The sequence below is a fragment of the Bradyrhizobium sp. WSM1743 genome (assembly GCF_000473065.1).
Lineage (GTDB): Bacteria > Pseudomonadota > Alphaproteobacteria > Rhizobiales > Xanthobacteraceae > Bradyrhizobium.
Genome location: NZ_AXAZ01000015.1, coordinates 1 through 113,097, shown reverse-complemented (window position 1 = coordinate 113,097; position 113,097 = coordinate 1). Strand labels below are relative to the sequence as shown.

The following is a 113,097-nucleotide window of genomic DNA, read 5'->3' as shown; positions in this document are numbered from 1 at the left end:
CAACCCACGGAACTCGGGGACGCATCCTTCATGACGCGCTATCAGACCATCACCTCTCTCTTCGCCCTCGCCACCATCTTCGCACTCCAGACATCACCCAGTCTCGCCTTCTCGCAAGAAGCCCAGCAGATGTGCTCGGGCGATGCGATGCGGCTGTGCTCCAGCGAGATTCCCGACATCCCGCGCATCACCGCCTGCATGGTCCGGAACAAGCACCACGTCAGCCCCGGCTGCCGCGCCGTGATGGACCGCGAGCACGCAGCCGCTGCGGCAGCCCGCAAGCGGGAAGCCGCGGCGCAGTAACGTCGGTCAACCGTAGCGTCATGGCCGGGCTTGTCCCGGCCATCCACGCCTAGCTCCAAGGCGCAAAGAACGTGGATGCCCGGGCCGAGCCCGGGCATGACGGTCTTCTTTGGAAGAGAGGAATCCTAATCGCCCCACTGGGCGAACGCGTCGTTGAAGGCGCGCTCGCCGGGGGCGCCCTTTTCGATGGCGATGATGGCGCGGCGCTGGTTGGCGTAGACCAGGGGCACGTCGAACCAGGAGCGCTCCTTCAGGAGCTGGACGTTGCGGGAGCGGTCAGCATCGACATTGGAGAGGCCGACCAGGAAGAAGCCGTCGGTGACCTTGACCGCGAGGCCGGCGAGCGGGGTGCCGCGCGCCTGCTCGTTCGACTTCATCAGGATGCCCGGCACATTGGAGACGCTGCCGCCGGGAAAATCCTGCGGCAGGATGAAGGTCAGCTCCGCGGTGTGGCTCGCCGGCAGCGAGGAGTCGGTGTTGCGGCGGAATGACATCGTCATCTTGAACTTGCGGTCGGGGATCTCGATGTCGGCGCGCACGGCAACGTCGGCCTTCTGGTTGCCGGAGGCCTTGATCGGCTCGAGCCGCCACACCACCGAGCCGACATATTGCTTGCCCTTGGGATCGGACGGATCCTCGTCGTAGAGCACGACCTTCTGCGCCACCGGCGCGACCGGCTGATCGCTGGCCGAGGGTTGACCGACGCGATCGGGAATCTTCGGCTTGCTCTGCGGCTGCGAGGCATCCTTCGGCGCCTCCACCACCTGGGTCGGCGAGGACTTGAACAGGTTGGTGGCGGTCTGGAGCAGCGGCTTGCCCCAGAGGATGCCGGCGCCGACCAGGATCAGCACGATGCCGACGGCGATCGCGCTCTTGAACGGAAAGGCCGAGCCGGTGCGGGCGCGCTTCTTGGCCTCGCGCTCGGACGCGATCCGCGGACGCGGCGACGGCGGCGCGTAGCGCTCGGCCTCCTCGATCGACTCGTCGTAGGAATAGGGCGCCTCGGACTCGCCGGCGCGGTTTTCCAGGCTCGGCTCCAGCCGGTCGAATTCCGGCGAGGGCGAGGGCACGTTGGCATAGGTGCGCCGCGCGGCGCGGCTGGCCTGCGCGGCAGCGCCGCCGAGATCATTGGCATCGGCCGTGATGTCGCGGAAGCCGCGCACGCCGGGCGACGGCGGCAGCGGCGGCGGGGGTCCGACGTCGGGCGGACGGCGCGCCCCTTGGCGATCGCGCCCGGCCGGCGGCTCCGGTGTCGGCGGCGGGGCAGATGGCCCGGGCTGGCGCGGGGCGTCGAAACGGGGAGCGCGCGGCGGACGCGGCGCCTCGCCCTGGTCGTCGACATTGAACGACGGACGGTCGGCCCGCGGCGGCGTCGGGGCCGGACGCGTGCGCGGCGGCGCCGCAGCCGGGTTGGCCTCGGTGGCACGGGTGCTGGCGCGGCGGAAGGCATCGCCACTGCCGCCGGGGCGGGCGCCGCCACCGGGGCGCGAGGCCTCGCGGGCACGCTGGGCGGCCTCCGATTCGACCTTGCGGACGGCCTCTTCCAGCGACAGCCGTTCGCGCGTGATCTCGGATTCGGAGAGCGGCGGCTGCACGCTGCGCAGCTGCGCGATCAGGGCCGTGCGCGCCCGCTCATAGAGCGCGCGACGGCTTTCGCCGGGAGCGTTGGGGTCCAGGGCGGCAATAGCGCGGGCGATCAGCGGGTAGTAATCAGCCATTTCTACTCAACTATACGCGCGTCCCGGTAAGATAGCGTTAAGCCTCAAACGGATTTTGCACCAGGATAGTATCTTCGCGTTCCGGGCTGGTGGAAAGCAGCGCGACCGGGCACCCCACCAATTCCTCGATCCGCCGGACATATTTGATGGCCTGGGCCGGCAGGTCGGCCCAGGACCGCGCACTGGCGGTCGGCTCCTTCCAGCCCTCGATGGTCTCGTAGATCGGTTCGACCCGGGCCTGCGCGCCCTCGCCGGCCGGGAAATGGTCGATCTCCTTGCCGTCGAGCTTGTAGCCGGTGCAGACCTCGATCGAATCGAAGCCGTCGAGAATGTCGAGCTTGGTCAGCGCGAGGCCATTGATGCCGCAGGTCCGGACCGCCTGGCGGACCAGCACGGCGTCGAACCAGCCACAGCGGCGCGGACGGCCGGTGTTGGTGCCGAACTCGCGGCCACGCTCGCCGATCTTGCGGCCGATCTCGTTGTCCTGCTCGGTCGGGAACGGGCCCTGGCCGACGCGGGTCGTATAGGCCTTGCACAGGCCGAGCACGTAACCGACCGCGCCCGGCCCGAGGCCGGCGCCGGTCGCCGCCTGCGCCGCCACCGTGTTGGACGAGGTGACATAAGGATAGGTGCCGTGATCGACGTCGAGCAGCGCGCCTTGTGCGCCCTCGAACAGCATGCGCTTGCCGGCGCGCCGCTCGATGTCGAGCAGCCGCCACACCGTCTCGGCGTAGGGCAGCAGCTGCGGCGCCAGCGCGGTCAGCTCTTTCAGGATCTCCTTGCCGTCGAACTCCGGCAGATTGAGGCCACGGCGCAGCGCATTGTGGTGCGCCAGCAGCCGGTCGATCTTGTGCGGGAGCGTATCGAGGTCGGCAAGGTCCATCAGGCGGATGGCGCGGCGGCCAACCTTGTCCTCATAGGCAGGCCCGATGCCGCGGCGGGTGGTGCCGATCGCAGTCGCGGCGCTGGCGGATTCGCGGTGCGCATCGAGCTCGCGGTGCAGCGGCAGGATCAGCGTGACGTTCTCGGCGATGCGCAAATTGTCCGGAGAGACCGCGACGCCCTGGGCCCTGAGCTTGGTGACCTCGTCGAGGAAGGCGGCGGGATCGAACACGACGCCATTGCCGATCACCGACAGCTTGCCCTCGCGCAGCACGCCGGAGGGCAGGAGCGCGAGCTTGTAGGTCTTGCCGTTGATCACCAGCGTGTGGCCAGCGTTATGACCGCCCTGGAAGCGGACGACGATATCCGCCTGCTCCGACAACCAGTCGACGATCTTGCCCTTCCCTTCGTCGCCCCACTGGGCGCCGACGACGACAACATTGGCCATGCGCGGGTAATCCTTCGAAGATTTCTTTTGTAAGTGGCATGATCCGAACGGAAAACGGGGACCCACTTTTCCGGGAGATCATGCCTGCGCCCAGCCCAATTCCCGGCCGAGGCCGGTCGCACGCGAGGCAGCCCAACCGGATAAAGGAAGCGGCCCCTCTAGGCAAGCAAGAACGGGGCTTTTTTCGGGCCCGGCGCGCACTCCAAGCCTTTGATATCCCCGGAAAATCCAGAAAACCCTCGCTACGGGCGCGACGGCTTCGACCAAAGCCTGAGAGGCCGCCTTCGCGGCTGGCATGGTCGCGATGCGTCCGCCCCCCGTTGATGCAACCTCGATTTCCGTGTCTTTGGACGGTGCCGGGTGATCAGCCGGCCCGGATCTCGCCGGGCCGGAGGGCTCGGCGTACTACATGCGGGGCCCGCATCATCGCAATGTCCGCCACCGATCAGACCACGAGTGCGGAAACATCCGGCCACGGCTGGATCGCCAACCAGCCTTATCTGCTGCTCAGCATCACCGCGCTGTGCTGGGCCGGCAACGCCATCGTCGGGCGGCTCGCCGCCGGCCACATTCCGCCGGTCACCCTATCGTTCCTGCGCTGGTTCTTCGCCTTCCTGCTGGTGCTGCCGTTCGCCTGGAAGCACCTCGTGCAGGACTGGCCGGCCATCCGCGGCAAGCTCGGCCTGATGGTCACGCTCTCGGTCACCGGCATCGGCGCCTTCAACACACTGCAATACTGGGCGCTGGAGCATACCCAGGCGCTCAATACGCTGCTGCTGCAGTCGGCCGCGCCGCTGCTGGTGGCACTGTGGTCGCTGGTCATCCTCGGCATCCGGCTCACCGCGGCGCAGGCCTTCGGCGTGCTGCTGTCGATGTGCGGCGTGCTGACCATCCTGCTGCACGGCGATTTCACCACGCTGTCGAGCATCGACTTCAACAAGGGCGACCTGATCTTCCTCCTCGCGCTCCTGATCTTCGCGCTCTATTCGGTGCTGTCACTGAAGCGGCCGCCGATGCACGGCCTCTCGTTCCTCGCCTTCACCTTCGGCTGCGGCGCCGCCTGTCTCATCCCGCTGGAGATATGGGAATTGTCCGCCCGCCCCGTGATGAAGCTCGACGGGCCGAACCTCTTGACCCTGTTCTACGTCGCCGTTTTCCCCTCGGCGCTCGCCTATCTCTGCTTCAATCGCGGCGTGCGCCTCATCGGCGCCAACCGCGCCGCGCCGTTTTTCCACGTCGTGCCGGTGTTCGGTTCGATCATGGCGATGGTATTTCTGGGCGAACACCCGCAGGCATTCCACTTCATCGGCTTCGCGCTGGTGCTGGCGGGCGTGTTCGCGGCGTCGCGGAAGCAGGCGACGTAGCCAACCGTTCCATCCAAACACGAAGGTGCCTCTTACCCTCCCCTGGAGGGGGAGGGTCGATCGCGCGAAGCGCGAGCGGGGTGGGGTGACGGTCCCTCCGCGACAAACAGTGCCCGAGTGGAGAGATCACCCCACCCCGTCACGCAATCTCGCTTCGCTCGGTTGCGTGCCGACCCTCCCCCTCCAGGGGAGGGTAAGAAAGAGCGCGGGCTATTTGATCCTGAACTTGCTGTAGGCCTCGCTCGTCGCGATGATGACGTGCTCGGCGCAGCCGTTGACGCGATGCGGGTCGGCTTCACGTTCGTAGGCTTCCGACGTCATCATATCGAGGAAGGCCGCTACCGACGGGTAATAGACCAGCGCGACGAAGTCCCAGTCGTTGCCCTGATGCGGGCCGAGTGCGACCGCCTTCGCTTCGCCGGTCCAAAGCAGCGTGCCGCCGCGCGCCCTGATCATCGGCACCGTGATCGCGCTGTAGCGCAGATACGCGTCCCAGCCGGACCCGTCGCCGTCGCGCGAGCGCGCGTGGAAGCGCATCAGGTTCAGCATCACCACCGGCGCATTCGGTTCGAGCCTCTCCAGTCCCTCGATGTTCAACATATTAACCGCCAACGGCACCTCCTCAGCTCATGCGCGCATTGTAGCATTGCGGCGCTGTGACTTGTGTCATCACGGCAATCCGGCGCAAGCTTGCATGTAACGCCCATGACGATCGCTTCGCCCGCGCCACCGACCGCCAGTCCGGCCAGTTGGCTCAACAACCAGCCTTATCTGCTGCTCAGCCTGAGCTCGCTGTTCTGGGCCGGCAACATCGTGCTCGCGCGTCATGTCGGCGCGCATGTGCCGCCGCTGACGATCACCACGATCCGCTGGTTCGGCGTGTTCCTGATCCTGTTGCCGTTCGCCTGGCCGCATCTGAAGCGCGACTGGCCGGCGTTGCGCAAGAGCCTGCCCTTGATGCTGTTCCTGTCGCTGGTCGGCTTTGCCTTCAACAATGCGATCTCGTACTGGGCGATGCAGTACACCGAGGCGCTGAACGCGCTGCTGATCCAGTCGGCAGGTCCGCTGTTCGTGGCGCTGTGGTCGCTGGTGCTGTTCGGCGTGCGGCTGACCGGCGCGCAGCTCGGCGGCATCGCGATCTCGCTGCTCGGCGTGCTGATCATCATCCTGCGCGGCGACCTCGCCGCGCTCGCGGGCATCAGCTTCAACAGGGGCGACATCATGTTCGCCTCCTCGCTGGTGGCGTTCGGCCTCTACTCCGCCTTCATCCCGCGCCGGCCGAAGATCCATCAGCTCTCGTTTCTCTCCTTCACGACCTGCTGTGGCGCGACGATGCTGCTGCCGACCGCGATCTGGGAGGCGGCGAGCGGCCGCGTGCTGCAATTCGACGGGACGACGCTGGCGACGCTGGGCTACATCCTGATCTTTCCCTCCACCCTCGCCTATCTCTTCTTCAACCGCGGCGTGGCGCTGATCGGGCCGAACCGGGCGGCGCCGTTCTTCCATCTGGTGCCGGTGTTCGGCTCGGCGATGGCGATCCTGCTGCTGGGCGAAAAGCTCCAGCCGTTCCACCTGATCGGCTACGCGCTGGTGCTCGCCGGCGTCGTGCTTGCATCGCGGCAGGGCTCGGCGATGAAGTAATTCCGCTGGGCGGACGTCGCCTCTCGTGTCCCGGACAAGATGCAGCGCGTCAGCGATGCACCGCAGAGCCGGGACCCAGGTTGCCGCAGGTGGGCCCCGGTTCAGCAGCGCATCACGCCGCGAGGAGCGGCGCGCTGCACTGCGCCCGGGGCACGAAACTCCCGTCTTCCGATTTCATTGAGGAGACGCTAGGTTCCCCGCCAACGAAAAAGAGGGAACGACCAAACATGCTTTCAGCGTTGATTCGAAACCTGCGGACCGTCGGCGCGGCCGCACTTTGCCTCGCCGCAGCGTCCACGGCTCAGGCCGACAACTATCCCAGCCGCAACATCACGCTGGTGCTGCCGTTCGCAGCCGGCAGCGGCACCGACACCACGACGCGGCTGATCTCGCAGCATCTGTCGCAGGCGCTCGGCGTTCCCATCGTGATCGAGAACAAGGCGGGCGCCAACGGCATGCTCGCCGCGACCTATGTCGCGAAGGCCGCCCCCGACGGCTATACGCTGCTGGTGACGACCAACACCACGCATTCGGCCAATCCCTATCTGCTCAAGAGCCTCACCTACGATCCGGTCAAGGATTTCACCCCGATCGCCCGCACCGGCGATTTGCCCTTCATGCTGGTCATCAATCCGGAAGTGCCGGCCAAGTCCGTCGCCGAGCTCGTCGCTTATGGCAAGGCCAATCCGGGCAAGCTGAGCTACGCCTCGGGCTCGTCGTCGGCGATCGTGTCGGGTGCGACCTTCGCGCACAATGCCGGGCTCGACCTCTTGCACGTGCCCTACAAGAGCTCGCCGCCGGCGCTCAACGACGTCATGGGTGGCCGCGTCTCGATGATGTTCGTCGACATCCTGACCGGCCTGCCCCACGTCAACGGCAACGCCCTGCGCGCGCTCGCCGTCACCACCAAGGACCGCTCGCCGCTGGTGCCGCACCTGCCCTCGATGCAGGAGGCGGGCGTGCCGGATTTCGACATCTCATCGTGGCAGGGCTATTTCGGTCCCGCCGGCATGCCGAAGGAGATCGCGACGCGGCTCAATGCCGAGATCAGGAAGATCGTCGAGAATCCGGAGATCAAGGCCAAGCTCGCCACGCTCGGCATGGACGCCTTTTCCGGCACGCCGGAGCAGCTCGGCACTTTCGTGAACGAGCAGCTCGTGCTGTGGGAGAAGCTGATCACGAACGCGAAGATCGAGAAGCAGTAGGGCGGGTCCCCGTGTCCCGGACAAGATGCAGCGCGTCAGCGATGCATCGCGGAGCCGGGACCCAGACTGCTACAAGCATGGGCCCCGGCTCGGCAGCGCATCGCTGAAGGAGCGCTGCGCTGCGTCCGGGGCACGATCCCTCCGCATTCTCCGTCATGGCCGGGCTTGTCCCGGCCATCCACGCGTACCGACGTGTGAGGTGCCTAAGAAACGTGGATGCCCGGGCCTTCGCCTCGCCGAAGCGGCTTCTGCCGCGCAGGCGGGACAAGCCCGGGCATGACGGCGGAGTAGATCGAAGCGTCGGTGCACGCGCGAAAACTACGCCGCCCGCACCTTGGCGAGGAAATTGTCGACGGCGCTGCGCAGCGCGCCGGACTGGTTGTCCAGCTCGCGGGCGTTGGAGAGCACGTCGGTGGCGGCACTGCCGGTCGCTTCCGCGGCCGAGGTGACGCTGCCGATATGGGCGTTGATTTCGCTCGAGCCGGCCGCGACCGACTGGATGTTGCGCGCGATCTCGCGCGTCGCCTCGCCCTGCTGCTCGATCGATGCGGAAATGCCCGCGGTGATCTCGCTCATCTCGGCGATCGTCTGGGTGATGCCGGAGATGGCCGCGACCGCGTCGCCGGTCGAGGTCTGCATTGCCGCGACCTGGGCGGAGATCTCCTCGGTCGCCTTCGCGGTCTGGTTGGCGAGCGCCTTCACCTCGGAGGCGACCACGGCGAAGCCGCGGCCGGACTCGCCGGCGCGGGCCGCTTCGATGGTGGCGTTGAGCGCGAGCAAGTTGGTCTGCGCCGCGATCGAGTGGATCAGCTTGACGACTTCGCCGATCTTCTCGGCGCCGGAGGAGAGCACCTGGACGGTGGCGTTGGTACGCTCGGCATCGTTGACGGCGCGGCTCGCCACTTCGGTCGATCGCGTGACCTGGCGGGAGATTTCCGCGACCGAGCTCGACAGCTCTTCGGCGGCCGCCGCGACCGTGCCGACATTGCCGGAGGCCTTTTGCGAGGCAGCGCCGACCGTCGCCGCGCGCGACGAGGCGTCGCTGGCGGTTGCGGTCATCGACTGCGCCGTGGTCTGCATGCCGGCCGCGGCCGAGGAGACCGAGCGGACGATGCCGTTGACGCTGCGCTCGAAGTCGTTGGCGATCTCTTCCATCGCGCTGCGACGTTCCGCCGCGGCGCGTTCCTTGGCGTCCGCCTCGGTCTTCTCGAGGTCGCGGATGCGGACCGCATTGTCCTTGAAGATCTGCACGGTCGAAGCCATTGCACCGACCTCATCGCCGCGGCCGACACCGGGGACGTCGCCTTCGAGCCTGCCGTCGGCCAGCTCCCGCATCCGAGTGCCGAGCAGGGCGAGCGGAGAGCTGATGCTGCGGCCGACCAGCCACGCGACACTCCCGGCAACGATGACGATGCCGAGCATCGCCAGACCGAGCAGCCAGTAGACCGGCCCCATCTTGGCATCGATGTCATCCAGATAGGCGCCGGTGCCGAGATACATGTCGAAGCCGGGGACCGCGACGGCGTAACCGATCTTGCGGATCGGCGTTTCCTGGCCGGGCTTCACATACTCATAATGAAGCAGAATCTCGCCATGGGCCTTGACGCCATCCATCAATTCCACCGACAGCTTGCGGCCGTTGGTCATGACGTCCATCCGGTTGGTGCCGATCACCTTCGGATCGGGCGCAAGCTGGGTGAGGCCATCGTAGGACGTGCCGAACAGATAGCCGGCGCCCTTGTCATAGGTCATGGAATTGCCGTAGCGGCGAAGCTCGGCCATCGCAGCGTCCTTCGTCATCTCGCCGGCGTCGACGCGCTTCTTCAATGCGGCGGCATAGTTGCGCGCCAGCTCGACGATCGCCTTGGCCTGATCGATGCGCGCATTCACCATCTCGCGCTTCATCAGATAGCCGGCGAGAACACCGGAGACGCACAAGCCGAACAAAGTGACGCCGACAAGAATGCCCAGCTTGGGCGCGATCTTCAGATTGCTCAACTTCACAGGTTAGCTCCGGCAATGATGGGACACGGGCACGCGACCAGATCGATCGAAATCGAATCAATTTTTATTGGGCCAGCCCTTAGCAAGTTACTTACGTGCCTCCGTAGAAGCCCGGACCGCGCATGGGAAAACGGAAATATACCGCGCTCATGACAACCGACAATTGTACGCACCTGCCCCGATTTCGCGTAAAAGACGCAAAGGCCCGCTCGTGGAGGCGGGTCACAACAAGAAACCAAATCGGGAGCAGGACATGCCGAAATACAGGGTGGTGACGCCGAAGGGTGCGAGCTTCACCGTCGCGGGCAGCGATTATTCCTATGAGCGCGAGGCGCTCGATCCGATCGATGCCGAGATCGTCGAGGCGCCCGCCGACGAGGCCGGATTCATCGCCGCCGCGAAAAATGCCGATGCCATCTACGCGAAGGGCATCCCGATCACCAAACCGATCATCGACGCGCTTGAGAGCTGCAAGGTCATCACGCTCGGCTCGGTCGGCGTCGACAGCGTCGACGTCAAGGCTGCCACCGCCCGCGGAATTCCCGTCACCAACATCCCCGACACCTTCATCGAGGAGGTCGCCGACCACGCCATGATGCTGCTGCTTGCCGGCTTCCGCCGCCTGGTCGAGCAGGACCGCATGGTGCGTGACGGCCGCTGGGCCGAGGGCCGGCCGGCGCTGCTCAAGATCCCGAGGCTGATGGGCCAGACCCTCGGCTTCATCTCGTTCGGCCGCGTGGCGCGCGCGGTTGCGAAGCGCGCCGCGCCGTTCGGCCTGCGCATGATGGCCTACGATCCCTTCATCCAGGAAACGCTGATGTACGACCACGGCGTGATCCCGGCGACGCTCAACGAGGTGCTGTCGCAATCCGACTTCGTCTCGATGCACGCTCCGGCGAGGCCCGAGGTCCATCACATGCTGACCGAGAAGCATTTTCGGCAGATGAAGAAGGACTCGATCTTCATCAACACCGGGCGCGGGGCCACGGTGGACGAAGAGAGCCTGATCAAGGCGCTGCAGGAGGGCTGGATCGCGCATGCCGCCCTCGACGTGCTGGAGCAGGAACCGCCCTCGCACAACAATCCCCTGCTCGGCATGGAGAACGTGACCCTGACCGCCCATGTCGCCTCGGCCTCGGCACGGTTTGACGAAGCGCGCAAGCGCCGGGTGGGCTACGAATTGTCACTGGTGCTTCAGGGCATGTGGCCGGTAAGCTGCGTCAATCCGTCGGTGCTGCAGAACACCGCGCTCCGCCGCTGGCAGCCCGTCAGCATGGACCGCGGACCGAACAGCTAGGCGGCCGGCGCGAAGGCGCCAACGACGAACGGCCCTTCACCGGCGATCAACGCCGGGAAGGGAGACATCATAGGGAGGTACTGATGAGGAACGACATCACACGTCGTGATGCCTTGGCGCTGGGCCTGTCCGCTGCAACGCTCGCGGCCACCGGTGCTGCAGCGCAAACATCCACTATCAAGGCTGCCGACGTTCCGGCGCCCAAGCTGCCGATCGAGAAGGGCGCATCCTTACGCATGCTGCGCCCGGTGCGCTTCGTCCAGGCGGATGAGGATGTATTCCGCGCGAATGCAGCGAAGTTCACCAAGGAGACCGGGGTCGAGGTCAAAGTCGACTTCGTCGGCTGGGAAGACATCAACCAGCAGACCGCGGTGACCGCCAATTCCGGCGCCGGCCCCGACATCATCATCGGCTTCTCGGATGCGCCGCACATCTATATCGACAAACTGATCGAGCTGACCGACGTCGCGGACTATGTCGGCAAGCGCTATGGCGGCTGGCTGCCGCTGGCGCAACGCTACGGCAAGAAGAACAAGAGCGAGTCCTGGATCGGACTGCCGTTCGGCGCCACCGCGGGGCCTCTGATCTACCGCAAGTCGATCCTGCAATCGGTCGGCTTCGACAAGGTGCCGGAAGACCATGCCGGAATCGTCGACCTGTGCCAGAAGCTGCACAAGGCCGGCAAGCCGGCGGGCTTCGCACTCGGCAACGCCAAGGGTGACGGCAACGGCTTTGCGAACTGGGCGCTGTGGTCGCACAATGCCGCCCTGCTCGACGAGGAGGGCAACCTCACAATCAACAGCAAGGAGACCATCGCCGCGCTGAACTGGGTCAAGCAGCTCTACCCGACCTTCATCGCCGGCACGACCTCGTGGAACGACGTCAGCAACAACCGGGCCTACTCCTCTCAGGAGATCTCGCTGACGGCCAACGGCGTCTCACTGTATTTTTCGCTGAAGAACGATTCGGCGACCAAGGCGATCGCCGACGACAGCGAGCATCAACTGCTGCCGAAAGGCCTGGCCAAGGTCTCGCCGATGGCGGGCCTGACGCTGAACGCCATGGTGTTCAAACACAGCCAGTACCCCAACGCGGCGAAGGCCTTCCTGCAATTCATGCTGGAGAAGGACCAGTACGAACCTTGGCTCAATGCCAACTCCGGCTACTGGTCGCAGCCGCTCGCCGCCTATGCCGATGCCGCCGTTTGGAAAGGCGACCCCAAGGTCTCGATCTTCAAGGATACGATGAAAAGCACATACTATGACGGCTATAAGGGACCGATATCCACGGCGACGGGTGCGGTCAGTGCAGACTACGTGCTGATTCAGATGTGCTCTGCCGTTGCGACCGGTGCGGCCACGCCAGAGGCTGCCGCGGCCGAAGCCGAGCAGCGCTGCAAGCGGTACTTCCGGCGGCAGGGCCGGTGAGAATCGACAAAACCGCCGTCATTGCGAGGCGCACTTGCGACGAAGCAATCCAAACTGCGCCGTAGAACCAAACTGGATTGCTTCGCTCCGCTCGCAATGACGGTGTGGTGACATTCAACGGCAGGACAACAAGCTGATGTCCGTGACGACGCTTTCCTCCCACGCACTGGTGCAACGGCAGCCGAATTGGCTGGTCCGCCTGTTCGACTACAAGCCGTTCCTGATCGTGATGTGCCTTGCGCCCGCGATCGGGCTGCTCACCGTGTTCCTGACCTATCCGCTCGGCCTCGGCGTCTGGCTCGCCTTCACCGACACCACGATCGGCCGGCGTGGCATCTATGTCGGACTCGAGAATTTCCAGTATCTGCTCACCGATTCCCTGTGGTGGAACGCGGTATTCTACAGCGTGGTCTATACGGGAATCGCGACGTTCGGGAAGTTCGCACTCGGCTTCTGGCTCGCGCTGCTGCTCAACAACCATTTTCCGTTCAAGAGCGTGCTGCGTGCGATCATCCTGCTGCCCTGGATCGTGCCGACCGTGCTTTCGGCGCTGGCGTTCTGGTGGATCTACGATCCGCAATTCTCGATCATCTCCTACCTGCTGGTCGACGTGCTGCATTGGCGCAGCGACAACATCGATTTCCTCGGCTCGCCCTGGCCGGCCCGCTTCTCGCTGATCGCCGCCAACATCTGGCGCGGCATTCCCTTCGTCGCGATATCGCTGCTGGCGGGGCTGCAGACCATCTCGCCCTCGCTCTACGAGGCCGCGATGCTCGACGGCGCCAGCGCCTGGCAGCGCTTCCGCTACATCACATTCCCGATGATGATGCCGATCCTCGCCATCGTCATGACTTTCTCGATCATCTTCACCTTCACCGACTTCCAGCTGGTCTACGCCATCACCCGTGGCGGCCCCGGCAATTCGACCCATCTGCTGGCGACGCTGGCGTTCCAGCGCGGCATCGCCGGCGGCGAGCTCGGTGAAGGCGCCGCGATCGCGGTGTCGATGATCCCGTTCCTGGTGTTCGCGACGCTGTTCTCCTATTTCGGCCTGGCGCGGCGCAAATGGCAGCAGGGAGAGAGCAATGACTGATACTGTCGCGCAAGCCGCTGTCGCCGACGCGAAGGCAGCGCCCGACACGATGGCCTGGGATTCCGGGCTGCGGCGGCTGATGATGATCTATCTGCCGCTCGGCTGCTTCGTGCTCATCCTGCTGTTCCCGTTTTACTGGATGGCGATCACCTCGTTCAAGCCGAACGCGGAGTTGATGAATTACAAGGAGCACAATCCGTTCTGGATCTCCTCGCCGACGCTGGCGCACATCAAGCACCTGCTCTTCAACACCGCCTATCCGCATTGGCTATGGACGACGATGCTGGTCGCGATCGGGTCGACCACGCTGTCGCTGATTGCGTCGACGCTGGCGGCCTATGCGATCGAGCGCCTGCGCTTCCGCGGCAGTCCCTATGTCGGCCTCGGCATCTATCTCGCCTATCTGGTGCCGCCCTCGATCCTGTTCATTCCGCTCGCCACCGTGGTGGTGCAATTCGGCCTGTTCGACTCGCCGCTTGCCCTGATCCTGGTCTATCCGACCTTCCTGGTGCCGTTCTGCACCTGGCTCCTGATCGGCTATTTCAAGTCGATCCCTTATGAGCTCGAGGAGTGCGCGCTGGTGGACGGCGCCACCCGGCTGCAGATCCTGCGGCGGATCACGCTGCCGCTGGCGGTGCCCGGGCTGATCTCGGCCGGAATCTTCTCCTTCACGCTGTCCTGGAACGAGTTCATCTACGCGCTTGCCTTTATCCAGAGCGGCGCCAACAAGACCGTGCCGGTGGCGATCCTGACCGAACTCGTCACCGGCGACGTCTACCAATGGGGCGCGCTGATGGCGGGATCGCTGCTCGGCTCGCTGCCGGTCGCGATCTTCTACTCGCTGTTCGTGGATTATTACGTGTCCTCGCTGACCGGTGCGGTGAAGGAGTAGATGACCGCTGCGGCCTTTGGCCCGGCTTCACAATACTGCAACATGCGATCCGCATAACGCGTGCGTCCGCCAACAGGAGACGCACATGCGCGCGACTTTTCTCAGCACCGTCGCAACGATCATTCTCACCGCGAGCACCGCACTCGCGCAGAGCGAAGGCGAATTCCCAGCCAAGCTCGCCGGCCACGTGGTGATGCCAGCCGAGTCGTTCATCGATGCGCCGGCCGATGCACCCGCCGATCTCAAGACCTCGGGCAAGTATACCACAGGCAAGCGCGTCGACGCGCTCGGCACCGTCATGGGCAAGTCCTATGAGCGTCCGACCGGCGTGTCGCTGCCGTTCAAGGGCCAGCCGCTGCAGGGCCATTCCGGCATCAAGACCATGCCCGACGGCAGCTTCTGGGTGATCACCGACAATGGCATGGGCGCGCGCGCCAACTCGCCGGATTCGATGCTGTACCTCAACCGCTACAAGATGGATTGGGCGGACGGCAAGATCGAGCGCCTGGAGACCATCTTCCTGCACGATCCCGACAAGAAGGTCCCGTTCCGCATCGTCCATGAAGACACCCAGAAGCGCTACCTCACGGGCTCCGACTTCGACACCGAAGGTTTCCAGATCATCGGCGACACCTTCTGGATCGGCGACGAGTTCGGCCCCTACATCCTGAAGGCCGATAAATCGGGCAAGATCCTCGGCGTGTTCGAGACGGTCGCCGACGGCAAGCCGGTGCGCTCGCCGGACAACTGGGCCGTCGCGACGCCCGGCGCACCCGGTGCGACCTACACCAACGTTAACCTTCGCCGCTCCAAGGGCTATGAGGGCTTCGCCTCGTCCAAGGACGGAAAATTCCTCTACGGCCTGCTCGAGGGCTCGCTCTGGGATGCCGAGAAGAAGGACTGGGAGAAGGTTGACGGCAAGGAAGCCGCCCGCATCCTCGAATTCGATGTCGCCGCGGAGAAATTCACCGGTCGCTACTGGCAGTATGTGTTCGAGCAGAACGGCAATGCCATCGGCGACTTCAACATGATCGATCAGGCCTCCGGCCTCATCATCGAGCGTGACAACGGCGAAGGCACCGCGGACAAGGCCTGCCCGCAAGGCCAGCGCGGCGAGAACTGCTTCCCTGACCTCGCCAAGTTCAAGCGCGTCTACAAGATCGAGCTCTCCGACGCCAATGTCGGCAAGCCCGTGCGCAAGATCGGCTATATCGACCTGATGAAGATCCGGGATCCCGACAAGAAGGCGAAGAAGCCGCTCAATGACGGCGTCTACACCTTCCCGTTCTTCACCATCGAGAACGTCGATCGCGTCGACGACACGCATATCATCGTCGGCAACGACAACAATCTGCCGTTCTCCTCCAGCCGCGATCCCAACAAGGCCGACGACAACGAATTCGTGCTGCTCGAGGTCGCGGATCTCCTGAAGGCGAAGTGAGACGACGCTCGCTCCTCTTAACCTCTCCCCGCCCTTTGCGGGGAGAGGTCGGATCGCGCAGCGATCCGGGTGAGGGGCAGGGCAGTAAGTTCGCTACAGGTTGCAGTCGATCCGACTCGCCTTGCGGCGCGTTCGCTCTGTCGCCCAAATCGAGTTTGCGGAGACGGCCCCTCTCTCACTCCCTCTCCCCGTAAGAACGGGGAGAGGGAGTGAGAGAGCATCGTCACCTCACCGTGAACTCCACCGGAATCGTGAAGCTCATCGAGCTGTTCTTGATCTCGTCCGGGATCGGCGGAAACGGCGACGCCTGGCGGACCATGGACATCGCCTGAGCGTCGAAGGCGGCGACGCCGGACGTGCCGCTGAGGCGGCTCGATGTCACCTGCCCGCTGCGGCTAAGAGTGAAGCTCAGCCTCGCGACGCCGCGCTGGCCGCCGCCGCTGGCCGGATATGAGTGGAAGCGCATCAGATGGGCGCGGACGCGCTGATTGTAGGATGCGATCGCGGAGGCCGTCGCACCCGCACTGATGGCGGATGCCATCGGCGCCTCGCGCTCGGCCCGCGGCGGTGCGCTGGTGCGCGGCGCGGGTGTTGCGTCCGACGGTTTCTTTGCCTCGCGGCGAACCACTTTCGGCTTCTCCTGCGCGGGCTTTTCGACCGGCACGATCTTCGCCGGTTCGGGCTTGGCAGGTGTTGGCTCCAGCTTCTGCTCCGGTGGCGCGACGACGTCCGGCTTTTCCTGCGGCGGCGTCGGCGCGATGGTGTCCTCGACGGCCTGCTGCTGTACGGGCTCGGGCGGCGAGGCGTCGGCCTCCTGCATCAGCGGCCCAGGGGCGACGTCGTCCTGCGTCGGCTGCGGCGCCGAGGTCACTGGCGACATGTCGACCATGATCGCAGGCAGGCTGACGCCCTGCTCCGGTTGCGACCTAATCCAATTCATCGCCAGCAGTGCAGCGGCTACATGCAACGCCACGATCACTGCGCCCGACACGCCCCAGCGCGCGGCTTCACGTTCGCCGAGCGGCTCGTGCAGGGCGAAGGCGTTCGCGGCCATCAGCTGCGTCCGTCGAGGCCGACAAGGGCGACCTTGAGATAACCGGCATTGCGCAAGGTGTTCATCACCTCCATCAGGTCGCCATAGGAGACGGCCTTGTCGGCGCGCAGATAGATGCGCTCGTCCTTGCGGCCCTTGGTGGCGGCGTCGAGTGCAGCAGCGAGGCTGTCGCGCGCCATCGTGTCCTCGCCGACGGCCACGGTGAGATCCGGCTTCACCGTCACAAAGGTCGGCTTGTCCGGCCGCGGCGCCGGCTCGGCGGCCGTCGCAGGCAATTCGACGCCGATGTCGACGGTGGCAAGTGGCGCCGCCACCATGAAGATGATCAGGAGCACCAGCATCACATCGATGAACGGCGTGACATTGATCTCGTGGGTGACGTCGAGATCACCGGGGTCACCGCGCTTGAGCGGCGATGGCGAACGTGCGCCGAGCTTCGCGGCCATGGCCTACTCCGCCGCCCGCGTCAGGCGGAAGTCGCGGTGGTCGCGCTGGCGGCTCACCAGCAGCATGAGTTGCGCCGAGGCGTCGCCGAGCAGTGCGCGGTAATTGGCAATGCCGCGGACGAGATGATTGTAGATCACGACCGCCGGAATCGCGGCGACGAGACCGAGCGCCGTCGCCAGCAACGCTTCCGCAATGCCGGGCGCGACCACCGCAAGACTGGTGGTGTGGCTCTCGGAGATGCCGATGAAGGAATTCATGATGCCCCAGACGGTGCCGAACAGGCCGACGAAGGGCGCGATGGCGCCGATGGTTGCGAGCACGCCGGTGCCGCGCGCAATCTGCCGCGACATCGCCGCCTCGACCCGCTCCAGCCGCAACGCCACGCGCTCCTGCAAGCCGTCGTCGAGAATGCCGCCGGAAAGCTCGGCCTCCCTAGCGCAGGACTGGATCAGCTGGGCGACCGCGTCGCGCGCGTCGCCGGTCCGTGCGGATGCCTCGGCCAGCGTCATGTTGCCCTCGAGGGCACGTGTCCGCTGCAAGGCGAGCGAGCCCTTGCGGCGCAGCTCGATGGTCTTGGCGAGCCACACCGTCCATGTCACCAGCGAGGCGATGGCGAGGCCGACCATCACAATCTTCACGATGATGTCGGCGCTGAGGAACATGCCCCAGGGCGACAGATTGCGCGGCAACAGGGCTTGGTCGATCGCGAAGGCCGGCTTCGGCGCGAAGGCCAGTGCGATTGTTGCGATCACGTGCCGAAGCCTGAAAATGCTGTGCATCCTGATCTCCCGACGGATGGACGGAAGCTACACCGCTGGCTGCGCCGCGATACGGTCAGCAAGCTGGCGGAACCGCGCCAGCTGATCCGCCCGCAGCGCCCGGGTCTCGTCGCGACCGACGAAGACCTTGAACATGATGCCGCCGTCGGTGTTCACGAACGCGACGAAGGCCGAGATCTTGCCCATGAAGGGCCGCTCGACAAAGGCAACGCCTGCGCAGCGCCCGTGGCGGAGATGACCGTGCAGGCCCTTCGGCTGCATCAGGTTGAAATAGCCGCGGCCGATCTCGCCCGCGGGAATTGGGCCCGTGAACTCGAAGATCGCATCATCCGTGTGCACGATCAGCGTAACCTCGCCCCATTCCGCAATGTCCTGCATGGCGGCGGCAAAGTGCTCACCGCCCCCGATGCGCATCATGGACGGCGGCAGCGCCTCGATCACCGCGCGCGGAGTGACCTTGCGCTCGCGCGCAACGTCCTCGATCACCGCACCGGGATTATCGGCCATGTACGCCTTGAGATCGGCGAGATCGGTGCTCAGCATGTCAGGCTCCTCTCGTGCGCTACCGCGATCTAAGCAGCCGCGGCCTTGCGCTCGCTCTGGATCACCTCAAAGCCCTCGAACTTGGGATGGCCGAGATAGAGGCTCTCGCCAGTCCTGTTGTCGGCACGCGCGTGGGCGCGTCGGAATTCCTCCGAGCGCGTCCAGGCCTCGAACGCCGCCTTGTCGACCCAGCTGGTGTGCGACGAATAGAGCGTGTGGTCCTCGGCCTCCGGGCCCTTCAACAGATGAAACTCGACGAAGCCCGGCATGCTGCCGAGATAGGATTCGCGGGTCGCCCAGACGGTCTCGAACGCGGTCTCCGCGCCCTTCTTCACCTGAAAACGATTCATAGCGATGAACATGAAAGTCTCTCCTTCTGATCAGGACGAAAACGCGCCGAAGCCGCGCTGGAGCATCAGCGCGGCCCGGCGGAGGTTGTGGTGTTGCGGCCCCTAGGCTTACGCACCTCCAAAGTGGATCTTCATGCCGGCCTTGTAGACCCTGCCTGGACCCGGGCTCGACCACAGCACGTCGTTCTGCGACGTGCCGTCGGTCGAGCTGCCGGGAATGGCGTAAGGCCGGTAGTACTGGTTCAAGAGATTGTCGATCGAGGCCGAGAACACGATGTCCCTGGTCGCGTTGTAGGTCAGGTACAGATTGACCAGCTCGTAGCCGGTCGCAGGAAGATAGTTGGCGGGCACGTCGTTGTTGGCACCGAACGAAGCCCACTGCGCCGTCATGATCAGCGTGCGATCGAGCAGGCGGACGCCGCCGGTCGTGACGACCTTGCGCGGCGTGATGGTCGCCAGCCCGATATTGGTGGCGACGTTCTTGCCCTGGATGTAGTGACCGGCGACGCCGATGAACCAGTTGCCGGCATCGTACATCGTCTCTGCCTCGAAGCCCTGGATGCGGGCCTGTGTGATGTTCTGGTACTGATAGTACTGGCTGAACGAGCCGAACGGCGGCACTGGGACCGGCGCCGAAGCGACGAGATCGATGTAGTCGCTGACATCGTTGCGGAACAGATTGATCTTGCCGCGGAACGAGTCGTTGGCGCTGAAGATGTTGTCGTATTTCAGGTTGAAGCCGACTTCCTTGTTCTTGCCGACCTCGGGACGAAGGTTCGGGTTGGGCAGGAAGCAGAACAGGCCGACGGTGCCGTCTGGACAGGGGAAGAAGGCCGGTCCGCCGCCGGTCGCATGCGCGCCCGAGATCACCGTCTCGGTGATCGATGGAGCGCGGTAGCCTTCGGCATAGCTGACATAGGGTTGGAAGCCCGGGACCGGCGTGACGCCGAGCGTGATCTTCGGCGAGAAGCGGTCACCGCCGGCGTTGGTCCGGCCGGAATCAAGATCGTAGCGGTCATAGCGGATCGCACTCACCGCCTCGAACCAGGTGCTGTAATTCTGCTTCAACTGAACGAAACCGCCCGAGACGGTGCGGATGCCGCTCGGCGTCGTGATGTTGGAGTTGCCGCGGCTGTCGGTCGTGATCACGTCGTCCTGGAACGCGTCGACGCCCCAGGTGACGGCATTGCGCCAGTCGCCGACGTTGAAGCGCGTGGTGTTGTTGACGTCGATACCGTAGGTATTGAGGATGTAGCCGCGCTTGTCGCCGACGCAGCCCGAAATGTTGTTGCCGAAATTACCGGCGCCGCAATAGGCCGTGCCCCCGGTCGAGTAGTGATAGGTCTTGGTCTGATCGTTATCGACGCGGTTACCGTAGACCGACATGTGCCAGTCGAACAGATTGTCGCTCGGCAGCGAATAGTTCCAGGTGATGGTGCCGGTGTAGTTCTTCGCATCGGAGGCATAGACCGACGAGCCCTGGTAGAGCGCGCGCTGTGCCGCCGTTGCCACCGGACCGCGGTTGAACTGGCCGATATCGTATTGATAGTCCTGGAAGACGGCGCCGAACTTGACCTCGTGACCGAGGGCGGGCCGCACCGTGAGCTTCATCAGCCCGGCCTCGACCTGATTGCCGGTGTTGCCGATCTCGGTGCCGTTGCCGTCCTTGTAGTTGCCTTGCGTGCGGTAGACCGCGCCGCCGAAGATGTCGATATCGGGCGTGGCGCGCACGCCGCCGAACACAGAACCCAGTCCGCGATTGTTGTTGGAGCCGTAGGAGCCCGAGAGATCGACGCCCCAGCGCTCGCCTGGACGCACCACGTCGTCGATGTCCTTGGTGCGGAACGAGACCAGGCCGCCGATCGCGCCGGAGCCGTAGATGTTGGCGGTCGGGCCGCGCACGACGTCGACGCCACCGATCAATTCAGGATCGAGGAAGAAGGAGCCGTTGGCGTTGTGGCCGGTGCGCTGGTAGTTCTGCCGCGCGCCGTCGACGACGACAGCGACGCGGCCGAAATCCTGCAGGCCGCGGATGTTGATGACAGTCGCAGGGTCGTCGCCACGCTCCTGGAACGACACACCGGGCACCGCATAGAAAATGCCCGACAGCCGGTTCGGCTGGATTCCCTGGATCTGGTCGAGCGTGATCGAACTGACAGGCGCGAGCGCGTCGATCGCGCGTTCTTTCGTCTTGGTTGCGGCGACGGTAATGGTGTCGAGCACCTGAATCGGCGCCGTGCCGCCGGCCTGGGCGCGGGCGTTCATGACGTCAGGCGTTGCCCGCTGTGCGACTTGCGGCTTCCCCGGCTTGCGTTTGGCCTGTTTCGGTCGTTCCGAGGACGCGTTGTCGGCCTGCGGCAACGCGGTCTGCGCGAGACTGCTCTCCGCCATCATTGCCGCAATTGAAACCACCAACGCGCCCAAAATCAGGGCGCGCGAATACCTAGCCCCGTCAGCCATATCAGCCCCAGCCTGCACTTCACTTTAGCTTTTGATGTCTTGTGGCTGGCGCGCGCTCGCAACGCGAGCGACTGGCTGGCTGATTGTCTCAAGAGGCGGGCAAGTTCCCCGCTGCGAGAAATGGTTACGTGGCAACACTCTGACGGTCAATCACATCAGGTTGCAGTTTATATCGATTGTAAATTGCCACCGTTGGAATGCGCGTCGTGCCGCCTATACAAAACCGGTAAACGAAATTTTCGAAAGCGCATCACACCCACAATGTCAGCAACATCAGGAGACAGCAGCGGCGGCGCGGCAGGGCCGGCACAAAGCCCTTCCGCAACAACGCGAACTCTGACCATGCGCGGGAGCCGGATCGACAGCCGCGAGCTGTTTGCGGCCGAGCGCGAGATCATCATTGCGCATGGCGAGGACAGCTATCGTCTCCGCCTGACCTCGCAGAACAAGCTGATCCTGACGAAGTAACCTGTAATGACATTTTGTCGCACCCTCGCCCATCTCCTGCTCTCCGGCGGAATCGCGCTCGCGTCTGCCGCGCACGCGGCCGGCATCACCGTGCATGACGCACGCAATCGCGAGGTCAGTGTTGCCGATTTTGCCCGCACGGTGTCGATCGGCGGCGCCATCACCGAGATCCTCTATGCGCTCGGGCTGGAAAGCCGGCTGGTCGGCGTCGACACCACGAGCCTTTATCCGGCGGCGGCGCTGCACGACAAACCCAATGTCGGCTACATGCGCCAGATCTCGGCCGAAGGTGTGCTCGGCCTCAACCCCACCCTGATCCTGGCGATCCAGGGCTCGGGCCCGCGCGAGACCATGGATATCCTGGAGACGGCGAAGGTGCCGCTGGTGCTGGTGCCCGAGACCTTTTCCGAAGAAGGCCTGATCGAGAAGATAAGACTGGTCGGCCACGCCATGGGCGTCGACGCGCGTGCCGAATGTCTGAGCGCCGCCGTCGGCGCCGATCTTGCGCAGGTGCGCGCACTGCGCGCCAAGGTGACGATGCCGGTGCGCGTGATGTTCGTGATGTCGGTCCAGAACGGGCGGGCGATGGTGGCCGGCCGCAAGACCGCGGCCGACGAGATCATCCAGCTCGCGGGTGCGACCAATGCGGTGGACGATTACGACGGCTACAAGATCATCGGCGACGAGGCGATCGTGGCCGCAAAGCCCGAATTCGTGCTGTCGATCGAGCGCGGCAAGGATTCGGTGCAGGCCGACGCAATTTATGCTCATCCCGGTTTTGCGCTGACGCCAGTCGCGGCCAACAAGAGCTTCATCACCATGGACGGGCTCTATCTGCTCGGCTTCGGGCCGCGGACGGCGGCGGCGGCGCGCGATCTCTCCGTCAAGCTCTATCCGGCATTGGCCGACGGCGGCGCATTCACGTCGGCTCTGTCGACGGCGAATTGCCGGCAATGAGCGTGGCCGTCGGGATCGAAGCACGGAGCCCGCGACGCAGCGCGGGACGGCGGTCCGCATCGTTCGCTATCCCAGTTCTGCTCGTGGTGCTGTTGGTCACTGCGATCATCGCGCTGACGGTCGGTGCCGCCGGCATCCCCCTCTCCCGCCTGCCTGCCGCGCTCGGCGTTATCGGCGAAAGCACGCCCACGACGGCCCGCGATCAGCTCGTGCTGTGGTCGATCCGCATCCCCCGGATCGCGGCGGCCGCGATGGTCGGCGGCCTGCTGGCCGCGGCCGGCGCGATCATGCAGGGGCTGTTTCGCAACCCGCTCGCCGATCCCGCCCTGGTCGGCGTCTCCAGCGGCGGCGCGCTCGCAGCCGCGAGCGCGATCGTCTTCACCGATTCCCGCTTCGGCGAGGCGCTGCGCTTTCTCCAGACCGAGCTGTTGCCGCTGGCGGCCTTCGCTGGCTCGCTGGCGACCACCGCAATCCTCTACGGCATCTCCAGCCGCTCGGGGCGGACCTCGATCGCGATCTTCCTGCTCGCCGGCGTCGCCATCACCGCGATCGCCAACGCGGGCATCGGGCTCCTCGTGTTCATCGCGGACGACCGCCAGCTCCGCGACATCACGTTCTGGATGCTCGGCTCGATGAGCGGCGCGACCTGGACCAAGGCGGCCGTGCTCGCGCCGGTCCTCATCGTCGGGCTTGCCGCCTGCGCCTTCATCGCCCGCGGTCTCGATCTGCTGGTGCTCGGCGAGGCCGATGCCTTTCACGGCGGCGTCGATGTCGAGCGCCTGAAGCGGATCTCGATCGTCATGGTGTCCGCCATGACCGGTGTCGCGGTGTCGATCAGCGGCGTCATCGGCTTCGTCGGCATCGTCGTGCCGCATCTGCTCCGCCTCGTCATTGGACCGGCGCATCGGCTGCTGCTGCCGGCCTCGGTGCTGCTCGGCGCGATCCTGATGGTCGGCGCCGACACGCTGGCGCGCACCATCGTGGCGCCGGCGGAGATGCCGATCGGCATCCTGACGGCGGCCGTCGGCGCGCCCGTCTTTCTCTTCATCCTGCTGCGGCAGCGCGGGCTGACGGCGCTATGACCGCGGTGATCGAGGCGCGACACTTAGGCAAGCGCGTCGGCCGCGCGACGCTGCTCGATGACGTCGGCCTGACGGTTGCGGCCGGCGAGATGGTCGCCATCATCGGCCCGAACGGTGCCGGCAAGTCGACGCTGCTGCGGCTGCTCTCCGGCGATCTTCGCCCGAGCGCAGGCGAGGTCCGCCTGAACCGGCGCGACATTGGCAGCTTCACGCCGCGCGAGCTCGCCGCGCGCCGCGCGATGCTGTCCCAGCACGTCAACGTCACCTTCCCGTTCACGATCGAGGAGATCGTGTTGATGGGCGCGGGCGAGCGCAGCTTGCGCGAGGCTGGCCCGCTCGTCGATGCCGCGCTGGATGAGGTCGGGCTTTCGCATTTCCGCGAACGGCAATTGCCGACGCTGTCAGGCGGCGAGCAGCAGCGCGCCCATTTCGCCCGCGTGCTGGTGCAGCTCGCCTGCGGCGAGGCCGAGCACGGCCCCGGGCTTTTGCTGCTGGACGAGCCGACCTCGAGCCTCGATCTGCGTCACCAGATCGACCTCGTCGAAGCGGCGCGCCGCCGCGCGGCTGCCGGCACCGCCGTCATCGCCATCCTGCACGATCTCAATCTCGCGATCCGCTTCGCCGACCGGCTGGTCGTGCTGGCCGGCGGCAAGCTCACCGCCGACGGGCCGCGCGCGGAGGTCGTCACACGCGAGAGGATTCTCGACATCTTCGAGATCGATGCGATCGTGCATCAAGCCGACGGCGTGCCGTACGTACTGCCGCAGTCGATGCGGGCAATTGAGACCGGAATTTAGCCAATCCTGTTTCTGCAAAGACGGTACGCTCCCTCCCCCGCTTGCGGGGGAGGGCTGGGGAGAGGGTGTCTCGACAGCGAAGACTCCCCCAGAGGAAAGAGCCCTCACCCCAACCCTCTCCCGCAAGCGGGAGAGGGGGCGCATCTCGTTCGTGGCTGGCAATCTACCCCGCCGGCACGATCACCATGCTCTTGTCCTTCGGCCAGCGGACGCGCCAGGCGAAGTTGATGTCCCTGATCTCGCCGGGCTTGGCGTCGAACGACCATTCCAGCACGCCGCGCTTGTCGCGGATGTTGGTTGCGGTGGGCTGCGTGCTCGCGGGCAGCATCTCGACGACGATGTCCTCGTTCTCGCTGACAGGCAGCTGATCTTCGATCGCGACCTTGATCAGGAAATCATGGCCGTTGCGGATCGTGGTCTTGAACGCGCGCTCGTCGGTCTTCGATGTCGTGACCAAGAGGCCTGCCGAGCCCTCGTTGCGCTTGAGCACGGCGCGTTCGATCTTGATCTTGTCGTCGGCGCCGAAGCCGAGCCGCACGATCTCGTCCTTGGCGGACGCGGTGATCTTGCCGCGGCCGACAAAGATACCATCGCGGTAGATCGCGACCTTGCCGGGCAGCAGCGTCGTATCGTCGGTCTGCTTGAAGCTGGCTTCGAGGAATGCTGTCGGGTCCAGCACCGGTGCGGCGCGCACCGCGAGATCGGCGGGCACATTCACCGAAGCGATACGGAGGCTCTTGGCGCCCTCGGCAGCGCCGAGGCTGACGCGGCCGGGAATCTTGAAGGTGGCCTGGAAGTCGCCGATCTCGGCGACCGCCTGCTGCTCATCGGCGCGCTCGCGCGGCTCGGCCGCTTCCGCAACCTTGGGCATCAGCGATTGCGCCTGGCGCGTCATCGGGGCCGGGCGCGCCAGATCGGAGGGCGTGCCAAGCGCCAGCGGCTTCGGCACTTGCGGATATTGCGCAACCAGCGAGCTCAGCTCGGGGGCACTGCCGCCGCGGCTGATGCGGACCGTGGAGACGCCGAGCGTCACGTTCGCCCAGTCCTCGCCGGTCGACTGCGTGACCTCGGCGCGACGAACGAGTTCAAGCTGCGGCTTGCGATCCTTGGCGCCAGTATCGAGCCGGGCGTCGTAGAGCGGCACCCAGCGCGCGTTGCGCACGGCATAGGTCACGCGCAGCGTCGCCTTGGTCGCCGCCGCCGAGGCGACGTCGATCCGCACTTCCAGCTTGTTCGGCGGCTTGGCCGAGCGCTCGGCCTCCAATTCCGCGATCTGGCGGTCGATCTCGCGCTGTTTTCGCGCGGCGTCGCGAATAACGGTGTCAGCGGTCGCGATCTCCTCGGCAACCGCGGCAAAGGCCGCGCGCCATTCGGCGATCGGGCGCGCCTCGCCCTTCTCGCCGAGGCCGGCCGGCGACGCCTCGGCAAAATGCTGTGCAAACTTGCGCCGGGCGTTCGCCGAGTCGATCGCACCCTGCAGGTCGGCCCGTTGATCCCTCAGTGCTTCGATGCGCTTGTCCAGCTCGGAGAGGTTCGCGGGCGGCGCGGCCTTCGGCGGCCGCGCATCGATGGTGCCGATGGTGAGCTTGGCGCCCGCCTCGCCTTCAACGCGGAGGGAAGACGGATCGAGCGAGAGCGGAAAATCCTTGGCGACCAGCGTCGAGTCACCGGAGGCGAGGTCCAACGAAATGACGCGGGTGACGGTGGCGCCGTCGGGATAGACGGTGACCGTGTCGATCGTCGACGTGGCGTCCACGTTGGCCGCCCATGAGGGCGATGCGATGGCCGTGGTCACCAGAACCAGGCTCGTCGTTGCCAAACATTTTGCGGTGATGCGCATAAAGTCCCTCCTGCCGGTATCGCCGCGCCGCCAGCCGGACGCGCGATCAAATGCCTCGCCAACATGGTTGGACGCGGCAGGGAAGGAACCGGTTCGATTGAGGTTTCTATGCGGCGCCGCCACGGCGGCACCATGTCCGTGGAACGCTTTGCCGTCCCTTTAGACCTAGGTCGGCGAGCCCCGGCCGAAGATGCGGCGGAGCAGATCGGTCACGTTGCGGGCGCCGGCCTTCTTCAGGATGCTGGCGCGGTAGCCTTCGACCGTCCTGGCGCTCAGATGCATCCGCCGGGCGATCTCCTTGTTGGTGAGACCGGCGGCGAGATGCTCGAGCACGTCGCCTTCGCGCTCGGTCAGGGGCTCGCAACCGGGCAGCCAGCATTGCCGGATCGCGGCGGGCTGGGCGAACTCATCGATGGCGGCATCGATCCGGCCGACGATGTCGTGGGTGCGGAACGGCTTCTCGATGAAGTCGGCCGCGCCGCTCTTGATGGCGTCGACCGCCATGGCAATGCTGCCGTTCGCCGAGGTCACCAGCACCGGCGCCATGCAGTTCTCGCCGCGCAGCCGCTTGAGCACCTCGAGGCCCGAGTGATCGGACGGCAGCTCCAGTAGGACGCAGGCCGGCATCCGCGCCTTTGCTGCGGACACGAGAGACGCACCGTCAGCGAAACAGATCACCTCATAGGCGTTCTGTTTGAGCGCCGTCGAAAGTTGTTCGCGGGACGTAGCGTCGGTATCGACGACGAATATCTCACCCTTGGAAAGCATGTTTCCCGGCATGATCCCGATCCAGCAATGTCTTGCTCAAATGGTCCGAGACGGGAGCTGGCTCCATCGCCCTGCCGCGCCGTCGTAAACACGGCATTCACGCCCGTGCTTCGGTTTCCCCTATGTATGTTCCGTCCGGTTCCTGGGTTTGACTGACCGGGACAGAAATTTTACATTTCGGGACGTCTGCAGGGGTGGCTGGCAGGAACGGTTCGCATGACCGACCTCATTCGCAGCTCAAGCCTGAGTTATTTTCCGGAGGTCGCCCGGTCAGTCGGGCTCGATCCCATGCAGATGATGCGCAAGGCCCGGCTGCCGCCGGCCTGCCTCGACAAGCCCGACACCCCCATTGCCGTCGCCGGCCTGCGCCGTCTGCTCGAATTGTCGGCGGGGGCGTCCGGCGCCGAAGATTTCGGCTTGCGTCTCGCCGAGCGCGGCGGCCTGACCAATTTCGGCGCGGTCGGCCTGATCGTGCGCGAACAGGCGACCGTCGGTGAGGCCATCGATGCGTTCTCGCGCTTCATCCATATCCATCACGACGGCATGCGGCTGGACGTTGCGCGCAGCAAGCAGACCGTGACCATCACCATGCATCTGCGCGGCCGGCACCCGAGCGCGTCGCGGCAATCGATCGACATGGCGCTCGGCAGCGTCCACCGCATCATCCAGTCGTTGTTCGGTCACGACTGGCGGCCGCAGGAGGTGCACCTGCATTACCCACCGCCACACGACCGCAATCGCTACCGCGAATTCTTCGGCTGCCGCGTGATCTAGGAACGATAGCGTCGCCCGCACAAATCCGGCCGACCGTCCCTTCTCAAGTGCGTGGACAATCAGCGCCTGCACCAGCCCGCGGCCGCGACAGGCCGGGTCGGTCGCGACATACTCGATCATCCAGTCGGCCTCTCCGCCCTGGACCCAGCAGGCCCGCGTATAGGCGCCGCGCCAGCGGATGGCTTCCAGCTCCGGCGCGGTGAGCCCGGTCGCGACCGCAACTTCCTCGATCGCGCGCCAGGCCGCAGGTCCCGTGCCTGCCGCCGGGAAAGCACCGAGCGCCGCCGCAGGCCTGCCGTCGACCTCGGCGACCAGGAATTGCGAGACGTGCCACATCGACACGGTGCGGGCGACCGCGATGCGCGCGATGAAATCGCGGCACTGCGCTTCGGGCCAGCCAAGCGCAACGTCGAACCAGCCGCGCGGACGATAGCCGCGCTGCGCGGAAAGGATGGTTTGAACGATGAAATCGGCGTCTTCGGGACGCGCAGACCGTATCGTCATGCGCGCCCCCTTCGCAAAGCCTTTAAGTATTCTTCAGCGCGACGCGGAATTCGGCCTCGGTCTTGGTCTTGACCTCGTCAAGCGTGACGCCGTCGGCGAGCTCGATCAGCGCCATGCCGCCGTCGCCGTGTTTGTCGATGGTGAAAACTGCGAGATCGGTGACGACCATGTCGACGACCCGCTCGCCGGTCAACGGCAAATTGCACTTCTTGAGCAGCTTCGGGCCGTCCTTGGCCGAATGCTCCATCACCACGACGACGCGCTTGACGCCGGCGACGAGGTCCATCGCGCCGCCCATACCCTTGACCATCTTGCCGGGGATCATCCAGTTGGCGAGATCGCCGTTCTGGGCCACCTGCATGGCGCCGAGGATCGACAGATCCATGTGGCCGCCGCGAATCATGCCAAAGGAATCCGCGCTCGAGAAATAGGACGTCGAGGGCAGCTCGCTCACGGTCTGCTTGCCGGCGTTGATCAGGTCCGCGTCCACCTCGTCTTCATACGGGAACGGGCCCATGCCGAGCATGCCGTTCTCGCTCTGCAGGCTGACGTCCATGCCATCCGGGATGTAATTCGAGACCAGCGTCGGGATGCCGATGCCGAGATTGACGTAATAGCCGTCACGCAACTCCTTCGCGGCGCGCGCGGCCATCTGTTCACGGGTCCAGGCCATCGTTGTGCTCCTGTCGATTCTTTAGTGGCGCATGATCTGATCGGAAAACCGGCTTCCACTTTTCCGGATCATGCGCTGGTGCGCGGGCGGGTGTTGCGGAATTCGATGCGCTTCTTGGCCGTGCCGACCTCGACGATGCGCTTCACGAAGATGCCGGGCGTGTGGATGTGGTCGGGATTGAGTTCACCGGCCGGAACCAGATGCTCGACCTCGGCCACCGTGATCTTCGCGGCGGTCGCCATCATCGGGTTAAAATTGCGCGCGGTCTTGCGGTAGATGAGGTTGCCGGCGGTGTCGCCCTTCCAGGCGTGCACGATGGCGAGGTCGGCGAACAGGCCGCGCTCCATCAGATACTTCTCGCCGTCGAACTCCTTCACTTCCTTGCCTTCGGCGATCAGCGTGCCGACGCCGGTCTTGGTGTAGAAGGCCGGGATACCGGCGCCGCCCGCGCGAATGCGCTCGGCCAGCGTGCCCTGCGGATTGAATTCGAGTTCCAGCTCGCCGGCGAGGAATTGCTGGGCAAACAGCTTGTTCTCGCCGACATAGGACGAGATCATCTTCTTGATCTGGCGGGTTTCGAGAAGGCGGCTGAGGCCGATACCGTCGACGCCGGCATTGTTGGAGACCACCGTCAGGCCCTTGACACCGGACTCCCGGATCGCGTCCGACAGCTCCTCGGCAATGCCGCAGAGGCCGAAGCCGCCCGACATGATCATCATGTTGTCTTTTAGAATGCCGTCGAGCGCCGACTTGGCGTCGGGATAGACCTTGTTCATGCAAAAAACCTCGACTGGACCTTCGGCTTGCGGGCGTCGCGCCTTATTGGCGGCGATTATTAGGCGAAATCGTCCGAAGCCGTCAATGATACGGGGGTTCTCCGCTCCGCCCCTGGGTGATAGAAGCTGCCCATGCCGTGGGCATAACCGTGCCGCGGCCTTGAAAGCGTCAAGAAAACCCATCAAGTTGCGGGGGTTGGGCGTGGGCGCTCAGGTTTCCCGGCCCGCCCTAGCTCCAACGACCAACCCGATCAGGACATGCCATTGACCATGGCCCAAGGAATGAAGCGCCTCGGGACGCCGATCGCGGCGCTGCTCGGCGTCGCGCTGATCGCCCTGATCGCGACCTCCTGGCTCATCAACCGCGACGCGCTGCGCAAGGCGGTCGAAGCGCAGATCCGCGACGTCACCGGGCTCGAGCTCAATGTCGCGGGCAGCATCGACATCTCAGTGCTGCCGGTGAGCTACATCTCCTTCCGCGACGTCGGCCTCAAGGGTGGCGGCACCAGCGCTCCCGCGCTCCAGGTCGACGTGCTCACCGCGAATTTGCGGCTGCTACCGCTGCTGCTGCAGCGGTTCGAGATCGCCGATCTGATGCTGCTGCGGCCGCGCATCCACGTCAGCCTCAAGCCGGACGGCGAGAGCAACTGGACGCCCTTCATCCAGACCATCGCGCGCACCATGAAGCCGGGGGCCGAGAACCAGGTCTCGTTCTCCGAAATCCGGATCCAGGATGGCGTGCTCGATTACGAGGACGCCGCCACGCATGCCACCGAGAAGCTCGAGGACATCGACCTGTCGCTGGCCTGGCCTTCGATCTCGCGCTCCTTTGCTGCGACCGGACAGTTCGACTGGCGCGGCGAGCGCGTCGACGGCTCGATCAGCTTTTCCGATTTCGTCGCCGCCCTCTCCGGCGACCGGTCCGGCCTGAAGGCGCGAATCGCCAGCGCGCCGCTCAAGCTCGCCTTCGACGGTAGCGTCGCCAATCGCACCAGCCCGATGATGGAAGGCACGCTCACGGTCGACAGCCCGTCCTTGCGCAACGCGCTGCGCTGGACCGGGCAGCCGCAGCCCGGCAGCGGCGGCTTCGGCCGCTTCGCGCTGAAGGCGCGCGCCAACGTCGTCGGCGCCTCGATCGCGCTCACCAATGTCAATGTCGAGCTCGACGGCAATGCCGCCGAGGGCGTCATGACCTACGCCAATAACGGCCGGCAGACGCTGCAGGCGACGCTCGCCGCCGACGCGCTCGACTTCACGCCTTATATCTCGACGTTCCGCCTGCTCGCGAGCGGCGCGCGCGACTGGAACAGGCAGCTGTTCGATCTCAATGGACTGTCGACCACCGACCTCGACATGCGCCTGTCGGCTGCAAAGCTGACGGTCGGGCCGACGAAGCTCGGCCGCACCGCGATCGGCGCCAATTTGCGCAACGGCACGCTGGCGCTCTCTGTCGGCGAGGCGCAGGTCTATGGCGGGATCGCAAAGGGCTCGTTCGGCATCGCGCGGTCCGATACCGTCGCCGATATCAAGGCGCAATTCCAGTTCACCGACGTCGACCTCCAGGCCTGCGCCACCGAACTGTTCGGTCTCAACAAGCTGTCAGGCCGCGGCAACATCAACGTCTCGCTCCTCGCCTCCGGATCGAGCCCGTTCGGCCTCGTGCAGTCACTCGACGGAAGCGCCACCGTGACCGGGCATGACGGTGCGATCTCGGGCTTCAACGCCGAGCAGCTCCTGAAGCGGCTGGAGCGGCGGCCGCTGTCGGGCGGCGGCAATTTCCGCAACGGCTCGACGCCCTACAACAATCTCACCATCGCCGTGAAATTCTCCGACGGGATCGCCACCGCCGAGGACATCCGCGTCGAAGGGCCGACGGCGAAGATCACGCTCACCGGCACCGCTTCGGTGCCGGCACGCGAATACGACATGAAGGGCGTGGCGAGCCTCAACAGTGCGTCGGGGTTCGAACTGCCCTTCGTGGTGCAGGGCCCCTGGGACGATCCCCTGATCTTTCCCGATCCGGAAAGCCTGATCCGCCGCTCGCCGGCCTCCGCGCCGCTGCTCGACATGCTGAAGGACCGCAAGGGGGGTGACGCCGTGCGCTCCGCAATCGAGCGCATCACCGGCAGCGGAAAGCGCCCCGCGCCGGCGGAATCGCCCACGGCGGAGAACGCCAAAGAGAACGCCAAGTCCAACTAACGCCAACGCCACGTCCAACTGGAGTGATCGGCGTCGCTCTCTTCGGGTTCACGCAGCCGATTGCGTCGTCGAAATCCAGCTCTTGTCCTCCCTCATCACCGGTGCCGTCCCAATCTTCGCCCCGGGCGCGGCCGTGAGAGTGTCCCCCTGTCCCAGTTCCCGGGCCAACACCTCGCGATCACAGGCGTCCTCCCACAGCGAAATGGTGATGGATGCGATGCAGTTGCTGATCATGCTGGTCAGCGCCCGCGCCTCCGACATGAAGCGGTCGATGCCGACAAGCAGCGCCACGCCGGTCACGGGCAAATCCGGCATCACAGATAGGGTCGCGACAAGCGCAACGAAGCCGCTGCCGGTGACACCGGCGGCCCCTTTGGACGTCAGCAGCATCAATCCGAGCATCGCCGCGATCTGTCCCCATGACAGGTGAATGTCGCAGGCTTGCGCGATGAAGATGGAAGCCAAGGTAAGATAGATGGCGCTGCCGTCCAGATTGAAGGAATAGCCCATCGGCAACACGAGCCCCGATACGCCTTTCCGGCATCCGAGCTGCTCCAGCTTGCGTAGCGCGCCAGGCAGCGCCGGCTCCGACGACGACGTGCCGAGCACGATCAGCAATTCTTCTTTGAAATAACGGATGGTCTTCCACAAGCTGAAGCCGTTCAGCCGCGCCAGCGTGCCAAGCACCAGGACCACGAAGACGGAGCAGGCGATATAGAATGTCAGGATCAGCAGTCCGAGCGAGCCAATCGAACGGATGCCATATCGGCCCACCGTGAACGCCATGGCCCCAAAGGCGCCGAGCGGAGCGAGCTTCATGATGAAGCCGAAGGACACGAACAGCACCTCGGAGAACGAGGCGACTGCCTTTGTCACCACGATACCCCCGTCGCCGGCACGGCTCAGGCCGAAGGCGATCAGGATGGATATCAGCAGGACCGGCAGCACTTCACCATCGGCAAACGCTCCAAAGAACGAATGCGGGATGATGTGCAGCATGAAATCCGCAAAGCCGGAGACCCCTGCCTGCTTGGTGAATTTCGCGGCCACCGACGGATCCAGCGTATTGACCGCAACATGCATGCCCGCGCCCGGCTGGATCAGCGACACGGCGATAAGCCCTGCCAGCAAAGCGAGCACGGTCAGCAGGTAGAACAGCGCCATGGATTTCACCAGCGTGCGGCCGACCTCGCGGGAATCGCTGATGCTGTTGATGCCGCTCACGATGGTGCAGAACACGATCGGCGCGATCATCATCTTGACCAGCTTGACGAAGCCGTCGCCAAAGGGCTTCAGCGCGGCGCCGAATTCGGGCCAGAAATGGCCCGTGAGGACACCGAGCATGAGGCCGATCAGCACCTGGACATAGAGAATCCGGTAGAACGGCTTTCGCGGCTCACTGCTCGCGGACCCAGCCAGCGCTCGCATCTGCATTCTCGTTTCTCCCTTGTCTTATTCTTGAGGTTTAAGAGCAGTCCGGCGTCAGGCCGCCAGGACCGAACAAGGCACGTGCGACCGACGGGCGAAGACGTGGCCCTCGAAGATTCGCCGGGCTGTCCGCAGCACCCGGGCAACCGGGCCGGACTCCAGCCTCACCACGAGCTGGCCGGAAGGATGGGCGAGTGTGATCGACACCGGCGGCACCAGCGGTCCGACCATCTCTGCGGCGATCGTCCCGGGCGTGATGCACGCAGTCGCGATCGCGACCGCGCCGGTGACCGCCAGCGCGCTATGGCAGTCGTGTGGCATGAAGTACCTGACGTTCAACGTCGCCTCTCTCGCGGGCGCAATCAGAACCGGTTTCGGGATCACCATCGTCGCGGGATCTGGAAAGCCCATCCGGCGCCCCGCCTCGAGACGCAAATCTTCGAGACGCGCGCGGAAGCCGTTGTCGGCGAAGTCCGAGGGAGCCTCACGGCCGCTCCATCCCAGATCCGCCGCGCGGACCAGCATGACCGGCATTGCTGCGTCGAGGCAGGTCACATCGATCCCTTCGATGCGGTCGACCGGACGTCCCGTCGGTAGGAGGCGACCAGTGCGTGCACCGGCCGCGTTGGGGAACGACAGTTCGATCGGCGCGGCCGTTCCCGGAACGCCGTCGATCCGCGCCTCGCCGTCGTAAGTCACGCGTCCTGCGGGGGTCGGAACGGTCGCGTCAATCAACTTGCCGGTGTTGACATTGTGGATGCGCACATGGGTGCGATCTGCGGCAGCGGCGACCAGGCCGGCTTCAATTGCGAACGGCCCAACGGCCGCCAGCATGTTTCCGCAATTGGGCGAGGTATCGACGATCCCTTCACGAACCCGCACCTGGGCAAACAGGTAATCAACGTCGGCGCCGGGCACCGTTGCCGGCCCGATGATCGCGACCTTGTTGATGACGGCATTGCCGCCGCCGATCCCATCGATTCCAAGGTCGTGCCCCCCGCCCATCACGGACAACAGGACCGCATCGCGCAGTTTGGCGTCGGCCGGAAGATCACGAGCCAGGAAAAACGGCCCGCGCGAGGTGCCCCCGCGCATGACCACACAGGGAATGGCGATCTGATCGTTCATGGAGCTGTTCCGTTCGGCGACATCTTCGCGCGAGCCAGAGCATCCTCCGGCAGAACTCTTTTGTGAAATGCAAATATCTGAGGTATTATTTCGTTTATCGAAATAATGGAGCCTGCCATGAACGCAGAACTGCTCGACCTCAAGGCGTTCATCACCGTGGCGGAGACGGGAAGCTTCGTCCGCACCGCCAGGGTGCTGAACCTGTCGCAGCCGGCGCTGAGCCGACGCATTCAGAAACTGGAAGAAGGCCTCGGTGCGCCGTTGCTCGAACGGTCGACGCGCCACGTCAATCTCACCATGACCGGGCGCGACTTCCTGCCGAAGGTGCGCCGCCTCATCGACGAGTTCGAGACCTCGGTGCTCGCCATCCACGATATCGGCGCGCGAAGTTCGGGCCTGGTCTCGGTGGCTGCGGTGCCGACAGCGGTGTTCTATTTCCTGCCGCGTGCGATCGGCCGGTTTGCCGAAGCGTATCCGCGCATTCGCATCCGGATACTCGACATCGGTGCCAACGAGGGATTGGAAGCGGTCGCGCGCGGAGAAGCCGACTTCGGCATCAACTTCATCGGCGCTTCGCATGCGGAAATCGAGTTCGAGAAACTGGTTGAGGATCCTTTCGTCCTGGCCTGCCGTCATGACCATCCGCTGGCATCACGCAAGCAGGTCAGCTGGTCGGAAATCGTGTCACACCGGGTCATCACCGTCGGTCGCAACAGCGGCAATCGCGCGCTGATCGACAATGCGCTGGCGCGACACGGCCTGCAGCTGAACTGGTCCTATGAAGTCGCTCACCTCTCCGGCTCGCTTGGCCTGGTCGAAGCGGGCCTCGGCATCGCCGTGCTGCCGAGGCTCGCGACACCAGCGGCCGGCCATCCGATCATTCACACCATTCGGCTGACTGAGCCGGAAGTGTCGCGGACGATCGGAATCGTGCGCAGGCGCGGGACGACGCTATCGCCTCATGCTAGCCAATTTCTCAAGATGCTGCTCGAGGCATGGCGCTCTCCTTCCCCGACGAGCGGGCAAGGCAGGCCGCGCTCCCGATCCGCTGAGACGAGCCCGAATGTCGCTTCGATCGGCCTCAAAGCGAAACGCTGACAAAGCCAGGAACCACGAGGCGAATTGATTGGCATGCATTGATGCGGCCTTTGGATCGATGCGCGAATTCGCATCTCCACAGCCCCTCCACCCCCACGACATTGGTCTGACAAGAAGTCGCTAGATCGGATGACGGCCATGCGCTAGTGTTTTATACGACCGGTTAAAACACCGGCCGTTTGAGGGAGAAAAACGTGAAATCCAAGGTTATTGGCGCAGTATCATTGGCGGTCGCTGCGGTTGGGCTTTTTGCCGCCACTGCACCCGCCTTTGCGCAGCAGAAGACGATCACGGTCTGGTGGGGCAAGGGCTTCTATCGCTCCGAAGACGACGCGCTGATCGAGACGATCAAGAAATTCGAAGCCAAGACCGGCATCAAGGTCGAATTGTCGCAATACGCGATCCAGGACATGATTCCGAAGACGGTCGCCGCGCTCGATGCCGGCACTGTGCCCGATGTCGCCTATTCCGATTCCTATGACGTGCAGGCGCAGGGCAAGTGGGCCTATGAGGGCAAGCTCGAGGACCTCACAGATATCATGGAGCCGATCAAGGGCCGGTTCGTGCAGAACACGCTGGACGCCTCGATCCTCTATAACGACGTCACCAAGAAGAAGGCCTATTACGGCTTCCCGCTGAAGCAGCAGAGCATGCACGTCCAGATCTGGAACGACATGCTTGAGAAGGCCGGCTTCAAGCTGAGCGACATTCCCACCGATTGGACGGGCTATTGGACGTTCTGGTGCGACAAGGTGCAGCCGGCGATCCGCAAGGCCACCGGCCAGCGCATCTACGCCGTGGGCCAGCCGATGGGCGTGGAATCCACCGACGCCTTCCAGTCCTTCTACACCTTCATGGACGCCTACCACGTCAAGCTGGTCGACGACGACGGCAAGCTCCTGGTCGACGATCCCAAGGTTCGCGAGAACCTGATCAAGGCGATGAAGGACTACACCGACACTTATATCAAGGGCTGCACCCCGCCCTCCTCGACGACCTGGAAGGACCCCGACAACAACGTCGCCTTCCACAACAAGACCATCGTGATGACCCACAACTTCACGATCTCGATCGCGGCGAAGTGGTTCGAGGACTCGCAGAACCAGGCTCTCACCCAGGAGCAACGCGACGCCGGCAAGAAGGCCTATGAGCAGGACATCGTCACGGCCTCCTTCCCGAAGGCGCCGGACGGCTCGACCATCCGCTACCGCTCCGACGTCAAGACCGGGCTGATCTTCACCGCGGCCAAGAACAAGGCCGAGGCCAAGCAGTTCATCAGCTTCCTGCTCCAGGAAGAGAACGTCCGTCCCTACATCGAGGGCGCGCTCGGCCGCTGGTTCCCGGTGACGAAGGAAAGCCAGGAAAGTCCGTTTTGGCAGGCTGACAAGCACCGCAAGGCGGTCTACACGCAGTTCAAGGGCGGCACCGCGGCGTTCGACTTCACCAAGAACTGGAAGTTCACGCTCCTCAACAACGAGAACGTGTGGGCGAAGGCGATGAACCGCGTCGTCAGCGAGAAGGTTCCGGTCGACAAGGCCGTCGACGAACTGATTGCCCGCATCAAGCAGGTCGCGGGTTAAGGTCTATCCCCTCCCTCTCCCCGTTCTTACGGGGAGAGGGTCGGGGTGAGGGGCTCTCTCCGCGAGTTTGTGCGCGCTGTGGGTCCTGTACCCCCTCACCTGGAGTACTTCGTACTCCGACCTCTCCCCGCAAGCGGGGAGAGGTTTTAGATTTGAGAAGAGTCCGAAAAGAATGGCGATCACGCTCTCTGGCGATCAGGCAATCCCCGCCCCGCCCCTGTCGTCGCGGCTTACCCCGGCGCAGGTCTGGGGCATCATCCTGCTCGCGCCCTATTTGCTCGTCTTCCTCGCTTTCGTCGTCTATCCGGTGTGCTATGGGCTGTGGCTGGCGCGCGCGCCGGAAAACTACGTCGCGCTCTACAACGACCCGATCTTTGCACGCGCCGCGGTCAACACGCTGATCTTCCTGGTCATCGGCATCAACATCAAGATGCTGATCGCGCTGTTCCTGTCCGGCTTCTTCGCGCAGCAGCGCACCTGGATCAAATGGCTGTCGGTGATCTTCATCCTGCCCTGGGCGGTGCCGTCGATCCCGACCATCCTGTCGGTGCGCTTCATGCTCAATCCCGAGTGGGGCGTCATCAACCACCTGATCTTCTCCTTCACCGGCGATGACGGCCCGAACTGGCTGAACGACCCGACCGTAGCGCTCAGCATGGCGATCGGCGTGCACATCTGGAAGTCGCTGCCGTTCTGGACGCTGATCCTGATCACCGGACGCCTTGCGATCTCGCACGATCTGTTCGAGGCCGCCGAAGTGGACGGCGCCAGCTGGTGGCAAAAGTTCCGCTACATCACCTGGCCGTCGATGCAGACGCTGTACGTGACCTGCACGCTGCTCTCGATGATCTGGACGCTGGGCGACTTCAACAGCGTCTACCTGCTCACCGGCGGCGGCCCGGCCGACCTCACGCACGTGCTGTCGACACTGGGCATCCGCTATCTCCGGCTCGACCAGCTCTCGCTCGCGATGGCCTCCATCGTCTGCGCGATGCCCTTCGTCCTGCCGCTCGTGTACTTCATGATGAAACGGTTGTCGCGATGAAGCTCCCCGGCGTAAGAGAGTTTTCTTGGCGCGAAGTCGCGACTGAAGCGCGGCTGCTGCTGATCGGCATTCCCGTCTTCCTGTGGACGATGATCCCGATCTATCACATGTTCCTGTTTGCGATCTCCCCGAAGGAGGACGCGTTCTCGGGCAAGCTGTGGCCGGACCATCCGACGCTGCATAATTTCGAGATCGTGTTCAAGCAGCAGCACTATTTCCTGCGCGACTTCTACGTCCAGTTCTGGAATTCGACGGTGATCGCGGCATCCGTCGGCGTGCTGACGCTGTTCATCGCGACCGCCGCGGCGTTCTCGATCTCGCGGCTGAAGGTGCCGGGCGGACGCATGGTGCTGAACCTCGCGCTCTTCACCTATTTCATTCCGGCGGCGTTCCTTGCCGTGCCGATGTACCGCACCATGGGCAATTACGGCCTGCTCAACAATCATTGGTCGCTGATCCTGGCCATGGTGACGATCGCCTCGCCTTACGCGATCTGGGTGCTCAAGCAGGCCTCCGACAAGCTGCCGGTCGAGCTGGATGAAGCCGCGGTGATGGACGGCGCCACGACGCTGCAGATCTTCCGCCTGGTCTACCTGCCGCTGATGATGCCCTCGCTGGTTGCGATCGGCACCTATGCGGTGCTGCTGGCCTGGAACGAATATCTCTATGCGTTCCTGCTGCTCTCGAACGATCGCGAGATCACCCTCCCCGTCGCGCTCGGCAACTTCCTTGCCGCCGACGATTCGCCCTGGGAGCTGCTCATGACCACCGGCTTCATCTACGCGCTGCCGCCGGCCGCGGTCTACTATGCCTTCCGCCGCTACATGGTGGGCGGGCTCACGGCGGGTGCGGTGAAGTCTTAAACTCAATCTCGCGTTTGTTACCCAACATACCTGTCGTAGCAGCTGCTACGACAGGTCGATATCCATCGCTTCCGCCAATCGTTGAATTTCAAGTTTCTGGCTCGAAGAGGGCTGGAGATCATTCTCCTTGATTGACGAGTGCAACCATTCCAGAGCGACACCAAATTATCGGTTCTCGATAAACTCCGCCAAAAGCTCGCAGTCACGAAGGGAAAGTTGGGACGAGATCGAGTGGACCAGATTTGTTAGAGCCCACTCGAGTTCACGCCATTCTTCGACGCCTTCCATCGATGTTCTCCGGTGATTCTATAACGGCGCCGCGCTCTCGCCCTGCGAGCTCGACAGTTTCGAGGCGAGCGAGGCGATGACGATGACGACCGCGATCAGGGCGATCACCAGCGTGCAGATCGCGTTGATCTCGGGCTTCACCCCCAATCGCACCTCCGAATAGATCCGGATCGGCAGCGTCGCCGAGCCGGGACCGGTGGTGAAGCTCGCGATCACGAGATCGTCGAGCGAGAGCGTGAAGGCCAGCATCCAGCCAGCGACAATCGCGGGCGCGATCAGCGGCAGGGTCACCGACACAAACGCCCGCACCGGGTCGCAGCCGAGGTCCATCGCCGCCTCCTCCAGCGAGCGATCGAGCGAGCCGAGGCGGGACTGCACGACCACGGCGACGAAGCACATCGTCAGCGTGGTGTGGGCGATCGTCACCGTCCAGAAGCCGCGCTCGGCATTCAGCGCCACGAATAGCAAGAGCAGCGACAATCCGGTGATCACCTCCGGCATCACCAGCGGCGCATAGAGCATGCCGGAGAACAGCGTCCGGCCACGAAACCGCTCGCCGCGCGACAGTGCGACCGCGGCGAGCGTGCCGAGCAGCGTGGCGATGGTCGCGGAGGAGACCGCGACCCGCAAGCTCATCCAGGCCGCCTCGATCATGGCGCGGTCATTGAAGAACTCGTGATACCAGCGCAGCGACCAGCCACCCCACACCGTCACCAGGCGCGAGGCGTTGAAGGAGTAGAGAACGAGGATCAGGATCGGCAAATAGAGGAACGCCAGCCCCAGCGCCAGCGAAGCGATATTGAAGCGGGACAGGCGGGAGACCTTGCGCATCGCCCTACCTTTCCCGTTCCAGCTGGCGCTTCTGCAGCCGCTCGTACAGCAGCAGTGGCAGCAGCAGCACCACGAGCAGCACGATGGCCGCAGCGGAGGCGACCGGCCAGCCCTTGTTGGTGAAGAATTCCAGCCACAGGGTCTGGCCGATCATCAGCGAATTGGAGCCGGCCAGAAGATCAGGGATGACGAATTCGCCGACGATGGGGATGAAGCACAGCAGCACGCCGGCTCCCACGCCGGGCAGCGAGAGGGGGAAGGTGACGAGCCAGAACACCTGCCACGGCGGCGCGCCGAGATCGGAGGCCGCCTCCTCCAGCGCCGGCTCCATCTTGGCGAGCGTGGCGTAGAGCGGAAGGATCATGAACGGCAGATAGGAATAGACGATGCCGATATACATCGCGGTGTCGGTGGAGAGCCACACCACCGGCTGGCTGACCAGATGCAGCGCCAGCAGGATTTGGTTGAGCAGGCCGTCATGCTGGAGGATGTTGATCCAGGCATAGATGCGGATCAGGAACGAGGTCCAGAACGGCACGATCACCAGCACCATCGCCACCGCCTGCCAGCGTTTTGGCAATCGCGCCATGCCATAGGCAATGGGATAGCCGATCAGGAGCAGAAGCGCGGTCGCCGTGATCGCGACGGTGAGACTGCGCACATAGGCAAACACATAGATGTCGTCGGAGCCGAGCAGCCGGAAATTGTCGATCGAGAGCGCGGCAAAGGCGCCGCTGAGCGCGTCCCATCCCGCCGTCAGGTCGAACACCGGCTCGTAGGGCGGCTGCGCGATCGCAGTCTGCGACAGGCTGATCTTCAGCACGAAGGCGAACGGCACCAGGAAGAACAGCGCCATCCAGACATAGGGGGCGATCGCGGCAAACCGCGCCGGCCGCGCGAAGATGCGGCGGGAGCTCATGACGGCAGCACCACGCAATCGTCGGGCGTGAACCAGGCGACGACGTTCTGGTTCAGGCTGTAGGCGTCGACGTCGATGCGCGCGCTGTTGGCGACGGAAGCCTGCAGCATCCCACCGGTATCGAGCTTCACCTTGTAGGTGGTGGTGCCGCCGAGATAGCAGATATCGGCGATGACGCCGTCGAGCCGGTTGATCACGGTCTCACGACCGGCCTCGCTCACCGGGCCGCGACGCGACAGCTTGACCTTCTCGGGGCGGATCGCGACGGCAAATCTTCCTGTGCCAATCGGCTCGCGCGGCTCGGCCACCACCAGCGCACCCGCATCACGCGTGCCAATGACCAGACGATGACCATCACGCAATTTGGACTCGCCGTCGAACAGATTGATGTCGCCGACGAACTCCGCGATCCAGCGCGAGCGCGGCGCTTCGTAAAGCTCGCGGGGGCTCGCGACCTGGGCGAGCTTGCCGGCTTTCATCACGCCGATCCGGCTCGCCATCGTCATCGCCTCCTCCTGGTCGTGGGTGACGATGATGAAGGTCATGCCGAGCCGGCGCTGCAGCTCCATCAGCTCGCCTTGCGTGCTCTCGCGCAGCTTCTTGTCCAGCGCGGCGAGCGGCTCGTCGAGCAAGAGGAGTTGCGGCCGGCGCGCCAGGGCGCGGGCGAGCGCCACGCGCTGGCGCTGACCGCCGGAGAGCTGGTCAGGCCTGCGCTTCTCCAGCCCCTCGAGCTTCACCAGCGCGACCATTTCCGCAACGCGGGTGGCGATGTCGGCGCGCGCCATGCCGGCACGCTTCAGGCCGAAGGCGATGTTGTCGCGCACCGACAGATGCGGAAACAACGCATAGTTCTGGAACATCATGTTGATCGGACGCTCGTGCGGCAATGCCTGCGCGATATCCTTGCCGCCGAGCAAAATGCGCCCCTCGTCCGGCGTCTCGAACCCGGCGAGCATGCGCAGCAGCGTGGTCTTGCCGCAGCCGCTGGGGCCGAGCAGCGCGAAAAACTCGCCGGCCTTGATGTCGAGCGAGACACCATCAACGGCCCGGAACGTCCCGAACGTCTTGGCGACGCCCTCGATCCGCAGCAACGGCTGCCCTGCCGCCGGATACGGATCTCTGCCGGCTGCACTGGTCGCGGTGTCTGTTCTGGGCAACTCGTCCGTCATCGTCCCTGCCAACCCCGATTCCGCCGCACGCTAGCGGCCGATCGTTCCTAGCTCAACTGGTTCGGGGGAGATCATCCCAAATGGTCTTCATACATTGCCGTTCCGTAGCCCGGATGGAGCGCCAGCGTAATCCGGGGTAGTCTATCTGCGGTGAAGCTCCCGGATTGCGCTTCGCTCCATCCGGGCTATGCCATGAACGCAGCCAGCGCATTGCAGTCCGCAGCAGGCATGGTCAGGCCCAGCTTGGAACGGCGCCACAGAATGTCATCCGCAAAACGCGCCCATTCGCAGTCCATGAGATAGCGCACCTCCGCGCCGGTCAGTTCGGGGCCGAAGGCGGGGCCGAGGTCCTCGCGCGTCTTCGCCTCGCCCAGCACCGCCGGCAGCCGCGAGCCATAGGCCGCGACCAGCCGCTCGGCCTGCGGCTCCGACAGAAAGCGCCAACGGTCGCGCGCGAGGTCGACCTCGGTGTCGAAACGATCCCAGGCGAAATCTCCACCCGGTAGCGCAGCCCCGGCGGTCCAGGGCGGCGACATCGGATAGAACGGCGTCAGCTTCGTCACCGCCCGCTCCGCGCGCAGGCGCGCGGTGGTGACGTCGCCGCCGAACATCGTGAGCAGCGGCGCCTTGCGCCGGCGCGCGTGGAACAGCGTCGTCTCGTGGCGTCCGCGCGCGGACGCCAGCGCCAGGTTGACGCCGGAGACCGTGCGGACCACGTCGGTCGGGGCAACGCGCTCGCGGAAATAGCGGCTGGCGGCCTCGCAGAGATAGCTGACGTCGGTCCCTCGCATGGCGACGATGGCGGGATCGCCCGTGAAGGCGTGCGTGACCGTGCCGATCAGTGTGAAGTCGCGCTCGAAGGGCCGGGCGAAGATCAGCCGCCCGTCACTGTTCTGGAAGACGTAGACGTTTTCAGAATCGAACAGCCTGGGCACGATGATCTGGCTCATCTGGGTGGCCGCCATCGCCAGCTGCGGCTGCCGCAGCACGGTCTCCGCGACCATTGAGGTCCAGCCGCCGGTGGCGTTGGCCAGCGCCCGCGCCGTGACGGTACGGCGATGGCCGCGATCGACCACAGCGAGGCGCCAGGTATCGGTTCGATCGGCACGCACGCAGCGTGCCCCGGTCCGGATCGCCGCGCCACGTTCGGCCGCGTCCAGCGCCGTGAGCACCACCAGACGGGAATCGTCGACGACGCAGTCCGAATATTCGAACGCCGTGCGGAATGGGCGCTTCAGCGCGTTGCCGACCGGATGATGGGTGATGTCGAGGGTCGTCGATCCGGGCAGGCCGCTCCGGCCGGCTAGGCTGTCATAGATGAACAGGCCGGCGCGCAGCAGCCACGGTGGACGCTCGTCCGCATGCGCAGGAATCACGAAGCGCATCGGCCGGACCAGATGCGGCGCGATCCGGAGCCAGGTCCGGCGCTCGGCCAGAGCCCGGCGTACCCGCCAAAAACCGCGGCGCTCCAGCACCGAGAGATCGCCGTGGATCAGCCGCGGTGTTGCCGACGATGCCGCACCGCCGAGATCGCCCTGCTCGAACAGGATCACCCGCAGGCCGCGGCCCGCCGCATCGCGGGCGAGGCTGACACCGTTCAGGCCGCCGCCGATGATCGCAAGATCGTAATCCGCCATGAGGCCGTCGAATGGGAGCGAAACGCTCTCATCACTAACCGGTCTTGAGCGCAAGCTCCATGGCTTCAGCGCGGCCGATGAGACCGGCATATTTGCCGATCGGCAGCGGCTTGCCGAGCAGATAGCCCTGCACGCCGTCACAGCCCTCCTTGGCGAGGAAGGCGAGCTGGTCCACCGTCTCGACGCCCTCGGCGATGATCGACATTTCGAGGCCGTGGCCGAGATCGATCACGGCACGCACGATCGCCGCCGATTGCGGGTTGCGGCCGAGATTGATGATGAAGGCGCGGTCGATCTTGATCTTGTCGAACGGGAACGCCTGGAGGTAGCTCAGCGAGGAGTAACCGCTGCCGAAATCGTCCATGGAAATGCGCACGCCGAGCGCCTTGAGGCGGCGCAGCAGCGCAAGGCCGCGGTCGAAATCCTCGATCAGCACCCCCTCGGTGATCTCGAGCTCGAGCCGGCCCGGTGCGAGACCCGTCTCGATCAGGATCGAATGGACGAGGCCAACCACGTCACCGTGCATGAACTGCGCTGGCGACAGGTTGACCGCGACCTGGAGCGGCTTCGGCCAGGACGCCGCCTCGCGACAGGCCTCGCGCAGGATCCACTCGCCCATCTCGACGATCAGGCCGCTCTCCTCGGCGATCGGGATGAATTCAGCCGGCGAGACCTGGCCGCGCACCGGATGCTGCCAGCGCGCCAATGCCTCGAAGCCGATGATCTCGCTCTCGGCGACGCTGTGGCCGGCGGCCCCCTGTGGCTGGAAGGCGAGCGAGAGCTCACCGTTCTTGACCGCCATGGAGAGATCCTGGTGCAGCACGCGGCGATCGCGGATCTGCTGGTCCATCTCCGGCTGGTAGAGGCTGATCGTGCCGCGCGACTTCTGCTTGGCGCGGAACAGCGCAGCGCCCGCATTGGCGAGCAGGGAGGCGCCATCCGTGCCATTGTGCGGGAAGATCGACATGCCGGTGGTGATGCCGGCGCGCACCGGCCGGCCATCGATCTGGAACTCCTGCGCGACCGCCTCGCCGATCTGCCGCGCCAGCGCAAGACCCGCTTCCGGCTGCTTGCCGTCGATGATCAGGCCGAACTCGTCGCCGGACAGGCGCGCCACTACGCCGCCCCGCGCGGAGTCCTGGAGCCGCTGGGCCACCTCGATCAGGAGCTTGTCGCCGAGCGCATGGCCGAAGACGTCGTTGACCTCCTTGAGCCCATCGAGGTCGACGCAAAGCACGGCGAACTCCTCGTCGGTGCCTTCGCAGGCCTCGATCATCTGGGTCAGCGCCTGCAGGAAGGCGGCACGGTTCGGCAGATCGGTGAGACCGTCATGATAGGCCATGTGCGCCATGCGCGACTCGGTCTGTCGGCGGTCCGTGACGTCTTCATGGGTCTTGATCAGATATTGCGGTTCGCCGGCGTCGCTGAGCACGGTGGCGCGGCGGGTCAGGAATAGCCGCAGGCCGTCCTTGGTGGAGATCGGATGCTCCTCGGTGATCATCCCGCGCTTCTTGATCGCGGCCTCGTCACGCGCGATGATCAGCTTCGCTTCCTTGGCGTTGAAGATGTCGGACGCAGTCAGCCCGGTGGTTTCCTCGCGTTTGCGGTTGAGGATCGTCTCGGCACTGCGGTTGGCGAGCAGATAGCGGCCATCCTTGACCTCCTCCACGATCAGCGCGACCGGGATGTTGTCGACCACGAGCTCGAGGAACTTCTTGGTGCTCTCCAGCTCCTCCGACAGGGAGCGGCGGTCGGTGATGTCCTCGAACACCAGCAGCAGGAATCCGGGCCGGTTGCTTTCATTGCGCACCGCGATCCGGATCGAGGCGACCATGCGCCGCTCCCCGCCGCGCTCGACCTCGAATTCGTTGCGGAATTGGCCGTCCGGCGACTTGAGCGCGGCCTGGTCGCTTGCCTCGATCGTGGCCGCCGAGGCCGGCGCAAACAGCTCGCGCGCATTCTTGCCGACGACGTGGTCCCGCGAGAAACCCCAGAAGCGCTCATAGGCCGCATTGGCAAAGATGTAGCGGCCATCCTCGATGCTCTTGGCGGCCACGCAGGCCGGCACGTTGTCCAGCACCGTCTCCAGGAACTGCTTGGTCGAGGCGAGCTGCCGCGACAGCCTGCGCTGTTCGCTGACGTCGAGATGCGTCGCCACCGAGCCACCGTTCGGTAGCACGAAGAATTTCACCAGGATGGCCCGTCCGTCCGGCAGTTCGGTGATCAAGCCGTTGCTGCTTGCCGCCTTCTCGTAGAACTCGTCGTCAGAAGCGCCGAGCACCCCGCGCTTGCGCCGCAGCTCGAGGAGTTCATAGCCGGTCATGTTGGCCAGGATATCCGACCGCGTCAGGCCATAGATCTCGAGGTAGCGGTCGTTGCAGAAGATGACACGGCGCTGCGCATCCGTCATCACCACGCCCTGGTTGAGATTGTTCATGGCGGAGGAGATGAAGGCGTTGCGCCGCAACTGCAAACGCCGGGTCTGACGCAGCGAGGAATGGATCCACAGCGCGATCGCGGCGAGGAACGCGCAGACGACGATGCCCGCGATCAGGGCCTCCCAGATCACGTTGGGATCGAGCTTGGCGAGATCCGGAGCAGCGAAGCCGTTCGACAGCGCAACGGCGCGTGCAGGCGCGACCGCGCCGGCCAGGCACATCACGGCCTGCACAGCAATCGAAAGCGTGCTGCCCACGTGCCAGTTCTTCTCAGCCATCAGCCACCCGCGATTTCAGCGTCGGATTGTCTGGCCTCGCGGGTTTGGATCGGGTAAACGCCTGTACGCACAATGGAAAAATGTGACGTGGAATACGGCAATTGGCCTGACATGATAAATGCTTTCTTAACGGGAAATTCCCCTGCGCAGCCGCTCCCGGGCCTGATGCCACCGATGCCTCCGGCGGACATCCTGCACAACCATGGATAGGGTCGACTGCGTCGTCATCGGAGCCGGCGTGGTCGGTCTCGCGGTGGCCCGAAAGCTCGCGCAGGCCGGGCGCGAGGTGATCGTGCTCGAGGAAGCCGAGGCCATTGGAACCATCACCTCCTCGCGCAACAGCGAGGTGATCCATGCCGGCATCTACTACCGCGCCGGGAGCTGGATGGCGCGCACGTGCGTTGCCGGCAAGCACGCGCTCTACCGCTACTGCGCCGAGCGCGGCATCCCTCACAAGAATTGCGGCAAGCTGATCGTCGCGACCAGCCCGAAGGAGACCGAGAAGCTGCAATCGATCAAGGCGCATGCCGAGGCCAACGGCGTGCTCGACATGCAGCTGCTCTCGGGCGAGGCCGCGCGCGCGCTGGAGCCGGCGCTCGCCTGCGACGCTGCGCTGCTGTCACCGTCAACCGGCATCATCGACAGCCACGCCTACATGCTATCGTTGCGCGGCGAAGCCGAGGACGCCGGCGCCGCCTTCGCGTTTCACACCCCGCTGATCCGCGCCAAGGCAGCAGCCGGCTTCATCGAGATCGATGCCGGCGGCGAGGCACCGATGACTCTGCAATGCGACCTTCTCGTCAACGCCGCGGGGCTGTCGGCGACGAATGTGGCGCGCAACATCGACGGCATGCCGCTGGATCGGATTCCGCCGGCCTATCTCGCCAAGGGAAACTACTTCAGCTGCAACGCCAAGGCGCCGTTCTCGCGCCTGATCTATCCGGTGCCTGAGCCCGGCGGGTTAGGGGTCCATCTGACCCTGGACATGGCCGGGCAGGCGCGCTTCGGGCCTGACGTCGAGTGGATCGAAACGATCAACTACGAGGTCGACCCGTCACGGGCCGAGCGCTTCTACCCGGCGATCCGCAAATACTGGCCGACGCTGCCCGATGGCGCGCTGATGCCGAGCTATTCGGGCATCCGGCCGAAGATCGTGCCGCCGGCTGTGGCCACGCAGGACTTTCTGATGCAAGGCCCGCGCGATCACGGTGTCGCAGGGCTGATCAATCTGTTCGGCATCGAATCGCCGGGATTGACGTCGTCGCTCGCGATTGCCGATCACGTCGCCGAGCTCGCCGACATCTAGAGGGTTTCCGAGCGGAGTGGATACCGGTTCGCGTCAAGACAACGCGTCCAAACAAAAAACTAGCGCCGCGCAAAGATCTTGCACGGCGTGCACCTTGCAGCAGGGATGAGCACGAATGCTCTCACCCCTGCCTGAAAGGATGTGATCAACTCTACACTGTTGCGGGGTTTACTAGTGGAGCGTGTCGCCTTGCTTCAGACGCTCGATCTGGTCCTTGACCATCAACTTCCGGCGCTTCAACTCAACAATTTGCAGGTCGTCTGTTGAAAGGTGCACGAGAGCTTCGTGCAATTCGTTTTCGAGAAGTTTGTGCTTCCGTTCCAATTCAACGAGATGTGCCTGAATTGTCATTCGAAACCTCCTCGGTAGGGTTGAACCTCAGGATTCGATCCGGACGGCCAAGTCTACATCACCGATTCGCCCTGTCGATGGGTATCCGTCGTCGCAGCGTCATTTTTGAAAGTTCATATGTAACGAAGCGTGACTAAGGAACCACGCGGGAAAAATCCATGATATCAATGCGCCTGCGCAACGCCGCAGCTCCTCGCAGAAATATGTTGCGGGAGATCGGCGAGGGAGGGTCGCAGATCGCTTGCGATCACGCTGCGCAAGGACGATAATTTCCACAGGGCATCCACAGCCCAGATCTCACGCCTATCGGTTTTCGGCCACCGCAGACATGACCAATGAAGATGAGCGTGAGCTCGAAGCCGAGCTCACCCGGTTGCAGCAGGAACACCGAGACCTCGATGCGGCGATCGATGCGTTGCATCAATCGCCCGCCCCCGACCTATTGCGGTTACAACGGCTGAAGAAGCGCAAGCTGTTGTTGCGCGACCGCATCGCGTTCATCGAAGACCAGATTACCCCAGACATCATCGCCTGACCGTGAGCGGGTCTTTCGCGGCCGCTCGCCGCATCTGAATCCGCTTGACTCGAAAAGAACAAAATAGGAACATTCGAGCGGCCCAGCAAAGACAAGGCACAAGGACAACGCAGATGTCGGCAACGCCTCTTGACAACAGCCATTATGAACAGGCCTGCGATCAGGCGATCGCGATGTGCGACGGCAATCTGCGCAGCACCATCAAGGCGCTGATCATGGCCAACGAATATCTGGAAGCCGAGCTGGAGGAATTGCAGGCGGCGATTTCCGCCGGCTGCATTCCGGAGACCTCGCGCAGCAAGATGCGGAGCAAGAGCAGCGCCGCCTGAGTTCATCATTGGAGCAACGCCATGTCGGATGTGACCTACTACGTTGCAATGCCCTTCTTGATCGATGCCGACGGCTCGCCGGTCGCGGGAACTGCCGAGGAGTGCCAGACCTCGGCCGCCGCGTTGCGGCGCGCCGAGATATTGGCGCACGGTACCGGCCACATCGGCGCGGTCGCGTTCAGCCGCAGCGGCGATCCCATGACCGGCGAATTCGGCGATGCCAGGCTGCTGCGCAAATTCGGCAACGTGCCGGAAGATCTGTTGACGCTGTAAATTCAGCTGCTGACCAGCCTGATCGGCGGCTCGTGCCGGCGGTGCGCTTTGCGCACGTACATGGCGGCATCGGCCTCCTCCAGGGCGCGGCCTGCGTCGGAGTGGGGACCGAGCAACGCGACGCCGGCAGAAGCGCCCGCGGTCACGTGCTGGCCGCGAAAGGCGAAGGACAATTCGTCGATCGCCTGCTCCAAGGTCGCGGCCTTTGCCTTGGCATCGGTCTCGCTGAGATTCCAGAGCAACAGCGCGAACTCGTCGCCCCCGAGCCGGCCGACCACGTCGGAGGCACGGACCTGCCGCGTCAGAGTGGCGACAATCGCCTTGAGCACCTCGTCGCCGGCGGCATGGCCGAACGAATCGTTGATCGGCTTCAGCCGATCGACGTCGAGCACGATCAGCGCCCCGCTGGCGCGGTAGCGCTTCATATAGGCGATGGCGCGCGCGAGCTCGCGCTCGAAGCCGCGCCGGTTGGGAATCTCGAGCAGGAAATCGGTGTCGGCCGCAGCTTCCAGTTCCGCGACCCGGCGCTGCGCCTCCCTGAGCTTGGTCCGCAAGCCGCGGATCGTCGCCCTGATGTTGTCCTTGGCTCCATCATCGCCCGGCGTGGCGGGCCGCGGCGGCTTCGCCGGACGCTTGGTCAGCCGTTTGGGGGCGGCGTTGGATCGGCCGGTGCTGGTCTTCCGGCCCTCTTTGGCCTTCGCGGCGCTAGCCCTTTTTGGTTTCTTCATGGGCATCCTGCTCAATGAAGGCTTGCGGGGATTCACCAAGACAGGATAGTGGATTCCCTTCTCCTTGCCACCGCCTTGCGAGCCGCCGGCCGGAACCGTTAATCTGGCCTATCTTTCTGTTTTTCCGGGCACAATTGACGTCATGACCGCGCCGATCGCCATCATCATGGGAAGCCAGTCGGACTGGGACACGATGCGGCATGCCGCCGACACGCTTGATGCGCTCGGCATTGCCGTCGACAGCCGCGTCGTCTCGGCCCACCGCACTCCCGACCGGCTGTTTGCTTTCGCCAAGGGCGCCAAGGCCGCGGGTTACAAGGTCATCATCGCCGGCGCCGGCGGCGCCGCACATCTGCCCGGCATGGCGGCGGCGCTGACGGAACTCCCGGTATTCGGCGTTCCCGTCGAATCCAAGACACTCAAGGGCGTCGATTCGCTCTATTCGATCGTCCAGATGCCCGCGGGTATCCCGGTCGGCACCCTCGCCATCGGCAAGGCCGGCGCGATCAACGCCGCGCTGCTGGCAGCCGCCGTGCTGGCATTGTCCGACCCGGCCCTGTCCGATCGCCTCGCCGCCTGGCGCAAGGCGCAGACCGACGCGGTTGCCGAGCGTCCGGAGGACAAGGCGTGACTGACGCAAAGCAGGTGAAGCTGAAGCCCGGCGACACCATCGGAATCCTCGGCGGCGGACAATTGGGGCGGATGCTGGCCATGGCCGCGGCGCGGCTCGGCCTGCGCTGCCAGGTGTTCTCGCCCGATCCGGACTCGCCGGCCTTCGACGTCGTGCTGAACGCGACCTGCGCCGAATATGCCGATGTCGAGGCGCTTGAGCTGTTCGCGAGCGACGTCGATGTCATCACTTACGAATTCGAGAACGTGCCGGCGGCGGCCGCGATGGTGCTGGACGCGCGCCGCCCGGTGCTGCCCAATCGCAGGATTCTCGAGACCACCCAGGACCGGCTCGCCGAGAAGGATTTCGTGACGAAGCTCGGCATCGGCACTGCGGCCTATGCGGACGTCATCTCCGTCTCCTCGCTGCGCGAGGCGATCCTGAGGATCGGCCTCCCGGCGGTGCTGAAGACCCGCCGCTTCGGCTATGACGGCAAGGGCCAGGCCATTATCCGCGAGGGCGACGACATCGCCAAGGTGTGGACCAGTCTCGCCACCAAATCGGCAATCCTGGAGGCCTTCGTGCCGTTCGAGCGCGAAATCTCGGTGATCGCCGCGCGTTCGGCCGCAGGCGATGTCGAGTGTTTCGACGTGACCGAGAACGAGCACCGCGACCACATCCTGAAAGTGTCGCGGGCGCCCGCGCCAATCCCCGACGCGCTCGCGGACGAGGCGCGCAACGTCGCGAGCAAGATTGCGACTGCGCTCGACTATGTCGGCGTCCTGACGGTGGAGATGTTCGTGCTTGCCAACGGCACCGGACCGAAGGTGCTGGTCAACGAGATCGCCCCGCGCGTGCACAATTCCGGGCACTGGACGCTCGACGGCGCCTCGGTCTCGCAGTTCGAGCAGCACATCCGCGCCATCGCCGGCTGGCCGCTCGGCAAGCCCGTGCGCCACGGCGACGTCGTCACCATGACCAACCTGATCGGCGATGAGATCAACGATTACGACAAGTGGCTGACCGTTCCGGGCGCAACCGTGCACATCTACGGCAAGGGCGCGCCGCGCCCCGGCCGCAAGATGGGTCACGTCACCGAAGTTCGCCCCGCCAGGGACAAGTGATGGGACCGCAGTAGACGCTGCGATCCCGCTTGGCCATTTCTCTTTTGACGCATTTTCTTTACGCGAACCGGTATCCACTTCGCTCGAAAACGCTTCCTACGCCGTCTTCACGCCCGCGACGACGCCGGTGGGCTCCTCGCTGAGCCAGCGATAGATCACCCCACCGAGCGCGCCGCCGATCAGCGGAGCAACCCAGAACAACCAAAGCTGCGACAGCGCCCAGCCGCCGACGAATAGCGCGGGGCCGGTGCTGCGCGCCGGGTTCACCGAGGTGTTGGTGACGGGAATGCTGACGAGATGGATCATCACCAGCGCGAGCCCGATCGCGAGCGGTGCGAAACCCGCCGGCGCGCGGCCATGGGTGGCACCCATGATGATGAACAGGAACATCATGGTCATCACCACCTCGGTGAGGAAGCATACGATCATGCTGTACTGGCCTGGCGAATGCGCGTCATAGCCGTTTGACGCAAAGCCCTTGCCGACATCGAAGCCGGGCGCCCCGCTCGCGATGACATAGAGGAGCCACGCGGCGACGATCGCGCCCGCCACCTGGGCGATCAAGTAAGGCAGGATCTGGCCCGCCGGAAAGCGGCCACCGGCGAAGAGACCGACCGTGACGGCCGGGTTGAGATGGCAGCCCGAGATGTGGCCGATCGCATAGGCCATGGTGACCACGCTCAGTCCGAAGGCGAAGGAGACGCCGACGAGGCCGATGCCGACCTGGGGGAAGCCGGCGGCGATCACCGCGCTCCCGCAACCCGCGAATGTGAGCCAGAAGGTGCCGATGGCTTCGGCAGCGTATTTTTTCATGTCCATTGTGGTCCCCTCATTGCAAAGATTCCGGAACAAAGCTCCGGTCGCGGCCCCGTCCATGGCGTCAAACCGCCCAAATCGGGGCCGCATGGAGGTATTTTCGCCGCATTTGATGGCCGAACTTGGCCCGAAAACCCGCTTGGCCGGTGGACATCTCCGGTTTTGTCTGATACATCCCCGCGCTCAAGGTTAAGGGCTTGCGCGTTTTGCCATCCCTTTGACTTACCAGAATTCAAATCCGATCCACCTGAAGAGGATGCCGCGTGCAGGTTCTCGTTCGCGATAACAATGTCGATCAAGCCCTCAAGGCGCTGAAGAAGAAGATGCAGCGCGAGGGAATTTTCCGCGAGATGAAGCTCCGCGGTCATTACGAGAAGCCCTCCGAGAAGAAGGCCCGCGAAAAGGCCGAAGCCGTGCGCCGTGCGCGCAAGCTGGCCCGCAAGAAGCTGCAGCGCGAAGGCCTGCTGCCGATGAAGCCGAAGCCGGTGTTCGGTGCCGGTCCCGGCGGTGATCGCGGCGCTCGTGGCGGCGCTGGTGCAGGCCCGCGCGGCCCGCGCTGATTTGCCGAACCTGTAAGACCTCGGTTTTCGATAACGCGGGCCCTTGGCCCGCGTTGTTGTTTGTGAGCGGTGCCTTTCTGGGACGGGCACACTACGATGCGGCGCTAAAGCGCGATGAGACTAGGACGAATTATTATCGCGCTTTAGTTTGTTGTTTGAGCATGATCTCTTCGGAAAACCGCTTCACACTTTTCGGATCATGCTCTAGCGCGAGCGAACCGTAGATGGCCTCTCCTTTCCCCGAGCGTGGCTTGCCGCGGCTACGCCAGATCTGGCGGCACCCGCTCGCGCTGGCCGTGATGGGGATCGCGCTCTGCGGCTGCTCGTTCGATCTCGGATCGCTACTCCCTGAGAAGGACAAGCCGCAGGAAGCACCCAAGGCGGCCGCGCCCGCCGAGAGCGCGGTGAGCGCCGGCAACGTCACCGAATCCCAAGCCCACACCGCAAAGGCCCAGTCCCTGGCCAAGTCAGGCGAGACCGCGGCAGCGCTCGACGAGTTCAATCGCGCGGTCGGGCTCGATCCCTACAATGCGCAGGCCCTCTATGGCCGCGCGCTGATCTACCAGGGCAAGAACCAGCACGACTTCGCGATCGCCGATTTCAGCGCCGCGAGCGGGCTCAACCCGCAAAAGGCCGAGCCGCTGCTCGGCCGCGCCAACAGCTATCTCGCGCTCGGCAAGGTCAAGGAGGCCGCAGCCGATCTCGATGAAGCCTCCGAGGCCGATCCGCACAACGCCCAGGTCTGGACCGCGCGCGGACAGGCCTATGAGCGGCTGGGCGATAGGGCCAAGGCGGCGGCGTCCTACAATAAGGCCGTCGCGCTGCGTCCACGCGATGACGCCGCCCGTAGCGGCCTCGCCCGCGTCGGCGGCTGACGATTTGGCACAACGCGGGCGCAGTTTTAGTCGGGGGTGGCGCTCTTCGGCAGAACGGCGTTGAACATCGACTTCATGCCCGACAGCATCTCGTCGGCGACATTGGTCTTCTTCGGCCGCGGCATGGAGGTGCCAGCGTCGGCACGCAGATCGAGCGGTGGCGCGATGATCGGCACGGGAATGTCAGCCGGCGGCGTCACCCGATTCGGATCGTCGCTGCTGATCGAGGCCGTGTAGGGCGGATGGGAGCCACCATTGCCATAGGCCTCAGATGAGGGCGTCGATACCGTGATCGGCGGCGGCAGCGGACGGACCGGGGTCGGCTCCACACCAACGACTCGCGGAGCCTCGGGCGTGCGGGCGGCTTCCCGCACCACGGGCTCTGCCGGCCTCTCGGCCGGCTTGGTATCCGACGAGCGAACCTCGGCGGGCTTGGCTTCCGAAGATCTGGCCTCTGCGGCCTTGCCCTCAGGCGACTTGCGCAGACGCTCGATCGCAGCGCGCGCGAGATCGTTGGCGTCGGGGGTGGCGGCCGGGGAAGCCGCGGTCGCGGCCGAGTTGGCCTCAACCACGGGAGCAGCGGCAGCCGGAGCGGACTTGGCCGCGGCCTTGTCACGCGCAGAGGAACGGCCGCGCGGGCTGGTTTCAGCGGGAGCCACGTCGGCAGCCTTGGTCTCGGCAGCCGCCTGATGATCGACGGGCTTCTCGACCGCCGCCTTGTCCGTGACGCTCTTCTCGGAGATGCCCTTGGCTTTGACGCCGGGGGCAGGAAGGTTGGCGGCATCCGTGGGCTTGCCGTCACTGCCAGTCTGGGCAGGCGCGACCACGGCGGCTGGGGTGTCGGCCGCCGGCTTGGCGTTGATGTAATGATTAACGATGTAGGCCCCGATGATCGTCGCGAGCACCGAGGGGAAGATATCCATCGAAATTTTTGCGAGGTATTTCAGCATTCCGACCACTCCCCGCGCGATCTGATGCGGGAACTTTAGGGCATTGTGAGGGATCAACTGCGACGGATCGATGGCAAACAGTCGCACCAACTTAACGTTTTAGCTCGATTTCAAGGAACACGATCTCAGTTGAGGTTTCGTTAAGTACGTCATGTTGGACGCCCGCCTTGCGGAAATAGGATTTTCCGGCGGCGAGCTGCGCCTTGGACCGCTCGCCATTGGGCGCCACGATGGTCATCTCGCCTGCGACCACCGGAACAATCACGTAGTCCATCCCGTGGGTGTGATGGCCGGTCGCGCTCCCCGGGGCAAGCCGCCATTCCGTCACCCGGACCTCTTCGTTGTCGACCTGAATCTCGGACTTGGCGGCAAGCATTGGGATTCCCTCTAGGGCACGAAAACCATGAACACATAGACGGCAAATACCACCATATGGACCAGGCCGAACAGGACATTGGTCCTGCCCGTGCCGAAGGTCAGCATGCTCAGGAAGAAGGTCAGCAGCAAAAGCACGCTGCCCTGGGCGCTGAGGCCGAGCTCGAGCTCCTTGTCGAGCGCGTAGGTGGCGACGCCGACCGCAGGGATCGTGAGACCAATGGTCGCCAGCGACGAGCCGAGCGCAAGGTTGATGCTCTTCTGCAGGTCGTTCCGGCGGGCCGCCGCGATGGCCGCGACGCCCTCGGGCATCAGGATCAGCAGCGCGACCAGAAGCCCGGCGAAGGCCGGCGGCGCACCGATCCTGGCGCCGACGGCATCTACCACCAATGAGAATTTCTTGGCGAGCAGCACGACCGCCAGCAGCGAGACCAGGAGCAGCGCCACGGTGAGCACGAGCGTCCCCGCCGACAGGTGCACCTCCCCGCCCTCGCCCTCCGCCCGTTCATGAACGAAGTAGTCCTTGTGCAGGACGGTCTGGGTGTAGAGAAAGACGCCGTACAGCGCGAGCGTGACGACGTCGACGAAGCCGAGCTGAATCGCGGAATAGACCGGGCCCGGTGTGGTGGTGGTGTAGTTCGGCAGGATCAGCGTGATGGTCGCGAGCGCGAACAGCACGCTAAGATAGACGTTGGCGCCAGAGAGCTGAAAACCCTGCTCGCGATAGCGCAGGCCGCCGATGAAGATGCAGAGGCCGACGAGGCCGTTGCAGACGATCATGACCACGGCGAACACGGTGTCGCGGGCCAGTGCCGGGGCAGGCTTGTCGCCCAGCATGATCGTGGTGATCAGCGCCACCTCGATGATGGTCACCGAGAGCGTCAGCACCAGCGTGCCATAGGGTTCGCCGACCCGCTCCGCGATCACTTCGGCATGATGAACCGCGGCGAACACCGTGCCGAACAGAATAACCAGAAGGACGATGGCGAAGACGAGCCCGCCAAACGACAGCGTGAACACATAACCCGTCGCGCTGACGGCTGCGAACAACAGCACGGCCAGCGCCGGGAAGATCCAGGCCGACCGGGGCATCGGGCTATGTGCGCTCATCCACCGCTTCCAGTTGCTTGAATGAGCAGTATCAAATCAGGCGCGAGATTCAATGCCAGTGCAGGATCGGGGCGATCGGCAGGAACGTCAACAGCAGGAACAGCGGGATCAGCACGGCGCCCGCGCGCAGGAGATAGCCGAAGAAGCTCGGCATCTCGATGCCATTCTCGCTGGCAATGCTGCTCACCATGAAGTTCGGCGCGTTGCCGACATAGGTGAGCGCACCCATGTAGACCGCCCCCATGGAGATCGAGGCGAGCGTGCCCGAGAGCTCATGCATCAGCACCTGCGGGTTGCCACCGGCGAGCTCGAAGAACAACAGATATGTCGGCGCGTTGTCGAGGAACGCGGACATCAGGCCGGTGAACCAGAAATAGGCGGCCTCGCGCGGTGCGCCGTTCGGCTCCGTCACGGCCGACAGCAGCCAAGCGAACGCACCGTGATGGCCGGCATTGAGCATGGCAATGACCGGGATGATGGCGACAAAGATCCCCGCGAACAGTTTGGCGACCTCGCGGATCGGCTCCCAGGTGAAGCCGTTGGCTTGCCTGTGCTCATCGGGCGTCAGCCACACCGACAGCGCAGCAATCGCCAGCAGCACCAGATTGCGGACGACGTCCTCCAGCTCCAGCTTGGTGCCGAGAACGTCGAACGCAATGCCGGGCTTCCACATCGCCGCGGCGAGCAGGCTGGCGACAATGGCCGCGATCAGCACGAGATTGACGAGGCCGCGGATGCGGACCGGCTGCGCGGGGCCGGTGTCATCGGGCGGCGGCTCGCTCCGGAAGCGCCAGGCGTCGATGGCGACGAAGATCGCGAGCAGCAGCCCGGCCACGATCACGGTCTGCAACCAGATGGTCCGCGTGGTCCAGAAGAAGTCGACGCCGTGCAGGAAACCGACGAACAGCGGGGGATCGCCAAGCGGGCTCAGCGCGCCGCCGACATTGGCAACCAGGATGATGAAGAAGATGACGACATGGGTGTTGTGGCGCCGCAGCCGGTTGGCGCGGAGCAAGGGGCGGATCAGGATCATCGCGGCACCCGTGGTGCCGACGACGCTCGCCCCGAACGTGCCAAGTGCGAGGATGCCCACATTGGTCGCGGGCGTCGCCTTGATGTCCCCTGTGATGAGGATGCCACCGGCCACGACATAGAGCGCGAACAGCAGCACGATGAAACCAAGATATTCGGCGAGCATGGCGTGAACGAGCGCCGCCAGCGCCGCTGTGCTGCCGGCGAAGACGACGAGCGAGGCGAGCGCCAGCAGCGACCAAGCCGCGGCGATCTTGCCGTAATGATGATGCCAGAATTTCGCAAACAGCAGCGGCCCCAGGGCGATCGACAGCAACAAGCCGGCAAAGGGCAGCGCATAGGGCCAGCGCATCGCCGCACCGTCGAGCCCGGTCGCCGCAAGCGCATTCTGCGGCAGAAACGTCAAGCAGGAGACAGCGAGGGCGGGAACGTAACGTTTAGCCAAGCTGTCAGCCGCCAATGAAGCCTCTCGCCGTTTCGATCGCGCCATATTGATCGAGATTGTCGTGCCCGCCGCCCACCATGCGAACGAACCGCTTGGGCTCATGGGCGATTGCGAATAGACGCTCTCCGAAGATGATCGAGATGGCAAGGTCATTGGTGCCATGCATGACAAGCAGCGGCACCGTGACGCGCGCCATGCGCTGATCCGAATGGAACGGATCGTGCATCAGAAGGCGGACCGGAACGAACCAGAACGACGAAGCCGCAACGTCGACGGTTGATGTATAAGGCGCCTCCAGGATGAGCTTTCCAACGCGATGTTCCGAGGCGATGGCAACTGCCACGCCCGTCCCCAGAGAGAAGCCCCACGTGACGATTCGTTCCGCTCCATAGCGCGCAGTGGTGAAGGCGTAAGCGGCCGCAGCATCGTACAGCAGCCCCTGTTCGCTCGGCATCCCGCTCGAGCCGGCATAGCCGCGATAGGACAGGGCAACGAGGCCGGTGCCGTCGGCGGTCACCGCCTTGAAACGGCTGACGCGGCCGGCGAGAAAATCTCCATTGCCCGGAAAGTACAGGATCACAGAATGACCGGGCTTGGCCGGCACGTGCCAGACGATGACCTTCTCACCATCCGACGTAGTCAGAACGTGCTCTTCCGCCTCGGGAAGGCCTGCGGCATCGGGAGCGGTGCGGCCGACGGGCGGGATCGGAAACAGCATCTCGCGCTGGCGGACATACAGCACGAGGAGACCGGCGCAATAGACAGTTACGAGGACAATGGCGGTCCACTTGACGATGGTCATCATTGCCCGGCCCGGTCGTCGGTTGAGACCAAGGCTTGCGACGGCTCCGCAGCAATTTCATGACATCGGGCTGCAGGTCCGGCGGAATATCGCCGCAGCCGCACGCCACCTTGTCGGCAGCGTGCCATTCGACGCGCTGCTTGCGCGTGGCTTTGGGCCGCATGGGATGGGACCGGTGCCATTCCTTATGGCCCAGGTCCCTTCCGCGTTACATTGCCTTGACGATGTTCTCGGTGACCTTCTTGGCGTCGCCGAGCAGCATCATGGTGTTGTCGCGATAGAACAGCGGATTGTCGATGCCGGCATAGCCGGAGGCCAACGAGCGCTTGATGAACATCACGGTGCCGGCCTTCCAGACCTGGAGCACCGGCATGCCGTAGATCGGCGAGGACTTGTCCTCTTCGGCCGCCGGGTTGGTGACGTCGTTGGCGCCGATCACGAAGGCGATGTCGGCCTGCGCGAATTCGGAGTTGATGTCCTCCAGCTCGAACACTTCGTCGTAGGGCACGTTGGCTTCGGCCAGCAGCACGTTCATGTGGCCGGGCATGCGGCCCGCGACCGGGTGAATGGCGTATTTCACCTCGACGCCTTCCTTCTTGAGGATATCGGCCATCTCGCGCAGCGCGTGCTGGGCCTGCGCCACCGCCATGCCGTAGCCGGGCACGATGATGACCTTGGAGGCGTTCTTCATGATAAAGGCCGCATCGTCAGCCGAGCCGAGCTTCGCCGGCTTCTGCTCGCCCGTACCGCCGCCGGCGGCAGCCGTCTCGCCGCCGAAGCCGCCGAGGATGACCGAGACGAAGGACCGGTTCATCGCGTGGCACATGATGTAGGACAGGATCGCGCCCGAGGAGCCGACCAGCGCGCCGGTGATGATCAGCGCGGAATTGCCGAGCGTGAAGCCGATGCCGGCCGCGGCCCAGCCGGAGTAGGAGTTCAGCATCGAGATCACGACCGGCATGTCGGCGCCGCCGATCGGGATGATCATGAGCACGCCGAGCGCCAGGGCGAGGATGGTGATCATCCAGAAGTCCAACGCGCCGCCGGTGAGGACGAGACGAACGATGAAGAACACCAGCGCCAAGGCCAGCGCGATGTTGATGATGTGGCGGGCGGGAAGAATGATCGGTGCGCCACTCATTCGCGCGGACAGCTTCAGGAAGGCGATCACCGAGCCGGTGAAGGTCAGCGCGCCGATGGCGACGCCGAGCGACATCTCGACCAGGCTCTGCGGATGGATGTTGCCGGGGGTGCCGATGTCGAACGCCTCGGGCGCATAGAACGCGCCGGCGGCGACCAGCACCGCGGCCATACCGACCAGCGAGTGGAAGGCGGCGACCAGCTCCGGCATCGAGGTCATGGGCACGCGGCGGGCGATCACCGCGCCGATGCCGCCGCCAATCGCGACGGCGAGGATCACGAGAACCCAGGCCACGCCGTCTGCCGGCGGATGGCTCGCCAGCGTGGTGCCGACCGCGATCGCCATGCCGATCATGCCGAACAAATTGCCCTGGCGCGACGATGCCGGGCTCGACAGCCCGCGCAGCGACAGGATGAACAGCACCCCCGCCACGAGATACAAGAATGCAGAGAGATTGGCGCTCATCTCAGGTCCCCATTGATCCCTTCAGCCCGAGGTGGCCGCTTACTTCGACTTCTTCTTGTACATCGCCAGCATGCGCTGGGTGACAAGGAAGCCGCCAAAAATGTTGACGCAGGCGAAGATGAGCGCGACGAAGCCGAAGCCGCGCGCCCAGCCCGAGCCGCTCGAAACCATGCCGACGCCGACCGCGAGCAGCGCGCCGACCACGATCACCGAGGAGATCGCGTTGGTCACGCTCATCAGCGGCGTGTGCAGCGCGGGGGTCACCGACCACACCACGAAATAACCGACGAAGACGGCGAGGACGAAGATCGACAGCCGGAAGATGAAGGGGTCCACGACCTGTGCAGCATGCTCCATGACGGGTCTCCTTAAGCCTTCGGCTGGAAGTTCGGGTGGATCACCGCGCCGTCCTTCGTGAGCGCGGTGGCCTTGACGAGCTCGTCGTCCCAGTTCACGGCGAGCTTCTTCTCCTTCTTGTCGACCATGGTCTCGATGAAGGAGAACAGATTGCGGGCATAGAGGCTGGAGGCCGAGGCCGCGACGCGGCCGGCGACGTTGGTGTAGCCGACGATCTTGATGCCATCGAGATCGACGACCTCGCCCGGCTTGGCGCCCTCGACATTGCCGCCACGCTCGACCGCGAGATCGACCAGCACCGAGCCCGGCTTCATCGACTTGACCATGTCGGCGCTGACGAGCTTCGGCGCCGGCCGGCCCGGAATCAGCGCGGTCGTGATCACGATGTCCTGCTTCTTGATGTGCTCGGCGGTGAGCGCGGCCTGCTTGGCCTGGTACTCTTTCGACATTTCCTTGGCGTAGCCGCCGGCGGTCTGCGCGTTCTTGAACTCCTCGTCCTCGACGGCGAGGAATTTCGCACCGAGCGATTCCACCTGCTCCTTGGTCGCAGGCCGCACGTCGGTCGCGGTGACGACGGCGCCGAGGCGGCGCGCGGTCGCGATCGCCTGGAGGCCGGCGACGCCGACGCCCATCACGAACACTTTGGCGGCGGGCACGGTGCCGGCCGCGGTCATCATCATTGGGAAGGCGCGGCCGAAGGCCTCGGCGCCCTCGATCACGGCGCGATAGCCGGCAAGGTTCGCCTGCGAGGACAGCACGTCCATCACCTGCGCGCGCGTGATGCGCGGCATCAACTCCATCGCGAAGGCGGCAATGCCGGCATCGGCCATCGTTTTCAGCGCAGCCTCGTTGCCATAGGGATCCATGATCGCGATGACCAGCGCGCCGCGCTTGTACTGCGCGAGCTCGGACGCCTCGGGGCGTTTCACCTTGATGATGATATCCGCGTCATTGAGCGCGTCGGCGCTGACGGTAGCGCCTGCCGCGGTGAATTCGGAATCCGGCAGGCCCGACTTGATGCCCGCGCCCGGCTCGACGGCAAGCTCGGCGCCCAACGCCTTAAATTTCTTCACCGTATCAGGCGAAGCGGCGACCCGCGGCTCCGACGGATCGATTTCCTTGGCAACGGCGATCTTCATGGGTCCTCCGGCGGCACGGGACAGCGCGCGCGCAAACTAAGCGTTACTCCCGCGGCGTTCGATACCGGTTCTGGGACCGGTTTGTATGCAAGTTTTCTGGGCAGCAGCTGCCGCTGGCGTGTGCAGCTGCCGAAGACGGGTCAGGTGAGGAAGATCGCCATCAGGATCACGATGAGCGCGACCGAAGCCGTGCCGTACTTCACCAGCTTGATGAAGCCCTCATAGGTCTGCTCGTGCGCAACGTAGTCGTTCCCGTCGGCGGTGCTGTACGCAACTTCGCTATGATCTGCCATGGATGTCCCCAGTCGAAAGTCGAATTCTTCGGCTGGGATACCGCAAAGCTTCGGGCAGGGCAACGGCACGGAAGCGCAGTTTTCCCGCAAATGGACTCATTTGGAATCCCAATGAGTGCGAATCCAGCGCGCAAGGCTCTCCTCGCTGACTTCGCCTGCGGCGAGCGAGAGGATAATGATGGCAGCTTCCGCGGGATCGGGACTGAAGTCCGCCTTGTTCTTGCGCAGGAACACTGTCATCGCCAGGAAAGCGATGCGCTCGTTTCTGTCGATGAATGCAGGGGTATTCGCGAGGCCGAATGCATAGGCTGCAGCGAGTTCGTCCAGTGGCGCCCGTTCGTAACGCCATTTGTTGATCGGCCGCTCCAGTGCCGAACGCAACATTCCCTCGTCGCGTAAGCCCGGCGCACCGCTGAACCGCCGGAGTTGTCGACTATGTATTGCGACGGCCTGCTCATGCGTGATCCAGAGCGGCTCCTGAAGATCGCTCATGCGCAGCTAGTTATTTTGCAAGCGCAGCGAGGGTGTCGCGATACTTGTCCATCACCTCGTCGGCAATCTCCATCGTCCGCTCGAAATCGGGATCATAGGGCAACGCCTGGAAACCACCGCCAGGCAATTCCACGATGTGCAATTGCTGCCCGCGCTTGAGATCGAGCCGCTGCATCAACTCACGGGGCAGCAACAGACCATCCGAATTGCCGATCTTCTTGATCTCGATCTTCATGGTCTTGCTCCGATCATGTTATACACGTGTATAACATACCGTCGGCAGGCGGTTCAACAAATGTTTTACGGAACTTGCCTACCAATGAGGCACCATCCCTTCACCCCATGGCCTCAAGCTCGTCGATCATCCCGGCGATCACGCTGAGCCCACCCTCCCAAAACTTGGGATCCTTGGCATCTAACCCAAACGGGCGCAGGAGCTCGGAATAATGCTTGGTGCCGCCGGCGGCGAGCATGTCGAGATAGCGCTCGGCGAAGCCTTCGGCCGCATTCTCGTAGACAGCGTAAAGCGAGTTCACGAGACAATCGCCGAAGGCGTAGGCGTAGACGTAGAACGGTGAGTGGATGAAGTGCGGGATGTACATCCAGTAGTTCTCGTAGCCCGCCTTGATCTCGATCGCGTGCCCCAGACTCTCGCCCTGCACCGAGAGCCAGATTTCGCCGAGCCGCGTCGCGGTGAGCTCGCCGTTCTTGCGCTCGGTGTGGACCGCGCGCTCGAAGGAATAGAACGCGATCTGCCGCACCACGGTGTTGATCATGTCCTCGACCTTGCCGGCGAGCAGCGCCTGTCGCTGCTTTGCGTTCTTGGTCTGGGCAAGGAGACGCTTGAAGGTGAGCATCTCGCCGAACACGCTCGCGGTCTCCGCCAGCGTCAGTGGCGTCGGCGCCATCAGCGCGCCGTTCTTGGCCGCCAGCACCTGATGGACGCCATGGCCAAGCTCATGCGCGAGCGTCATCACGTCGCGCGGCTTGCCCTGGTAGTTCATGAGCACGTAAGGATGCGCTGACGGCGTGGTCGGATGCGAGAACGCCCCCGGCACCTTGCCCGGCCGCACCGGCGCGTCGATCCAGCGGTCGGTGAAGAAGCGCTCGGCGATATCGGCCATCTTGGGCGAGAAGCCGCGATAGGCCGTCAGCACCATGCTTCGCGCCTCGGGCCAGGCGATAACGTCGGTCGCCGCAAACGGCAGCGGCGCGTTGCGGTCCCAATAGGCCAGCCGCTTCTTACCGAACCATTTCGCCTTCAGCGCGTAATAGCGATGCGACAGCTTCGGATAGGCTGCGCGCACCGAGGCGACCAGCGCATCCACGACCTCGCGCTCGACGCGGTTGTTCAGATGGCGGGAATCCGCGACGTCCTTGAAACCGCGCCAGCGATCGGCGATGTCCTTGTCCTTGGCGAGCGTGTTGGTGATCAGCGCAAAGGTGCGCTCATTGGCCTTGAAGGTCTTCGCCAGCGCCTCCGCCGCGCTCTTGCGCTTTGCGCCGTCGAGGTCCTGCAGCAGATTGAGCGTCGGCTCGATCGCGAGCTCCTTGGAGCCGATCTTGAAGCGCAAGCTGGAGATGGTCTGGTCGAACAGGCGGTTGAAGGCAGAATAGCCGGTCTGCGCCTTCTCCAGGAAGAGCTGCTCGAGCTTGTCGTCGAGCTGGTACGGCTTCTCCTTGCGCAGATCCTCGATCCATGGACGGTAGTGCGCAAGCTCGGCGGCCTGCATCGCGCGGGTCAAAATATCGTCATCGATACGGTTGAGCTCGAGCGCGAAGAACAACAGATGCGTCGACGCCGCCGTCAGGCGCTCGGACACGTCGCCGTAAAACTTTGAAATCGCAGGGTCCACGCTGTCGCCGGCATGGACGAGACCGGCATAGGAGCCGAGACGGCCGGCGAGATCGTCGATCGCCTCATAGCGTCGCACGGCTTCACTGAGCCATTTTCCGCCATCTTCGTTTGCTGTCCCTGTCGCCAGCTTGCCCTTGTAGTCCGTCTCGAAGGCGGCGCAGTCGGCATCCAACTTCTCGAGATCGCGCGCCACTTCCGGCGCGTCGATCCCGGAATAGAGATCGGTCAAGTTCCATTCCGGAAGCTTGCCGGTCTTGCTCGCAGGCTTTGCGGGCGAAGGCTTGGCGAGTGAAGGCTTGGCGAGTGAAGGCTTGGAGGGCTTTGCCTTGGCGGCAGATTTCTTGGTGCTTGGCTTGCGGAGAGCGGGCTTGCTGGAGGCAGACTTCTTGGGGGCGAGCTTGGAGCGCGAATTCATTGTGTGGGAAACCTGTGTTCAACAATCGCGGCGGCGGGCGGGGGCATCAAGGTTTAAGCGTGTGTTAATCGGCTTCGGCCAGAGTGCCCCGATTCGAGACAGATAGTAGTAGCGTGCGGGGAACACCATGGCTGCCAGTATTTTGATCGCCGACGACGACGCTGTGGCCCGCCGGCTGGTCGAGAACATGGTGCAGAAATGCGGCTATGAGACGGTCGTTGTGGATTCCGGCGACGCCGCAATCGCCACCCTCACCGCCCCCGACGCACCGGCCATCGACGCCGTCATCCTCGATCTCGTGATGCCTGGCCTCGACGGCATGGGCGTACTGGCGAAGATCCGCGAAGCGGGCCTGAGCATCCCCGTCATCGTGCAGACCGCCCATGGCGGCATCGACAACGTGATCTCGGCGATGCGCGCGGGCGCGGCCGATTTCGTCGTCAAGCCTGTCGGCGTGGAGCGGCTCCAGGTCTCCTTGCGCAACGCGCTCAACACGTCCGCGCTCAAGGGCGAATTGCAGCGTATCCGTCACAGCCGCGAAGGCCGGCTGACCTTCTCGGACATCATCACGCGCGCCGAGGCCATGACGGGTGTGATGCGAGCCGCACAGAAGGCGGCAAACTCCGCGATCCCCGTGCTGATCGAGGGCGAGTCCGGCGTCGGCAAGGAGATGTTCGCGCGCGCCATCCATGGCAGCGGCGAGCGCAAGGCCAAGCCGTTCGTCGCGGTCAATTGCGGCGCGATTCCCGACAATCTCGTCGAGTCCATCCTGTTCGGCCACGAGAAGGGCGCCTTCACCGGCGCCACCGAGCGGCACATGGGCAAGTTTGTCGAGGCCCATGGCGGCACGCTGTTTCTGGATGAAGTCAGCGAGCTGCCGCTGACCGCGCAGGTGAAGCTGCTGCGCGCGCTCCAGGAAGGTGCCGTGGAGGCAGTCGGCGGCCGCAAGCCGGTCAAGGTCGACGTCCGCATCATCTCGGCGACCAATCGCAAGCTGCTGGAGCGGGTGAAGCAGGGACATTTCCGGGAAGACCTGTTCTATCGCCTGCACGTGCTGCCGCTGACGATCCCTTCGCTGCGGGCCAGGCGTGAGGATATCCCGCATCTGCTCAGGCATTTCATCGCGCGCTTTGCCGCCGAGGAGAACCGCCCCATCACCGGCATCAGCGGCGAGGCCGTGGCGCAGCTTGCCCAGCTCGACTGGCCCGGCAACATCCGTCAGCTCGAGAACGCGGTCTACCGCGCGGTGGTGATGAGCGACGGCGACCAGCTCGGCCTTGGCGATTTCCCCCTGCTCGCCTCGCAGCCGCATCCCATCACGGATATTCCGACCGCCCCGCTGATGCTCGAGCCGGCGGCGATGCCCTCCGTGGTATCGGGTAATGAAATACCAATCGCTCCACTCCCCGCCATGGGAACTCTCGCCATGCTCACCGCGACCGGGGATGCCCGCTCGCTGGAGGACATGGAGAACGAGATCATCCGCTTCGCGATCTCGCACTATCGCGGCCAGATGTCCGAAGTGGCGCGCCGCCTCAAAATCGGCCGGTCAACGCTCTACCGCAAACTCGACGAGGCAGGGGTTCCCGGACATGGCGGCAAAAGCGGAGAGGAGACGCACTGAGCCGACTGCGAGCGGAGGTTTGCGCGACCGCGCGGGACGGCTGTAAGCCGTTCGCATGACGACAGAATCCGACCGCGATTTGAACCGTGACTTGGAAGTGACAGACAGAGGGAAAAGCGCGTGGCAGAAGCGCACAATCCGTTGCCAAGAGGCTCCCTTGAAGTCAGTTTGTCGTGAGTTGTCCCGGGTGGCGCTGGCTGCAAAATCGGGGCCTGTATATCGTCTGCGTAGGAATCGTTGCGTGCAGGCGTGCAACTTTCGAGAGGCCGGCGCGGTTTAGCCGAAACTCATCAATAGGCGATAACGAAGCTGTTCCACGAGGGGACAGCTCACCCGAGGGGTGCGACACAATGCGTGACTGTTTGAACCACCGTGCGGGCTTTGACCGCGTCTTGATGACGGTCGCAGCGACCTTCCTCACGGTGTCGGCCAGCTCGGCCCTGGCGCAGGATCAGGCGCGCAGCAGCGCCGCTGAGCTTGCGATCGAAGCTGCGATCCCGCGCCCCGAGCCGGCAAACGTCCCGCCCCCGACTGCAGCCGACATCAAGCTCGACACCACCGCCACGGTGCAGGATCCCGGCAAGGAGACTGCGAGGGAGTCCCTTAAGGCGGACGCCGCACCGGCGCCGGACAAGGTCGAGACCAAGCCGTCCGACGTCGCCACCACACCCGCGCCTGAAGCGCCGAAGAGCGAGACGGCCAAGTCCGAACCTGCGAAGACCGAGCCTGCCAAGGCCGACACCGCAACCGTCACGCCGGCCGCTCCCACGGCACCTGCTGCCGCAGCGGCTCCCGCTGCCGAGCCAGTGAAGGCTGCAAGCAACGTGCCCGCCGCCGACCAGCCGGTCGCGGACAAGCTCAAGGACATCATCGGCGCCAAGACCTCGCGCCATTTCGACCGTAAGAACGAGCGTGCGGCGATCGAGAAGTTTTACGGCGCGCGCGATTTCGCGCCGGTCTGGACGCAAGGCGGCAGCCTGACTGCTGCGGCCAAGGGCGTGATCGCGCGGCTGAAGGACGCCGCGTCCGACGGCCTCAATCCCGCCGACTATCCGGTGCCGGATTTCGCCGCCGCCACGACGCCCGATGCGCTGGCGGATGCCGAGCTCAAGCTCATCGCCAGCATGTTCGACTATGCGCGCCATGCCCAGAGCGGCCGCATGCATTGGTCGCAGGTCAGCGGCGACATTCTCTATCCCGAACATCCTGTCGATCCCAACGAGGTGCTCGCCAAGGTCACGACCGCGACGGACGCCTCCGCAGCGCTCGACAGCTATAACCCGCCGCACAAGCTCTACAAGGAGCTGAAGGCCAAGCTCGCCGAGCTGCGCGGCCAGGGCAATGGCCTGGCGATCGAGATCGCCGACGGCCCGGCGCTGAAATACACCCCCGCCGGCAAGAAGCAGGCTGAGATCGTCGTGGAAGATCCACGCGTGCCGCAGCTCCGCGCCAAGCTCGGCCTCGCCGAGAACCCGAGCGACACCCGCTACGACGCGGCAGTCGCCGACGCCGTGCGCAAATTCCAGAGCAGCGCCGAAATGAAGGCGACCGGCATCCTCGATGACAAGACGGTCAAGGCGCTCAACACCCCGAAGCGCGACAAGCAGATCGACACCGTGCTGGTGAACATGGAGCGCTGGCGCTGGCTGCCGCGCGATCTCGGCGCGCCTTCGCTGGGGGACGCCTATGTCATCCTCAACATTCCCGACTTCACGTTGAAGGTGATGCAGCGCGGCCAGCCGGTCTGGACCACGCGCGTCGTGACCGGCAAGCCGGGGACGCATGCGACCCCGCTGCTCAGCGAGACGATGAAGTACATCACGGTCAATCCGACCTGGAACGTGCCACCGTCGATCGTCTACAACGAATACCTGCCGGCGCTGCAGCAGGACCCGACCGTGCTTCAACGCATGGGCCTCAGGCTCGAACAGAACCGCGACGGCTCGGTGCACATCTCGCAGCCGCCCGGCGAAGCCAACGCGCTCGGCCGCATCCGCTTCAACTTCCCGAACAAGTTTCTAGTCTATCAGCACGACACGCCGGACAAGCATTTGTTCGCCCGCGACGAGCGCGCCTTCAGCCATGGCTGCATGCGCGTGCAGAATCCGGATCAGTATGCGTCCGTGCTGCTCAACATCACCATGCCGAACGAGAGGTACACGCCTGAGCGCGTGCGCAGCATGTACGGCAAGAGCGAGATCGATCTGAAATTCCCGACCCCGATCCCGGTCAACATCACCTATCAGACCGCGTTCGTGGACGACGCCGGCAAGCTGCAGTTCCGCAAGGACGTCTATGGCCGCGACGCAGCCATGATCAACATCCTGAAGAACAACCGCGGCAAGGACCTCGAAGCCGTCGTGGCCCATTCCCAACCGAGCTATTCGCGCCCGGCGACAACGCTGCCGTCAGGAGTCGCGGTGGCCAACAATGGCGGGGGCTTCGGCTCGTCCGGACCAAACTTCTTCGAGCGGCTGTTCGGAGCGCCGACCCCGACCCAGCCGCCGGCGCCGGTCGGCCGTCGTCCGCAGCGGGTGTTTACCCGCTGAGCCCGGCCCAGCGCCTGGTTCACAAGAATTCTGCAATGAAATCAGCGGCCCCGTCCTCTGGATGGGGCCGCTTAACGTTAACCATGGTCCAACCTGCACTCGGGCGGCGGGCGTTTTTTTGCCACAGTCAACCGTTTAGGATCGTATTCTGACTTGGTTTGGGGGCGGGAAGGTCAACCTCGGATTAACCTTCTCGCTTTAAGAAAGCGTTCATCCTCTTTCGCGCTGCTAACGGGGTTGGCGGGAGAGTCCATTTGAACGCTCGTCGACTGGGTGGGCTCATACGTGCTGACTGGTCTCGCACGCCAATTCGCTGTGCTGTCGTTGTCCCATGCGGGCGTGAAGGCCGGATCCCGGATCGGCCTCGCTGCTGCATTGCTGCTTGCGGCTGCCGGTTCGGTTCATGACGCGGCCGCGCTGAACGAGACCAAGACGCTCTCGTTCCACCACACCCATTCCGGCGAAGATCTCACCGTCACCTTCAAGCGCGACGGGCGCTACGACGAAGCCGCGCTGAAGCAGCTCAACCACTTCCTGCGCGACTGGCGCACCCAGGACGAGACCGTCATGGACCGTCGCCTCTTCGACATCCTGTGGGAAGTCTATCGCGACGTCGACGGCAAGCAGCCGATCCAGATCATCTCGTCCTATCGCTCCCCCGCCACCAACGCCATGCTCCGCCGCCGCTCCTCCGGTGTGGCGCGCTTCAGCCAGCACATGCTGGGACATGCGATGGACTTCTACATCCCGGGCGTGCCGCTGGAGCAGATCCGTTTCGCCGGCCTGCGCCTGCAGCGCGGCGGCGTCGGCTTCTATCCAACCTCCGGCTCGCCCTTCGTGCACCTCGACACCGGCAGCATCCGGCACTGGCCGCGCATGACGCATGACCAGCTCGCCCGCGTCTTCCCGGACGGAAAGACGGTGCATCTGCCGACCGACGGCGTGCCGCTGAAAGGCTATGAGCTTGCCAAGGCCGAGATCGAGCGGCGCGGCAGCGGCGACGATGCCGGCAGCAAGCCGAATTTCTTTGCCGCCTTGTTCAAGAGCAAGCCGGCTCCTGCCGCCGCGAACAACGACGAGGATGATGAGGGCGCGCCCGCAACGGCCGCGAAGCCGGCAGCGCCGACCGTGGTCGCAGCCGCCGCCAAGCCCGCCGAGCCAGTGCCGACGCCGCGCGCCAAGCCGCAAGTAGCCGCAACCCTTCAGCTCGCCTCGGCCGACGCGCAGATCGTTGCGCCGCCCAAGCCGAAGCCCGCGCCCGTGGCTGACAAGCCGGCCACCGGCAAGTCTGTTGACGGAAAGCTGGAGACCCCGGCTGACATCATCAATGCCCGCGGCTTCTGGGATGATGTCCCGGCCGCGCCGCAGCAGGCGACGCCGGCGCAAGTCGCGGCGTTGAAGGCGCGCCAGGCGCTGGCCGCCGCCACCGATCCGCAACCAACCGCGAGCGTCTCCAACGCGGCCTTCCAGGCCCTGGCTTACGCGCCGGCCGCCTCTCCGGTCGACCGCGCCAATGTCGTCGCCGCTTCCGCGCCGATCCCGCGCACCGCCCGCCCCGCCGCGGCGTCCCGCAGCCTGGCTCAGGCGGCAGAGATCAACACGGTGGTCGGCAAGAGCATCGACGGCAGGATCGCAACCGCCACCCGTCTCTCCGCGGCCAAGGGCGAGAGCATCTGGCTCAAGATCGTGATGCTGTCGCCGAGCGCCAGCCGCGCGATGTCGGTGACGCTGATGGGCGAGCTCGATACCGCAGCGCTGCGCGGCTATTTCGTCAAGCCGCGCGCCGTGATCGCGATGGGCTTCTCCGACGACCCGATGCAAGGCCTGTCCTGCGACAATTTCTCGGGCAGCGCGACCGCAAAGCTCGAGACGACATCCTTCGTCGTGCGCACCGCCGCGCTGCGCTGAATCCTCGGTGCCAGCAAGGCTCGCTCTGCTCTTCCTTGCCCGGGGTCGATCAGGCCGGCAGGCCGGCCGCGATGAGGCCAGCCTCGTGGCGCTGCCGGTCGGGTTCGCGCTTGTAGTGCAGCGTCGCAAGATAAGCTGCCACCGAGAACCCCGGTTCGCGCTTCAAGACCTCCGCGGCGTGAGCGCCGGCCGCGACCGCATTCTTCATCTGCGCAAATGTCGCCGCCAGGAACGCGTGATGGGTATAGTCGGGGCGTGTGATCCTTGAAAATGCCTCCGCGGCCTCGGCGTATCTTTCCGCGCAATAATAAGCGCGGCCGAGATGGCTCCAGAAGCGCTCGGGATGGTAGGGGTTGAGGCGCATCGCTTTCCTGATCCAGTCGATGCCTTCCTCCGGCAGGCCGAGCCAGGTCAGGAGCTCTCCCTGTTGCACGACCACCAGGTCGTAGTTCGGGTTGAGGGCGAGCGCACGCTCCTGATGATAGGTGGCCTTTTCGTAGTCGTGTCGCGTTAGATTGAGCGCGGCGAGAATTCGGTGCACGTCCGCGTCGTTGTCGTCGAGCGCCAACGCAATCTCCAGTTCCGAAGCCACCTCCTCGAAGGTCGCCTCGCGGTCAGCGCACCAGCCATAGATCCAGCTTTGGCCGAGCACGCATGCCTTCCAGGCATGAGCGTGGGCATAGTTCGGATCCATCGCCAGCGCACGGTTGAGCAGCGTCTGCGCCTGAGCGTTGTCGTCGCGGTTTGACCGGTGATGCAGGAGCTTTGCAGCCAGCACGCATTCGTAAGCGGGCATGTTGTCGGTCGGCTTGCGCTTGGTGCGGTCGTGCGTTGCGGCTTCCACCCGACCCGGCAACGTCGCCACGATCGCGCGGGTCATCTCGTCCTGAATGGCGAAGATATCCCGGAGCTCACGGTCGTAGCGCTCAGCCCAGATATGACGATCGGTCTCTGCATCGATCAGCTGCACGGTGACGCGGACGCGCTCACCGGCCTTCCGAACGCTGCCCTCGATGACATAGTCGACTCCGAACTCACGGCCGATGTCCTGGACCTTCACGGCCTTGCCCTTGTAGACGAACGTCGAGTTGCGGGAGATGACAAGCAGGTCGTGGAAGCGTGAAAGCTCGGTGATGATGTCCTCGGTGAGACCGTCCGCGAAGAACTCCTGCTCCGGATCGCCGCTCATATTGGCGAACGGCAGCACGGCGATGGACGGTTTCTTTGAAATAACCGGTGACGCAACAATCGTCGCGTCGGGCAGGCTTGCAGGCCCCTCCGCCAGCCGAATGCGGAAGACGCGGATCGGACGGGCGATGTTCTTGACGCTCTGTTCGCCGAGATCGTCGAACTGAACTCCATCCAGCCGGTCGCCGACCTGATCGCGCACCGCGCCGGAAACGCAGATTCCTCCAGGCTCGGCCAGCGCCTCCAGTCGCGCCGCGACGTTGACCCCATCGCCAAAAATATCGTTCTGATCGACGATCACGTCGCCCAGATTGATGCCGATGCGGAATTGGATCCACCGCGGCGGCGGGACGTCGGCATTACGCCGCGCCATGCGGCGCTGAACCTCGGCGGCACATAGCACGGCATCGACGACGCTGTAGAATTCAGCGAGCATGCCGTCGCCGGTCGTCTTGATGATACGACCGCGATTCTTGGCAATGGCCGGATCGATGAGTTCGACACGATGGGTCTTGAGGCGCGCAAGTGTGCCGGCCTCGTCAACCTCCATCAGTCGGCTAAAGCCGACCATATCGGCGGCGAGGACCGCGGCGAGCCTGCGCTCTGGTCCAGGCACATCCATTGCTCGGTCCCTTCACCGAGCACTCTAGCAGATGACGAGATTTCGCCCAAGCTTGGTGCGCTGCAACGTCAGCCGGGCGAGGCCTCAGAGCATCCCCAGCGCCTGCATGTAGGTCTCGAGAATGGTCTCGGCCTCGGCACGCTCGTTGGGGTCCTGCTTGCGCAGGCGCACGATGGTGCGCAGCGCCTTGACGTCGTAGCCGTTGCCCTTGCTCTCGGCATAGACGTCGCGGATGTCGTCCGAGATGGCCTTCTTCTCTTCCTCCAGCCGCTCGATGCGCTCGATGATGGATTTGAGCTGGTCCTTGGCAAATTTCGTCGCGGGCTCGTCGTCGCGGACGGCGGCGGAGGTGGCCATCTTGGTACTCCCAATGGAACTGGCAAAACGAGGTGACGCCGGCATCCTCACCGCGCGTGCTGGGTAGACCCTTAGGGTCGGCGCTCCCGGCGTTCAAGCAAGCATCGCGCTCGTCCACAGCGCGCCCACACCTTCCTGCGCTGACGCAAAGAAAGCTGTTGTGTGGTGCGACTCAGAGCGGCGCGACGAGGCGTCAGTGCCCGTGAGGATGGACCTTCTTCATCGCCTCGAGCTGCTCGGGCGTGGCCGTGCCTTGATGCTTCGCCTTCCAGGTCTCGTAGGGCATGCCGTAGACGGCCTCCCGGCTCTCGTCCTTGCTCAAGGCGACCCCTTGCGCGTCTGCGGCGTCCTTGAGCCAGTTGGAGAGGCAGTTGCGGCAAAAACCAGCCAGATTCATCAGGTCGATGTTCTGGACGTCCGTCCGGCTGCGCAAATGATCGACCAGGCGCCGGAAAGCGGCCGCCTCGAGCTCCGTTCTGGTTTTGTCGTCGATTGCCATGGCTGTCTTCCTTAAGGCCCGTCCCGATGGAGGTCACCCTTACGGGATCAGGTGGGTCCTGTCACAGATTTTGCCATATCGCGGCGCAAACGGGCCACGGCCCGGCTATGGGGCAGTTCCCCTGCCCTACGCCAAATCGTCAATGATCTGGTATAGCTTCCGCGACAATGACTGCCGAATCTCCCCGCTCCCCGTTTCGTCTGCTCGCCCGGTTGGTCCCGGTGCTGGTGGTCGCCCTGCTGTGCCTTTGCGCCAGCCCGGCCTCCGCCGATTTCCGCCTCTGCAACAACACTTCGAGCCGGGTCGGCATTGCGCTCGGCTACAAGGACGCCGAGGGGTGGACCACCGAGGGCTGGTGGAACATCTCGTCGCGTTCCTGCGAGACGCTGCTGCGGGGCACGCTGGTCGCCCGCTACTACTATATCTACGCCATCGACTATGACCGCGGCGGCGAATGGTCGGGCCAGGCCTTCATGTGCTCGCGCGACAAGGAGTTCACCATCCGTGGCACCGAGGACTGCTTGGCGCGCGGCTATGACCGCACCGGCTATTTCGAGGTCGACACCGGCGAGCAGCGGGCCTGGACGGTGCAGCTGACCGACGCCAACGAACAGCCGGCGCAGCAACGCGTACCTGGCCTGCCCGGGCCGGTTGGCCCGGGCGGCGTTCCGGGTTTGCCCAATAGTCCGCCCGGTGGTACGCCCCCCGCCGCGCCTGGCCTTCCGCCGGCGCCCTCGCCCCCGTCTGGAAATAAGCCATGAGGCGTCTTCGCCGTATCAAGATTCTCGCGACCCTGGGACCGGCCTCTTCAGACCTCGCGATGATCCGCCGCCTGTTCGAGGCCGGCGCCGACCTGTTCCGCATCAACATGAGCCACACCCCGCATGACAAGATGCGGGAGCTGGTGGCGACGATCCGCAACGTCGAGAGCAGCTATGGCCGGCCGATCGGCATCCTGGTCGACCTTCAGGGACCGAAGCTGAGACTCGGCGCCTTCGCCGAAGGCGCGGTCCAGCTCCAGAATGGGCAGACCTTCACGCTCGACTGTGACAAGGCCCCCGGCGATGCCACGCGCGTCCACCTCCCGCATCCGGAGATCCTGGCCGCGCTGCGACCGGGCCATGCGCTGCTGCTCGACGACGGCAAGGTGCGGCTGATCGCGGAGGAAACCTCGAAAGAGCATGCGGTGACCCGCGTCGTGGTCGGCGGCAAGATGAGCGACCGCAAGGGCGTCAGCCTGCCCGACACCGACCTGCCGGTCTCGGCGATGACGCCGAAGGACCGCGCCGACCTCGAGGCGGCCCTCGTCACCGGCGTCGACTGGATCGCGCTGTCCTTCGTGCAGCGCGCCGAGGACGTGATCGAGGCCAAGAAGATGATCCGCGGCCGCGCCGCGGTGATGGCCAAGATCGAGAAGCCGCAGGCGATCGATCGCCTCGCCGATATCATCGAGGCCTCCGACGCGCTGATGGTGGCGCGCGGCGACCTCGGCGTCGAGCTGCCGCTGGAGCGCGTGCCGAGCCTGCAGAAGCAGATGACGCGGATGGCGCGCCGCGCCGGCAAGCCGGTGGTGATCGCGACCCAGATGCTGGAATCGATGATCCAGTCGCCGGTGCCGACCCGCGCCGAGGTCTCCGACGTCGCCACCGCCGTCTATGAAGGCGCCGACGCCATCATGCTGTCGGCGGAATCGGCGGCCGGCAAATTCCCGGTCGAGGCGGTCTCGACCATGAATCGCATCGGCGAGGAGGTCGAGCGTGACCCGACCTATCGGTCGGTGATCATGGCGCAGCGGCCGGACCCCGAATCAACCGTCGGCGATGCCATCGCAGACGCCGCTCGCGTGATGGCGGAAACCCTCGACCTGCCCGCTTTGATCTGCTGGACCTCATCGGGCTCGACCGCCGTGCGGGTCGCACGCGAGCGGCCCAAGCCGCCGATCGTGGCGATCACGCCGAACATCACGGCGGGTCGCCGCCTCGCGGTGGTCTGGGGCGTGCATTGCGTGGTGGCGGAGGACGCGCGCGACCAGGACGACATGGTCGGCCGCGCCGGCCAGATCGCGTTCCGGGACGGTTTTGTCCGCGCGGGCCAGCGCGTGATCATCGTCGCCGGCGTGCCGCTCGGCATTCCCGGCACCACCAACATGGTGCGCATCGCCTCGGTCGGCCCCGAGGGCGAAGCAAACATGTGATGTCCGGGCTGCTCAAACAAGAAAAGCGAAAACAACCCCATGCACAGTAGCCGGCGATTTCGGCGCGGGTGCTGCGGTTTCGCGAAAAGGCCCGCTCAGACAACGGCCTGAGCGCGATCAGGTCTCCACCTCGACCGCGTGCCCGATTCTTACGCTCCAACCAGCGCCTTCGTCGTCGGCAGCAGCGTCTGCTGGACCACGAGGCCGCGGGCGCGGGCGTCCATGACCCCGACGGCGCGCAGCGCCAGCAGCGTCACGGTCTGCACCGCGTCGCGCATCTTGACGGGATCTTCGAGATTGTCGGGCGCGAGCGGCCCGACCAGGGCCTCATGGAGCGCGCCGAGCAATGCAGTGGCGGCGAGCGCGGTGTCCTGCGCCGGCAGATGGCCGGCGCGCACCGCAGCGTCGATCCGGGACGCGATCTCGCCGGCGATCTCACGCCGGCTGGCAAGGCGGGAGGCGCTGACATCGACATCGACGGGCTCGGCCAGGATGCCCCAGGCCAGCCTGCGCTGCGACAGCGTATGGACCGCCACGGTGGTCACGGCGGCCGCCAGCGCCGAGGACGGCCCCGGCGCGGCATCGCCCGCCCGGCGGATCGCCGCGAGCTCGTCACGGGAGACCTCGGCAATGAGTTCGGAGATCAGCTCGGCCTTGGAGGGGAAATAGCGGTAGACCGTGCCGGCTGCGACATTGGCCCGGACCGCGACCGGCGCGATCTGCACCGCCGCCATCCCGCCTTCCGCCGCCGCCTCCCGCGCCGCCGCCAGAATGGCGCTGCGCCGCGCCGCAAGGCGCTTAACCACTTGATGCGTCCGCCGATAAACCATGGCGCGCTTCCTGTCCCACACGCCAGCCACACGCCCTGCGGCCGAACGCTTCGTCACGTCAAAGATGCAAATCGCCCCGCAAGGACTGAACAACTATTCAGGAAGGAAGACAAGATGGGAAATGCGTGGAGCGCCACAGCGATTGGACGGAAGCGCCCACCCTGGTTGTGAAGGGCCTCGTCCCGGAAACCGCCCAAGCGGAACGAGCGGGAGGCGAGATGGCTATTGCACGATGTCCACCTGGAAGGACCGCCGCGCGATCTCGGCACCTTGTCGGCGCAGAACGAAAGTTGCCCGATACCTGCCGACCGGCCAAGTGGAGCCTGCGCGCTTTCGCCCAGCCGAGATGAAATACTGGGCTTGGTCCCGTGGCAGCTTCGGCGCGCGATACTCCGCGACGACTTGCCCCTCGGGTGACCTCAGCTCGAGCGCTTGCTCGTCGTCTGCCTGAAGTCCGATTGCGCGAACATACGCAACGATGGCGGCCGATTGAGAGCCAGGCAAGGATCGCTTGACCTCACCTGTCTCGATCTGGTCCATGGTCACCGCTCGATCGGCAAAACCGGCATTGATGATCTCGGTGGACGGATAGTTCGAAACGGCGCCTTGCGTCGGCTGCCACAGCGAGCGGCCCGAATTGCATTCGCCCTTCGCGGCGCCCTCGGCGAATGGATCCACAATTTTCCCGTCATGCCTCACGGTGAAATGGAGGTGTGGGAACTCGGTATTTCCGGACAGCCCCACCAGACCAAGCGCCTGCCCGGACCTGACGCTGTCACCGGGTTTCACTCTGAGACTGCCCTTGGCCATGTGGCAGTATTGCGTGCTCCAGCCACCTCCATGTTCGACGACTGCGCCGTTGCCACATTCCCTGCCGGTGATTGCGGCTTTGCCGACGACCTTGACCGAGACGTCATCCATGCCGTCGCGCGCATGAGTAACGCGCCCCGAGGCGGCAGCAACGACTTCGACCCCTTTTCGCTGAACGTCCAGATCGGGGAGCCGGATGTCGGTGCCGTCATGGCCATCATAGGTTCGGTGACCACATCGAAAGTCCAAGGTCTTGTCCGAGGGATCATGGTCGACGTAGTTCTGGATGAAACAGGTCGTTCCCAACTCGCAAGCGACCGGCCAAGCAAATGGTTGCAGCTCGGCGCTGCGAGCCACCGACGCACAAGTGATGACCGCGCAGACCACCGATACAGACACAAACGCTCTCATCGATCTGTCCGTCCTCGAAGATTGGCTTCGATAAGGTTGTCTTCGGGAAAGCCGGGACGTCGTGCCGTTCGAGACAAGACGCCGTCCGGAAATGTTCCTGAATCGAAACCGGCGGTGGGAAAGACAATAGCATTGCACGAAACTCGCACGCCGGCCAAGCCGCCGGAATTCGTCGCTGTCAGACTCGCTCGGCGTTCCTGCATTCGCCAATTGCTCTCCAGAGACACCAAGCAGCGACACCTCGCGACGGAGCCGACTTCGAAAGTGGCGGCAAATTGCCGCAAGAAAAACGAGCGCGATCTCATTCGGTGTCTCACTGCGGTCATTGGCAAACGAGTCGATCGCGATTGAACAGCGATCGACTGAGCATCTTCAAATGCTTGAACTTGCGGGTTTCAAATTTGATTCTAATCTTCGCTGCTTCGCTGTCAGCGCGCCACGTCCTCGGGAAAGTAAGAGGTTGTGTCGTGCTTCTTTACATCTCGAAGTTTCAGTGGTAGTGTCCGCAACCGGACGTTGACGTTAGCCCGCGCGCATTGTGCAGGCGGCATCGATGTTGGGGCCGTGGTTGTGACTGGTGTTCGGAATACGTTCAGAGACTGTTTGCGCGGCGCACGTTCATTGCGCGCGGGCCAAGGCCACGCAGCCAATTCATCACCAGGCAATGTCGAGAGTTCCAACTGCAGCTTCGCTGCCACCAGGCTGCGGGCGCAGCTGTCCTGCGCGAACGGAGCGAGCAGCATGAAGCGACTCGCAGGCCTCCCTCTCGCTCTCATTCTGCTTCTCATGCTGACGCCGGATTGCGCAGCAGCCGCTGAACCATTCTCAGTGCGGTGTGAGGGTGGCGTTCCCGTCCGCCCATACTTTGCGACGTTCGACGTCGATGCCAAAGCCGTCGTCTTTGAAACGCCGCCGATAAACGTCGAAACAAATTTCGGCATCAACGCACTCTCGGGAGAGATCATTTCCACGAACGATGGAAAGATCGAATTCGTGCTGCACGTCCGTCCAGGACGGCTCGACCTGATCTTTGATCGCAATCAAAAGACGATGAGTTGGCCGGGACTGGAAGACCCTACCTTCCGGCCGACATTGACGCATCAGTGCACCGTCCTCCCGCCGAGGAGCATTTTGAGCTTCCGGGTCCGCGACCCAATTCAGCATCCGATCTCGGTCCGCTGTGAAGACGCAGGAGACATGTACTTCACGATGGATGCAGCTTCGAAACAAGCACTCTTCGAGCGTGGCAAGGAGGGAAGAGGATTTCGCGGTGAAGTCACCGATGCCGGCCAGGATGAAGTCACGCTGTCGATGAATTTCGACGTCCCTCGCCGGGTCGTATGGAGCAGAAGCCGCCAGACCATCACGATCGAAGGCATCGAGGGCGATGCAGCGCGACCTCGCACCGTCATGCAATGTCAGGAAATCCCGCCTCGAACAATGATGGAATTTTATAGAGTCCCACAGCGGTAAGAGCCTCTCTACGGCGGGAACGATCCACTTCAGTCAATCGAAAAGAAGACGAGCAACTGGCCGAGCGTGACTCGGCCTACCGATGAATGCTGCCACCGCAAGATGACCCGGGAGAGAACGTCATGGAATACTACACCGTAACGCCGCCGGAGCCTTCGAAGGTCACCGAGGCACTTGGAGAATTCCTGGACGGTGCTCTCGATCCTCTCCTGCAGACCGAGGCGGGCTCATTGCCGATCAAGTTTCTCTACAAGTATTTCGGTCCGGGCAGTACCGCCAATGAAATCAACAAGGTGATCACGAGGGAGGACGGCTTCTTCTATCTGGACGGAGTCAAGATCATCGCGGACACCGGCCCCAAAGCTGAAATCGCCGAAGCATTGACGCTGGCACTGAGAGCGGTGGCGCTCGGCATATTGGGCGGGGCGTCGCTTCCCATTGCCTCGAAGTTGCGGTTGCTGGTGGTGCCGCGGCACTTGCAACATGGGTCTACGAGGCGTTTGCCGAGCCGGTAGCCGATCGCATCTACGAAATATTCGGCGTCGCTCGACGAGGCTCGAAATTACGGACAGCTCGGGCCAAAGCGTGTCCGGCGTCGTCTATCGCAATGGCCTTGCGGCAGAAGGCAAGTCGGCCATCGACGCGGCCTTGAGCCTTCTCAATTTTTCGGCTGGCAAATTCAACGTCAACTCTCATGTCGCGGTCTACATCAACGGCAGCGAGAACATCGGATACGACGTCCTCGCTGGAAACTATCTTGCCCAAATCGCCAGCGCGATGGGAGACGCGGCGACCAAAATTTCGAACGGGACAGGTGTCGACGTCAATGGCACGCCAGCCAAGAATTCCGATCTTCTAACCCCGTATCTGTCAGGCGCGGACTTCACGATCATGCAGACCGGCGCAAAGCTTGGTTTGCAAATGTACAGCAAGGACAGCTTTGGCAATGGCGACGTTGAGTATTTCCTGAAGCAAGAGATTTCAATCGGCGGAGACTTGCACGGCTTGAACCTTGAAGCAGCGAAGATCGCGGTCTTCGGCTCCAACGGGGTTGACAATCTCGACCTAGGGGCAGCCACCGGAAAGGTTTACGCCTATGGCGGGATGGGATCGGACACCGTTCGCGGTGGCAGCGGCGGCGACGTTCTATGGGGCGACAGTCCGGCCGGTTCGAGCAATGGAGAAGTCGACTTCATCCACGGGGCGGGCGGCAACGATCAGATATTCGGCGGCGCCGGCGGCGATCAACTCTTCGGGGACGATGGCGCGGACTACATCGAGGGCGGAACCGGTGACGACACGATCGACGGCGGCACCGAGATGGACGAGATCTGGGGCGGTGTTGGAAACGACACCATTCACGGCGGCGAAGGCGCGGACGTCATCAGAGGAGGGTCCAGCGTTCCCGGCGAGACCGATTCCGACAAGATCAACACACTCTATGGAGACGCTGGAAACGATGAGATTTACGGAGCGGAAGGAAACGATCAACTCTATGGCGGCGCTGATGACGATAGACTGTTCGGCGGCGCCGGAGATGACAAGCTGTTCGGCGGTGCCGGCAAGGATCGGTTGACCGGAGGAACGGGGGGAGACGAGTTCTATGCAAAGCTTGGCGACATCGCGCTGGACAGCGATGCCGCTGACAAACTTTTCATTACTCTCGATGAAGCCCCCGATACCGATTCTCACTACGCCGAAATAAAGCAGTCGGATGTTCGTCTGCTTCCGAAGTTTTTTGAGTATGCAGGTTGGAACGGTGATTCCCTGGCGGGCTATAATTATCACTATTTCGGTCAGACGCAGTCATATTTTCCGGAATTTGAAGATCCTTCCGACCCTTTCGCCGATGGCGGCTTCCTGCTGATCAACACCGGGCGTTCGCTCGTCACTTTCCTCTATGAAGAGGAAAGCGGTGGTGGCGTTATTACCCTGGACGATCCGGCGCCGTTCAATGTGGTCGTCAAGGATTAGCAAGCCGGAGATCTCGGCCTGGATATTTTCGATCCAGCGACATTTGCCTCCAAGGCTCGGGAGAACTATCAGGCCGTAAGGAACGGCTATTCGCAAGAGCATTTTCTTCTGGCGCCGTATTTGGACTACCTCAAGATCGCCTTGCAGGCCGAGACGCAGGCTAATACGGGCCAACGGTCCAACCTCCTCTGGGCTCTGGAGGCTCCTACAGAGATTACCGGCACTCAGGATATCGATTTCCTGCAGGGAACGTCGGGCGACGACGAGGTCGTTGGTGGTGGCGAGATGGATCTGCTGCTTGGCGGTGCGGGATCCGACATCTATCGTTATGCAGCGGGCGATGGCGACGACTACATCATGGACTACGACGGTGGGGCGGCCGACGTCGATGTGCTCGCCTTCGACGACCTCAACCCCGGTGATTTCAAGCTTCGCGCCAGCGGCACCGATCTCTATATCGATCGGCAGGGCGCGCTGCCTTCGACTATCACGATCGTCAACCAGTTCGCCGAGAACACGTCGGAAGGCATCGAGGAGATCCATTTTGCCGACGGGACGGTGTGGAATCGCGAACAACTCCTTGAAGCACTGCAGACGGTTCGCGGCACGAATGGCGACGATGAACTTTACACCAAGGCGCAGCAGATCAATGGTGAATGGCAGCCCACCGTCTTTGTCGGGGGGCATGGGAATGATCATCTTTACGGCGGCCAATACGGCAATACGTACGTCTACGCCAATGGCGACGGCAACGACACGATCCAGGATTATGGAAACAACTGGGGGACCTTGCGCCTCTCCGACATGAGCCCTGCTGACATCAGTGTCAGCGGCCAGCCGGACAATTCGATCGTGATCACCATCACCGAAACCGGAGAGACGATCACGGTGAAGCCCCGTTACGGCCAGAGCATCGGCTTCGATGAGATCGTATTCGCAAACGGGACGATCTGGGATCGGGACGACATCCTGGCCGCCGTCCAGGCCCCGAAGGGCGCGACGCTGGCGAGCAGCCAGGTCGCAGAAAATGCGGCAAATGGGACCATCGTGGGGACCGTCGTCGGCGTCGATCCGGATGCAGACGCAGTGCTGACTTACAGCCTGGCGAACGACGCCGGCGGTCGGTTTGCGATCGATGCGGCCACGGGGCAGATCACGGTGGTCAATGGCGCTTTGCTCGATTACGAGAGCGTGACCTCGCATGCGGTGGTCGTACGCGTGACGGACCAGACGGGGTTGACGTTCGACAAATCGTTCACCTTGACCGTGACCGACGTCAACGAAGCGCCCACCGGTGCCACGCTGACCGGCGGCACGACTGCCGAGAACGCCGCCAACGGCACGGTGCTCGGCTCCGTGGCGGGCCTCGACCCCGACGCGGGCGCAACGTTGACCTATGCTTTGACCGACGACGCCGACGGCCGCTTTGCCATCAACGGCAGCACGGGCGAGATCACAGTCGCCAATGGCGGATTGCTGGACTACGAGACTGCAACGTCGCACAGCGTAACGGTGCGGGTGACAGACCAAAGTGGACTGACTTTCGATAAGTCGTTCACCATCGAAGTTACCGACGTCAGTGAGTCCGTTAACCACGCGCCGACCGACGCCACTCTAACCGGCGGCTCGATGGCCGAGAATGCAGCGAACGGCACCGTCGTTGGAGCGGTGGCCGGCATCGATCCGGACGCCGGAGCCGTCTTGACCTATTCGCTGGTGGACGACGCCGGAGGGCGCTTCGCCATCAACGCAACCACCGGCCAGATCCTAGTCGCCAACGGAGCCCTGCTCGACTACGAAGCCGCGACCTCGCACAGCGTGACGGTCCGGGTGACGGATCAGGGCGGCCTTACCTACGACGAGGTATTCGCATTGAATGTGACCGACGTTGCAGGCGCGACGTTGAACGGCACCTCGGCGGCGGACACTTTGACCGGCACGGCCGAAGGGGACGTGATCAACGGAGTTGACGGCAATGACGTTCTGAATGGCCTTGCCGGCAACGATGCGCTCGACGGAGGTACAGGCAGCGACACCATGAATGGCGGCACTGGCAACGACGTGTATATCGTCGATGCGGCTGGTGACGTGGTGAACGAAAATGCCAACGAAGGAATCGACGAGGTTCGCACCTCGCTGTCGAGCTATACGCTCGGCGCCAATGTCGAGAACGTGACGGCGACGACCTCGACGGCATTGACCGCGAGCGGCAACACGCTCGACAACCTCATCAAGGGCAACAGCGGCAACGACGTTCTGTTCGGCGGAGACGGCAACGATACGCTATTGGGCGGAACCGGCGACGACGTTCTGCAAGGCAACGCCGGCAACGACATCTTCGACGGCCAGGGCGGCCAAAACTGGATCACGACCGGCAGCGGGCAGGACACGCTGATCTTCAACAGCGCCAGCGGCTATTTGCTGGTCGACGATTTCAGCGACGGTAACGACAAGATCAACATGCGCGGCACGGGTATCACGTTGCAGAATGCCGCGCAGAGCGTCACCCTGACCGAGTATGCGGAAGGCGGCGTTCTTGTCGAATTCGGGACCTCGCAGATCTGGTTCGAGAACGTCATGCCGGGCCAGATCACATTCGACGGCGACTTCATCTTCGACACGTCCGCCGGCGGGAACAATCACGCCCCGACCAACGCGACCTTGACAGGGGGCTCGGTCGCGGAAAATTCGACCGATGGAACGGTGGTGGGAACGGTGACGGGAATAGATCCCGACGCCGGGGCCGTGCTGAGCTATTCGCTCACGGACAATGCCGGCGGTCGGTTTGCCATCAATGCCACGACCGGCCAGATCACCGTCGCGAACGGAGCGCTGCTCGATTACGAGGCCGCCACCTCGCACGAGATCTCGGTTCACATCGTGGATCAGGGAGGGTTGAGCTTCGACAAGATCTTCACGCTGACCGTTACCGACGTCGCCGGCGCCACGCAGAACGGGACCTCCGCGGCCAACACGCTCACCGGCACGAACGAGGCAGACACGCTCAACGGGCTCGGCGGCAACGACACCCTGAACAGTCTTGGCGGCAACGACGTTCTGGATGGTGGGGCCGGCGACGATATCATGACCGGAGGAACCGGAAACGACATCTATATCGTCGACTCCGGCAATGACGTCGTCAGCGAGAGTGCCAATGAAGGTATCGACGAGGTGCAGACCTCGCTCTCGTCGTATACGCTGGGCGACAACGTCGAGAATCTCACGGGAACGAACAGCGGCAGCTTCACCGCCGCCGGCAACGCCCTCGACAACGTCATCACCGGCAGCAGCGGCAACGACGTTCTGTTCGGTGAGGGCGGCAACGATGTCCTGCGTGGCGGGGCCGGCGACGATGTCATGCAGGGTGGCGCGGGCAACGATACTTTCCAGGGACAGGGCGGCATCAAGTGGATCACAACCGGCGAGGGTACCGATGTCCTGGTGTTCAACTTCGGCAGCGGCGCGTTCCAGGTCGACGATTTCACTGACGGGAGCGACAAGATCGACATGCGCGGCACCGGGGTCACGGCCCAGAACGCCGCGGAGAACGTTACTCTGACCGAATATGCGGAAGGCGGCGTGCTCGTCCAGTTCGGATCCTCGGAGATCTGGCTGGAGCATGTCATGCCTGGCCAACTCACGTTCGCCGATGACTTCATCCTGAGTTGATCCGGGTCGCACACGTGATGCGTTCGGAGGCGCTGACGGACGCCAGATGCGTCCGCGCGGGTCGGCCGCGCAGACTTCGTTGATGGCCCCGCTGTCCCCACCGCCCCAAAAGAAAAGAGCCCCGCCGAAGACGGGGCTCTCGAAACTGTCAGATCGTCCAGGCCTTACTTGAGGTTGGTCGAGATCGAGGTGAACTTGGTGTTCAGCGTGGTGCCGAGGTTGTTGACGACGGTGATGATCGCCAGCGCGATGCCGGCAGCGATCAGGCCGTATTCAATGGCGGTGGCGCCGGATTCATCCTTCACGAAACGCGCAACGAGGTTCTTCATAGAGTGCTCCAAATGAGTACACGAGGCTACAACTGATCTGGTCTTTTCGGCTTCCCAGCGCCGCCCGACCATGGAACCGAACCTAGAGGCAAAGAATTGCGCCGCAGTTAACTCGACTGCGTAAACACTGGGCGGTTTGCGTGTATTCGCCCATGGTAAATTGAATTCCAAAACAATCCGTTAAATTGTCGGGACATGAAGCCGGCCTGGCGCGGCCGGTTTACCCGAAGTTATGACCGCCGTGGTCCAATGCCGCCCGCGCGGGCTGAGGCGCGATGAGATGAATCGTTCATCGCGCTTCAGGTTATTGTTTGCGCATGATCTTCCCGGAAAGCCGCACCACACTTTGCGCTAACGCGGCCCTCCGGGGCCGGATCATGCTCGGATCGACAAGAACACCAGGACGACGAGGCGGCATGTCCCTTTCCTTTGCCAACAGCATCGCGGTGCAGAGTCGCGCGCGGGCCCTGGTGCCGCTGTGCGTCGGCGCCGGCGCCTATCTATTCTTCCTTTTTCTCGGCGACACGCTGCTTCAGGATTCCGACTCGTTCTGGCAGATCAAGATCGGGCAATGGATCCTCGATCACGACGCCATGCCAACCACCGACTTCTATTCCTTCACACGGACGGGCGCGCCGTGGATTTCGACGTCGTGGCTGTCGCAGGTCGCGTTCGCGTTCTCTTATGCACAATGGGGCTGGGCCGGACCCGTGATCCTCACCGCGGTCGCCCTCGCGCTCGCGGTCGCGATCTTCATCTATCTGCTCGACGCGCAGATCGAGGCGCCGCGCGCGGTGCTGTTTGCGATGCTGGCGCTGCTATTGTCGCAGCATCACGTGCTGGCGCGCCCGCATATCCTGGCGCTGCCCGTCATGGTGGCATGGGTCGGCTTGTTGATGGCGGCTGCCGACCGCAGGAGCGCGCCGTCCTGGACCTGGCTGCCGCTGATGGCGCTCTGGGCGAACCTGCATGGCGGCTTCGTGCTCGGCCTCGCGCTGATCGGTCCGATCTCGCTCGAAGCGGTCGAGCATGCCGAGAAGGGACGGCGGCTTTCGCTGTTCATGCGCTGGGTGCTGTTCGGAATCGGCGCGCTGATCGCAAGCTGCTGCACGCCGTACGGATGGCGGACGCTGCAGGGCGCGACCAACATCCTCAGCCTCGGCGAGCTACTGTCGCTGATCTTCGAATGGATGCCGGCGAACTTCGCCACGTTCAACTCGTTCGAGGGCGCCCTGCTCGCCCTGATCGCATTCGGCTATTATCGCGGCCTGGTGCTGTCGGCGCCCCGGATCTTCCTGATCCTGTTCCTGACCTGGAGCGCGCTGACCCATGTCAGGAGCATCGAGGCATTTGCGTTCCTGGTGCCGCTGGTGCTGGCAAAGCCGCTCGGCGAGATGTTCCCGCGCCGGGCGCCTGACGCCACCGGTGCCGACCGCTGGCCGGCCCGCACTGTCACCGCGCTTGGCGCGCTGATGATCGTGGCGGCAGGCTGGACCTCGACGTCGCTCTACATGGGGCACCACCGCTTCACCTTCACGATGACGCAGACGCCGGTTGCGGCGGTCGACCTGCTCGAGCAACGCAAGGTGCAGCGCATCTTCAACGCCTACCAGTTCGGCGGATATCTGATCTCGCGCGACATCCCCGTTTTCGTCGACGGCCGCGCCGAGCTCTATGGCGAGAAGTTCGTCATGGACTTCTTCAAGGCGACGGAGGGCAAGAAGCCCGAGCTGCTGCCGCGCCTTCTGGATGAGTACAAGATCGACGCGACGCTATTGGTCGCCGACGCGCCGGGGCCGCAGATCCTCGACCAGCTCAAGGGCTGGAAGCGGATCTATACGGATGACATCGCGGTGGTCCATGTGCGCACCGGCACGCAGGCGGGCCTGGCGCCGGACGCGGAAACCCCGAAGGATGCTTTCAAATGAGCATGTCCCTTCAGCCGTCGATGTCCGCTCCAGCGCGTCGCTGGATCGGAGTCCCCCTCACGTTCCTGCCCGCCTTGTCGATCGCTGTGCTGTTCGGCTGGTGCATCCTGATCTCCACCTTCGTCCATCCCGGATGGATCGGACTGAACCATATCGCCCCCGGCACTGATTGGATGGTGTTCTATGGCGCCATCAGATCGATGCTTGCCGGCGATCTTGCGCTCGTCCTCGATGGCGAGGCATTCACCGCGCATCTCAACCAGTCGTTCGCATCATGGCTCACGGTGCCATTGGCGTACCGCCCATGGTTCTATCCGCCCAGCTTTCTCGTTCTGCTGCTGCCGGTCGCGCCGCTCGGTTTTGCCGCCTCCTATGTCGCGTTCCAGGCTGCAACCGCGGGCCTTTTGGCCTGGGCGCTTCGCATCCGCGCCGAGCAGCCGCAACTGACGCCCTACATCATCGCGGCGGTGCTGGTCTCGCCATCCGCATCTCTCAATCTGGCCGATGGACAATGCGCCTTTCTCGTCGCCGCGCTGCTGGTGGCGGGCATCAGGCTGGTTGGACCGCGGCCGCTCCTGGGTGGCGCGATCCTCGGGCTTCTGAGCTTCAAGCCGCAATTCTTTCTGCTCGTTCCGTTCGCGCTGCTGGGTTTGCGCCAATACCGTGGCCTGTGCGCGGCTGCATGCTCGGCATTCGCATTGGCGCTCGCAAGCGCCATGATTTTCGGCATCGAGTTGTGGATTCAATGGATCCCGCAGGCACTGAACAATCTGGTCAGCCCCGATGCGAAATGGCTGGCCTATGGCCGCATCTGGGGTCACAGCGTGTGGGCCTGCGCGGTACTGCTGGGCCTGCCAGAGCGGCTGGCCTCGATCCTGCAACTGGGCGCGATCCTCTCGAGCGCGGCAGCGACCTTCGTGGCGTATCGCTCCTCGCTCAACACCGACGGCAAGCTGATCGTGTTGCTTGCGGCAACCGTGCTGGCGGCTCCGCATTCCGGCCCCTATGATGCGGTGCTGCTGGCGGTCGCCATCGTGCTGTGGCTTGCCGCATCGATCGATACGCCGCGCCTTCTCGACTGGCTGATCGGGCTCGGCATCTGGATGGTCCCGCTGCTCAGCCCCGCGGTTTATGTACCTGCGGGACGTCTATCACCGCTCCTCACCATCGCTCTCATTGGCCTCGTCTTCGCAAGGGTGCATAGCCGCGCGAGGTCTCGCGAGTCGGAAATTCCGCCGCTTGCTTCAATTCGACCTACCGCTTGCGAATAGGCCGCGGCTGCGGCTCCAGTTGGCGGGCAAACCTCAGCGATTCCATGACATGGCTCCTTCCAACAAGCCGATCCTGACAATTCCGGTTCGTCTCGGCTCGGAGCGACCCACGGCCATTGCCGTTCTTGTCATGCTGGCGGCCGTCTCGTTTGTTCCGGTGCTGCTGACCCCCATTCCCGCGATGGTCGATTATCCCAATCACCTCGCCCGCATGTACATTCTGAGCCAAAACGGCACCCCCGACACCAATCCGCATTACGAGGTGGCCTGGGCATTCTATCCCAACCTCGGAATGGATCTGCTGGTCCCGCAGCTGGCGCGGCTGATGAGCGTCGAGAACGCCACACGGCTGTTTCTGCTGCTGAGCCAATTGCTGATCGTCACCGGTGCGCTGCTGCTCGAATGGGTCAGGAAGGGACGCCTCCATCTCGCCGGCTTCGCTGCGCTCGCTTTCCTCTATTGCCTGCCGTTCAGCTGGGGTTTTGTGAATTTCGAGTTCGGGCTGGGCCTCGCGCTATGGGGCATCGCCGTCTATCTGGTGCTGGCGGAAGGCCCATGGCCGCTGCGTTTCGTCGCCAATTTGATCTTCGTCGCCGCGCTGTACGTGGCGCATTTCTTTTCGCTCGGCATCTACGGCGCGACGCTTGGTCTGTTCGAGCTGTCGCGCATCCGCCAACGGCAAGTCGCGTACCCCGTCGCGGCCGCGCGGCTTGGCGCGTTGGCCCTCCCGGCGCTTGCGCTGTTTGCGATCATGCACGTCGCTGCAGGCTCGATCGGAAGCGAAGGCACGAGTTGGTTCCTCGCATTCAAGCCGGTCTGGCCGCTCCGGATCATGAACGGCTACAATCTGACGACAGCGGCGGCGACCGGGCTGGCGCTGATGATCGCGTTGCTTTTCGCCGCACGACGCGGCGTCCTCAGGCTCGAGCCGGCCGGGATCTGGCTCGCGATCGGTTTTGCGCTGCTCTATCTGGTCATTCCCTCGAAGCTGTTCGGAACCTCGTTCGTCGATCTGCGCGTGATTCCCGCTGCGGCTCTGATCCTGCCGGCCTTCTGCTCGCTGTCCTTGCCGAGCCGGGCGTGGAGAATGGCTGCACTCGCTGCAATCAGCGGTGTCATACTGCTCAATCTCGCCGTCGTCTTCGCAGTCTGGCTGCCTTACCGCGCCGACTATGCGGCGATCATCGCCTCTTTCCAGAAGATCGATCGCGGCTCACGCGTTCTCGTCGGCAGCATAGGCGACAATGGAGATCCGCCCTTCGCCGACCTCACCTCGTATCCGATGTACTATGCGCCGACGCTGGCCGTGCACTATGCCAACGCCTTCGTGCCCAACCTGTTCACGGAAACGGGCAAGCAGCCCGTGCGGCCGCGTCAGGACGTGCGCCGTATTGCCATTCCCTATGGGGGGCCGGTGCCGTCAGGCCTGCTTGCCGCAATTGCGAGGGGCCAGGCGCCGGCGGAGGCTCCGCCGTTTGTCCGCACCTGGTACCGGGATTTCGACTACCTCTACGTGCTGGGATCGCCCGCCGCAAATCCGCTGCCGGATCTACTGGAGGTGTTGGAGACCTCGCAGCGATTTGCCCTCTACAGGATTCGCCGCAAGACCTAGACCGAAGCCGCGGCTGCACGAGCGTGGTTAACCGCGCTTCATCTCTCGGTCCCCTCTAGGGGCTATCGCATATGGCTCGTGGCTGCCGCCTGCGTGCACGCATCGTCCTTCGAGACGGCGCTGACGCGCCTCCTCAGGATGAGGCTAATCGACCTCAGTGCCCCTTGAAACTGCTGCCGCGCACTCCGTCCTCATCCTGAGGAGCCCGCCTAAAGCGGGCGTCTCGAAGGATTGCCGCAGGCGAAAAGCTCTCAAATGCGCTAGCCCTGCGGTTCCCTCCTCAATATCGCGGGGCCGTAGACCCTTAACGGTTGCGGCAAGGCGGCCTTAACCACCGGCTCATAGACTTGCGCCCCTGCAACCCAGCCGGATTCCTTCGCATGGCGGCCAATTCCAGATCGATCCGCTACAGCCTCGTCATCCCCGTATTCAACGAGGAAGCCGTGCTGCCGGTCCTGCTGCGCCGGCTCGACCAGGTCATGTCCCGGCTCGACGAACCGGCAGAAGCGATCTTCGTCGACGATGGCAGCAGCGATTCCAGCTCGATCGTGCTACGAGCGCTCGCCGCGCGCGACACGCGCTTTCGCTACATCGGCCTGTCGCGAAATTTCGGCCATCAGATCGCCATCACCGCCGGCATGGACGCTGCGCAAGGTGACGCAATCATCGTCATGGATGCCGATTTGCAGGATCCGCCCGAGGTGATCGAGCACTTGATCGCGAAGTGGAAGGAGGGCAACGACATCGTTCACGCCCGCCGCCTGTCGCGCGAGGGCGAAAGCCGTTTCAAACGTGCGACCGCGCATCTGTTCTACCGGCTGCTCGGCAAGATGTCCTCCGTCGGCATCCCCGCCGATGTCGGCGACTTCCGCCTGATCGATCGCAAGGTGCTCGACGCCCTCAGGCAGATGCCGGAGCAGGATCGCTTCGTGCGCGGCATGATCGCCTGGCTAGGCTTCCGGCAGGCCGAGGTCGCCTTCCACCGCCTCGAGCGCGCCGCGGGCGAAACCAAATACCCGCTGTTCAAGATGGTCCGCCTGGCGGTGAACGCCGCGCTCGGCTTCTCCGATCTGCCTTTGCGGCTGGCAATCTGGTGCGGATTGACGGTCTCCGGACTCGCGCTGCTCTACGGCGGCTGGGTGGTCCTGTTATGGCTCAGCAAGGACAGCCATCTCGTGACCGGCTGGTCCTCGACGATGGTCGTCGTGTCGCTGCTGTGTGGCATCAACATGCTGATGACGGGCATCGTCGGACTCTATGTCGGCCGCATCCATGCCGAGGTGAAACGCCGCCCGCTCTACGTGGTGCAGGCACGCGTCGGCTTCGATCGCGACGCGGCGGCGGCGACACAAGCGATCCACGCCGTCAACGAGTAGCTCATCGCATGACCGAACTCTTCGACGGATATCACGACAACTACCGCGATGTGGTCCAATCCTCGATCGACTTCTCGGGTCTGCCGCATGATTTCTTCATGCGCGCAAAGGCCGATCTGCTGCGCGATCTGATCGCGCAGCGGCTGGACGTTGCGAAGCCCGACATGCTGGACGTCGGATGCGGCGTCGGCAGCCTTCACCCGCTGCTGCACGGCACGGTCGGCGGCTTGAGCGGCATCGACGTGTCTTCGGCCAGCCTGACACAGGCGCGCGCTCACAACCGCGGGGTCGACTACCGGGAGTTTGACGGCCGCACTTTTCCGTTTGCCGACGCCAGCTTCGATCTGGTCACGGCGGTCTGCGTGATGCACCATATCGTGCCGACCGAATGGGCGCAGTTCATCGCCGAGATGCGCCGCGTGACACGCCCCGGCGGGCTCGTCTGCGTGATCGAGCACAATCCGTACAACCCGCTGACGCGCCTGGCCGTTGCACGCTGCGAGTTCGACCGGGACGCCGTCCTGCTCGGTGCCGGCACGACCCGAAAGTTGATGGCGGCTAGCGGCCTGCGCGCGATCGGCGCGCGGCATTTCCTGCTGCTCCCCTGGGACACCAAACCGGCGCGGCGCCTCGAAAGGGCGCTGAGCGGCGTGTGGCTCGGAGGCCAATACGCCGCCTTCGGGACCGCTTGACCTATCTTTGCGGCGTCTCCCGCCGCTTGTGCACGACCGCCACATCGTCACTGTAGACACGCTGCCACTCCGGCAGCCGGTCGAGCATCGCGACCGCCGGTGTGCCCGGTGCAAGCAGCGTCGCGCCGATCTTGTATTCGTCGAGCAGCTTGAGAAGATCTCCGAGGTCGATCAGCGCCAGCGCACGATTGTAGCGGTCGATGAACGGCCCGCCGTAGAGCTCGCCGCGGCCATCGATGAAGGTGGGAATGCCGGCAAAGATCAAATAGCCGCCGAAGGAGTAGTCGTTGAGGACGCGCTCCGCCTTGACGAGGTCGGCTCGGGCGATGGCAGCCTCGGGGGTGATGATGGGCGCCGGCCGGATGTCGCGCGCCAGAGCCAATCCGCTCATTGCGGCCAAGACAGCGACCGCGGCCAGATTCAAGCCGCGCGAGGAGCCATCGGCATCGTTCCCGCTCGGCCCGCCGAACGTCCGGCCCAGCGGGGCCGCCAGATAGAGCGGCGCCAGCATGGCAAGCAGATCCGCATTGCGGGCTTGCGCCAGCGCGAAATGGAGCAAGCCGATCACCACCAGGGCCCGCACGATCGGCAGCGTCACGCCGCGCGAGAGCGCAAAGATGCCGGCCAGCAGCAGCAGCTCGAAGCCGCCGAAATGGCTGAAATCCTGCGGCCGCCATTCCGCGATCCAGGCGAGCGCCGAGCCGAGGCCGAGCGTGGTCAGCGGCATCAGCAGCGGTTCCGCCCCGTGGGGCGTCAGGCACGACGCTATGACTGCGAGCGCCGTGAACGGCAGCCACCGCAGGATCACGTGCGGCCATGCGCTTCGCTCCTCACGCAGCAGCGCCTCGAGCACCGCAGGGCCGATGAGCCCAAGAGCCAGCACCCCGCTACCGTGCAGATTGGTCCACAACACCAGGAGCGGCAGGGCCCAATATGGCGGAGGCGTGCTGCGATCCATGCAGCGAACCAGCGCCGCCGCCCAGGTCACCATCAGTGGCAGCACGAGCACGTGTGGCCGCGCCAGCATATGCGGCGCCAGCAAGACGACGGCTGCGATCACCATCAGCAGGGTCAGGGCCGGCGAAAGCTCGCGCAGCAGGAAGAACGTGAGCAGGCCAAAGGCGAGCGCGATCGCCGCGGCCGCGATCGCGACGACGCCGGGCCAGCCGGAAAGCGCGTAGACGCCGGCATAGACGACCTCGGACAACCATTCGAAGGTGATCCAGGGCGCGCCGCGCATCGAAAAGGAGAAGGGGTCGCTCGCCGGCAGGGTGCCGTGCGCGATGATCCAGCGTCCGACCTCGATGTGAGAATAGCTGTCGGGATCACCGAGCAGCCGCGGTCCGACAGCCAGCAACACGGCATAGAGGCCGAGCCCCACCGCCCAAGGGAGCGCTGCACGTGCCGAAAACGGGTGAACCGCGCTGTGGACGACCTGATCAGTCATGGCCGGCCAAAATAGGCCGCAAGCGTTAAGTTCTTCTTTAGTGTTTCGCGCAACCGCGAACCGCTGCCCAACAAAAAACGCGGCGTTTCCGCCGCGTTTTGCAATCTGATCTGCCGCTCGCGATTACGCCTGCGGCTGCGGCTCGAGACCCGGATCCGGATCGGGCCGCGGGCGCGGCTTGCCGGCCGGGGGCACGGCGGAGGCGCGCGGCGTGGTCGGCTCGAGCACAGACTCGCGGTTCGGCTTCTTGCCCCTGAGCAGGTCGACGATCTCCTCGCCGGTCAGCGTCTCGAACTCGAGCAGGCCCTTGGCCAGCGTCTCGAGATCGGCGCGCTTCTCGGTGAGAATGCGGGTTGCTTCCTTGTAGCCTTCCTCGACCAGGCGCTTGATCTCGGAATCGATCTTCTGAACGGTGGCTTCGGATGCGTTCTGCGTGCGCGACACCGACATGCCGAGGAAGACCTCGTCCTGGTTCTCGCCATAGGAGACGGTGCCGAGCTCCTCCGACAGGCCCCAGCGCGTCACCATCATGCGGGCAAGGCGCGTGGCCTGCTCGATGTCGGACGCGGCGCCCGAGGTCACCTTCTCGCGGCCGAAGATCAGCTCTTCGGCAACACGGCCGCCCATCATGATGGCAAGGCGCGAAGTCATCTGCTCCAGCGACATCGACAGCTTGTCGCGCTCCGGGAGCTGCATGACCATGCCGAGCGCACGGCCGCGCGGGATGATGGTCGCCTTGTGGATCGGATCTGTCGCAGGCACGTTGAGGCCGACGATGGCGTGGCCGCCCTCGTGATAGGCCGTCAGGAGCTTTTCTTCCTCGGTCATGACGAGCGACTTGCGCTCGGCGCCCATCATCACCTTGTCCTTGGCTTCCTCGAATTCGGCCTGCGTCACCATCCGCTTGTTGCGGCGGGCAGCGGTGAGCGCAGCCTCGTTGACGAGATTCATCAGGTCGGCGCCGGAGAAGCCCGGCGTGCCGCGCGCGATGGTCTTGAGGTTGATATCGGGAGCCAGCGGCACCTTGCGAACGTGAACCTTGAGGATCTGCTCGCGGCCGACGACGTCAGGATTGGGCACCACGACCTGGCGGTCGAAGCGGCCCGGACGCAGCAGCGCGGGATCGAGCACGTCGGGGCGGTTAGTCGCGGCGATCAGGATCACGCCCTCGTTGGCTTCGAAGCCGTCCATTTCGACCAGCAGCTGGTTCAGCGTCTGCTCGCGCTCGTCATTGCCGCCGCCGAGGCCGGCGCCACGGTGACGACCGACGGCGTCGATCTCGTCGATGAAGATGATGCAGGGCGCGTTCTTCTTGGCCTGCTCGAACATGTCGCGGACGCGGCTCGCGCCGACGCCGACGAACATCTCGACGAAGTCCGAACCGGAAATGGTGAAGAACGGCACGTTGGCTTCACCCGCGACCGCACGTGCGATCAGGGTCTTACCGGTGCCGGGAGGGCCGACCAGCAGCACGCCGCGCGGAATGCGGCCGCCGAGGCGCTGGAATTTGCCGGGATCGCGGAGGAATTCGACGATCTCCTGCAGGTCCTGCTTGGCCTCATCCACGCCGGCGACGTCCTCGAAGGTGACGCGGCCATGCGCTTCGGTCAGCATCTTGGCGCGCGACTTGCCAAAACCCATCGCCTTGCCGGCGCCGCCCTGCATCTGCCGCGAGAGGAAGATCCAGACGCCGATCAGCGCGATGAAGGGCAGCCAGGAGACCAGCAGCGAGACGAACCAGGGCACGTTGTCGCCGGGCGGCTTCGCGGTGATCTGCACCTTGCTGTCATAGAGCCGCTTCACCAGCGTCGGATCGTTCGGCGCGTAGGTCTGGAAGCTCGAGCCGTTGGTGAAGGTGCCGTGGATGTCCGGCCCCTGGATCACGACGTCGCGCACATTGCCGCGATCAACTTCGCTCAGGAGCTGGGAGAAGGCGATGTCCTGCGAGGAGGCCCGCTGACCCGGGTTCTGAAAGAGCGTGAACAACGCCAATAGCAGCAAAACAATGATGACCCAGAGGGCGAAATTGCGCAGATTGGCGTTCATCGATCTTCCTTCGTGGTCGCGCGGATCGCGGCCTGGTCCTTCAGGAGTTACTTGGGCAAGCTAGAGAAAATCCCCAAGGAATCCTCTCGGTTAGACGCATACAATTTAGGTGCCGCCCGGGTCGCTGCCAAGGGAATGAGATGGGACTATTTAGCCCATCTTAGCGCGATTCCCGCTGAAATAATGGCGCTTGGGGCGGGGTTTTTCCTGCCTGGTTAAGGTGTCCTGACGGCGCGGGGCCGAATTGGCAGGTGTCATGATCGCCCTAGTCGCGAGCTTATCCACCCCCACGGCGCCTTGCCGGCGCCGGTGCGATTTGGATACGCCCGCCGGCAAGGCTGATCAAGGCTCCCGCGAGGGTCTGCTTCAGGACCGGCCGGCCGGGGGCACGGACGTCGGGACTTGCGGCAATGGCCTGGTCCAATGCCGACAGCAGGGCTTCGACCTTGCCGAGTTCCGCCGGCCCTTCATGTCCGAGCGCGTTGATGGCCCGCAGGAGGAGCCGCAGCCGGACCTCCTCCGGCAGGGCGGCAAAGGCCGAGGCCTCGAAGCTTCGGACGCCCGCCTGTGGCGCATCGCCGCGATCCCGCAAACGGAGGAAGCGCTCGGCGCCGTCGGCCAGCACCTCGACCGCCGCATTGGCCCGCGCCAGCCTTGCCGCGAGCCGCGCCAGATTGCGGGCATCGCCGCCCTCGGCCGCGAGAAGCGGCAGTAGCGCGCGCAGCCGCGGCCGGGTGAAGGCGGTATCCTTGTTGGTGGGATCCTCGGCAAAGCCGACCTTCGCCCGCCTCAAGGTCGCGATCAGCTGCGATTTCGGGACATCGAGCAGCGGACGCGCCAGCACGATTCCGTCGCGCTCGCTGAGGGGCGCCATGGCCGACAGCCCGGCAAGTCCACTGCCGCGGAAGAGGCGCATCAACAGGGTCTCGGCCTGGTCGTCGCGGGTGTGGGCCGTCAGCACATGGCTCGCACCGGCGGCACGCGCGGCCTCTGCGAGCAGCCGATAACGGGCCTCGCGCGCAGCGGCAGGCAGCCCCGTTTTCGGCTTTGCGCCGCGCCAGCGCAGGGTCCGGTGCGGCAATCCGAGCTCGGCGGCAAGCCGCTTGACCTCACGCGCCTCGCGGGCTGCCTCGGGGCGCAGGCCGTGATCGACGGTGACGACGGTGAGTTGCGGGCCGCGCACAAGGCTGCGCTGCCAGCGGGCCGCAAGCCACATCAGCGCGACCGAGTCGGGCCCGCCGGAGACCGCGAGCACCAGCGCCGGCGCAGCCTTCAGGCCGGCGAAGAGCCGCCTCGCCTCGCGCGCCGAGATCGGTGAATTGTCGTCGTCTGACATGACGCTGCAATCGTCCGAGGATGGATCGACTGTTTAGCGCAACGCCATCCGCTTTGTCAGCGGATCAGCACTTCACCCGCTTCTGCTCGCGATCGACCGCGGCTTTGACGCCGGCAGAGGCGCGCGGATATTTGCGGCCGATCTCGCCGAAGGCGGCGCAGGCGGCCTCCTTCTCCTTCAGCGCGGCGAGCGACTGGCCGAGCCGCAGCAACGCATCCGGCGCCTTGGCCGATTTTTCGTATTTGGTGGTAACGGCGAGGAAGGCTTCCGCGGAGTCGCGATATTGCTGGCGCTGAAAGTAGCTCTCGCCGAGCCAGTATTGCGCGTCTCCGACAAGCGGGTCGCTCGGAAATTTCTGCGCAAAGTTCTTCATGGTCTGCTCGGCGAGCGCATAGTCCTTGCGCTGCATATAGCCGATGCCGAGGTCGAACTCGTCGCGCGGCGTCGCTGAGGGCGGCAGCGTCGTCAGGCCGGCGCCGCCGGCCGGCGCGGGATAACCTGATTGCGCCGGCGGATAGCCGGGCTGCGCGGCTGGCGGCACACCTTGCTGGTAGCGGGGGCTGGTGTTGGCGAGATCGAGCGGCTCGCCGGCGCCGCGGCCGCCGGGTGCCCCGCTCGGAGCTCCTGCCGGCATCGGCTGCTGGCCGCCGCCGAGCGCGCGCGGCGCGCCCGGCGCGTTCGGGTTCTGGTTCGGATCGAAGGCGTCGCCGCGGCGGCGCGTGCCGGGTGCGCCGGGCGCCGGCTGCTCCTGAACGATCGGCGCGGGAGCGGCGATCTGCGGCTGCTCGTAGCTCGGCTGCACGGCCTGCTGTTGCGGCGGCTGCTGGCGATAGCCGGGCGCGATCTGACTTGGTGCGATCTGCGCGGGCGGCATCGCCGCGACGTTGGGCGCCTGTCCGGGCGCGCCTTGCGCGCCGCCCTCGAGCGCCCGCAGCCGCTCTTCGAGCTGGCGGTTGCGGTATTGCAGCTCCTCGTTTTGGCCGGTGAGCTGGCGCAGCTGGTTCTCCAGCCGCTCGATCCGCATCTCCGGGTCGGCATCATCCGACTGCGCGAAGACCGATTGCGCAAGTGCGGGCGAGCACAAAGAGAGCAGCGCGGCGGTCGCCACGGTGCCGGTAAAAGCCTTAAATCTGGATGACATCTTGCCCTGACGACAAAAGCGAAATGGCCTGCGACGGAACATTCGACGCGCCACACATTGAAGTGGAGTACGCCAAAAATGTGACTGGTACCAAGGGGTATTAAGTCACAGAATGCTGAAACGAAACCGGCGCCCGAAAGGGCGCCGGCATCATCCAATTCCGAAGCTGAACGGCGCCTGACTGACCGTCGGAGACCTGACTGAACGTCAAGAGCTCGCGTTCAAGACGGTAACGGCGCGGCGGTTCTGCGACCAGCAGGAGATATCGTTACAGACGGCCACCGGCCGCTCCTTGCCGTAGGAGATCGTGCGCATGCGGTTCGGATCGATGCCGCGCGAGGCGAGGAACGAGCGCACCGACTGGGCACGGCGGGCGCCGAGCGCGATGTTGTATTCGCGGGTGCCGCGCTCGTCGGCATGACCTTCGATGGTGAAGCTGTAGCGCGGATAGGTCTGGAGCCACTGCGCCTGCTTCTCCAGCGTTACGATCGCCTGCGGGGTCAGATCGGTCTGATCGCTTTCGAAGAACACGCGGTCACCCACGTTGACGACGAAATCCTGCTGGCTGCCGGGCGTCGCCGCATTGGCCATCGCATCCGTCGCGGCATTCTTGTTGGCGCAGGCGCCCATCGACAGCGCGACGGCGAGCACCGCGGCCAGCTTCAATCCCTGGAGGATACGCATAGGATGTTTCATTCCGGAGCCTCCACGCTCACGTTAGTCCACTGCTGTCCGGTCTACAGGGGGTTGGTTAAGCGAACGTTCCGTCAACCTTGACGGAACCTTGCCACAGCCGGTCAAATGCCCCCAACCAGCGAAAAGCGACCGGCATGGTTAATGGGTTGTAAATGTGGCGCGAGGGTGAAAGCAAGCCGTGTCAGCCGGCAAAAGCGCCGGCTTCTGCTGGAAATTTGGGCCGAATGGAGCTGGCTCGCCCGACTAGACGGAACCGAGCGCCGGAGCGGCCACATCCAGGTTCCGCGGCGTGGTGAGCAGCACCGGCCGCGTGGCGGCCTGGCGCGGGGTGCTGCGCTCAAACAGCATGCGCCGCTCAAACGCACTGGAGCGCATGATCGGAAAGCGTGCCAGAACCTTGTCCCGCTGCCGCCGAACGTCGGTCGCCATCAGGACCGCCTTCTTGGTGGGCCACCCCGGAAAACCCCGCGGCTCCGGTGAGATGGTCTCGTGCAGGAAGATGCGGCGGTAAAACGCCTGATGATCGGTCCGGATCATGGCAAGCCCGGTGTCGGCATTGAAATGATCGCACGCGACAAAGGCCAGGCGCACCGTCAGGTAGGGCAGTTCGGGAAAGCGGTGGTGCTTATCGGGATCTGCAACAAGCCGACACGGATCAACAAAGACCTCGCCGCGATCGAGGCGGGGATGCAGGATGTCGCCGAACACCTCGGTGGTATAGGACATCCGCCATTCCGACGTCAGAAGATGGATGCGGACGGAGCTGCAAAGCTCTCCATCAACATAGATCCCGAAATTCCAGGTGTTGGGCGTTTCGTCGAAGCGATCGCTGACGCGCAGCGAGGATGACGGCTCGATCAGACCGGCCTGCAGATAGGCGCGGTAGCGCATCAAATACAGATTGTCCTTGTCCTCGGGAGTCTCGATGAGCCGGTAATCGATGCGGTCAAACAGCGCGGCGCCTCGGGGAAGGAGCGCCGGGGTCGGTTCGGCTCCGGACTTCATCTACTACCTCTAAACTCCAAGCAACTTCCGCGAGTAGTAACAGATTAATGGTTCCTTAACGAAATTGCAAAGCCTTAGAACTGTTAGGGTTAACCTTTGCGGGGTCCGCAAAATTACGGAGCAAGCGAGAGCCGATTGCGATGAAGGAGCTGCCGGGAAACGATCAGGCCGATCGCGATGACACGACGGCGAGCTGGTCGTCGGGCATGCGACGGTCATGCGAGGCGTTGAGCAATTGGCGGATCCGCACCGCCGGAACGGGCCGGCTGAACAGGTAACCCTGCCCTTCGGTCACGGTGCCGTCGGCGCTGATCAGCTCGAGCTGCGCGTTGGTCTCGATACCTTCGACCACGACGGCCATGCCGAGGTCGGCGGACAGCCGCGCGACGCCGCGCAGCAGCGTCAACGGCCGGTCGGTATCGATGCCTTCGAGGAAGGAACGGTCGATCTTCACTTTCTGCATCGGGAAATTATGCAGGTAGCTGAGGCTGGAATAGCCGGTGCCGAAATCGTCGAGCGAGATGCGCACGCCGAGCGCGTGCAGTTGCGACAGGATGTCGTGGGTGAGCTGGGTGTTGCGCAGCAGCGAGGACTCGGTGATCTCGATCTCCAGTCGATGCGCCGGCAGGCCCGACACTTCGAGCGCGTAGCGGATTTCACTCAAGACATCGCGCTGGTGGAATTGCTGCGGCGAGAAGTTGACGGCGACGCTGACACCCTCCGGCCACTTCATGCATTCCATGCAGGCGCGGCGCAGGATCCAGCGGCCGAGATCGACGATCAGGCCCATGTCCTCGGCGACCGGGATGATATCGACCGGCGAGACCGTGCCGCGCACCGGATGATTCCAGCGCAGCAGCGCCTCACAGGTGGTGATCTTGCCGGACTTCAGATTGACCAGCGGCTGGAAGAACAGCTCGAATTCCTCGTTGGCGAGCGCCTTGCGCAGGTCGAGCTCGAGGATGCGGCGCGCCTCGACGGTCGCCGCCATCTCGTCGCGGAAGAAACAGAAGGTGCCGCGGCCGTCGGCCTTGGCGCGATACAGCGCCATGTCGGCGTTCTTGAGCAGCGTATCGGCGCTGGTGCCGTCCGGCGAGGTCAGTGCGATGCCGACGCTGGCGCCGATCTCGACCAGATGATTGTCGATGCGATAACGCTCGCTCAACCGTTCGACGATGCGGCGAGCGAGCGCCGCGGCGTCCTCGGGCGCGTTGAGGTTCTGCTGGAACACGACGAACTCGTCGCCGCCGAACCGGGCGACGAAATCTTCGGGGCGCAGCATCTCGCGCAGCCGGTTGGCGACGGCGCACAGGAGCTGATCGCCGCAGGGATGGCCCAGCGTATCGTTGACCTGCTTGAACTGGTCGAGGTCGATGAACAGCAGTGCGGAGAGCTGCGCCGCGTCGTGGGAGACAGCGAGCAGGTGCTCGATCTCGTCGCGGAAATTGACCCTGTTCGGCAGCGCCGTGAGGTCGTCGTATCGCGCAAGATGGCTGATCTTGGCTTCGGCGTTGCGCCGCTCCGTAATGTCCTCGAGCAGCACCACCGCGCCTCCGTCCGCCATCGGCTGAACGGTCCAGGACAGCGACCGATTTCGCTCGATGTTCGTATCGGCGGTGATGATCTCCTTCTCCCGCGAACTCTCGATGTCGGCGATGATATGCTCGCCGTTCGCAGCCGAGACGGATCCGGCTTTCACACACGCCGCGATGATGTCGCGCGCGCTGGTGCCGCTCTGCGGCAGATTCTCGGGCAGGCTCATCATCGCCGCGAAACGGTGATTCATCACCGCAAGCTGCCCATCGCGGTGGAACATGCAAAGCCCGTGAGGCATGTTGTTGAGGGCGGTATCGAACTGGCCCGCGAGCGCCGCCTCGCGCTCACGCGCCACCACCGCTCCCATGAATATACGGTGCAGGTTGGCCGAGAGCTGCATGATCGCCAACAGGAAGGCAGCGCTCACGACCGCCATCGCAATATAGTAGGGCGTGCCGCGCCAGGCCAATGCCAACACCGCCGGGGCAAAGATGAGCACGGCCTGAAGATGGAAGATCGACGGTCGTCCGTACGCCCTTCCCGCTCCCCCTGCGGCAATGCCTGTGGTGACCGACAGGGCAATCATGTGCGAGACCGCGTCGTCGGTGGCGAGCAGGGTCGTGCCGCACCAGGTGCCAATCGCAGCGGCCTGAATCATCGCCCCGGTCTGATAGCGCGTCTGCCAGCGTTTGGCCGCCGCGGCGGTCACGTTCGACTTTCGCGCCTGATAGCGACCTAAGTCGATCGCCCGCACCGCCCCGGCGAAGACGAGAAGCGCCACACACGCCCAAATGACAAGTTCGCTCGTCTTCAGCGCCGTCAGCGCAGCACCGATCGACACGAAGATGAGACCGGCCAGCAGCGGTCCCCGCGCTTCAAAGAGCGAATCGATCTGCGCTGCCGGATTGACCGGCGGCGGCTGCCCGTGCTCTCCGCTCTGGCTTGCGAACTGCATCTTGGTTTGTACGCGCGTCCTGTTTGGCGCGTAGTCTTACCCAGCCGAGATGAAGCTTTTCTGAGGGAACATCGTTAAAGCCGGGTTGTTTTTCGGCAATAACGAAACGATTTCCGCTTACATATCAAGCAACTAGAGAAGCCTTGCCGGGCACAAGGTGAAGGAAGTCTTGCTCTTCGCAACAAACGCGAAAAAATCGGCGCGCTTTTTCGAAAACATCGCGCGTCTGAACACGCGATGTGTCAACTGCGATGCTGTCAGCCCGACGTCGAGGACAGCAGCGGCGACCATGCCGGGTCGGAGGCGAAGCCCGGCGTCGGCACCTTCAGCTCGTTGCGACCCGAAATGTCGACCGAGTACAGCGACGGTCCGCTATTGCCGCCGGGATCGCGGAAGAACATCAGCACGCGGCCGTTCGGCGAGAAGGTCGGGCCTTCGTTGTGGAAGCCGGAGGTGAGCAGCCGCTCGCCCGAGCCGTCCGGCTTCATGACGCCGATCGCGAACTGCCCGCCGCCTTGCCTGGTGAAGGCGATGTAATCGCCCTTCGGCGACCAGACCGGTGTCGAATAGCTGGCGTTGGTATCGTCCTTGGAGAAGGAGATGCGCTGCGCCTGCCCGCCGCCCGCCGCCATCACGTAGATTTGCGACCTGCCGCCGCGATCGGATTCGAAGCAGATGCGGGTGCCGTCCGGTGAGTAAGACGGGGACGTGTCGATCGCCGGCGTGTCGGTGAGGCGCGTGGTCGAGCGCGAGCGCAGATCCATCACGAACAGGTTGGAGTTGCCGCCCTGCTGCAGGCTCATGATGACGCGCTGGCCGTCAGGCGAGAAGCGCGGCGCAAAGGTCATGCCGGGGAAGTTGCCGACGATCTCGCGCTGGCCGGTCTCGATGTTGAAGAGATAGACCTTCGGATCGCCCTGGCCGAACTCCATATAGGTGATCTCTTGCGAGTTCGGCGAGAAGCGCGGCGTCAGCACGAGGTCGGAGCCGCGGGTCAAATAGCGCACATTGGCGCCGTCCTGGTCCATCATGGCAAGCCGCTTGACGCGGCGCTCCTTCGGCCCGGTCTCGTCCACGAACACGACCCGGCTGTCGAAATAACCCTTCTCGCCGGTCATCCGCTCATAGATCTGGTCGGAGATGATGTGGGCGATACGGCGCCAATATTCCGGCGAGGTGAAATATTGCTGTCCGGTGAGCTGCTGGCCGGAAACGACGTCCCACAGGCGGAATTCGGCCTTGAGGCGGCCGTCCGGCTGCCGCGTCATGCGGCCCGTCACCAGCGCCTGGGCGTTGATGGTCTTCCAGTTCTGGAATTGCGGCGCGACGTCGATGTTGCTGATGCGCTCGATGAAGGCGGCTTGATCGATCGGTGCGAACAGCCCCGAACGCTTGAGATTGTTGGTGATGACCTGCGTGACGCCGTTACCGACGTCCCCGTCGGATGGCGAGCCCGGCACGAAACCCGTGATCGCGATCGGGATCGGCTGGAATGCCGTGGGATCGATGCGGAGGCGGCCCTCCTGCCCTTGAGCGAAGACGCGTCCGCTCCCGAGCATGGCAAGCGTCGATCCGGTGAGGGTCATGAAGCGGCGGCGGTTCATCGAACGGGCATCATTCATCGCAAAATTCTTTTGTTCGGATGTCACAACATATCTTTCAGACCGAAAGTCATCGGAATGAGCTTCCAGCTCTCGTACTGCTGCTTCGGCATGAATGAATAGACCTGGCACTGCACGATGGCGCGCTTGGCGCTCTCGGCAATGGCCTGAGCAATCGAGCGCGACGGTCCTCGCACCGCGACGACAATCGGCTCCGAAGCAAGCGATCCGTCGATCTTCATGGGAATGTCGATATCGGCCTCGTATTGATCGGCGTCCTGCCCGTTATAGGTCGGCGTGAAGCAGCGCTTGACGGCGCCCTGGAATGCACCACGCCAGGTCGCGACGTTGTTGGCGGCAGTCCCGGTCGCCGCCCCCAGCGAGGCCGATGCATTCAGCGCCGAGCCGGCGAGCTCGTGCCGGGTCGCGGCGCGCTTGTCGAGGTCGCGCTGGATCTGCGCGGGATCGAAGGTGCGCTCCTTCGGCTTGGGCTGCTGCTGCGGCTGGACCGCCGCAACCTTTTGCTCCACGGGCTTGGGCGGCGGCTTCTTGGTCTCCAGCTTCTTCTGGAGCTCGGCGATCGGATCTTCCTTGGCCGGATCGGGCTTCTTTTCCTGCGGCTTCGGCTCTTGCTTAGGTTCTTCCTTGGGCTTGGCCTCCGCCACGGGCTTGGGCGGCTCGGGCTTCTTCTCGACCGGCTTCTCGACAGGCTTTGGCGGCGGCTCGGGCGTCGAGTTGGTCTTGATCAGCTCTTTCTTCTCGGTGACCTTGCCGACGGCGTCTTCCTCCGGCTTCGCTTCCGCGATCTTCTCGACCTTGGGCTTCGGCTTGTCCTTCTCACCGGTCTTCTGCCCCGCCATCATCTTCGCGAGCTGATCGGTGGAGATGATGTCGACCGGGAGCGACTCCTCCGGCGCGACATAGGCCTTGCTGCTAAAGGTGACGAGCCCCCATCCCAGCACGAGGACGTGGAGGGCAATCGACGCAACGAGTGTCTTGTCGACGTTCACCTTCACCGCTTACCCCTGATCCGCTTCCGTGACGAGGGCCAGCTTCTTGAATCCGGCGCCGGACAACAGGCCCATGACCTTGGCCACGGTCCCGTAATCGGCCTTCTTGTCGGCGCGGAGGTAGATGCGTTCCTCGAGCCCGCCACGCGCGTCCGTGATCGCCTTGAGCTTCGGCACCAGCTCGTTCAGCGCGATCTCGGCATCGTTGATGAACACCTTGCCCTTGATGTCGACCGACATCTGAATCGGCTTCTGGTCGTTGTTCTCGAGGCTCTTGGCCTGGGTCTGCGGCAGGTCGAGCGGCACGCCGACCGTCAACATCGGCGCCGACACCATGAAGATGATGAGCAGCACCAGCATGACGTCGACCATCGGCGTGACGTTGATCTCGGCCACGACCGGCTTGCGCCGGCCACGGCGCCCGCCGCCGCCGGACGAACTCGCAACGTTCATCGCCATGATCGCGTGCCCAAATTGCCCTTCACACTATACATGCCGTCCGTCAGCCCCGCTCGTCGATCTGACGGGACAAAATGGCTGAAAATTCATCGGCGAAGCCCTCCAGCCGCTGAGCCTGACGATTCACCTCGGAGGTGAACTTATTGTAGAAAATAGTGGCAGGAATGGCGGCGATAAGGCCGACGGCGGTCGCAAACAGCGCCTCCGCGATACCGGGGGCCACCACCGCCAGGGACGTATTTTTCGACGCCGCGATCGACTGGAAGCTCGACATGATGCCCCAGACCGTGCCGAACAGGCCGACGAAGGGCCCGGCAGAGCCGACGGTCGCCAGCACGAAAAGGCGGCGTTCCAGCCGCTCGACCTCGCGCGCGATCGAGACGTTCATCACCTTGTCGATGCGCATCTGGAGCCCTGCGACCGAGCGGGCGTGGCTCTCGAACGAACGCTTCCACTCGCGCATCGCCGCCACGAAGCAGGCTGCCATGGAATGTGTCGGCTTAGCCGACAGCGTGCGATAGAGTTCCTCGATCGACTCGCCGGACCAGAACGCCTGCTCGAACCGGTCCATCGAGCGGCGGGTGCGCGCGTAAAGAAAGATCTTGTCGATGGCAATCGCCCAGACCCAGACCGAGCAGGACAGAAGTCCCAGCATCACCGCTTTCACGATCCAGTGAGCCTGCCAGAACAGCGCAATCAGCGACACGTCGGCGGAGGCAGCAACCGGAAGGGCTGACTGAGCCACGTCGGCCGGATTCATAAGCAGTATCCTCTCAAGGCGATCAGTTACCTAATGTCCTTCGGCCAGCAAATCGCTGCCGGTGTTCCCCAACAGCCGCGCCGGAACCGGCGAGCCGGCAAGCCCGCTCAAAGCCTTGTCTCTCTGGGGTGCAGGGCTGGTCCAAAAGGCTCGTCCAAAGCCGGCCGCCTGCATTCCCCGCCAAGATGTCAAAACTAAGGGCCTCGACACGGCTTCGGGCGTGACTGTCCGTTCTTACCAGAGCCCGGCGTTGGTTAATGCGGGGTTACCGGCGGTGAATTTGGCTGCCGGAAAGGCAGGCAGTGCAGGGGGATGGGGGACCCCGGGAGGCAGCGCGCATCCCTGCGGCGAGATGGGCCCGGCTCAGCGGCGCACGTCAAAGAGACGCGGCGCCGCGTCCGGGGCGCGGGGGGTTCCGCGCGTCCCCACCGCGGCACGCGCAACCGGAGGAACCACCATTCCCTCGGAACATTGTCCGGAAAATCACTTTCGGCGAGGCCTTGCCATGACCATCAACCCCAAGACGACCGCCGCCATCGGCGATCACCCGCTCCACCCCATGCTTATCCCGTTCCCCGTCGCGTTCCTGGTCGGCGCGCCCATCGCCGATCTGGCCTTTATCGGAACCGGTGACGCCTTCTGGGCACGCGCCGCGATGTGGCTAATCGGCGCCGGCATCGTCATGGCGCTGGTTGCCGCCACAGCCGGCTTTACGGACTTCTTGAGCGAGCCACGCATCCGCAGTCTCAACGATGCCTGGTACCACATGGCCGGCAATCTCACGGCCGTCGTGCTGGCGTTGGTCAATTTCTACCTTCGCTACGCGCAGGGTGTGGAGGCTGCGATCAAGCCGTGGGGCGTGGTGCTCTCCCTGATCGTGGTCGGCATCCTCCTGTTCACGGGATGGAAGGGCTGGGAGATGGTCTACCGGCATCACGTCGCCGTGCTGGATGCACCGGGCCAGACCAGCTCGGAGCCGGTCACGCCGCCGCATGGCGGCGAAAGCCACCGCCGCGCCGCCTGATGGCGTGATGACACCTCAAGCCGCGGAAGCCGGCTCGGGGCCGTTGGTCAATCGCGCGGGGTTGCCGACCGTTGTGCATCCGGCCGGATGTCTGACGATGCGAGGTGAACGCGCCTGCGGTTCGCTGCGCCAAGCTGGCCTGCGGCTCAGCGCCGCTTCCGTGCGACTACGTGCTTGCATCGCAGGCATTCAGGACCATATGGTCGGTTATCGAGCTTCGGCCGACGCTTTGGCCGGAATGTACCGGCAAAGCATCTCGTTCACGACCCCGCGGTGGCACGCCATCGGCGGGGTTTTTCACACCTAGCAGGCTTTAGCTCCGCCGGAGCGTATCCCGCATCCTCTTCGTTCAAGGTCACTCCCAAAACATGTCGCCCAACAGCGCCGTCGACGACCAGCACGACGACATCATGTATCCCTCTGTCCTGCCGTTCCTGTTGGTCCATCTCGGCTGCTTTGCCGCGATCTGGTCCGGAATCACATGGCAAGCCGTCGCGATCTGCGTCTCACTGTATTGCGTGCGGATGTTTGCGATCGGAGCCGGCTACCACCGCTACTTCTCGCATCGGGCGTTCGCGACCAGCCGGGCGTTTCAGTTCATCCTGGCCTGCCTCGCCCAGAGCAGCGCGCAAAAGAGCGTTTTGTGGTGGGCGGCCAAGCATCGACACCATCACCTGCATTCCGACACCGAAACCGACGTGCATTCGCCGCGTCACCGCGGCTTCCTCTACAGCCATCTCGGCTGGATTTTTTCCCGGCGGCACGACGGGACCGACCTCGTGAAGATCGCCGATTTCGCCGCCTATCCGGAGCTGATGTGGCTGCATCGGCTGGAGCTGCTGCCGGCCTTTACGCTTGCAGCGCTCTGCTTCCTGGTCGCGGGCTGGTCAGGTCTGGTCGTCGGCTTCCTCTGGAGCACGGTGCTGCTCTATCACGCGACGTTCTGCATCAATTCGCTTGCGCATGTTCACGGACGCAAGCGCTACGTGACGGGCGATGATTCCCGCAACAACTGGCTGCTGGCATTGTTCACGCTGGGTGAGGGCTGGCACAACAATCACCACGCCTATCAGAGCAGCGTGCGACAGGGCTTTCGCTGGTGGGAAGTCGACGTGACCTACTACACCCTGAAGGTCTTGTCGTGGATCGGAATCGTCTGGAACATGAAGGCGCCGCCCGAACAAGTGCTGCGCAACGAACAGCCGCTCGGCGCCCGGGTCATCAAGCGGGCAGCCCACGAGCTTGCCGGCAGGTTCGATGCGCAGACCCTGGCGCATGCGATCTCGTCGGCGCGGCGCCGGGCCGACCTCGCCCAGCTGCAATTGCCGTCGCTGCACGACATCCTCGATCGCGCACATGACGGCGTCGATGCGCTGACGCATCTGCATCTGCCGAAGATTCCGACCCGAGAGGAGTTTCTCGCCGAGGCCAAGGCGATGTTCGCGCGAACACGATCGCTCAACGAGATCGTGGACCACGCCTACGAACACTTCCTCGCTTCGGTTCGCGCGCAGCTCGCTCTCACAACCTGAACGTCGCGGCTGACCGCTGTGCTCGTCCAAAAACCAAACCGCCCGCCTGCGGGTTGCGCAGGCGGGCGGCTCAGGGCCATCAGGACTTTGGGGGCATGCGCCTGAAGGCTTTGAGAGGTCAACCCTGCTGCTGGTCGGTCGGCGGCGGGGTCGGGCGCGTCCTGTGCTGCGCCATGAACTGGTCGAACTCTTCCTTGTCCTTGGCGTGACGCAGACGGGTCAGGAAATCCTTGAACTCGCGCTGCTCTTCCTCGAGGCGCTGCAGCGTCTCGGCGCGATATTCGTCGAAGGCGCGGTTGCCGGAGGACGGCGGGCCGAAGCCAAAGCCGAAGCCGCGGCGCTCCATGCGGTCACGCATGCGATCCATCCTGTACTGCATCCGCTCCATCTTGTTCTGCCAGCGATCCTGGTGGCTCCAGCACGACATTCTTCTGCTCCCGAGTGTGAAAAAGAGAAGGGCAAGTCCGATCGGCCACCAGATGATGAAGCCGAGAATGGTCACGGCGATCCAGCCGGGATGCCAGGGCGTATCGAGCATGCGGGGACGCTCGTACTGTTGGTATTGGTCCGAAGGGCCGCGCCATCGATTGACATCAGCGGTGTAGGCCATTTCCCATCTCCATCACGGCACCAGCGCCGTTGTGAATGTAAATAACATTTACATAGCTAGCCCATCCCGCGATTTTGTCAAGCGGGCTGCCTGACACGCCCGGGTGATTATCTGCGCAATTTTATTTCGGCTTGCCCCAGGGACCACCGGGCGGCACGCCCGAACCGGAGGGAGCCTCCGGCGGCACCGGCGGCGGCTCGGCACCCGTGCTGGCCGGACGGCGGTCGATCGGGAAGCCGAGCCCGCGCAGATAGATCAGCACTTCGGCCTCTAACAGCTCGTCCGGCGACATCGGCAGCTTGCGCCGCGCGGCATCGCCACGCGAGAACAGCGAGGCGACGCCGTGCGACATCGACCAGATATGCAGCGCCATCATCATCGCCGGCGGACGGGGAGTGCCGGGCGGCGTCAGCGCGGCGAGGCGCTCGGCGGCAGCACGGATGATGTTGAAGGCCCGTTCGCTGGCAGCCTGGAGTGCGGGATTGGCATCGACCGGCACGCCCGATTCGAACATCGCGTTGTAGAAGGCTGGCTCCTCGCGGGCGAAGGCAAGATAGGCCTTGCCGACACGTTCGAACGCGGTGACCGTATCGGGCCGCCCGTCGTCCCAGGCCGCGGACAGGCGCGCCTCGAACTGCTCGAATCCGCGCTGGGCGATGGAGGACAACAGCTCGTCGCGGTCGCGGAAATGCCGATAGGGCGCCGCCGCGCTGACGCCGGCCATGCGCGCGGCATCGGCAAAGGTGAAGCCCGCCGCGCCCTTCTCGGCGATCAGGCCGAGAGCGGCCTGCAACAGGGCCTCCTTCAGATTGCCGTGGTGATAGCCGCGCTCAGCGCGGCGCTGCTCCTTGCGCCAGCTCATGTGAACGACCTTTACATGAGCCGGGCGTGAAGGTCACTAGCGCAGGCCGGGTTTGATTAACCCGTATTTTCACCGTCATTCCGGGGCGACACGAAGCATCGAAATCTCGAGATTCCGGGTTCGGCTCTTCGAGCCGCCCCGTAATGACCGCCAACTTGCCACGGCCCGGCAACGAACCCACCCGAGGCTACATCTGCGGAATCGCCAGCACGGGCATCACCTCGATCGCCTCGCCCGGGAAGATCGCAAAATGCGGATGGTTCTCGAACAGTTTGGCAGCCTCCTCCTGCGAGGCGGCGCGCACCACCGTGAACCCGGTCAGCGCGTTGCTAACCTCTGTGATGCCATTCGCGTCGATCCTGCGGGTCTTGCCGAGCGGGCCGCCCATCTCGACGATGACGGACTTGTGCTTCTCGACCCAGCCGTGCCAGGCGGCCATGCCCTCCTGCTCCTTCGCCTTCCGTTCGGCCTCGGGCAGCGCGCGCCAGGCCGCCATTTTCGATCCGGTCATGCTGCCGAGATAGACGGCGAGGAATTTTTGTTCGGTGCTCATCAGTCTCTCCTCTGTTGATCCATTGACGACAGCCGCGATCTCATCGCGGCCGCTGTGGTTACTTCTTCAGCTCGTCGAAACCGGCGGCGGCCGCCTGCACGTCGGGGGGAAAATCGCTCATCTCCTGCACCTGCCGGATCTCGATGATCTCGTTCGGCGAGGCCGGGCACTTCTTGGCCCACGCGATCGCCTCGGCGCGCGAGGCGACCTCGATCATCCAGTAGCCGCCCAGAACTTCCTTGGCTTCAGCGAAGGGGCCGTCGGTCACGATGGGCTCGCCGGTCGCAAACGACACGCGCGCGCCCATCGACGGCGGGTGCAGGCCGTCGAGCGTGATCAGCACGCCGGCATCCTTCAGCGCCTCGTTGTAACGCATCATCGCCGCAACGCGCTCCGGATCGAGCTGCACGTCCGGCGGTGCGTTCTCGTAGCCGAGCGGGATCATCAGCATCATGAATCGCATGGAACTTCCTCGCTGCTCTCAGCCATTCCGATATGTCGTGCGGGCGGAAACAGCTGGCCCGCGCTCCCCTCCAAGACGAACGACCTTCCGCCGAGCCGACAGCGGGGCAGAAATTATTTGGAGGCCGCACCGCAACCGCGGCAGGCGCATTTGGGCCGCATCGGCCCCGATAGGCGCGGCTCGAGGCCTTTCATGCCGGAACGAAAGCGAAGTAAAAGGGGCCGGCGCTCTCGCGCGCCCCTCCCGGACACAGGACAGATCAGCCAATGCCGCAAGCCCCGCAAAAAATCGCCCTCGTCACCGGAGCCGCACGCGGCATCGGGCTTGCGACCGCGAAGAAATTCCTGGCCGAGGGCTGGCGCGTGGCGCTGCTCGACATCGAGGGCGAACTGCTCAGCCGCGCGGTCGCCGAAATCGGCCAAAGCGAGGCCTCGCTGGCGCTGACCTGCGACGTTTCGGACGCAGCCGCGGTCAGCGCCGCAATGACGGCGATCGAGCGGCGGTTCGGCCGGTTGGATGCGTTGGTCAACAATGCCGGCATCGCGGTGTTCGCGCCGCTGATGGAGACGTCGGAGGCTGACTGGCGCCGCGTGCTCGAGGTCAACCTCACCGGACCGTTCCTCTGCACCAAGGCGGCGGTGCCCTTGATGCGCGACGGCGGTGGCGGCGCCATCGTCAACATCACCTCGATCTCGGCTGTGCGTGCTTCGACGCTGCGCTCCGCTTACGGCACCAGCAAGGCGGGCCTTGCGCACCTCACCAAGCAGCTCGCGGTCGAACTCGCCTCGCTCAACATCCGCGTCAACGCGGTCGCGCCGGGACCGGTCGACACCGCGATGGCGAAGCAGGTGCACACCAAGGAGATCCGCGCCGACTATCACGACGCCATTCCGCTCAACCGCTACGGCCTGGAAGAGGAGCTCGCGGAAGCGATCTATTTCCTCTGCTCAGGCCGCGCGAGCTACATCACCGGCCAAATTTTGGCCGTGGATGGCGGCTTCGATGCGGCGGGTATCGGCCTGCCGACGCTGCGCGGACAAAGGCGCAACGGGTAGGACAAGTGGGTGGGTTAGAACTGCGGGCCGCGCAAAGCGCGGACCGTTGGGCGTAACCCACCTCTTCTCACGCGACGCCGAAGAGGTGGGTTACGCCGAGCCATTGCGCTTCGCGCAATCGCTCAGCTAATCTTACTGAGTCATCCGGCCGCAGCCGTTGAGGCTGAGAATCAAGTATTTGTAGGGATTCAATGTTTGGCGCGCGGAGGGCCAGATGAATCTCGATCAAGGCGGAGACAGCAAAACCCGGTTTGCGGAGTATGTGGCGGGGCTTGGTAGCGTGATCGGTCACGCGGAGCGGACGAGACCGCTGCGCGATTATTGCACTGGCCTGATGTTGCCGGGTGATCGCAAGAGCGTCGAGCCAATGGCGGCGCGGACGGCTCCGGCGCGCACGGCGGCACAGCACCAGTCGTTGCTG

The 113,097-nt window shown here is 64.3% G+C and carries 102 protein-coding genes and 2 pseudogenes; 45 read left to right on the top strand and 59 right to left on the bottom strand.

Annotated elements, in window-relative coordinates:
* Positions 1–30: 30 nt before the first annotated feature.
* Entirely contained in the window at positions 31–303 is a 273-nt protein-coding gene (locus tag YU9_RS0112705) for a hypothetical protein (protein ID WP_027573183.1), read from the top strand.
* A gap of 125 nt (positions 304–428) precedes the next feature.
* On the opposite strand, the gene YU9_RS0112700 is transcribed toward YU9_RS0112705, so the two are convergent.
* A complete protein-coding gene (locus YU9_RS0112700; protein WP_027573182.1) occupies positions 429–2,021 on the bottom strand; it encodes a hypothetical protein in 1,593 nt (530 codons plus the stop codon).
* A 37-nt stretch (positions 2,022–2,058) separates the two neighbouring features.
* Entirely contained in the window at positions 2,059–3,351 is a 1,293-nt protein-coding gene (locus YU9_RS0112695) for an adenylosuccinate synthase (RefSeq protein WP_027573181.1), read from the bottom strand.
* Positions 3,352–3,782: 431 nt separating this feature from the next.
* Here YU9_RS0112695 and YU9_RS0112690 point away from each other — a divergent pair, with 431 nt between their 5' ends.
* Positions 3,783–4,715, top strand: coding sequence for a DMT family transporter (locus YU9_RS0112690; RefSeq protein WP_027573180.1), 933 nt, complete (start codon positions 3,783–3,785; stop codon positions 4,713–4,715).
* A 210-nt stretch (positions 4,716–4,925) separates the two neighbouring features.
* Here YU9_RS0112690 and YU9_RS0112685 read toward each other — a convergent pair whose 3' ends face one another.
* The gene (locus tag YU9_RS0112685) at positions 4,926–5,315 is read right to left on the bottom strand and encodes a DUF1330 domain-containing protein (RefSeq protein WP_198028236.1); all 390 of its coding nucleotides are present in this window, start codon (positions 5,313–5,315) and stop codon (positions 4,926–4,928) included.
* Between the two features lie 105 nt (positions 5,316–5,420).
* On the opposite strand from YU9_RS0112685, the gene YU9_RS0112680 reads away from it, so the two are divergent.
* Together YU9_RS0112680 and YU9_RS0112675 are read left to right on the top strand one after the other, a co-directional pair.
* Positions 5,421–6,356 (top strand): DMT family transporter, encoded by a 936-nt coding sequence (locus YU9_RS0112680; protein WP_027573178.1) that lies wholly within the window; start codon positions 5,421–5,423, stop codon positions 6,354–6,356.
* Positions 6,357–6,583: 227 nt separating this feature from the next.
* Positions 6,584–7,561 carry a tripartite tricarboxylate transporter substrate binding protein gene (locus tag YU9_RS0112675; RefSeq protein WP_027573177.1) on the top strand — a complete coding sequence of 326 codons (978 nt, stop codon included), beginning with the start codon at positions 6,584–6,586 and terminating at the stop codon, positions 7,559–7,561.
* Positions 7,562–7,879: 318 nt separating this feature from the next.
* Here YU9_RS0112675 and YU9_RS0112670 read toward each other — a convergent pair whose 3' ends face one another.
* Positions 7,880–9,565 (bottom strand): methyl-accepting chemotaxis protein, encoded by a 1,686-nt coding sequence (locus YU9_RS0112670; RefSeq protein WP_027573176.1) that lies wholly within the window; start codon positions 9,563–9,565, stop codon positions 7,880–7,882.
* A 253-nt stretch (positions 9,566–9,818) separates the two neighbouring features.
* On the opposite strand from YU9_RS0112670, the gene YU9_RS0112665 reads away from it, so the two are divergent.
* The 5 genes from YU9_RS0112665 to YU9_RS0112645 all read left to right on the top strand — a co-directional run bounded on the left by YU9_RS0112665 (position 9,819) and on the right by YU9_RS0112645 (position 15,715).
* Positions 9,819–10,862 carry a C-terminal binding protein gene (locus YU9_RS0112665; protein WP_027573175.1) on the top strand — a complete coding sequence of 348 codons (1,044 nt, stop codon included), beginning with the start codon at positions 9,819–9,821 and terminating at the stop codon, positions 10,860–10,862.
* A gap of 83 nt (positions 10,863–10,945) precedes the next feature.
* The gene (locus YU9_RS0112660) at positions 10,946–12,289 is read left to right on the top strand and encodes an ABC transporter substrate-binding protein (protein ID WP_027573174.1); all 1,344 of its coding nucleotides are present in this window, start codon (positions 10,946–10,948) and stop codon (positions 12,287–12,289) included.
* Positions 12,290–12,425: 136 nt separating this feature from the next.
* Entirely contained in the window at positions 12,426–13,382 is a 957-nt protein-coding gene (locus tag YU9_RS0112655) for a carbohydrate ABC transporter permease (RefSeq protein WP_027573173.1), read from the top strand.
* The gene (locus tag YU9_RS0112650; protein ID WP_027573172.1) at positions 13,375–14,274 is read left to right on the top strand and encodes a carbohydrate ABC transporter permease; all 900 of its coding nucleotides are present in this window, start codon (positions 13,375–13,377) and stop codon (positions 14,272–14,274) included. The genes YU9_RS0112655 and YU9_RS0112650 overlap by 8 nt, the downstream gene beginning before the upstream one ends.
* Positions 14,275–14,359: 85 nt before the next feature.
* Positions 14,360–15,715, top strand: coding sequence for an esterase-like activity of phytase family protein (locus YU9_RS0112645; RefSeq protein ID WP_027573171.1), 1,356 nt, complete (start codon positions 14,360–14,362; stop codon positions 15,713–15,715).
* 223 nt (positions 15,716–15,938) lie between these two features.
* On the opposite strand, the gene YU9_RS0112640 is transcribed toward YU9_RS0112645, so the two are convergent.
* From YU9_RS0112640 to YU9_RS0112615, 6 genes are all read right to left on the bottom strand, one after another.
* On the bottom strand, positions 15,939–16,769 hold the full coding sequence (locus tag YU9_RS0112640) for an energy transducer TonB (RefSeq protein ID WP_027573170.1): 831 nt from the start codon (positions 16,767–16,769) through the stop codon (positions 15,939–15,941).
* Positions 16,769–17,215 (bottom strand): TonB system transport protein ExbD, encoded by a 447-nt coding sequence (exbD, locus tag YU9_RS0112635; protein ID WP_027573169.1) that lies wholly within the window; start codon positions 17,213–17,215, stop codon positions 16,769–16,771. Before exbD ends, YU9_RS0112640 begins: the two co-directional genes overlap by 1 nt.
* Before the next feature lie 3 nt (positions 17,216–17,218).
* Complete coding sequence (gene exbB, locus YU9_RS0112630) at positions 17,219–17,995, bottom strand: tonB-system energizer ExbB (protein WP_027573168.1); 777 nt, start codon at positions 17,993–17,995, stop codon at positions 17,219–17,221.
* Between the two features lie 27 nt (positions 17,996–18,022).
* Positions 18,023–18,538, bottom strand: coding sequence for a heme utilization cystosolic carrier protein HutX (gene hutX / locus YU9_RS0112625; protein ID WP_027573167.1), 516 nt, complete (start codon positions 18,536–18,538; stop codon positions 18,023–18,025).
* Between the two features lie 29 nt (positions 18,539–18,567).
* Positions 18,568–18,900: an antibiotic biosynthesis monooxygenase gene (locus tag YU9_RS0112620; RefSeq protein ID WP_027573166.1), complete on the bottom strand. Its 333-nt coding sequence runs from the start codon at positions 18,898–18,900 to the stop codon at positions 18,568–18,570.
* A gap of 96 nt (positions 18,901–18,996) precedes the next feature.
* Entirely contained in the window at positions 18,997–21,348 is a 2,352-nt protein-coding gene (locus YU9_RS0112615) for a TonB-dependent hemoglobin/transferrin/lactoferrin family receptor (protein WP_027573165.1), read from the bottom strand.
* 261 nt (positions 21,349–21,609) lie between these two features.
* On the opposite strand from YU9_RS0112615, the gene YU9_RS49865 reads away from it, so the two are divergent.
* From YU9_RS49865 to YU9_RS0112595, 4 genes are read left to right on the top strand one after another with little or no spacing between them, the layout of a single operon-like run.
* Complete coding sequence (locus tag YU9_RS49865) at positions 21,610–21,816, top strand: hemin uptake protein HemP (RefSeq protein ID WP_027573164.1); 207 nt, start codon at positions 21,610–21,612, stop codon at positions 21,814–21,816.
* Positions 21,817–21,822: 6 nt separating this feature from the next.
* Positions 21,823–22,773 carry a hemin ABC transporter substrate-binding protein gene (locus tag YU9_RS0112605; protein WP_027573163.1) on the top strand — a complete coding sequence of 317 codons (951 nt, stop codon included), beginning with the start codon at positions 21,823–21,825 and terminating at the stop codon, positions 22,771–22,773.
* Positions 22,770–23,855 carry an iron ABC transporter permease gene (locus YU9_RS0112600; RefSeq protein WP_027573162.1) on the top strand — a complete coding sequence of 362 codons (1,086 nt, stop codon included), beginning with the start codon at positions 22,770–22,772 and terminating at the stop codon, positions 23,853–23,855. Before YU9_RS0112605 ends, YU9_RS0112600 begins: the two co-directional genes overlap by 4 nt.
* Positions 23,852–24,652 (top strand): heme ABC transporter ATP-binding protein, encoded by an 801-nt coding sequence (locus YU9_RS0112595; protein ID WP_027573161.1) that lies wholly within the window; start codon positions 23,852–23,854, stop codon positions 24,650–24,652. The genes YU9_RS0112600 and YU9_RS0112595 overlap by 4 nt, the downstream gene beginning before the upstream one ends.
* Before the next feature lie 163 nt (positions 24,653–24,815).
* Here the strand turns inward: YU9_RS0112595 and YU9_RS0112590 are convergent, their stop codons facing one another.
* Both YU9_RS0112590 and YU9_RS0112585 read right to left on the bottom strand, forming a co-directional pair.
* On the bottom strand, positions 24,816–26,492 hold the full coding sequence (locus YU9_RS0112590) for a mucoidy inhibitor MuiA family protein (RefSeq protein WP_027573160.1): 1,677 nt from the start codon (positions 26,490–26,492) through the stop codon (positions 24,816–24,818).
* Between the two features lie 165 nt (positions 26,493–26,657).
* Entirely contained in the window at positions 26,658–27,272 is a 615-nt protein-coding gene (locus YU9_RS0112585) for a response regulator transcription factor (protein WP_036017251.1), read from the bottom strand.
* Positions 27,273–27,476: 204 nt separating this feature from the next.
* On the opposite strand from YU9_RS0112585, the pseudogene YU9_RS41355 reads away from it, so the two are divergent.
* Positions 27,477–28,028: pseudogene (locus YU9_RS41355) on the top strand (AraC family transcriptional regulator); the annotation flags it as partial.
* 45 nt (positions 28,029–28,073) lie between these two features.
* Here YU9_RS41355 and YU9_RS51040 read toward each other — a convergent pair.
* The 3 genes and pseudogenes from YU9_RS51040 to YU9_RS0112570 all read right to left on the bottom strand — a co-directional run.
* Positions 28,074–28,154, bottom strand: a pseudogene (locus tag YU9_RS51040) (GNAT family N-acetyltransferase); the annotation flags it as partial.
* Between the two features lie 406 nt (positions 28,155–28,560).
* Positions 28,561–29,211, bottom strand: coding sequence for a 3-oxoacid CoA-transferase subunit B (locus YU9_RS0112575; RefSeq protein ID WP_027573158.1), 651 nt, complete (start codon positions 29,209–29,211; stop codon positions 28,561–28,563).
* A gap of 68 nt (positions 29,212–29,279) precedes the next feature.
* Positions 29,280–29,987, bottom strand: a complete 708-nt coding sequence (locus YU9_RS0112570) for a CoA transferase subunit A (RefSeq protein WP_027573157.1) — start codon at positions 29,985–29,987, stop codon at positions 29,280–29,282.
* A 270-nt stretch (positions 29,988–30,257) separates the two neighbouring features.
* On the opposite strand from YU9_RS0112570, the gene YU9_RS0112565 reads away from it, so the two are divergent.
* A complete protein-coding gene (locus YU9_RS0112565) occupies positions 30,258–32,186 on the top strand; it encodes an AsmA family protein (RefSeq protein WP_027573156.1) in 1,929 nt (642 codons plus the stop codon).
* A gap of 48 nt (positions 32,187–32,234) precedes the next feature.
* Here YU9_RS0112565 and dctA read toward each other — a convergent pair whose 3' ends face one another.
* A complete protein-coding gene (dctA, locus tag YU9_RS0112560; protein ID WP_156951849.1) occupies positions 32,235–33,614 on the bottom strand; it encodes a C4-dicarboxylate transporter DctA in 1,380 nt (459 codons plus the stop codon).
* A gap of 54 nt (positions 33,615–33,668) precedes the next feature.
* Positions 33,669–34,742: a 4-oxalomesaconate tautomerase gene (locus tag YU9_RS0112555; RefSeq protein ID WP_027573154.1), complete on the bottom strand. Its 1,074-nt coding sequence runs from the start codon at positions 34,740–34,742 to the stop codon at positions 33,669–33,671.
* Positions 34,743–34,859: 117 nt separating this feature from the next.
* Here YU9_RS0112555 and YU9_RS0112550 point away from each other — a divergent pair, with 117 nt between their 5' ends.
* From YU9_RS0112550 to YU9_RS0112535, 4 genes are all read left to right on the top strand, one after another.
* On the top strand, positions 34,860–35,840 hold the full coding sequence (locus YU9_RS0112550) for a LysR family transcriptional regulator (protein WP_027573153.1): 981 nt from the start codon (positions 34,860–34,862) through the stop codon (positions 35,838–35,840).
* A 194-nt stretch (positions 35,841–36,034) separates the two neighbouring features.
* Positions 36,035–37,420, top strand: a complete 1,386-nt coding sequence (locus YU9_RS0112545; RefSeq protein WP_027573152.1) for an ABC transporter substrate-binding protein — start codon at positions 36,035–36,037, stop codon at positions 37,418–37,420.
* 172 nt (positions 37,421–37,592) lie between these two features.
* Positions 37,593–38,465: a carbohydrate ABC transporter permease gene (locus YU9_RS0112540; protein ID WP_027573151.1), complete on the top strand. Its 873-nt coding sequence runs from the start codon at positions 37,593–37,595 to the stop codon at positions 38,463–38,465.
* Positions 38,462–39,328: a carbohydrate ABC transporter permease gene (locus tag YU9_RS0112535; RefSeq protein WP_027573150.1), complete on the top strand. Its 867-nt coding sequence runs from the start codon at positions 38,462–38,464 to the stop codon at positions 39,326–39,328. Before YU9_RS0112540 ends, YU9_RS0112535 begins: the two co-directional genes overlap by 4 nt.
* A 306-nt stretch (positions 39,329–39,634) precedes the next feature.
* Here the strand turns inward: YU9_RS0112535 and YU9_RS0112530 are convergent, their stop codons facing one another.
* From YU9_RS0112530 to YU9_RS0112510, 5 genes are all read right to left on the bottom strand, one after another.
* Positions 39,635–40,447, bottom strand: a complete 813-nt coding sequence (locus YU9_RS0112530; RefSeq protein ID WP_027573149.1) for an ABC transporter permease — start codon at positions 40,445–40,447, stop codon at positions 39,635–39,637.
* A gap of 4 nt (positions 40,448–40,451) precedes the next feature.
* Positions 40,452–41,366, bottom strand: coding sequence for an ABC transporter permease (locus YU9_RS0112525; protein ID WP_027573148.1), 915 nt, complete (start codon positions 41,364–41,366; stop codon positions 40,452–40,454).
* Positions 41,363–42,535, bottom strand: coding sequence for an ABC transporter ATP-binding protein (locus YU9_RS0112520; protein WP_027573147.1), 1,173 nt, complete (start codon positions 42,533–42,535; stop codon positions 41,363–41,365). The genes YU9_RS0112525 and YU9_RS0112520 overlap by 4 nt, the downstream gene beginning before the upstream one ends.
* A 185-nt stretch (positions 42,536–42,720) precedes the next feature.
* Complete coding sequence (locus YU9_RS0112515; RefSeq protein ID WP_027573146.1) at positions 42,721–44,172, bottom strand: glycerol-3-phosphate dehydrogenase; 1,452 nt, start codon at positions 44,170–44,172, stop codon at positions 42,721–42,723.
* Positions 44,173–44,206: 34 nt separating this feature from the next.
* Complete coding sequence (locus tag YU9_RS0112510; protein ID WP_027573145.1) at positions 44,207–46,888, bottom strand: EAL domain-containing protein; 2,682 nt, start codon at positions 46,886–46,888, stop codon at positions 44,207–44,209.
* Between the two features lie 202 nt (positions 46,889–47,090).
* Here YU9_RS0112510 and YU9_RS0112505 point away from each other — a divergent pair, with 202 nt between their 5' ends.
* Complete coding sequence (locus YU9_RS0112505) at positions 47,091–48,194, top strand: NAD(P)/FAD-dependent oxidoreductase (RefSeq protein WP_027573144.1); 1,104 nt, start codon at positions 47,091–47,093, stop codon at positions 48,192–48,194.
* Between the two features lie 171 nt (positions 48,195–48,365).
* Here YU9_RS0112505 and YU9_RS0112500 read toward each other — a convergent pair whose 3' ends face one another.
* Complete coding sequence (locus YU9_RS0112500) at positions 48,366–48,545, bottom strand: YdcH family protein (RefSeq protein WP_025034152.1); 180 nt, start codon at positions 48,543–48,545, stop codon at positions 48,366–48,368.
* A 328-nt stretch (positions 48,546–48,873) separates the two neighbouring features.
* Here YU9_RS0112500 and YU9_RS0112495 point away from each other — a divergent pair, with 328 nt between their 5' ends.
* The 3 genes from YU9_RS0112495 (at position 48,874) to YU9_RS0112485 (ending at position 49,682) form a co-directional block, all read left to right on the top strand.
* Entirely contained in the window at positions 48,874–49,080 is a 207-nt protein-coding gene (locus YU9_RS0112495; protein ID WP_008546179.1) for a YdcH family protein, read from the top strand.
* 113 nt (positions 49,081–49,193) lie between these two features.
* Positions 49,194–49,409 (top strand): hypothetical protein, encoded by a 216-nt coding sequence (locus YU9_RS0112490; protein WP_027573143.1) that lies wholly within the window; start codon positions 49,194–49,196, stop codon positions 49,407–49,409.
* 21 nt (positions 49,410–49,430) lie between these two features.
* Positions 49,431–49,682 (top strand): hypothetical protein, encoded by a 252-nt coding sequence (locus YU9_RS0112485; RefSeq protein WP_027573142.1) that lies wholly within the window; start codon positions 49,431–49,433, stop codon positions 49,680–49,682.
* Between the two features lie 2 nt (positions 49,683–49,684).
* Here YU9_RS0112485 and YU9_RS0112480 read toward each other — a convergent pair whose 3' ends face one another.
* Positions 49,685–50,410 (bottom strand): GGDEF domain-containing protein, encoded by a 726-nt coding sequence (locus YU9_RS0112480; protein ID WP_027573141.1) that lies wholly within the window; start codon positions 50,408–50,410, stop codon positions 49,685–49,687.
* A gap of 142 nt (positions 50,411–50,552) precedes the next feature.
* Here YU9_RS0112480 and purE point away from each other — a divergent pair, with 142 nt between their 5' ends.
* The gene (gene purE / locus YU9_RS0112475) at positions 50,553–51,041 is read left to right on the top strand and encodes a 5-(carboxyamino)imidazole ribonucleotide mutase (protein WP_027573140.1); all 489 of its coding nucleotides are present in this window, start codon (positions 50,553–50,555) and stop codon (positions 51,039–51,041) included.
* Entirely contained in the window at positions 51,038–52,144 is a 1,107-nt protein-coding gene (locus tag YU9_RS0112470; protein ID WP_027573139.1) for a 5-(carboxyamino)imidazole ribonucleotide synthase, read from the top strand. Before purE ends, YU9_RS0112470 begins: the two co-directional genes overlap by 4 nt.
* 96 nt (positions 52,145–52,240) lie before the next feature.
* Here the strand turns inward: YU9_RS0112470 and aqpZ are convergent, their stop codons facing one another.
* Positions 52,241–52,963: an aquaporin Z gene (gene aqpZ, locus YU9_RS0112465; RefSeq protein WP_027573138.1), complete on the bottom strand. Its 723-nt coding sequence runs from the start codon at positions 52,961–52,963 to the stop codon at positions 52,241–52,243.
* A 260-nt stretch (positions 52,964–53,223) separates the two neighbouring features.
* Here aqpZ and rpsU point away from each other — a divergent pair, with 260 nt between their 5' ends.
* The gene (rpsU, locus tag YU9_RS0112460) at positions 53,224–53,520 is read left to right on the top strand and encodes a 30S ribosomal protein S21 (RefSeq protein WP_027573137.1); all 297 of its coding nucleotides are present in this window, start codon (positions 53,224–53,226) and stop codon (positions 53,518–53,520) included.
* A gap of 224 nt (positions 53,521–53,744) precedes the next feature.
* Positions 53,745–54,395, top strand: coding sequence for a tetratricopeptide repeat protein (locus tag YU9_RS0112455; RefSeq protein WP_027573136.1), 651 nt, complete (start codon positions 53,745–53,747; stop codon positions 54,393–54,395).
* A 26-nt stretch (positions 54,396–54,421) separates the two neighbouring features.
* On the opposite strand, the gene YU9_RS0112450 is transcribed toward YU9_RS0112455, so the two are convergent.
* From YU9_RS0112450 to YU9_RS0112395, 12 genes are all read right to left on the bottom strand, one after another.
* Positions 54,422–55,345 (bottom strand): hypothetical protein, encoded by a 924-nt coding sequence (locus YU9_RS0112450; RefSeq protein ID WP_027573135.1) that lies wholly within the window; start codon positions 55,343–55,345, stop codon positions 54,422–54,424.
* A 91-nt stretch (positions 55,346–55,436) separates the two neighbouring features.
* Positions 55,437–55,721, bottom strand: coding sequence for a cupin domain-containing protein (locus tag YU9_RS0112445; protein WP_027573134.1), 285 nt, complete (start codon positions 55,719–55,721; stop codon positions 55,437–55,439).
* A gap of 11 nt (positions 55,722–55,732) precedes the next feature.
* Positions 55,733–56,830 (bottom strand): calcium:proton antiporter, encoded by a 1,098-nt coding sequence (locus YU9_RS0112440; protein ID WP_027573133.1) that lies wholly within the window; start codon positions 56,828–56,830, stop codon positions 55,733–55,735.
* 49 nt (positions 56,831–56,879) lie between these two features.
* A complete protein-coding gene (locus YU9_RS0112435; protein WP_027573132.1) occupies positions 56,880–58,214 on the bottom strand; it encodes a sodium:proton antiporter in 1,335 nt (444 codons plus the stop codon).
* A gap of 97 nt (positions 58,215–58,311) precedes the next feature.
* Entirely contained in the window at positions 58,312–59,109 is a 798-nt protein-coding gene (locus YU9_RS0112430; RefSeq protein ID WP_027573131.1) for an alpha/beta hydrolase, read from the bottom strand.
* Positions 59,110–59,317: 208 nt separating this feature from the next.
* Positions 59,318–60,715, bottom strand: a complete 1,398-nt coding sequence (locus YU9_RS0112425) for an NAD(P)(+) transhydrogenase (Re/Si-specific) subunit beta (RefSeq protein WP_027573130.1) — start codon at positions 60,713–60,715, stop codon at positions 59,318–59,320.
* Between the two features lie 39 nt (positions 60,716–60,754).
* Positions 60,755–61,072 (bottom strand): proton-translocating transhydrogenase family protein, encoded by a 318-nt coding sequence (locus YU9_RS0112420; protein WP_024337650.1) that lies wholly within the window; start codon positions 61,070–61,072, stop codon positions 60,755–60,757.
* Positions 61,073–61,083: 11 nt separating this feature from the next.
* On the bottom strand, positions 61,084–62,211 hold the full coding sequence (locus tag YU9_RS0112415) for a Re/Si-specific NAD(P)(+) transhydrogenase subunit alpha (RefSeq protein WP_027573129.1): 1,128 nt from the start codon (positions 62,209–62,211) through the stop codon (positions 61,084–61,086).
* Between the two features lie 140 nt (positions 62,212–62,351).
* A complete protein-coding gene (locus YU9_RS0112410) occupies positions 62,352–62,504 on the bottom strand; it encodes an aa3-type cytochrome c oxidase subunit IV (protein ID WP_018317799.1) in 153 nt (50 codons plus the stop codon).
* A gap of 96 nt (positions 62,505–62,600) precedes the next feature.
* The gene (locus YU9_RS0112405) at positions 62,601–62,996 is read right to left on the bottom strand and encodes a type II toxin-antitoxin system death-on-curing family toxin (RefSeq protein ID WP_027573128.1); all 396 of its coding nucleotides are present in this window, start codon (positions 62,994–62,996) and stop codon (positions 62,601–62,603) included.
* 10 nt (positions 62,997–63,006) lie between these two features.
* On the bottom strand, positions 63,007–63,231 hold the full coding sequence (locus YU9_RS0112400) for an AbrB family transcriptional regulator (protein ID WP_027545558.1): 225 nt from the start codon (positions 63,229–63,231) through the stop codon (positions 63,007–63,009).
* Positions 63,232–63,331: 100 nt separating this feature from the next.
* Positions 63,332–65,269, bottom strand: coding sequence for a M3 family oligoendopeptidase (locus YU9_RS0112395; protein WP_027573127.1), 1,938 nt, complete (start codon positions 65,267–65,269; stop codon positions 63,332–63,334).
* A gap of 127 nt (positions 65,270–65,396) precedes the next feature.
* Between YU9_RS0112395 and YU9_RS0112390 the strand changes: the two genes are divergently transcribed.
* The 3 genes from YU9_RS0112390 to YU9_RS0112380 all read left to right on the top strand — a co-directional run bounded on the left by YU9_RS0112390 (position 65,397) and on the right by YU9_RS0112380 (position 71,350).
* Positions 65,397–66,893 (top strand): sigma-54 dependent transcriptional regulator, encoded by a 1,497-nt coding sequence (locus tag YU9_RS0112390; RefSeq protein WP_027573126.1) that lies wholly within the window; start codon positions 65,397–65,399, stop codon positions 66,891–66,893.
* 350 nt (positions 66,894–67,243) lie between these two features.
* Complete coding sequence (locus YU9_RS0112385; RefSeq protein ID WP_027573125.1) at positions 67,244–69,442, top strand: murein L,D-transpeptidase; 2,199 nt, start codon at positions 67,244–67,246, stop codon at positions 69,440–69,442.
* A 273-nt stretch (positions 69,443–69,715) separates the two neighbouring features.
* Positions 69,716–71,350 carry a DUF882 domain-containing protein gene (locus YU9_RS0112380; protein WP_027573124.1) on the top strand — a complete coding sequence of 545 codons (1,635 nt, stop codon included), beginning with the start codon at positions 69,716–69,718 and terminating at the stop codon, positions 71,348–71,350.
* 49 nt (positions 71,351–71,399) lie between these two features.
* Here the strand turns inward: YU9_RS0112380 and YU9_RS0112375 are convergent, their stop codons facing one another.
* The 3 genes from YU9_RS0112375 to YU9_RS0112365 form a co-directional block, all read right to left on the bottom strand.
* The gene (locus tag YU9_RS0112375; RefSeq protein WP_027573123.1) at positions 71,400–73,160 is read right to left on the bottom strand and encodes an adenylate/guanylate cyclase domain-containing protein; all 1,761 of its coding nucleotides are present in this window, start codon (positions 73,158–73,160) and stop codon (positions 71,400–71,402) included.
* Positions 73,161–73,244: 84 nt separating this feature from the next.
* The gene (locus YU9_RS0112370) at positions 73,245–73,517 is read right to left on the bottom strand and encodes a DUF2312 domain-containing protein (RefSeq protein ID WP_018641571.1); all 273 of its coding nucleotides are present in this window, start codon (positions 73,515–73,517) and stop codon (positions 73,245–73,247) included.
* Between the two features lie 193 nt (positions 73,518–73,710).
* Positions 73,711–74,016, bottom strand: a complete 306-nt coding sequence (locus YU9_RS0112365) for a DUF1244 domain-containing protein (RefSeq protein WP_027573122.1) — start codon at positions 74,014–74,016, stop codon at positions 73,711–73,713.
* A 167-nt stretch (positions 74,017–74,183) separates the two neighbouring features.
* Between YU9_RS0112365 and YU9_RS0112360 the strand changes: the two genes are divergently transcribed.
* Both YU9_RS0112360 and pyk read left to right on the top strand, forming a co-directional pair.
* Positions 74,184–74,777 (top strand): DUF1036 domain-containing protein, encoded by a 594-nt coding sequence (locus YU9_RS0112360; RefSeq protein WP_027573121.1) that lies wholly within the window; start codon positions 74,184–74,186, stop codon positions 74,775–74,777.
* On the top strand, positions 74,774–76,210 hold the full coding sequence (pyk, locus tag YU9_RS0112355; RefSeq protein WP_027573120.1) for a pyruvate kinase: 1,437 nt from the start codon (positions 74,774–74,776) through the stop codon (positions 76,208–76,210). The genes YU9_RS0112360 and pyk overlap by 4 nt, the downstream gene beginning before the upstream one ends.
* A gap of 149 nt (positions 76,211–76,359) precedes the next feature.
* Here pyk and YU9_RS0112350 read toward each other — a convergent pair whose 3' ends face one another.
* From YU9_RS0112350 to YU9_RS49560, 3 genes are all read right to left on the bottom strand, one after another.
* Positions 76,360–77,040, bottom strand: coding sequence for a helix-turn-helix domain-containing protein (locus YU9_RS0112350; protein WP_027573119.1), 681 nt, complete (start codon positions 77,038–77,040; stop codon positions 76,360–76,362).
* Between the two features lie 222 nt (positions 77,041–77,262).
* The gene (locus YU9_RS0112345; RefSeq protein ID WP_027573118.1) at positions 77,263–78,261 is read right to left on the bottom strand and encodes a M23 family metallopeptidase; all 999 of its coding nucleotides are present in this window, start codon (positions 78,259–78,261) and stop codon (positions 77,263–77,265) included.
* A 428-nt stretch (positions 78,262–78,689) separates the two neighbouring features.
* On the bottom strand, positions 78,690–79,004 hold the full coding sequence (locus tag YU9_RS49560) for a hypothetical protein (protein ID WP_210163511.1): 315 nt from the start codon (positions 79,002–79,004) through the stop codon (positions 78,690–78,692).
* Between YU9_RS49560 and YU9_RS0112340 the strand changes: the two genes are divergently transcribed.
* The 4 genes from YU9_RS0112340 to YU9_RS0112325 all read left to right on the top strand — a co-directional run bounded on the left by YU9_RS0112340 (position 79,003) and on the right by YU9_RS0112325 (position 85,377).
* The gene (locus tag YU9_RS0112340; RefSeq protein WP_027573117.1) at positions 79,003–79,734 is read left to right on the top strand and encodes a hypothetical protein; all 732 of its coding nucleotides are present in this window, start codon (positions 79,003–79,005) and stop codon (positions 79,732–79,734) included. The two genes, YU9_RS49560 and YU9_RS0112340, sit on opposite strands and share 2 nt — an antisense overlap.
* A gap of 122 nt (positions 79,735–79,856) precedes the next feature.
* Complete coding sequence (locus YU9_RS0112335; protein WP_036017249.1) at positions 79,857–80,249, top strand: hypothetical protein; 393 nt, start codon at positions 79,857–79,859, stop codon at positions 80,247–80,249.
* A gap of 70 nt (positions 80,250–80,319) precedes the next feature.
* On the top strand, positions 80,320–81,708 hold the full coding sequence (locus tag YU9_RS44595; RefSeq protein ID WP_027573115.1) for a calcium-binding protein: 1,389 nt from the start codon (positions 80,320–80,322) through the stop codon (positions 81,706–81,708).
* A gap of 141 nt (positions 81,709–81,849) precedes the next feature.
* The gene (locus tag YU9_RS0112325; protein ID WP_156951840.1) at positions 81,850–85,377 is read left to right on the top strand and encodes a cadherin domain-containing protein; all 3,528 of its coding nucleotides are present in this window, start codon (positions 81,850–81,852) and stop codon (positions 85,375–85,377) included.
* Between the two features lie 164 nt (positions 85,378–85,541).
* Here YU9_RS0112325 and YU9_RS0112320 read toward each other — a convergent pair whose 3' ends face one another.
* Positions 85,542–85,706 carry a Flp family type IVb pilin gene (locus YU9_RS0112320; protein ID WP_027573113.1) on the bottom strand — a complete coding sequence of 55 codons (165 nt, stop codon included), beginning with the start codon at positions 85,704–85,706 and terminating at the stop codon, positions 85,542–85,544.
* A 416-nt stretch (positions 85,707–86,122) separates the two neighbouring features.
* Between YU9_RS0112320 and YU9_RS0112315 the strand changes: the two genes are divergently transcribed.
* The 5 genes from YU9_RS0112315 (at position 86,123) to YU9_RS0112295 (ending at position 92,585) form a co-directional block, all read left to right on the top strand.
* A complete protein-coding gene (locus tag YU9_RS0112315; RefSeq protein WP_027573112.1) occupies positions 86,123–87,634 on the top strand; it encodes a hypothetical protein in 1,512 nt (503 codons plus the stop codon).
* Complete coding sequence (locus YU9_RS0112310; RefSeq protein WP_245266358.1) at positions 87,631–88,905, top strand: glycosyltransferase 87 family protein; 1,275 nt, start codon at positions 87,631–87,633, stop codon at positions 88,903–88,905. The genes YU9_RS0112315 and YU9_RS0112310 overlap by 4 nt, the downstream gene beginning before the upstream one ends.
* A 49-nt stretch (positions 88,906–88,954) precedes the next feature.
* Entirely contained in the window at positions 88,955–90,517 is a 1,563-nt protein-coding gene (locus YU9_RS0112305; protein ID WP_027573110.1) for a hypothetical protein, read from the top strand.
* A gap of 380 nt (positions 90,518–90,897) precedes the next feature.
* Positions 90,898–91,893 (top strand): glycosyltransferase family 2 protein, encoded by a 996-nt coding sequence (locus tag YU9_RS0112300; protein ID WP_027573109.1) that lies wholly within the window; start codon positions 90,898–90,900, stop codon positions 91,891–91,893.
* 8 nt (positions 91,894–91,901) lie between these two features.
* Complete coding sequence (locus tag YU9_RS0112295) at positions 91,902–92,585, top strand: class I SAM-dependent methyltransferase (protein ID WP_027573108.1); 684 nt, start codon at positions 91,902–91,904, stop codon at positions 92,583–92,585.
* Between the two features lies 1 nt (position 92,586).
* On the opposite strand, the gene YU9_RS0112290 is transcribed toward YU9_RS0112295, so the two are convergent.
* The 11 genes from YU9_RS0112290 to tolQ form a co-directional block, all read right to left on the bottom strand.
* Positions 92,587–94,032, bottom strand: a complete 1,446-nt coding sequence (locus YU9_RS0112290) for a hypothetical protein (RefSeq protein ID WP_027573107.1) — start codon at positions 94,030–94,032, stop codon at positions 92,587–92,589.
* 123 nt (positions 94,033–94,155) lie between these two features.
* A complete protein-coding gene (gene ftsH, locus YU9_RS0112285; RefSeq protein WP_027573106.1) occupies positions 94,156–96,078 on the bottom strand; it encodes an ATP-dependent zinc metalloprotease FtsH in 1,923 nt (640 codons plus the stop codon).
* A 277-nt stretch (positions 96,079–96,355) separates the two neighbouring features.
* Positions 96,356–97,414: a tRNA lysidine(34) synthetase TilS gene (tilS, locus tag YU9_RS0112275; protein ID WP_027573104.1), complete on the bottom strand. Its 1,059-nt coding sequence runs from the start codon at positions 97,412–97,414 to the stop codon at positions 96,356–96,358.
* 64 nt (positions 97,415–97,478) lie between these two features.
* Entirely contained in the window at positions 97,479–98,555 is a 1,077-nt protein-coding gene (gene ybgF, locus YU9_RS0112270) for a tol-pal system protein YbgF (protein ID WP_027573103.1), read from the bottom strand.
* 207 nt (positions 98,556–98,762) lie between these two features.
* On the bottom strand, positions 98,763–99,251 hold the full coding sequence (gene pal, locus YU9_RS0112265; RefSeq protein ID WP_018641585.1) for a peptidoglycan-associated lipoprotein Pal: 489 nt from the start codon (positions 99,249–99,251) through the stop codon (positions 98,763–98,765).
* 243 nt (positions 99,252–99,494) lie between these two features.
* Complete coding sequence (locus tag YU9_RS0112260) at positions 99,495–100,256, bottom strand: hypothetical protein (protein ID WP_027573102.1); 762 nt, start codon at positions 100,254–100,256, stop codon at positions 99,495–99,497.
* A gap of 163 nt (positions 100,257–100,419) precedes the next feature.
* Entirely contained in the window at positions 100,420–102,747 is a 2,328-nt protein-coding gene (locus tag YU9_RS0112255; protein ID WP_027573101.1) for a bifunctional diguanylate cyclase/phosphodiesterase, read from the bottom strand.
* A 257-nt stretch (positions 102,748–103,004) separates the two neighbouring features.
* Positions 103,005–104,351 (bottom strand): Tol-Pal system beta propeller repeat protein TolB, encoded by a 1,347-nt coding sequence (gene tolB / locus YU9_RS0112245; RefSeq protein WP_036017256.1) that lies wholly within the window; start codon positions 104,349–104,351, stop codon positions 103,005–103,007.
* A gap of 41 nt (positions 104,352–104,392) precedes the next feature.
* Positions 104,393–105,364 (bottom strand): cell envelope integrity protein TolA, encoded by a 972-nt coding sequence (locus tag YU9_RS0112240; protein ID WP_027573099.1) that lies wholly within the window; start codon positions 105,362–105,364, stop codon positions 104,393–104,395.
* A 3-nt stretch (positions 105,365–105,367) separates the two neighbouring features.
* Positions 105,368–105,817 carry a protein TolR gene (gene tolR / locus YU9_RS0112235; RefSeq protein WP_027573098.1) on the bottom strand — a complete coding sequence of 150 codons (450 nt, stop codon included), beginning with the start codon at positions 105,815–105,817 and terminating at the stop codon, positions 105,368–105,370.
* 43 nt (positions 105,818–105,860) lie between these two features.
* Positions 105,861–106,577 (bottom strand): protein TolQ, encoded by a 717-nt coding sequence (tolQ, locus tag YU9_RS0112230; RefSeq protein WP_027573097.1) that lies wholly within the window; start codon positions 106,575–106,577, stop codon positions 105,861–105,863.
* Positions 106,578–107,082: 505 nt separating this feature from the next.
* Here tolQ and YU9_RS0112225 point away from each other — a divergent pair.
* Both YU9_RS0112225 and YU9_RS0112220 read left to right on the top strand, forming a co-directional pair.
* Positions 107,083–107,601 carry a DUF2231 domain-containing protein gene (locus YU9_RS0112225; protein ID WP_027573096.1) on the top strand — a complete coding sequence of 173 codons (519 nt, stop codon included), beginning with the start codon at positions 107,083–107,085 and terminating at the stop codon, positions 107,599–107,601.
* 368 nt (positions 107,602–107,969) lie between these two features.
* Positions 107,970–109,133 (top strand): fatty acid desaturase, encoded by a 1,164-nt coding sequence (locus YU9_RS0112220; protein WP_027573095.1) that lies wholly within the window; start codon positions 107,970–107,972, stop codon positions 109,131–109,133.
* Between the two features lie 118 nt (positions 109,134–109,251).
* On the opposite strand, the gene YU9_RS0112215 is transcribed toward YU9_RS0112220, so the two are convergent.
* The 4 genes from YU9_RS0112215 to YU9_RS0112200 all read right to left on the bottom strand — a co-directional run bounded on the left by YU9_RS0112215 (position 109,252) and on the right by YU9_RS0112200 (position 111,621).
* A complete protein-coding gene (locus tag YU9_RS0112215) occupies positions 109,252–109,743 on the bottom strand; it encodes a DUF2852 domain-containing protein (protein ID WP_027573094.1) in 492 nt (163 codons plus the stop codon).
* Between the two features lie 121 nt (positions 109,744–109,864).
* Positions 109,865–110,605 (bottom strand): TetR/AcrR family transcriptional regulator, encoded by a 741-nt coding sequence (locus YU9_RS0112210; RefSeq protein ID WP_027573093.1) that lies wholly within the window; start codon positions 110,603–110,605, stop codon positions 109,865–109,867.
* A gap of 187 nt (positions 110,606–110,792) precedes the next feature.
* On the bottom strand, positions 110,793–111,158 hold the full coding sequence (locus tag YU9_RS0112205; RefSeq protein ID WP_027573092.1) for a YciI family protein: 366 nt from the start codon (positions 111,156–111,158) through the stop codon (positions 110,793–110,795).
* Positions 111,159–111,216: 58 nt separating this feature from the next.
* Positions 111,217–111,621, bottom strand: a complete 405-nt coding sequence (locus tag YU9_RS0112200) for a YciI family protein (RefSeq protein ID WP_027573091.1) — start codon at positions 111,619–111,621, stop codon at positions 111,217–111,219.
* Positions 111,622–111,887: 266 nt separating this feature from the next.
* Between YU9_RS0112200 and YU9_RS0112195 the strand changes: the two genes are divergently transcribed.
* Positions 111,888–112,676: an SDR family NAD(P)-dependent oxidoreductase gene (locus YU9_RS0112195; protein ID WP_027573090.1), complete on the top strand. Its 789-nt coding sequence runs from the start codon at positions 111,888–111,890 to the stop codon at positions 112,674–112,676.
* A gap of 214 nt (positions 112,677–112,890) precedes the next feature.
* A partial coding sequence (locus YU9_RS0112190; RefSeq protein WP_027573089.1) for a transposase occupies positions 112,891–113,097 on the top strand: 207 nt, incomplete at its 3' end.

Bases quoted from the DNA above. Each gene is read 5' to 3' on its own strand.
- purE (WP_027573140.1), top strand. From the start codon at position 50,553: ATGACCGCGCCGATCGCCATCATCATGGGAAGCCAGTCGGACTGGGAC.
- YU9_RS0112505 (WP_027573144.1), top strand. From the start codon at position 47,091: ATGGATAGGGTCGACTGCGTCGTCATCGGAGCCGGCGTGGTCGGTCTC.
- YU9_RS0112305 (WP_027573110.1), top strand. From the start codon at position 88,955: ATGGCTCCTTCCAACAAGCCGATCCTGACAATTCCGGTTCGTCTCGGC.
- YU9_RS0112685 (WP_198028236.1), bottom strand. From the start codon at position 5,315: ATGTTGAACATCGAGGGACTGGAGAGGCTCGAACCGAATGCGCCGGTG.
- YU9_RS0112300 (WP_027573109.1), top strand. From the start codon at position 90,898: ATGGCGGCCAATTCCAGATCGATCCGCTACAGCCTCGTCATCCCCGTA.
- YU9_RS0112480 (WP_027573141.1), bottom strand. From the start codon at position 50,410: ATGAAGAAACCAAAAAGGGCTAGCGCCGCGAAGGCCAAAGAGGGCCGG.
- YU9_RS0112315 (WP_027573112.1), top strand. From the start codon at position 86,123: ATGTCCCTTTCCTTTGCCAACAGCATCGCGGTGCAGAGTCGCGCGCGG.
- YU9_RS0112435 (WP_027573132.1), bottom strand. From the start codon at position 58,214: ATGCGCTGGCCCTATGCGCTGCCCTTTGCCGGCTTGTTGCTGTCGATC.
- YU9_RS0112335 (WP_036017249.1), top strand. From the start codon at position 79,857: ATGGAATACTACACCGTAACGCCGCCGGAGCCTTCGAAGGTCACCGAG.
- YU9_RS0112495 (WP_008546179.1), top strand. From the start codon at position 48,874: ATGACCAATGAAGATGAGCGTGAGCTCGAAGCCGAGCTCACCCGGTTG.
- ybgF (WP_027573103.1), bottom strand. From the start codon at position 98,555: ATGTCATCCAGATTTAAGGCTTTTACCGGCACCGTGGCGACCGCCGCG.
- YU9_RS0112420 (WP_024337650.1), bottom strand. From the start codon at position 61,072: ATGGAGCATGCTGCACAGGTCGTGGACCCCTTCATCTTCCGGCTGTCG.
- YU9_RS0112205 (WP_027573092.1), bottom strand. From the start codon at position 111,158: ATGAGCACCGAACAAAAATTCCTCGCCGTCTATCTCGGCAGCATGACC.
- YU9_RS49865 (WP_027573164.1), top strand. From the start codon at position 21,610: ATGTCAGCAACATCAGGAGACAGCAGCGGCGGCGCGGCAGGGCCGGCA.
- tilS (WP_027573104.1), bottom strand. From the start codon at position 97,414: ATGTCAGACGACGACAATTCACCGATCTCGGCGCGCGAGGCGAGGCGG.
- YU9_RS0112415 (WP_027573129.1), bottom strand. From the start codon at position 62,211: ATGAAGATCGCCGTTGCCAAGGAAATCGATCCGTCGGAGCCGCGGGTC.
- YU9_RS0112570 (WP_027573157.1), bottom strand. From the start codon at position 29,987: ATGAACAAGGTCTATCCCGACGCCAAGTCGGCGCTCGACGGCATTCTA.
- YU9_RS0112430 (WP_027573131.1), bottom strand. From the start codon at position 59,109: ATGACCATCGTCAAGTGGACCGCCATTGTCCTCGTAACTGTCTATTGC.
- YU9_RS0112555 (WP_027573154.1), bottom strand. From the start codon at position 34,742: ATGAACGATCAGATCGCCATTCCCTGTGTGGTCATGCGCGGGGGCACC.
- YU9_RS0112640 (WP_027573170.1), bottom strand. From the start codon at position 16,769: ATGGCCGCGAACGCCTTCGCCCTGCACGAGCCGCTCGGCGAACGTGAA.
- YU9_RS0112540 (WP_027573151.1), top strand. From the start codon at position 37,593: ATGGCGATCACGCTCTCTGGCGATCAGGCAATCCCCGCCCCGCCCCTG.
- tolR (WP_027573098.1), bottom strand. From the start codon at position 105,817: ATGGCGATGAACGTTGCGAGTTCGTCCGGCGGCGGCGGGCGCCGTGGC.
- YU9_RS0112310 (WP_245266358.1), top strand. From the start codon at position 87,631: ATGAGCATGTCCCTTCAGCCGTCGATGTCCGCTCCAGCGCGTCGCTGG.
- YU9_RS0112550 (WP_027573153.1), top strand. From the start codon at position 34,860: ATGAACGCAGAACTGCTCGACCTCAAGGCGTTCATCACCGTGGCGGAG.
- YU9_RS0112360 (WP_027573121.1), top strand. From the start codon at position 74,184: ATGACTGCCGAATCTCCCCGCTCCCCGTTTCGTCTGCTCGCCCGGTTG.
- YU9_RS0112410 (WP_018317799.1), bottom strand. From the start codon at position 62,504: ATGGCAGATCATAGCGAAGTTGCGTACAGCACCGCCGACGGGAACGAC.
- YU9_RS0112405 (WP_027573128.1), bottom strand. From the start codon at position 62,996: ATGAGCGATCTTCAGGAGCCGCTCTGGATCACGCATGAGCAGGCCGTC.
- YU9_RS0112255 (WP_027573101.1), bottom strand. From the start codon at position 102,747: ATGCAGTTCGCAAGCCAGAGCGGAGAGCACGGGCAGCCGCCGCCGGTC.
- YU9_RS0112645 (WP_027573171.1), top strand. From the start codon at position 14,360: ATGCGCGCGACTTTTCTCAGCACCGTCGCAACGATCATTCTCACCGCG.
- YU9_RS0112485 (WP_027573142.1), top strand. From the start codon at position 49,431: ATGTCGGATGTGACCTACTACGTTGCAATGCCCTTCTTGATCGATGCC.
- YU9_RS0112620 (WP_027573166.1), bottom strand. From the start codon at position 18,900: ATGTTCATCGCTATGAATCGTTTTCAGGTGAAGAAGGGCGCGGAGACC.
- YU9_RS0112590 (WP_027573160.1), bottom strand. From the start codon at position 26,492: ATGCGCATCACCGCAAAATGTTTGGCAACGACGAGCCTGGTTCTGGTG.
- YU9_RS0112220 (WP_027573095.1), top strand. From the start codon at position 107,970: ATGTCGCCCAACAGCGCCGTCGACGACCAGCACGACGACATCATGTAT.
- YU9_RS0112395 (WP_027573127.1), bottom strand. From the start codon at position 65,269: ATGAATTCGCGCTCCAAGCTCGCCCCCAAGAAGTCTGCCTCCAGCAAG.
- YU9_RS0112535 (WP_027573150.1), top strand. From the start codon at position 38,462: ATGAAGCTCCCCGGCGTAAGAGAGTTTTCTTGGCGCGAAGTCGCGACT.
- aqpZ (WP_027573138.1), bottom strand. From the start codon at position 52,963: ATGGACATGAAAAAATACGCTGCCGAAGCCATCGGCACCTTCTGGCTC.
- YU9_RS0112525 (WP_027573148.1), bottom strand. From the start codon at position 41,366: ATGAGCTCCCGCCGCATCTTCGCGCGGCCGGCGCGGTTTGCCGCGATC.
- YU9_RS0112210 (WP_027573093.1), bottom strand. From the start codon at position 110,605: ATGAGCTGGCGCAAGGAGCAGCGCCGCGCTGAGCGCGGCTATCACCAC.
- YU9_RS0112695 (WP_027573181.1), bottom strand. From the start codon at position 3,351: ATGGCCAATGTTGTCGTCGTCGGCGCCCAGTGGGGCGACGAAGGGAAG.
- YU9_RS0112370 (WP_018641571.1), bottom strand. From the start codon at position 73,517: ATGGCCACCTCCGCCGCCGTCCGCGACGACGAGCCCGCGACGAAATTT.
- exbD (WP_027573169.1), bottom strand. From the start codon at position 17,215: ATGGCCGCGAAGCTCGGCGCACGTTCGCCATCGCCGCTCAAGCGCGGT.
- YU9_RS0112500 (WP_025034152.1), bottom strand. From the start codon at position 48,545: ATGACAATTCAGGCACATCTCGTTGAATTGGAACGGAAGCACAAACTT.
- YU9_RS0112455 (WP_027573136.1), top strand. From the start codon at position 53,745: ATGGCCTCTCCTTTCCCCGAGCGTGGCTTGCCGCGGCTACGCCAGATC.
- YU9_RS0112660 (WP_027573174.1), top strand. From the start codon at position 10,946: ATGAGGAACGACATCACACGTCGTGATGCCTTGGCGCTGGGCCTGTCC.
- YU9_RS0112345 (WP_027573118.1), bottom strand. From the start codon at position 78,261: ATGAGAGCGTTTGTGTCTGTATCGGTGGTCTGCGCGGTCATCACTTGT.
- YU9_RS0112615 (WP_027573165.1), bottom strand. From the start codon at position 21,348: ATGGCTGACGGGGCTAGGTATTCGCGCGCCCTGATTTTGGGCGCGTTG.
- tolQ (WP_027573097.1), bottom strand. From the start codon at position 106,577: ATGAATCCGGCCGACGTGGCTCAGTCAGCCCTTCCGGTTGCTGCCTCC.
- YU9_RS0112225 (WP_027573096.1), top strand. From the start codon at position 107,083: ATGACCATCAACCCCAAGACGACCGCCGCCATCGGCGATCACCCGCTC.
- YU9_RS0112215 (WP_027573094.1), bottom strand. From the start codon at position 109,743: ATGGCCTACACCGCTGATGTCAATCGATGGCGCGGCCCTTCGGACCAA.
- YU9_RS0112200 (WP_027573091.1), bottom strand. From the start codon at position 111,621: ATGCGATTCATGATGCTGATGATCCCGCTCGGCTACGAGAACGCACCG.
- YU9_RS0112565 (WP_027573156.1), top strand. From the start codon at position 30,258: ATGGCCCAAGGAATGAAGCGCCTCGGGACGCCGATCGCGGCGCTGCTC.
- YU9_RS0112425 (WP_027573130.1), bottom strand. From the start codon at position 60,715: ATGAGCGCCAATCTCTCTGCATTCTTGTATCTCGTGGCGGGGGTGCTG.
- YU9_RS0112680 (WP_027573178.1), top strand. From the start codon at position 5,421: ATGACGATCGCTTCGCCCGCGCCACCGACCGCCAGTCCGGCCAGTTGG.
- exbB (WP_027573168.1), bottom strand. From the start codon at position 17,995: ATGCACAGCATTTTCAGGCTTCGGCACGTGATCGCAACAATCGCACTG.
- YU9_RS0112575 (WP_027573158.1), bottom strand. From the start codon at position 29,211: ATGGCCTGGACCCGTGAACAGATGGCCGCGCGCGCCGCGAAGGAGTTG.
- YU9_RS0112450 (WP_027573135.1), bottom strand. From the start codon at position 55,345: ATGCTGAAATACCTCGCAAAAATTTCGATGGATATCTTCCCCTCGGTG.
- YU9_RS0112600 (WP_027573162.1), top strand. From the start codon at position 22,770: ATGAGCGTGGCCGTCGGGATCGAAGCACGGAGCCCGCGACGCAGCGCG.
- YU9_RS0112440 (WP_027573133.1), bottom strand. From the start codon at position 56,830: ATGAGCGCACATAGCCCGATGCCCCGGTCGGCCTGGATCTTCCCGGCG.
- YU9_RS0112340 (WP_027573117.1), top strand. From the start codon at position 79,003: ATGAAGCGACTCGCAGGCCTCCCTCTCGCTCTCATTCTGCTTCTCATG.
- YU9_RS49560 (WP_210163511.1), bottom strand. From the start codon at position 79,004: ATGCTGCTCGCTCCGTTCGCGCAGGACAGCTGCGCCCGCAGCCTGGTG.
- YU9_RS0112290 (WP_027573107.1), bottom strand. From the start codon at position 94,032: ATGACTGATCAGGTCGTCCACAGCGCGGTTCACCCGTTTTCGGCACGT.
- YU9_RS0112445 (WP_027573134.1), bottom strand. From the start codon at position 55,721: ATGCTTGCCGCCAAGTCCGAGATTCAGGTCGACAACGAAGAGGTCCGG.
- YU9_RS0112665 (WP_027573175.1), top strand. From the start codon at position 9,819: ATGCCGAAATACAGGGTGGTGACGCCGAAGGGTGCGAGCTTCACCGTC.
- YU9_RS0112295 (WP_027573108.1), top strand. From the start codon at position 91,902: ATGACCGAACTCTTCGACGGATATCACGACAACTACCGCGATGTGGTC.
- YU9_RS0112690 (WP_027573180.1), top strand. From the start codon at position 3,783: ATGTCCGCCACCGATCAGACCACGAGTGCGGAAACATCCGGCCACGGC.
- YU9_RS0112705 (WP_027573183.1), top strand. From the start codon at position 31: ATGACGCGCTATCAGACCATCACCTCTCTCTTCGCCCTCGCCACCATC.
- YU9_RS0112595 (WP_027573161.1), top strand. From the start codon at position 23,852: ATGACCGCGGTGATCGAGGCGCGACACTTAGGCAAGCGCGTCGGCCGC.
- YU9_RS0112605 (WP_027573163.1), top strand. From the start codon at position 21,823: ATGACATTTTGTCGCACCCTCGCCCATCTCCTGCTCTCCGGCGGAATC.
- YU9_RS0112375 (WP_027573123.1), bottom strand. From the start codon at position 73,160: ATGGATGTGCCTGGACCAGAGCGCAGGCTCGCCGCGGTCCTCGCCGCC.
- YU9_RS0112585 (WP_036017251.1), bottom strand. From the start codon at position 27,272: ATGCCGGGAAACATGCTTTCCAAGGGTGAGATATTCGTCGTCGATACC.
- YU9_RS0112700 (WP_027573182.1), bottom strand. From the start codon at position 2,021: ATGGCTGATTACTACCCGCTGATCGCCCGCGCTATTGCCGCCCTGGAC.
- YU9_RS0112260 (WP_027573102.1), bottom strand. From the start codon at position 100,256: ATGAAGTCCGGAGCCGAACCGACCCCGGCGCTCCTTCCCCGAGGCGCC.
- YU9_RS0112510 (WP_027573145.1), bottom strand. From the start codon at position 46,888: ATGGCTGAGAAGAACTGGCACGTGGGCAGCACGCTTTCGATTGCTGTG.
- YU9_RS0112350 (WP_027573119.1), bottom strand. From the start codon at position 77,040: ATGGTTTATCGGCGGACGCATCAAGTGGTTAAGCGCCTTGCGGCGCGG.
- YU9_RS0112490 (WP_027573143.1), top strand. From the start codon at position 49,194: ATGTCGGCAACGCCTCTTGACAACAGCCATTATGAACAGGCCTGCGAT.
- hutX (WP_027573167.1), bottom strand. From the start codon at position 18,538: ATGCTGAGCACCGATCTCGCCGATCTCAAGGCGTACATGGCCGATAAT.
- YU9_RS0112365 (WP_027573122.1), bottom strand. From the start codon at position 74,016: ATGGCAATCGACGACAAAACCAGAACGGAGCTCGAGGCGGCCGCTTTC.
- YU9_RS0112650 (WP_027573172.1), top strand. From the start codon at position 13,375: ATGACTGATACTGTCGCGCAAGCCGCTGTCGCCGACGCGAAGGCAGCG.
- YU9_RS0112400 (WP_027545558.1), bottom strand. From the start codon at position 63,231: ATGAAGATCGAGATCAAGAAGATCGGCAATTCGGATGGTCTGTTGCTG.
- YU9_RS0112675 (WP_027573177.1), top strand. From the start codon at position 6,584: ATGCTTTCAGCGTTGATTCGAAACCTGCGGACCGTCGGCGCGGCCGCA.
- YU9_RS0112385 (WP_027573125.1), top strand. From the start codon at position 67,244: ATGCGTGACTGTTTGAACCACCGTGCGGGCTTTGACCGCGTCTTGATG.
- tolB (WP_036017256.1), bottom strand. From the start codon at position 104,351: ATGAACCGCCGCCGCTTCATGACCCTCACCGGATCGACGCTTGCCATG.
- ftsH (WP_027573106.1), bottom strand. From the start codon at position 96,078: ATGAACGCCAATCTGCGCAATTTCGCCCTCTGGGTCATCATTGTTTTG.
- YU9_RS0112515 (WP_027573146.1), bottom strand. From the start codon at position 44,172: ATGGCGGATTACGATCTTGCGATCATCGGCGGCGGCCTGAACGGTGTC.
- dctA (WP_156951849.1), bottom strand. From the start codon at position 33,614: ATGCGAGCGCTGGCTGGGTCCGCGAGCAGTGAGCCGCGAAAGCCGTTC.
- YU9_RS0112520 (WP_027573147.1), bottom strand. From the start codon at position 42,535: ATGACGGACGAGTTGCCCAGAACAGACACCGCGACCAGTGCAGCCGGC.
- pyk (WP_027573120.1), top strand. From the start codon at position 74,774: ATGAGGCGTCTTCGCCGTATCAAGATTCTCGCGACCCTGGGACCGGCC.
- YU9_RS0112655 (WP_027573173.1), top strand. From the start codon at position 12,426: ATGTCCGTGACGACGCTTTCCTCCCACGCACTGGTGCAACGGCAGCCG.
- YU9_RS0112390 (WP_027573126.1), top strand. From the start codon at position 65,397: ATGGCTGCCAGTATTTTGATCGCCGACGACGACGCTGTGGCCCGCCGG.
- YU9_RS0112195 (WP_027573090.1), top strand. From the start codon at position 111,888: ATGCCGCAAGCCCCGCAAAAAATCGCCCTCGTCACCGGAGCCGCACGC.
- YU9_RS0112530 (WP_027573149.1), bottom strand. From the start codon at position 40,447: ATGCGCAAGGTCTCCCGCCTGTCCCGCTTCAATATCGCTTCGCTGGCG.
- pal (WP_018641585.1), bottom strand. From the start codon at position 99,251: ATGAAACATCCTATGCGTATCCTCCAGGGATTGAAGCTGGCCGCGGTG.
- YU9_RS0112320 (WP_027573113.1), bottom strand. From the start codon at position 85,706: ATGAAGAACCTCGTTGCGCGTTTCGTGAAGGATGAATCCGGCGCCACC.